The following is a 115,343-nucleotide window of genomic DNA, read 5'->3' as shown; positions in this document are numbered from 1 at the left end:
AGAACAGGGGCCTCATCAGTGGCAATGACCATGTGTCTATCTGCTGGTTTATATGCCTCTCATGTATTTATTCCTCCTACACCAGGACCGATAGCAGCCGCGAATACCTTGGGGATTGGTAATCATATGCTACTGGTTATGGGATTTGGTGCATTAGTTTCGATTCCTGCTTTAGCAGGCGCGTATTTCTTTGCGAAACATATTGGTAAGAAAGTAAAATCAAAGGATGAATTAGAAGCAGAAGAAACTGTGCAAACGTATGAGGAACTTGTAAAATCCTATGGAAAGCTTCCTTCAGGACTTATGTCATTGGCCCCGATATTAGTGCCTATTCTTTTAATGGCATTGTCAAATGTTTCGTCTATCCTAGGATGGACAGGTGCACTCTCGACTGCTTGTATTTTCCTAGGAACGCCAATTATCGCTCTAGCGGTAGGGGTGCTGCTGGGCATTATTTTGTTAGTTCAGTCAAAGCTAACCGAGCAACTTTACGATTTGACGAACGATACGTTAAAAACCGTAGGACCTATTTTGTTTGTTACAGCTGCAGGTGGCGTTTTAGGAAAAGTAATTGCAGCCACGAGCTTGGTTAATTTTATTACGGATAATGCAAATGTGCTTGAACCAATTGGAATTTTCTTCCCCTTCTTACTAGCAGCAATTCTAAAGACCGCCCAAGGCTCTTCAACGGTAGCGATTACTACAACTGCTGGTATAATGGCACCTCTTATGGGAGCCTTAGGTATGGCCTCGCCAGTTATGTCAGCCCTTTGTGTAATGGCAATTGGGGCAGGAGCAATGACGGTATCCCATGCAAATGATTCATATTTTTGGGTAGTAACAAATTTTGGAGAGATGACACCAGAACAAGGGTACAAAACGCAAACAATGGTTACATTAGTAGAAGGTTTATGTTCCATCGCCTTTATCTTTGTCCTAAGTTTATTTTTCCACTAAAGTAGAAGGAGAGCGAGATGCGGTTAAGAGAAGATGCAGACTTTATCGTTAAGGAGTCTATTAAGAAAGTGTTGCCAGATGAGGCGGTTAAGCAGGCGTTAGCAAATAAGGAGTTTACCGGTGGTAAACTGTATGTAGTGGCCACTGGGAAAGCGGCCTGGCAGATGGCAAAAGCCGCTGCCGGATTATTAGGCGATCAGATCGTTGCTGGAGTGGTAGTGACAAAATACGACCACGTAATGGGTGAAATTCCGAGGATTGCTTGCTACGAGGCGGGACATCCAGTTCCCGATGAGAACTCCTTTAAAGGAACCCAGGCAGCCCTTGACTTAGTGAGTGATTTGAAACCGGAAGATACGGTCTTGTTTTTACTTTCTGGTGGCGGTTCAGCGCTTTTTGAGAAACCATTAGTATCATCAGAGGAACTTACAGACGTGACGGAAAAGCTGTTGGCCTGTGGCGCTGACATTGTGGAAATCAATACGATTCGCAAACGTTTATCGGCAGTAAAAGGTGGCAAATTCGCTAAAATCTGTGCTCCGGCGAAAGTATATAGCATCGTCTTAAGTGACATCTTAGGAGATCCTCTCGATATGATTGCTTCTGGTCCGGCGTATCCTGACTCCTCCACCCAGGAGGCGGCATTAGAGATTGTGGAGAAGTATAAACTGTCCTTTAGTGAAAAGGTAATGGAATTACTAAAGGGAGAGACACCAAAAGCGTTAGATAATGTAGAGACGGTAATTACAGGTAGTGTAAAGAATCTCTGTGACGCCGCCGAGGGAGCGTGTAAAGAACTTGGTTATGAAGTGGTGTATCTTACCGATCAATTAGACTGTGTGGCAAAGGAAGCAGGAGCCTTCTTAGCCGCAATTGCTAAAAGCTATCAAAGCACGGCAAAGAGTATCGCGTTTATATGTGGTGGTGAGACTGTAGTTCACTTAACAGGTAAAGGCCTTGGTGGGCGCAATCAGGAATTGGCGCTAGCTGCCGCTGAAGGCATTGCCGGATTGGATAATACAGCGGTCTTTAGTGTTGGTAGCGATGGTACCGATGGCCCGACCGATGCTGCTGGTGGTTACGCCGATGGCGAGACAAAAGCTAAGCTTTTGCGAGCCGGTCTTAGCATCTATGAGGTTTTACAAGAAAATGATGCCTACCACGCGCTGCAAAAGACGGAGGGCTTAATTATGACTGGGCCAACTGGCACCAATGTAAACGATGTTTCGGTGGTATTAGTAAAAAGGTAAAGAAAAATCGTCAATCACAAGCTTAAATTTGTGATTGACGATTTTTATCTTTAAGAAACGTATTTACTTAAAATCTCCCATAAAATATTTACTTCTAGCGGTTTGGCCATGTGATCGGTCATGCCGCTTTCTTTCGCTTTGGCGATATCCTCGGCATAGGCAAAGGCGGTCATCGCCACAATTGGTACGGTTCTAGCGTCTTCTCGGTCAAGGGCGCGAATAGCGGCGGTAACTTCATAACCATTCATATGTGGCATTTGAATATCCATTAGAATGATATCATAATAACCCGGCTTCGAAGCTTTAAAGCGTTCTAAAGCTTTAGCTCCATCAACAGCTACCTCAACGGCAATACCAGTCTTCTTAAGAAGTTCTTCTAAGACGACCCGGTTAACGAGGATGTCTTCGGCAACGAGGATGGTCTTGCCTTGCAGGTTAGGAATGGTAATCTCGGTAGGTTCATCAATAGCAGTTCCCTTGGCCTTTTTAAGCGAAATGGTAAAGGAGAAAGAAGATCCGCTACCGAGGGTGCTGTCCACTTTAATTTGCCCACCCATATTGTGAACGAGATTTTGACTAATGGCTAAGCCGAGACCGCTACCCGTGGTCTCAGAGCTACTTTGGTTTGCCTGCTCGAAAGGTTTGAATAAACGTTTTTGCATTTCTTCGGAGATACCACATCCCGTATCGGTAACAGAAAAATGAAGGAAGAGCAGGCTGTTTGTTTCACGTTCGGTGGTTACGGAAAAGGTTACCTGACCGTTTTCAGGTGAGAATTTAATCGCATTGGCTAATAAGTTAATAAGCACTTGCTTTAGTCGCATTTTGTCTCCGAGGACGTTTACATCGGGAAGGTTATCGGTAGTAGCTGTAAAGCGAATAGATTTCTCTTCTGATTTTACGGAAATCATGTTAACAACCTCTTCGATAGCTTTTTTTAGAGCAAAAGGTTTGTTTTCTAATTTGAATTTTCCTGATTCTATTTTTGACATATCGAGGATATCGTTTAAAAGACCTAATAAGTGCTTTGATGCAGCTAGGATTTCTTCGTTGCTTTGTCGCGCTTTACCCGAAAGGTCTGGCAATTGCTTTTGAACCTGGGCCATGCCAATAATAGCATTTAGTGGCGTACGGATTTCGTGACTCATGCGGGAGAGGAAATCGCTCTTAGCCATGGAGGCCTTTTGAGCATTATAGGTCTGAACTTCCAACTCTTTCGTCCTTGCCTCAACGAGATAAGCGAGGTGCTTTTCCGTGTGTTTGTTTTTGCGCATCAACATGGCCATTAAGGCTAATATAAGGAGCAATAGACCGGCTAAGATGATAAGGTACGGTATTTGCTTTTTTGCAAGTAGAGCGCTGTAATCAAAGGCTTTGTGAGACCATTCATTGGAAATAGCGTCCACGTCTACAAACTGTTGGCTTTTGGAGATGATGGAAGCTAAGATGGTCTCTTCTTCATTAAAGGCAAAGCTGCTGTGATAGAGGGTATTAAAAACGATATTAGCTCGGTAGTTAGGGTTCTCGTTATAGTTCGTCATACTTAGCACGGCATCCGTGCTACCCATGATGTAATCGACTTCGCCTGAAGCAAGAGCTTCAAAGCATTCGTCCATAGTTTGGTATACGTGCTTGTGTGGATGATCAGGAAACCACTTATCAAATGTGGCCTCGTAAAGGCTGTCCTCGAGAACAGCGATTTTAACACGAAGAATTTGATTCGGTTCAATGATAGGAGTATCTGCCTTCGAGATCAATGCGTAATTATCGGATGAATAGGGCTCGGCCGGCCAGAGGACACCCTTGTCACGGACGGTGTTATAGGCGAGCGCAGTAAGCATTTCTAATTTGCCGTCTTTTAAATCGCTCTTTAACTCGGCAAACGGCGTACCAGAATGATTTTGCACTTTAAATGCGAGACCGCTAAGCTTAGAGATTTCGCCTAGGATATCAAAGGAAACCCCTTGCCACTGCTTTTCGTTTTTATTATAAAAGCTAGTGGGATAACGGTCGAACTCGGCACCTAAGAGTACGGGATTATCTGGGTTATGAGCCTCGATATAAGCCAGCTCCTCCGCGGTGAGGAGTGAATTGAACTTTTCTGAGCGATACTGGGCGACACCACTGGCATACATTTCTGAAAGCTCAGAGGTATCTTCTTGTTCTAGATAAAGGTTGATCACCTCAATGATGGGCTTAAGTTCATCATTTTTGGTAGTCATGGAAACGGGGATATGAACAAGAGGATAATATTCATTGGTAAGGATGCCACCGATTTCATCAAAATTTGCTTCGCTAGTGCCGTCGGTAAAGAACATGTCTATTGTTCCGTCTTTTAAAAGGGCTGCCGCCTCTTCAAAGGTATCCACAAAAACCGTCTTAAACTTGGCATCGGTAACCTGATCCACATCGGCGCTTGCGGTACCACCGGTGAAGAAGCCAAAGGTCATGGTGCCCTCGTCTATTTCATCTAGAGAAACAGGGTGGTCTTCGCTATAAAAATAATTAAGCGTACGTTCGACAATGGGCTTTGTCATATGATATTTTTCCATTCTTTCGGGGGTCGGCGAAAGATCCCCAACAAAGTCGTTGGTTTCATTTCTAAGACCCTCAAAAAGAGGCACCACATCTTGTAGTTCAGGCACAAATTCGATACCGAAGAGTTCGCTTAACCATTCGCAGCAGTCGGGAACGAATCCCTTGATTTTACTACACTCACTACAGACGAAAGCTTCTGTAGAGGGCGTAGTGGCAAAGGATAATGAAGAGCGAGATGCTTTTATCGCTTCCACTTGCTCGATTAATTCTTCAGTCACTCCGGGAATGTCTTTATAGCTAGCAAATGTTTTATCGTTTGTGATCTTCTTTTGACTAGGCTTCTCGCAGGCAGTTAGTAGGCTTACGAGAATTGCCAAAAGCAGAAGTATTGCCGTTATTCGCTTTTTCATGGCTGTGTGTCCCCACCTTTCATTCTTCTCTTAATTATACTAGGTGGGGGAGGAGGTGACAACAAACCAAATATTAAAGAAAAATGAACTTATTAAAAAGTAAATTAATAATAGATGCAAACCATTGTCAGAAGCATTTGTTTAGGTGTAATGTGAAAATGTATAATTATATTCAGAGGATAAAAAAGGATGCGAGGATAAGGACAGTGAAAACAGAATTAGAACAGGAAGAAAAAATGAGCAAGTGGCATTACGTATTTGGACGGGTGCCGGAGAAATATGCCAAGCGCTACCATGATATGAAGCTAAAGACGAACTTAAATCGGACGTTAGCGTTTTCTATCTACGTGATAGCACTTCAGATTATACTTAATATTTTAAACATGCTAAAACCCAGCACAGGACCGAACCCGGGGATTATGAAATATATTATTCTCTCTCTGGTAACCCTTAGTATTGGGGTGGTGTATTTGGTGCTTTCTATTTTGATTAAGCGAAAGCGGATTACCAATCCAGTAATAATTAACTGTGTACCTTACTCATTGCTATATTGCTACGTGATTATTCAGTTGATCTTTGTTTCTTTTAATGCCCAAGTAGAAGAAGGTCTCAATTCGTATATTATAGCGATAATTATTACTTCCTTCTTTGTTATCACCTCGCCCATCGAGAGTGCAGCGATTATCGTCGTGGCGTTTATTACCACTCTGGTGTTAACGCTAGTGCATAATCAAGAGGCTAACAGCTTGGTATTCAACTCGGATATCTGGGCGAATATTCTTATCATTACGGTGCTCTGCGGGTATATGTCCGTGGTGGTTCATACGATGTTTATCAACAACTTTTTAAATAGCGAAAAGCTCAAAGAAAGCAACGTTAAGCTGCAAGAGATGGCCAGCACCGATGCTCTAACGGGGATTTATAATCGCCGCGGATTCTTCGACTACTTAGATAAGAAGTATGATCAACAACCAGTTAGTCAAGGGGTGTTTGTTGTACTTATGGCTGATGTAGACTTTTTTAAACGCTACAATGATAGGAATGGACATCTAGAAGGGGACGCGTGTTTAATGAAGGTGGCTCAGACACTAAAAGAAACCCTAGGGAAGTACGATGGTGCTGTGGCTCGCTACGGCGGCGAAGAATTTTTAGGTGTTTTTGAGAGTGGCAGTATAGAAAGCGCTCTTGATATCGCCGAGGAATGCCGCTTGGCCATCGAGAACCGAAATATGACCGGTAAGAGGGTGGAAGGCGAAGAAAATGGTCCAGTAACGATTAGTGTCGGCTTGGCCTTTGCGAGTGAGAAGCAACTGATTCATATCGATGGGCTGATTAAATACGCCGATGAAAATCTGTATAAAGCCAAAGAATCAGGAAGAAATCGAGTTGTGGTATAAAGGGATACAGCATAAAACAGCCGCTAGGAAAGCGGCTGTTTTTACGTTGTTAGATATCTGTTTATTAGGTAGGTTGCAAGAGAAAGAATAAATAACAGTCCTGTGGCGATAAAGTGTCTCTTTTTGTTGATAAAGAGGGTGGCGATAAACTCCCGAATGAGCGCATTGGGATAATAATAGGCAGCGGTCTTCGCGCTGATGCCAGGAGCATTTAACCCAACTTGTCTGGCGAAAATGCCGGCTCTTAGAAGATGAAAGTTATTTGTCGAGTAGATAACCTTGCATTTCTGGTCATTGCTCCGAGTTTGGATGATTTTCTTGGAGAATAGCATGTTTTCATAAGTGGTGGTAGAGTTCTCTTCAAGAATCGTATCTTCAATGGGGATTCCTTTTTCCAAAGCGTAGGTTTGCATGGCAAATGCTTCAGAAAGAATTTCGTCACCACCTTTACCACCAGACAGAAGCAATTTTGGTGGTTTTCTGTTTTTTGTCCGCTGTTTATCGTAAAAGGCAATCGCCTTATCTAGGCGGTTTGCTAGGAGTTTGCTAACGCGTACACCGTCGATTAGGCCAGCACCCAGGACGATGATATAGTCTTTGTTGTGGCGTGGGTGGTACAGCCCACAGAGAAAGCTAGAAACTAAGAAATTAAGACTGACGAAAAGGCCGTATAACACAAGGGTGTTAGCATAAGCGATGAAGATATCGGCGTTTTTGGTAAATACGCTTCGTTCTTGTAGATATCCTAGGATATTGGCTACCAAAGCAAAGATTCCTAGCGCGAGGACTAGTAGGTAACTTTTTCTAAAGCCTTCTCGTTTAATCAACACGATGAAATTAACAAAGCAAGCCAAAATAAGAATAATGGAGCCAAAGATAAAAATCATGCCGATAGTTAAGAGGATGGCGCCAAGTATAGCCAAAATAATTTGATTCTGGGTTTGCCAAGCATAAAGCATTAAGGTAGCGCCTAGTGTTCCCATCATAAGTATAAAAAGGGAGCCGTTAATCAGCTTTGCTGGTTGACGGCAATAAGAGAGGAGAAATGTCAGAACGGCGAGAACGCTTAAGGCTAAGAATAATACGTTAATCACAATTATTGTTTCCCTTTCCTGATGTTTGCCTTTAGGGCGTCAAAGCTTTCGGAGCTGATTACGTGCTCGATTTTACAGGCATCGTCTAAAGCTACATCTTCATTAACACCTAGATCTTTCAGCCAGCCAGCGATAATCTCATGGCGCTCATAGATCATTTCGGCAATTTCCATCCCCTCATTGGTTAAGGTAATAAACCCTTCAGGGGAAACTTTTATATAGTTATTCTCGCGTAGGTTTTTCATAGCCACACTAACGCTAGACTTTTTAAAGCCTAGTTCTTCGACGATATCGATGGCACGAACGTTAGCGATGCGCTTATTAAGGACGAGAATGGTTTCTAAGTAATTTTCTACAGATTCAGTTAATTTCATCTAAATAAACCTCCGTGTTTTTTTGTTCTTCCAGTATAGCATAATGGAAAAGGGTCTTCAATTGACAGATGTTCCTTGTAAAGGTAGAATGTTAAGGCGCAGAAAGGAAGAAGGATGAACTTTTATTTAGCACCCCTAGAGGGGATTACTACTTATGCATATCGCAAGTTATACAATGACTACTTTCCGGGGATGGATCGTTTTTTTACCCCGTTTTTAGTACCGCACACGAAAAGGGGCTTTAATAGCCGGGAGCAAAAGGAGATTGGCGAAGAATATAATCAGGATTTAGACCTAGTCCCCCAGATTCTTAGCAATCATAGCGAGGGTTTTTTAAATACAGTCGCAAAACTTAAAATGTACGGTTACCAAGAGGTAAATTTGAATATTGGTTGCCCGTCAAAAACGGTTACGAGAAAAGGACGGGGGGCCGGTTTCCTGGCAGAGCCGGTAGCACTTGAACGATTCTTAGAGGAGATTTTCGCCAGTCAAGAGATAGAAATCTCCCTAAAAACTCGTATCGGGATGTCTAGTCCGGAGGAGTTCCCGGCACTATTACAGATTTTTAACCGCTTTCCTGTGAAAGAACTGATTTTGCATCCCCGCCTCGGCGAACAGGGGTATAGCGGGTTTCCTCACTTCGATAGCTATCTTTACGCCTTGGAAAATTCCCGAGCACCCGTCGTCTATAACGGGGATATTAGAAGCGTAGACGACTATCAGAAGCTTCTAACACTAGCGCCTAAGACCCATAGTATTATGTTAGGGCGTGGGGTGATTGCCGATCCCCGTTTAGTATCCGCACTAAAAGAAGAAAGGGCTCCTAGCTTAGAGGTAATCGGTGAGTTTTTACAGGAGCTTCTCGATGCCTACCAAGAACTAATCGGTTCGGATAAGCAAGCGCTCTTTAAGCTAAAGGAAATATTTTCCTATATGAAGGTTCTCTTTCCGGAAGAGAAGAAGCTTCTTAAACAAATGCGAAAGACCGAGAGGGTAGCTGAGTATAAGGAGCTAATGAAGGCTCTATTCGCTAAAAAAGGTCGATAACTTTACGGTTATCGACCTTTCTTTATTAAGCTTTAAGCCTCTTCTGAGAACTGGTCTTTACCAACGCCACACAAAGGACATACCCAATCTTCTGGGACATCGGCAAAAGCGGTACCAGCGGCTACGCCGTTATCCGGGTCGCCTTCAGCGGGATCATAGATATAACCACAAACATCACATACGTATTTCTTCATCACAAAATCCTCCTTAATTCTTCCATAATCCGTGTAAGTTACAGTATTCATATGCTGCCACAAACTCTTCGCCGTCATTTAAGGTGAAAGTTGCCTCCGGTTTTTCTCCGGGCTTTAGGTTCGCAAACTGTCCGCCTTTTGAGGTCTCGATATAGATTGCCGTAATATAATGAGCTTCCTCCATTGGGTGGGGCACGCTACCAACGGCTACAGTAACCGTATTACCATCTTTTGAGACTACCGGGACGTGTTTTTCCTGAGCCGCATCTACGGTGTTAGCAGTAAGCTTCTCGTAGGTAGCTTGATCGTCTGCGGGGGAAAAGGTTGTCAACTCGGTTACGATATTTCCTGATTTTAGTTCTTTAAAAAACGTTTTCATGAATTTAACCTCCTGACCTATTTGCTTCTTGATGCTACCATATCATTAACGAATGAAGAATGCTATACCACTAGGAGTTATTTTGGAAAAATTTCATAAATATGATAGAATTGTTTATGTTGTTTATACGTAATTCAAAATGTCCGCCCTATTTAAAGGGTATGAATATGAAAAGAAAGGTTAAAAAATGAGGAAATCAGAAGAGTACGTGGATTTGCATTTGCACCTAGATGGTTCGTTGTCACCAGAATTTATTTTAGAGAGAGCGGAGAGGGAAGGCATTGATCTGGGGGTTAAATCCGCCGCCGATTTATGTCCGCTTCTTACAGCCAACCAAGAGACGGCGAGCTTGAATGAATATTTGCAGTGCTTTGAAATACCGCTTCAGGTGCTCCAGTCAGCGGAAGGCTTAGAAGGTGCTGCTTACGATCTGGTTAGGCGGTTGTCGGCTCTTAATATAACCTATAGTGAAATTCGCTACGCCCCGGGATTACATACGCGCGCCGGACTATCGCAAGAAGAGGCAGTAGAGACAGTAAATGCTGGATTACAAAAGGGCGTGAAAGACTTTGGCGTAAAGTCCTATGCAATTCTTTGCTGTATGCGGGGAGGCGAGGCCTGGCAAAATATGGAAACGATAGAACTGGCGGGAAAGTATTTAGGAAAAGGGGTGGCAGGTGCAGACCTAGCCGGCGCCGAAGCTTTGTATGGTACAGAGCTCTACCAGGATGTATTTACGAGAGCGAGAGAATTAGGCGTTCCTTTTACCATTCATGCCGGCGAAGCGGCCGGACCAGAAAGTATCCGCAAGGCCCTTGCCCTTGGAGCCAGTCGTATCGGCCATGGCATTGCCGCAGTCTTAGACGAAGACTTAATGGAAGAGCTAGCTAGGAGAGAGATTCCTCTAGAGATGTGTCCGCTTAGTAACCTTCAAACGAAGGCCGTAAAGGATATCAAGGAGTATCCCTTACGCACATTCTTAGAAAAAGGGATAATTGTGACAGTTAATAGTGATAACATGACCGTTTCGGGAACCGATGTGGTGAATGAATTCTGTTTTTTAGAAGAGCAATACGGTTTAACTAAACAGGAAAAAGAAATGTTGATGAAAAATGGCAAAAAAGCTGCCTATGTAGCTGATTAGGAGAAGGTAATGGGATATTTTTCGATTTTTTTAACAGGTGTGGGGTTGTCCATGGACGCTTTTGCGGTATCTATCTGTAAGGGACTGGGGATGAAAAGCTTTCGCGTGCGTAGTGCCCTTATTCCCGGCCTCTACTTTGGGGTGTTTCAGGCGCTAATGCCTTTACTGGGATACTTACTAGGCGCCCAGTTTAAGGAGTATATTCAGGCCTTTGACCACTGGATTGCCTTTGTGCTTCTAGGAGTGATTGGGGCCAATATGATTCGCGAGGCACTAAAGGGCGATGAAGCCTGTCCCGTTTCCCCTGAGGAAAACGAGCTTTCCTTTAAAGTGATGGCGCCCCTTGCGGTGGCGACTAGCATTGATGCGTTAGCTGTCGGTATTACCTTTGCCTTCCTAAAGGTTAAGATCGTTCCGGCCATTCTTATGATTGGGGTAACCACATTTACATTGTCTTGTATCGGTGTTAAAATAGGCAATGTATTTGGCATGAAATTTAAGAAAAAAGCAGAGCTTGCCGGCGGCGTGATTTTAATTCTAATCGGCCTGCGGATTTTGCTTGATCACCTAGGGGTGATTTGAAAGGATAAAAGATGAAGTGGAAAAAGTATCGTCTAGAGACCACCACTGTGGCCGAGGATTTGGTATCCGCCATTCTTGCTGAGCTAGGGGTGGAAGGTGTAGAGATTGAGGACAAAATCCCTCTTTCTGAGGAAGAGATGGCCGAGATGTTTATTAATATCGGACCGACTATCGAACCGGATGATGGGAAAGCTTATGTAAGCTTTTACCTAGATTCAGAGGCTGATAGCGTGGCGATTTTAGATGTACTGATGGCTGAGCTTAAGAGTTTCGAGGAGGTTATGGATTTAGGCTCCTTAAAGCTTGAAGAATCCCTTACTCAGGATGAAGACTGGATTAACAACTGGAAAGTGTATTTTCATAGCTTTGCCATTGATGACGTCTTGATTACCCCTTCTTGGGAGAAGACGAATGACCATAAGAATTACCGCCACGTAATTGAGATCGATCCTGGGACCGCCTTTGGAACGGGTAAGCATGAGACCACCAATCTCTGTATTCGCGCCCTTAAGGACTATGTAAAGCCGGGGATGCAGATGCTCGATATCGGTATTGGCAGTGGGATATTAGGGTTAATGGCGCTCAAATTTGGGGCGACCAAAGTGATTGGCACGGATTTAGACGAACAAGCTCTCTATGTGACCAAGGAAAATATGGAGAAAAATCATATTCCGATCGAGGATTACGAGGTGCTGATTGGTAACCTAATTGATGACGAGCAGCTTCTTAAGTATGTAGGGACGAAGGAGTATCAGATAATCACCGCCAACATTATTGCGGAGGTGTTAGTAGAGATGATGCCACGGGTTAAAGAGCTCTTGGCTCCTGGAGGAATCTATATTACTAGCGGTATCTTAAACGAGAAAGAAGAGCTAGTGAGTACGGCGATAAGGGCAAACGGAATGAAGATTTTAGAAGTGAACCACCAAGGCGAGTGGACGCTGATTGTTGCCACGAATTAGGAGAGGGAAGATGCAGCATTTTTTTGTAAATAAAGAAGCTATAGAAGGGGAGGTAATCCGGATCACCGGTGGTGATGTTAAGCATATCAGCCAGGTGTTGCGGATGAAAATCGGGGAAGAAGCTTTCGTCAGTGACGGTAGCTTCTTTTATCAAGGGAAGATCCAAAGGGTCTCTAAGGAAGAGGTTCTCTTTCAGGTGGCTAGTAAGCGCCAGATAGATACGGAGCTTCCGGTAAAAATCACCCTCTTCCAAGGTCATCCTAAGCAAGATAAGCTGGAAGTGATTATTCAGAAGTCGGTAGAACTAGGAGTATATCAGGTGGTTCCGGTGGAAACGAAACGAACGGTAGTAAAGCTAGATGAGAAGAAACGCCTGCGCCGGCAGGAGCGCTGGCAGAAGGTGTCGGAAAGCGCTGCCAAGCAGTCGGGTAGAGGCTTGATTCCCGAGGTTACGTCGCCGCTTTCTTTTAAAGAAGCCGTGCAAATGGCATCTCAGTTAGATACGGTGCTAGTGCCCTATGAGGAGGCTGGCGATATAGGACATACAAGGGCGGTGCTAGAAGAAGTAAGTTCCGGGGAGCGTCTAGGGGTCTTTATTGGGCCAGAGGGCGGCTTTTCCCGAGAGGAAATAGAAGTGTTAGAAGGTGAAGGAGCGAAAGTAATCACTCTCGGTAGCCGGATTTTGCGAACAGAGACGGCGGGACCGGCAGTACTTTCGGTACTTTCGTACCTGTTCGAAGGAAGGTAGAAAAGATGACGGTATATTTAGATAATGCAGCGACTACAAAGGCCTATGAAGAAGTCGGTGACTTGGTTCGCAAGGTGATGTGCGAAGAATACGGCAACCCTTCCTCTATGCATAGCGAGGGCATGGCAGGTGAGAAGTACGTTAACAAGGGAAAGGAAAGCCTGGCGAGGATTCTAAAGGTAAAGGAAAAGGAAATATACTTTACTTCCGGGGGTACGGAAAGCGACAACCTTGCCTTAATCGGCGGTGCGCGGGCCCTTTCCCGAAGAGGGAAGCATTTAATCACCACCTGTATCGAACACCCGGCGGTCTATAACGCCATGAAATACTTAGAGGAAGAAGGCTTTGAGGTGACCTACTTGCCGGTGACTGGTGGCGGTCAAGTGGAATCGGCAACCTTAAAAGAGGCCCTTAGAGATGACACTATCCTGGTTTCGGTGATGCAAGTAAATAACGAAATCGGCACCCTTTTAAACATCAAAGAACTGGTGCAGACGGTGAAAGAGTTTCGAGCAGATATTCTTTTTCACGTAGACGGGATTCAGGGATTTGCCAAGTATCCCTTTTTTCCAGCCAAGCTGGGGGTGGATCTGTATTCCTTAAGCGGCCACAAAATCCACGGACCGAAAGGGGTAGGCGCTCTTTACATTCGCGAAGGTGCGAAAGTACGTCCCTTGCTATACGGTGGCGGTCAGCAAAAAGATATGCGTCCGGGAACGGAGAACGTACCGGGAATCGCTGGTCTTGCCCTGGCAGCAGAGATGCTCTGGGATAATCACGGAGAAAAGGAAGCCCGGATACGCAGTTTGCGAAATTACTTTATTGCCGGGCTTACAAAGCTTCCCGAGGTGGTTATTCACGGCGAGAAAGAAGAGACGTCGGCGTATATTTTAAGTGTGGGGTTTGCTGGGGTCAAAAGCGAGGTGCTTTTACACGGTCTTGAAGAAAAAGGGATCTTTGTTTCTTCCGGTTCAGCCTGTGCCTCTAATCACCCAGCGATCAGTGGGGTATTAAAGGCGATCCATACGGAGAGTGCCTACTTAGATTCGACGCTGCGCTTTAGCTTCTCGGAAGAGACGACTAGTGAGCAGATTGACTATACTTTGGAAGTGCTATATAATATTGTACCGTTGTTCAGAAAATATACGAGAAGGTAGAAAAATATGAAATATCAAACATTTTTAATAAAATACGGAGAGATTGGGCTAAAGGGACGAAATCGCTTTATCTTCGAGGATGCGCTAGTGCGTCAAATCAAATTTGCTCTTAAGAAAGTAGATGGGAAGTTTGCCGTCTATAAATCGCAAGCTCGTATCTACGTAGACTGCGATGGTGAATATGACTACGACGAAACGGTAGAAGCACTGCAAAGAGTCTTTGGAATTGTCGGAATTTGTCCGGTGGTGCGCTTTGCGGAAGAGGGCTTTGCGGCTCTAAAAAAAGAGGTTCTTTCTCATATGCAGGAAATGTATAGTGATAAGGAGTATACCTTTAAGGTGGAATCGCGACGGGCCAATAAGTCCTACCCTCTTAACTCCATGGAAATCAATCGTGATTTGGGAGAGGTAATCTTAGAAGGGATGCCCAATATGACAGTTGATGTCCATCACCCAGAAGTGCTTGTAAATGTGGAAGTTCGTAATGAGGTCTATCTTTACACCCAGGTAATTGAAGGACCAGGAGGAATGCCAGTGGGTACCAATGGTTCGGCGATGCTTCTTCTATCTGGCGGTATCGATAGTCCAGTAGCGGGTTATATGATTGCGAAAAGAGGCGTGTCTCTAGAAGCGACGTATTTTCATGCACCCCCGTATACTAGTGAAAGAGCTAAGCAAAAGGTGGTAGATCTAGCGAAGATTGTGGCTCGTAGCGCCGGTCCGATTAAGCTAAACATCGTTAACTTTACCGATATTCAGCTCTATATTTACGATAAATGTCCCCACGATGAATTGACGATAATTATGCGTCGTTATATGATGCGGATCGCTGAGCATTTTGCGAAAGAGAGTGGCTGCCTAGGGTTAGTGACGGGTGAGAGTATCGGTCAGGTGGCTTCACAAACGATGCAGTCCTTAGCTTCTACTAACGAAGTGTGCACTTTGCCGGTCTATCGGCCGTTAATTGGGTTTGATAAGCGAGACATTGTGGAGATTTCAGAGAAGATAGATACCTACGAGACTTCGATTTTGCCTTTTGAAGATTGCTGTACTATCTTTGTGGCTAAGCACCCGGTTACCAAACCGAAATTAGAGGTAATCAGAAAGTCAGAAGAAAAGCTTGCCGAGCAGATTGATGAATTAGTGGCGACTGCGATTGAAACCACGGAAGTGCTTAATGTAAGACCTTAACGTAAATTAAAAGCGACTAGCCGAGGCTAGTCGCTATACTTGAAGCATAAAGCTTCTGATTAATCGATAATGTAAGGTTTAAGAACTTCAAGCACCTTGTCCACGCTATCATCGGCATGGATATTTAAGTCGATTGGTTTTGATAAGTCTAAGCTAAAAATACCCATGATAGATTTTGCATCAATTACGTATCTTCCTGATACGAGGTCAAAATCGTAATCAAATTTAGTGATGTCGTTTACGAAAGATTTTACTTTATCGATAGAGTTTAGAGATATTTGTACTGTTTTCATTGGATAAGTCCTCCTTTAAGTGTTTTATACCCTTAATATTATAGAGGTAGACTCTTAAAGTCAAGGAAGAATGGTAAGGAAAAATAAAATGATTAAAAAAATTGCCCTTCATAATCTGGGCTGTAAGGTAAATGCATATGAAACACAGGCGATGGAAGAGCTGCTTCTAGGGGCGGGCTATGAAATCGTCCCTTTTAAAGAAGGGGCGGACGCGTATATTATCAATACCTGCACCGTCACCAGCGTGGCTGATAAAAAATCCAGACAGATGCTCCACAAGGCCAGAAAGTGGAATCCGAATGCCGTTGTTATCGCAGCTGGTTGCTATACGGAGACCTTGGACCGAGAGGTGGATCCAGTTATCGATATTATTATCGGCAACAATAAGAAGCAGGAGTTATTACAGATTTTGGCGGCTTATGAAGAGAGTGATAAAGAACTTATGGTTGCCAGAGCAGGGATAAATCAGACAACGAAGTATGAAGAGCTGTCGTTAGGTGTAGCGTCAGAACATACGCGGGCGTTTATTAAGGTTCAGGACGGTTGCAACCAGTTCTGTAGCTATTGCATTATTCCTTACGCTAGAGGACGAGTTAGAAGCCGGGCCCTACCCCAGGTGGTTAAGGAAGTAGAAAATCTTGCCAAAGCAGGTTATAAAGAAGTGGTCCTAACCGGTATTCACCTTAGCTCCTATGGACTAGGAACGGAGGATAACTTGCTGACCTTAATTAGGCAGGTACATCAGGTAGAGGGAATTGAGAGAATTCGTCTTGGTTCTCTAGAACCGCGAATTATTACAGAAGAATTTGCCAGGGCGCTGGCGGCTTTACCGAAGTTTTGCCCTCATTTTCACTTATCCCTGCAAAGCGGCGCGGATGCTACACTTAAGCGGATGAATCGCCGATATAGTGCGAATGAATACCGAGAAAGCGTTACTCTTTTGCGAAAGTATTTTGATTATCCAGCTCTTACCACCGATGTGATTGTCGGTTTTCCGGGAGAGACGGAGGAAGAGTTTCAGGAAAGCTACGATTTTATTGCCGAGATGAATTTTTATGAAACCCACGTGTTTAAGTACTCTAAACGTGAGGGGACGAAAGCGGCTAGCATGGCGGGACAGGTTCCTGAGCCCGTTAAGACCTTGCGTAGTGGCCGTTTATTAGAATTGTGCAAAATTAATAAAAAAGCCTTTGAAGAGCGGCTGATCGGGACGACCCAAGAGGTTCTGATTGAAGAAACGGTCCTTAGAGACGGGAAAAGCCTACAAATAGGGCATACGAAAGAATATATCAAGGTAGGCGAAGAACTGCCAGAAGACTGTACCAACCAATTTGTTAATATTGATATTAGGAATTGTTTACAAATAATTGATTGAATTTTTGTGAAAAAAGGAGTAAACTAGTTTTAGTATGAATAAAGGACGTGGTTAAATGAAAGATCTAAGCAATACTCAATTTTTTTCGGTAGAGTCCGGTCCCCAGGTGCAAGCAAAAGATATTCTGGAGGCAGTTTTTCAGGCGCTTTCCGAAAAGGGTTATAATCCGGTAAATCAAATTGTAGGTTATATTATGTCAGGTGATCCGACGTATATCACCAGTCATAACGGTGCTAGAAGTTTAATCATGAAGGTTGAAAGAGACGAGCTAGTTGAAGAGATGCTTAAAGTCTATATTCAGCATAATGGATGGAACGAATAATGCGGATTATGGGCCTTGACTACGGAACGAAGACAGTGGGCGTGGCAATCAGTGATCCTTTAGGAATTACTGCACAAGGAATCACGACGATTGAACGAAAAGATGAAAATAAGCTAAGGAAGACCTGTGCACAAATCGAAGCCTTGATTGAAGAATATCAGGTCACGAAGATTGTGCTGGGATTTCCGAAGCATATGAATAACGATATTGGTGAACGGGCACAAAAGTCCATCGAGTTTGGTGAGATGTTGCATCGCAGGACCGGCTTAGAAGTCGTGATGTGGGATGAACGTCTAACTACGGTAAGCGCAGAGCGCACCTTGGTGGAGAATAATGTAAGACGAGAAGACCGCAAGAAGTACATTGATAAAATTGCGGCTATTTTTATATTGCAAGGATACCTGGACTCAATATCAAAGTAAATGATAAGCAAAAGGAGAGGTATTGTATGGAAAAAATTACGTTTATGCCGGCAGACTCAGACGAGGCGGCTGAGTTTTTCGTGCTCGAACAAACCCGTCTAGGTGGCATACCCTATATTTTGGTAGCGGACTCTTTGACGGATGATGCCCAGGCGTTGATTCTTAAAGACACCAGCGAGGAAGAAGCAAGCGAGGCAGTCTATGAGATTGTGGAAGATGATGACGAAATAGATAGCGTTATTAAGATATTCGAAGAGCTACTAGAAGATGTGAGCGTTGAAAGGTAGGCCGGAGAGATGTCAATTAACCAAGAACAATTTAAAACAATGCTTAAGGAAAAGGGGTTAAAGGTAACGAACCAGCGGATGATGGTTCTGCAAGTGCTCGGTGATAACGAGGATGAGCACCTGACGGTGGAGGATATTTACGACATCGTGAGAAAAGATTACCCAGACATCGGCTTAGCCACGATTTATCGCACCGTTCAGCTGTTGCACGAGATGGAGCTAGTAGATAAAATCAGTCTCGATGATGGCTTTGTACGCTACGAGATTGGTGAACACGGGGATGGTGATAAGCACCATCACCATCATTTAATATGTGAAAAATGCGGAAAAGTAATTCCGTTTAAAGATGATAGACTGGATTCCCTAGAGACATTTATCGAAGAGTCGACGGGTTTTCACGTTCTTGACCATGAATTAAAGCTATACGGTATCTGCAAAGAGTGCCGAGGAAAGTCGTAAGACGAGAATAAAAGGAGAAAATTGTATATGAAGAAAGAACATAAAGGGAAGGTAAAAATCATACCTCTTGGTGGATTAGAAAAGATAGGTATGAATATCACAGCCTTTGAATACGAGGATAGTATTATCGTTGTAGACTGTGGTCTAGCATTCCCTGAGGACGGAATGTTAGGAATAGACTTAGTCATTCCTGACGTTACTTATTTGAAAGACAACATTGAAAAAGTGAAAGGGTTTGTCATTACCCATGGCCATGAGGATCATATTGGTGCCCTCGCTTATATTTTAAGAGACATCAACATTCCCGTGTACGCCACGAAATTGACAATGGGAATTATCGATCGGAAGTTAAAAGAGCACAATCTACTGCGTTCTACCAGAAGAAAAGTGGTTAGACACGGACAGTCTATCAATTTAGGAAAGTTTAGAATTGAATTTATCAAGACCAATCACAGTATCCAAGATGCAGCAGCGTTAGCGATTTATTCACCGGCGGGAATTATCGTACACACCGGTGACTTTAAAGTAGACTATACGCCGGTATTTGGCGATGCGATTGATCTTCAGCGCTTTGCGGAAATCGGGAAAAAGGGCGTTTTGGCACTTATGAGCGATAGTACCAATGCCGAGCGACCAGGCTTTACTCAGAGCGAGCGGAAAGTGGGAATCACCTTCGATCATCTCTTTGCGGAGCATCGTAATTCTCGGATTATTATAGCTACCTTTGCTTCTAACGTGGACCGGGTTCAGCAGATTATCAACTCGGCCATTAAGTATGAGCGAAAGGTAGTGGTAGAAGGTCGAAGCATGGTTAATATTATCGAAGTAGCCGGTGAACTAGGTTACTTAGATGTTCCTAAGGGAACGATTATCGAGACCTCTCAGCTCCGTAATTACCCACCGGAGAAGACGGTGTTAATTACCACAGGAAGCCAAGGAGAATCCATGGCGGCCCTTTCACGAATGGCGGCGGATTTACATAAGAAAGTAACAATTATGCCTGGAGACACGGTCATCTTTAGTTCTTCACCGATTCCGGGAAATGAAAAGTCGGTTTCAAAGGTTATTAACGAACTGTTTGAAAAGGGCGCAAATGTAATTATGCAGGATACTCACGTATCAGGGCATGCTTGCCAAGAGGAGTTAAAGCTGATTTACTCTTTGGTAAAACCCAAATACGCGATTCCTGTTCACGGTGAATACCGTCATTTAAAGGCCAACCAAGATATTGCCAAATCACTAGGTATTCCTAAGGAAAACTGCTTTATCTTACAGTCGGGAGACGTGCTCGAGGTTTCCGATGAGAAGGCAGAAGTTGTGGATCACGTGACTACCGGTGAGATTATGGTGGATGGTCTCGGTGTGGGTGATGTAGGTAATATCGTTCTTAGAGATCGCCAGCACTTAGCGGAAGATGGGATTCTGATTGTGGTGATGACCTTGCAAAAAGGCAGTAACCAGCTGTTATCAGGACCGGATATCGTCTCTCGTGGATTCGTCTACGTTAGGGAATCGGAGAGCTTGATGGATGAAGCCAGCAAAGTGTTAGTCAGTGCGGTTGAAGATTGTCTGAAGCACCAGAAGAATGCAGACTGGAGCAAAATCAAATTGGTGGTTCGCGATACGATGAACGATTTTATCTGGAAGCGTACTAAGAGAAGACCGATGATCTTGCCGATTATCATGGATGTCTAGAAGTAGAGAAGACGTATGGATATTACAAAATTTATCTTGGCCTTTGAAAGTCCAGAGGCCGATTACTTAGAGGAGCTTCGGCAAATAGCCGAGGCTTCTGACGTCCCGATTATTAAAAGAGAAACCCAGAGCTTACTAAAGGTGCTCATTCAGATGAAAAAACCTAAGCGTATCCTAGAGATTGGCACAGCCATTGGTTATTCGGCCCTACTGATGAAGGCGTACGCTATTAAGGCTCAGATTACCACGATTGAGAATTACCCTAAGCGTCTTGAATTAGCCAGAGAGAACTTTCAGAAGCTGGATGAAGAGGGGCAAATCAATCTTATAGCCGGCGATGCGGGAGAGGTTATCACGGGTTTAGATGAGACTTACGATGTGATCTTCGTTGATGGCCCGAAAGGACAGTATATCGGCTATTTAGAAGATTTATTAAGGCTCTTAGCACCTGAGGGCATATTAGTTACCGACAATATCTTGCAGGACGGGGATGTGTGTAAGTCTCGTTACGCCATTAGGCGCCGAGATCATACCATTCACAAGCGGATGCGAGAGTTTTTAGAAGCAATTAAGCACGATTCACGCCTAACGACAGCCTTATTGCCTGTCGGCGATGGGGTGGCGCTTAGTTACAAGAATTAGAGGCATTTTATGAGAAAAAAACCAGAATTATTAGTCCCGGCAAGCAGTTTGGAAGTCCTAAAGACGGCGGTGATTTTTGGCGCTGATGCGGTCTATATTGGCGGGGAAGCCTTTGGCCTGCGGGCAAAAGCTAAGAACTTTTCCAAAGAGGATATGGCTGCCGGCATCGACTTTGCCCATCAGTATCATAAGAAGGTCTATGTGACGGCGAATATTATCGCTCATAACGGCGACTTAGAACCAGTACGGGAATATTTTAAAGAACTAAAAGAACTGGGGCCCGATGGCCTGATAATTGCGGATCCGGCCGTTTTTACCATTGCCAAAGAGGCCTGTCCGGAGATTGAGATTCACATCAGTACCCAGGCCAATAACACCAACTACGGAACCTTTCAGTTTTGGCATAGTCTAGGGGCGAAAAGAGTAGTGACGGCTAGAGAGCTATCATTAGCCGAAATCGGTCAGATCAGGAGCCAAATTCCTGACGACTTGGAAATAGAGAGCTTTATTCATGGAGCCATGTGCATTTCATATTCTGGTCGCTGTCTACTCAGCAGTTATTTTACGGGACGGGATGCCAATCGCGGAGCGTGCACTCATCCGTGTCGCTGGAAATACGCAGTGGTGGAAGAAAAGCGTCCCGGTGAATACTTGCCGGTCTATGAAAATGAGCGAGGAACATATATCTTCAACTCCAAAGACCTTTGTATGATTGAGTATATTCCTGAGCTTATCGAAGCGGGGATTGATAGCCTAAAGATTGAAGGACGGATGAAGACAGCCCTTTACGTAGCCACTGTAGCCAGAACGTATCGCAAGGCTATTGATGACTTTTACGAGAGTGCTGAGAAATACCGTGAAAACATGCCTTGGTATTTAGAGCAGATTGCGGGCTGTACGTATCGCCAATTTACTACAGGCTTTTACTTTGGCAAACCAGACGAGACCACCCAGATTTACGATAGTAACACGTACATTCGGGAATATACGTACTTAGGAACGGTAAGTGAAGGTCCTGAGGATTTGCTGATAATCTCTCAGCGGAATAAGTTTTCTGTAGGCGAACAGATTGAAATTATGAAGCCTGACGGCGAGAATGTACAGACGAAAGTTTTAGAGATTTTCGATGAGGAGATGACGCCCATGGAAAGTGCGCCCCATCCTCAGCAAAAGCTTTATGTCAGATTAGATAAAAAAGCGGAAGCTTATGATATATTAAGAAGAGAAGGGTAGTTGACATCCCCCTTCTCTTCTTTTATTATTAAAGTAATTTCTTGAGATTCTCTCGTTGTAGTATCAATCCCCATATGCAAATGAATAGAAAGAAGAAAAACGAGGTGGGCTATGGCTTATAGCGTTGTTTTTGCGGCGGCAATTAACGGTAATAAGGCGGAGCTTGTTGAAGTGGAGACAGATATTAGTAGTGGTCTGCCGATTTTTCAAATTGTTGGCTATTTGGCGGCGGAAGTCAAAGAATCGACACAGCGGGTGCGCACGGCGATAAAGGCCCTAGGTCTGCGCTTGCCACCTAGGCGTATTCTGGTGAATATCTCGCCGGCAACAATCAGAAAGAGGGGACCAGCCTTCGATCTGCCCATTGTAGCCACAGTCTTGTGCGCTCTTGGTGAACTGCCGGAAGCGCTTTTAGAGAATGTCTTGATTATTGGTGAGATTGGTCTAGACGGCAGTGTAAAAGGAGTTACGGGAGTCTTGGCAATGCTGATTGAAGCCAAGAAAAGAGGGCTCGCCCGCTGTGTCATACCCCGAGATAATTACGAGGAAGCCAGACTTCTCACGGACCTTAAGGTAGTGGTTATTGATCACATTGAAGAGCTTAAGACGGTTCTATCTGAAGAACCAGAAGTAAGCCAGAAGCTGCGCTTACCGAGAAAAAGGCCAAGTACGGTTACTGATTTTCGGGACATCAGTGGCCAGGAGATGGCGAAGCGAGCGCTAGAAATCGCCGTTAGCGGTGGTCACAATCTTCTGATGATTGGGCCACCAGGTGGTGGCAAGACCTTATTGGCAAAGAGTATTCCTTCAATTCTACCAGCGCTTTCCGAAGAAGAAATACTGGAGCTAACGAGCATCTATTCCATTGCTGGCTCTCTTTCTAAAGACAGGCCGCATATCTATGAGCGCCCTTTTCGCAGTGTCAATCATACGGCTACTAGTACGGCGATTCTAGGAGGCGGAACATTCCCTAGGGCGGGTGAAGCAACGCTGGCTCACCGAGGCGTACTCTTTCTCGATGAGCTAACGGAGTTTCGAAAAGGGGTGTTAGAGTGCCTGCGGGAACCCCTAGAAGAAAAGCAGATACTGCTGATTCGTCAGCAAAATACGTATTTATTTCCGGCGGATTTCCTGTTGGTTGGTGCTTGTAATCCCTGTCCTTGTGGAAACTATCCCGATCGTAATCTCTGCCAGTGTACCGAGGTGGAGATTAGTCATTATCTGCGGCGCTTAAGCGACCCTTTCCTAGACCGGATGGATATCTCCATTCAGGTGCCAAAAGTACCAATCGAAGAGTTACAAAAGAAAGAGCGGGGAAAGCCCTCAGCCACCTATCGCAAACGGGTGCTGGCCTGCCTTCGGCGCCAGGAGAAGCGTTATCAAAGTGAGGGTCTTATCAGAAACGGGAATCTGCAGATTCGCCAGATCAAAAAATACTGTGGTCTTTCGCCGGCTGGAGAAGCACTTATGGCTCAGGCGTATGACCGCCTAGACTTGACCGTGCGCAGCTATCACAAGGTCCTAAAGGTGGCTCGTACCATTGCCGATCTAGATGGCTGTGAAAAGATAGAAGAAGCCCATCTGCTGGAAGCCTTAGGATATCGCTTGAATCTTAAGCAGGCTGATGAGGGGGTGAGGGTTTGACAGAGGGAAAAGGGACACTTTATATAGAAGAAACTCACTCGGAAAAGGTTAAAGTGGTTCATCACTATGAACCAAGCTATCCAGCGAAATTACGGGAGGTGAAAGGGCATCCGCAAACGCTATATTATCTAGGGGAATTGCCACAAGAAGGGGTTCCGACAGTTGCTATTGTGGGGGCTAGAGAACCGACGCCCTATGGCAGGGAGATGACCCGTTATTTTGCCGAAACCTTGGCAAGCTACGGGGTTCAGATTATTAGCGGCATGGCCAGAGGAGTGGACGGAATTGCAGGGAGAGGGGCGCTTAGTAAAGGTGGTTATACGGCAGCTGTACTGGGGAGCGGTGTGGATATCTGTTATCCGAAGAGCAATCGCGGTCTTTATTTAGACCTAATCAGAAAAGGCGGTATTATTTCGGAATATCCACCGGGAACACCGGCCAAACCGTATCATTTTCCAGCGCGGAACCGCCTGATCAGCGGCCTTGCTGATGCGGTACTGGTAATGGAAGCAAGAGAAAAAAGCGGCTCCTTAATTACCGCCGATATGGCTCTCGAACAAGGAAGGGATGTCTACGCACTCCCGGGCCCGATAACGAGCGCATTAAGTCAGGGGTGCAACGGACTCTTAAAGCAAGGAGCGGGTATTCTTTTAGACCCGGAAGAGCTACTTTTTGACCTAGGAATTACCTGGTCGAAAAAGGTGGTCGCCGAAAAAGAAAATAAAATATTTCTTGCGCCGGATGAAAAAGTGGTGTATAGTTGCCTTGATTTGTATCCCCAAAATATTGAACAGCTGATAAAAGCGACGAAGCTTGCGCCTATGCGAGTGCAAAGTGCTCTCGTTTCCTTAGAGCTAAAAGGGGTAATTAAAGAAATATCGCAAAATTTTTACGTGAAATTATAGAGTGGAGGATAAGTATAAATGGCAAACTACCTAGTGATCGTGGAATCACCGACCAAGGTTAAAACAATCAAAAAGTTTCTGGGAAAGAACTATACAATAGAAGCTTCTCAGGGACACGTACGCGATTTGCCGAAAAGTCAATTAGGGGTTGATGTGGAAAATGATTATGAACCGAAGTACATCACCATCCGGGGAAAAGGTGAACTTTTAGCGAAGTTACGTAAAGAGGCCAAGAAGGCCGACAAAGTATATTTGGCAACTGACCCTGACCGTGAAGGTGAGGCGATTAGTTGGCATTTAAAAGCAGCTCTTGGTCTAGATGATAAGAAGGCGAGCCGCATTAGCTTTAACGAGATTACTAAGACGGCTGTAAAAGCGGCGATTAAAAAACCGCGAGAGTTAGATATGGATCTTGTTGATGCTCAGCAAGCGAGACGTGTTCTCGACCGAGTGGTGGGTTATAAGATTAGCCCCCTTCTCTGGGCAAAGGTTAAAAGAGGCTTAAGTGCAGGGCGTGTGCAATCGGTAACGCTGCGAATTATTGCCGATCGAGAAGAAGAAATCAATAATTTTATTCCTGAAGAATACTGGAGTCTCGAAGCGATTTTAAAAGTTGCGGGAGAAAAGCGTCCGATTACCGCTAAGTTTTACGGCGCGGACAATAAGAAAATGATCATAGGCTCGAAAGCGGAGCTAGATAAGATTTTAAAAGTGGTTGAAAAGGCCGAGTACAAGGTGACGGATATTAAAGTAGGCGAGCGTAATATGAAAGCGCCCCTACCTTTTACCACCAGTACCCTTCAACAAGAAGCTTCGAAGGCCCTTAATTTTGCTACTTCAAAGACCATGCGGATTGCCCAGCAGCTATACGAAGGACTTGATATTAAAAAACACGGCACCGTTGGTTTGATTACCTACCTGCGTACGGACTCGACGCGAGTATCAGAAGAAGCGGATGCCAGTGTACGAGAATACATTAAAGAAACCTTCGGGGAGAAGTATGTAACCAGCTTAGACCCTAATAAGAATGGCAAGAAGAATATTCAGGATGCCCATGAAGCGATTCGTCCGGCCGATGTAAGTCTGACACCAGCTATCGTTAAGGATTCCCTTAGTAGAGAGCAGTTCCGTTTGTATCAGCTAATTTGGAAGCGCTTCGTTGCTAGCCGGATGGAGAGTGCGAAGTACGAAACGACTTCCGTGAAAATTGGCGCAGATAAGTATGTATTTACTATCGCTGCTTCCAAAGTCTTGTTTGACGGATTTAAAACGGTTTATACGGAAGCAGATGAAGAGAAAGAGAAGAAGAATCTGCTCTTAAACGGTTTGACCAAAGACAGTAAACTCACTAAGGAGAAGCTAGAGAGTGAACAGCACTTTACCCAGCCACCGGCTCACTATACCGAGGCTTCGCTGGTTAAAACACTTGAGGAGTTAGGGATTGGCCGTCCTAGTACGTATGCTCCAACCATCTCCACTATTATTGCCAGACGGTATGTGGCGAAAGAAGGAAAGAATCTGTATCTTACGGAAATCGGTGAAGTGGTTAACGGCATTATGAAGCAATCCTTCCCTTCCATTGTTGATGTAAACTTTACCGCCAACATGGAAGAACTTCTAGACGGTGTAGAAGAAGGGGACGTGAAGTGGAAGACGGTAATTGAAAACTTCTATCCTGATTTAGATAAGGCGGTTAAGAAAGCGGAAGAAGAGTTAGAAAGCGTAACGATTGAAGATGAAGTGACCGATGTAATCTGTGATAAGTGTGGTCGCAACATGGTGATTAAGTATGGCCCCCATGGAAAGTTCCTAGCGTGTCCAGGCTTCCCGGAATGTCGGAATACGAAGCCATATCTAGAGAAAATCGGTGTCTCTTGCCCGCTTTGTGGTAAAGACGTGGTGATTAGAAAGACCAAGAAGGGACGTAAGTACTACGGCTGTGAAAACAATCCAGAATGTGAATTTATGTCTTGGCAGAAACCGATTGAAAAGAAATGTCCACAGTGTGGGGGCTACATGGTGGAAAAGGGAAATAAGAATGTTTGTGCCGATAATCAGTGTGGATATAGTGAAACTAAATAAATAGTTGCAATTCTTCGTTGAATTGTGAAAAATTGTGTGATAATATTATTCCATAAGATGGAGGGATGTGGATGAGCGTACAATTATTAGACAAAACTAGAAAAATAAACAAATTATTGCACAACAATAATTCCAGCAAAGTTATATTCAACGATATCTGTGAAGTCATGACGGACATCCTTGAATCTAACGTGCTTGTGATTAGCAAGAAGGGGAAAATTTTGGGTGTGGGTGAAACCGTGCAGGTGCCTGAAATCAAAGAGTTTATCGATGACAAGGTGGGAAGCTATATCGATGAAGTGCTCAATGAACGGATGTTAAGTGTTCTCTCGACAAAAGAGAATGTTAATTTAGCTACACTTGGTTTCTCGGAAAAGGCAGCTAGCGGTTACCAAGCGATTATTACGCCGATTAATATTGCTGGTGAACGTTTGGGGACGTTATTTTTATATCGTAAGGAAAAGCCTTATGAGATTGACGACATTATCTTAAGTGAATACGGAATTACTGTTGTGGGACTAGAAATGCTGCGTTCGGTGAACGAGGAAAGTGCGGAGGAGAACCGCAAAGAGCATATCGTCCAGTCAGCGATTAGCACCCTTTCCTATTCGGAGCTAGAGGCTATTATTCATATTTTTGATGAGCTTAAGGGTACCGAGGGAATTCTGGTAGCGAGTAAGATTGCCGATCGTGTGGGGATTACCAGATCGGTAATCGTCAATGCACTACGCAAATTCGAAAGTGCTGGTGTTATTGAATCAAGATCTTCGGGAATGAAAGGGACGTATATCAAGGTGGTTAACGATCACGTCTTTGCCGAACTTGGTAAGATAAAAAAAGAACGTAACATAAAGTAAAGGTGGAGGGGCGTTGGCTAGACCAATACCCCTCTTTACCTGTATTCGCGGAGCGCAAGCTTTGGAAAAAAGTGGAGGTGATGTAAGTGTTTGCAGGGTGTCCAGCGGACGTCAAGATGAAAGAGATGTATCTTGAAGATGGGTTTTATGATAAGACTTCGTATCCGGCGATTGTCGATCATTACGACAAAGAGAGGGAGCGGTTATATCTGCAGGTAGATGATGAGTTACCAATTTTTTCTCTTGATGCGTTATACGAATGTAAGATTGCGGATGGTGACGAAGGAATTCTCATTTGTACCGGGGCGGTACGAGAAAGATACTTAGCTAAGAATAAGAAAAACATTGTTATCCAATTGAAAAAAGGGTTTGACAAACAATAACGGGAGTGCTATCTTATATTTATGGGGTTAGCACTCCTTTTGAATGAGTGCTAACAAGATTATAGAAATAGGAGGAAGATGTAGATGAAATTAGTACCTTTAGGTGACAGAGTCGTATTAAAACAAGTAGCGGCTGAAGAAACTACAAAGTCAGGTATCATTATTACCGGTGAGGCGAAAGAGAAACCACAACAGGCAGAGGTTGTCGCTGTTGGACCAGGCGGTAGTGTAGATGGTAAAGAAGTGAAGATGGAAGTTAAAGTTGGCGATTTGGTTGTCTACTCCAAGTACGCTGGAAATACTGTTGAAGTAGATGACGAAGAGTATATTATTGTCAGACAGGATGAGATTTTAGCAATTGTTAAATAGAAACGTATAAATGGAGGTAAATAATCATGGCAAAAGAAATTAAATATTCGGCAGAAGCCAGAGCCGCCCTTGAAGAAGGGGTGAATAAATTAGCAAATACCGTACGGGTTACCCTTGGACCAAAAGGAAGAAACGTCGTTTTAGATAAATCTTTCGGTGCGCCCCTAATTACTAATGATGGTGTAACCATCGCGAAAGAGATTGAACTTGAAGATGCGTTCGAAAACATGGGCGCTCAATTAATCAAAGAAGTAGCCTCAAAGACGAACGATGTGGCTGGTGACGGTACGACGACAGCTACCGTTCTTGCCCAAGCAATGGTTCACGAAGGCATGAAGAATCTAGCAGCAGGTGCCAATCCAATTATCCTAAGAAAGGGTATGAAAAAAGCCACAGATGTGGCTATTGAAGCGATCCAAAAGATGTCTAGCGAAGTCAAAGATAGAGACAGCATTGCCAAAGTAGCAGCGATTTCTGCTGGCGATGAGACGGTTGGTCAAATGGTATCAGATGCTATGGAAAAGGTTAGTAAAGATGGCGTCATTACGATTGAAGAGTCAAAGACGATGTTGACAGAACTTGACTTAGTAGAAGGTATGCAATTTGATCGCGGTTACGTAAGTGCCTACATGGCTACAGACATGGATAAGATGGAGGCTAACTTAGACGAGCCATATATCTTAATCACCGACAAGAAGCTTTCTAATATTCAGGAAGTATTACCAGTTCTTGAGCAGATTGTGCAAGCAGGTGCAAGACTTCTCATTATTGCCGAAGATATCGAAGGCGAAGCTTTAACCACTCTTATCGTTAACAAGTTAAGAGGAACTTTCAATGTAGTTGCTGTTAAGGCTCCAGGTTATGGCGACAGAAGAAAAGAAATGCTTCAAGATATTGCGACTTTAACAGGAGGTCAAGTGATTTCCGAAGAACTGGGAATGGACTTAAAGGAAACTACTTTAGATATGCTAGGTAGAGCAAAATCCGTAAAAGTTCAAAAAGAAAACACCGTAATCGTTGATGGTGCTGGTGATACGAAAGAAATCGCTGATCGTGTAGCGCAGATTAAAGGACAAATCGAAGAAACAACTTCTGATTTCGATAGAGAAAAACTTCAAGAACGCCTTGCTAAATTAGCAGGTGGTGTAGCCGTAATCCGTGTAGGTGCAGCTACAGAGACAGAGATGAAAGAAGCGAAGCTACGAATGGAAGATGCTCTTAACGCTGCTAGAGCGGCAGTTGAAGAGGGAATTATCGCTGGTGGTGGTTCTGCTTATATCCATGCAGCGAAAGAAGTTACTAAGCTTCTTAAGAAATTGGAGGGTGATGAAAAGACCGGTGCGAAAGTAGTACTAAAAGCGTTAGAATCGCCACTTTACCACATCGCTTCAAATGCCGGACTAAAAGGCGAAGTTATTATCAATAAGGTAGCTGAGTCGAAAGTAGGCATTGGCTTTAACGCCTTGACAGAAGAATACGTAGACATGGTAAAATCAGGAATTCTCGATCCTTCTAAGGTAACGAGAAGTGCTCTACAAAACGCTACTAGTGTAGCTTCTACCATGTTGACTACGGAAGCAGTAGTTGCTGACATTAAAGAAGATGCTCCAGTTATGCCTCCAGCCGGCGGCGGTATGGGAATGATGTAGCAGGAAAGCTCTAAAAGAGCAAGTTGTTTATTCAACTTGCTCTTTTTTTGCCATCTGGGGAAAATGGGTGTATACTCTATTGACAACTCTTGATGAAATTTGATATTATAGCGGTTAATTAAACGTAGAAAGTGGGGTTAAAAAATGGGTAAAATTATTGGTGAAGGTATTACTTTTGATGATGTCTTATTAGTACCAGCTCATTCACAGGTTATACCAAATCAAGTGGATTTATCGACTAATTTAACGAAGAAGATTAGATTAAATATTCCGATGATGAGTGCCGGAATGGACACAGTTACGGAACACCGAATGGCGATTGCGATGGCGCGCCAGGGGGGAATCGGCATCATCCATAAAAATATGAGTATCGAGCAACAAGCAGATGAAGTAGATAAGGTTAAGCGTTCAGAGAATGGTGTTATTACCGATCCTTTCTATTTGTCACCAGAGCATACCCTAGCGGATGCCAATGATTTGATGGCGAAGTTTCGGATCTCTGGAGTACCGATTACCGAAGGCAAGAAGTTGGTTGGTATCATTACGAACCGCGATCTTAAGTTTGAAGAAGACTTTACCAAGAAGATTAAAGAGTCGATGACTAGTGAAGGCTTGATTACCGCCAAGGAAGGTATAACCCTAGAAGAAGCGAAGAAGATTCTCGCTAAGGCTAGAAAAGAGAAATTGCCAATTGTCGATGAGAACTTCCATTTAAAAGGTTTGATTACGATTAAGGATATCGAGAAACAAATCAAGTATCCGCTTTCTGCAAAAGATGATCAAGGTCGCTTGCTCTGCGGGGCGGCTGTGGGTATCACCGCCAATGTGCTTGACCGGGTTAGTGAACTTGCCAAAGCGAAAGTGGACGTGGTAGTTATGGATTCGGCTCACGGGCATTCCGACAATGTGCTTAACACCGTCAGAATGGTGAAGGAGAAGTTCCCGGAACTTCAGGTTATTGCGGGAAATGTAGCCACCGGAGCGGGCACGGAAGCGTTAATTAAAGCTGGTGTAGACTGTGTAAAGGTAGGGATTGGACCTGGTTCTATCTGTACCACGCGAGTGGTAGCTGGTATCGGCGTTCCCCAAATCACGGCTATTATGGATAGCTATGAAGTGGCCAAAAAGTACGGTGTTCCGATTATTGCCGATGGTGGAATTAAGTATTCAGGTGATATGACGAAAGCAATCGCGGCAGGTGCAAATGTATGTATGATGGGTAGCATGTTCGCTGGTTGTGATGAAAGCCCCGGAGAATTTGAATTGTATCAAGGACGTAAGTATAAAGTATACCGCGGCATGGGATCGATTGCCGCAATGGAAAAAGGTAGCGCCGATCGCTACTTCCAAGCGGATGCCAAGAAATTGGTTCCTGAAGGTGTAGAAGGTCGAGTGGCCTACAAAGGGTCCGTAGAGGATACTGTCTTCCAGCTACTAGGTGGTATTCGTTCCGGTATGGGATATTGTGGAACCCCAACGATTGAGGATCTGAAAGAAAAGGCGGAGTTTGTAAAAATTTCTTCCGCTTCGCTTAAAGAAAGTCATCCTCACGATATTCAAATTACAAAAGAAGCGCCAAACTATATGGTGGACTAAAACGGTATCTAGGCGAAAGGAATTTCCTTTCGCCTTTCCTATTTATATGTAGACGAAAACAGGGAAAGATTGTATTATAGAAGTCGAGAATATTTTAACGAGGAGGCTCCTATGGATAAGAATGTATTATTGCAACAATTTGAAGAAAAATTTGGTGAAGGTGGAGATATTCGTACCTACTTTGCACCGGGGAGAGTGAATTTAATTGGGGAGCACACAGATTATAATGGTGGCCACGTATTTCCCTGCGCGTTAACTTTAGGGATTTTTGGAATTGCTAGAAAGCGAGAAGACAACAAATTGCGCCTCTACTCGGCTAACCTTACGGATCTAGGAATTGTGGAGACAAGCCTTGATGATTTAGTGCCTAGTGACGCAGCCGGTTGGACAAACTATCCAAAGGGGATGTTCTGGACATTTGCGCGCCGCGGTTACAAAATTGAAAAGGGCATGGATCTTTTGATTTGTGGAGATATTCCTAATGGCTCCGGTCTTTCTTCATCAGCCGCTCTTGAGGTATTAACAGGTCTGATTATCAAAGATATGAATGGGTTTGATGAGGTGACGATGGTGGATATTGCCCTTTTCGGTCAGTATTCAGAGAATAACTACAACGGTGTTAATTCGGGGATTATGGATCAATTTGCCTCTGCTATGGGGAAAAAGGACAATGCTATCTTCCTTGATACCAATACGTTAGAGTACGAGTATGCACCTATCGATATGCCAGATGCGAAGATTGTTATCACCAACTCCAAGGTAAAGCACTCCTTAGTTGATTCCGCTTACAACCAGCGCCGTGAGCAGTGTGAAGCGGCTCTGCGCATCTTGCAAAAGAATATGGATATTATGACTCTTGGTGACTTGTCAATCGCCGAGTTTGAAGAGCATAAGGATGAGATTAAAGATTTAGTGATGCAGCGCCGGGCGAAGCATGCCGTTTATGAGAATCAACGGACAATCCAGGCAGTAGCGGCTTTAAAGAAAGGTGATATCGCAGAATTTGGTGAGTTGATGAATCAGTCTCACGTTTCTCTTCGAGATGACTACGAAGTGTCATGCGGTGAAGTTGACGCGTTAGTAGACCTTGCCACAAGCGTTTCAGGGGTATACGGTTCGCGGATTACCGGTGGCGGCTTTGGCGGCTGTACCGTCAGTATAGTGAAGAATGAAGCAGTCGATGAGTTTAAAGAAGTGGTCGGCAAGGGCTATCAGGAGCAAATAGGTATCGAAGCCGAGTTCTATGTAGTTGATAGTGGCGACGGCGCGAAGAAGTTATAAGGGGCGAAGACTTATGTTGTATGAAAATATTAAACGCTTAGTGGCGTATGGAGTACAGACAGGGTTAATGCCAGAGTGTGAACGGGTTTACGCAACGAACTTACTGTTAGAGATGTTCGGCGAAGATAATTATGAAGATACCGAGATAGATAAGGAGCAACTTTCCCTAGAAGAAATACTGGGGAATCTCCTGGATGTGGCAGTAGAAAGAGGCATTATCGAAGATAGTATCGTGTACCGGGATCTCTTTGATACGAAGCTGATGAATGCCCTTGTGCCAAGACCTTCTCAGGTACAAAAAGAATTTTGGGAAAAATATGCCCAGTCGCCAAAAGCGGCGACCGATTACTATTATAAGTTGAGTCAGGATACGGATTATATCAGACGGTATCGTATAGCCAAAGACCGAAAGTGGCAGGTAGACTCTCGCTACGGCAAGATTGATATTACCATTAATCTGTCAAAGCCAGAGAAGGATCCAAAAGCCATTGCTGCCGCCAAAAATGCCAAGGCTTCTAGCTATCCGAAATGTCTGCTTTGCGTGGAAAACGAAGGGTATGCCGGACGAACCAATCATCCAGCTAGGGAAAATCACCGTATTATCCCGATTACGATTAATAATAGTCCTTGGGGATTTCAATACTCTCCCTATGTGTATTATAATGAACACTGTATCGTCTTTAATCAGAAACACACCCCGATGAAGATCGAGCGGGCGACATTTGTGAAGCTCTTTGATTTTGTGAAGCTCTTTCCTCACTATATTTTGGGATCAAATGCCGATTTACCGATTGTGGGGGGCTCTATTCTCAGTCACGATCACTTTCAAGGCGGGGCTTACGTCTTTCCGATGGCGAAAGCGTCTCTTAAGGAAAGGGTAACGATTCCTGGGTATGAGGACGTAGAAGCAGGGATTCTTGACTGGCCTATGTCAGTTCTCAGGATTCGTAGCACAGATGAGCAGCGTTTGATTGATTTGGCGGACCATGTGCTTAAGACCTGGGTAGAGTACACCGACGAGGCGGCCTTTATTTATGCCAAGACCGCTGGGGAAAGGCACAATACCATTACGCCAATTGCCCGGTTCGCTGGTGGTGCTTTTGAACTGGATTTGGTCCTTAGAAATAATATTACTACGGAGGAACACCCTTTAGGTGTTTATCATCCTCATGCCCAGCGTCACAATATTAAGAAAGAGAATATTGGCTTAATCGAAGTGATGGGCTTAGCGGTCTTACCAGCGCGTTTAAAAGACGAGATGGAAGCCTTAGCCGAAGCGCTAGTGGCCGGGCGAACCGCAGAGGAATTGATGGCCAATGATCTTTTAGCTAAGCATGCGGCGTGGGTGGCGGATTTTGCTACGTCGGTTCCGAAATTTACGAAAGAAAATGCAATGAGTATTCTCGAAGAGCAAATCGGTATTACCTTTACTAAGGTGTTAGAAGATGCCGGTGTGTATAAAGCAGATGCAGAAGGCTTAGCAGCGTTTATGCGCTTCGTAGGAGCGCTATAGGAGAACAGTATGGGAAATATATATACGTTAAAAAATGACAATGGTATGGTAGTTACCCTTAGCGATTTTGGTGCTACCTTAGTACAGATTCTTTTCCCGGATAAAGAGGGAACGCCGGTGGATGTAACCCTTGGTTACGATCATATCAGTGATTACGAAAAGGGTGGTGGCTTCTTTGGGGCCGTTGTGGGTCGCGTGGCGAACCGGATTGGCAAAGCAAAATTCACCTTAAATGGCAAAGAGTACCAGCTAGTGGATAATGATAACGGGAACAATCTTCATAGCGGTCCTGAGTTTATGAATAAGCGGATGTGGAAGACGGTAGCCGCAGATGATAAGAAGGTTACGTTTGCTCTACATAGCCCAGATGGAGATCAGGGCTACCCAGGGGCAGTGGACATTACTATTAACTATGAACTCACGGCGGACAATGAAATAAAAATTGATTACCGGGCCGTCCCTACAGCCGATACTTTGCTTAATATGACCAATCACAGCTTCTTTAATTTGGACGGTCATAACGCCGGGGATGTGCTAGATCAAAAGGTCTTTATCGATGCAGATGCGTTTACGCCAAGTGACGAAACCTTGATTCCTACCGGCGAGGTGCGTTCCGTTACCGATACGCCGATGGATTTTCGCACAGCTAAAAGAATCGGGAAAGAGATTGAGGCTGATTATGAACCGCTTAAAATAGCGGGTGGTTATGACCATAACTGGGTGCTAAATGGAAGTGGATATCGCTTGGTAGGATCTCTTGAATCGGAGAAGACGGGCATAAAAATGGAAGTTTATACGGATCTTCCAGGTATGCAGCTCTATACAGGGAATTTTATAACCACAGAACTAGGGCGAGACGGGGCCGTTTATAAGAAGCGTCAAGGCGTATGCTTTGAAACCCAGTTTTTCCCAGATGCAATTAATAAGGAAGAATTCGTTTCGCCAATCACCAAAGCTAGTGAAGAGTATCAAACGATGACCACGTATAAATTTATCAGTAAGTAGGGAGTTTTTATGGCGTCAAAGCGCAAAGTAGTTAGTAAGAGGCAAAGGCAGATTTTCCTGGCGAGGATCTGCTTCTTTGTCTTGCTAGCGCTTTTGCTGGTGTTAATCTTGTTTCGCTGTGTAAAGGGAGACGGAAAGTATCAGGAAATCGAAAGTCCGGAAGTAGATGCGACAAAACCGGAGATTGAGGTCGCCCTCTTAGATGTGAATCCCTATTCTAGGCCGGGTATCGAAACGAACAAAATACGCAACATTGTGATTCACTACACGGCGAACCCTGGCTCAAGCGCCATGGATAACCGTAATTATTTTCAGGGGTTAAAGGACAGTGGTGCGACTAGCGTAAGTAGTAATTTTGTCGTGGGAATTGAAGGCGAAATCGTCCAGTGTGTCCCTACTTGGGAAGTGGCCTATGCTTCTAATGACCGCAATATCGATAGCGTATCCATCGAGATGTGTCACCAAGACGAAAGCGGCAAACCAAGCCAAGCGACCTATGACTCGCTAGTCCAGTTATGTGCTTGGCTCTGCCTTAAGTTCGAGTTAACGCCGGAAGAGGTGATTCGCCACTACGACGTTACCGGAAAGAACTGTCCTAAGTACTTTGTAGAAGATGAGGCAGCATTTGTAAGGCTTAAAGAAGACATCCAGGCAGCGCTTAAGCGAGGGGGAGATGAGTAGTGAAGAATATTTATTTTATCGGGTTTATGGGAGTAGGCAAATCCACAATATCCTACCGAGTATCCCGAATCTTAAAGAAAAAGATTATCGATACGGACCGGGAGCTAGAAAAGCGGCAAGGAAAAGCGATTCATGAAATTTTTACCGAAAAGGGTGAGCTCTACTTTCGGAAATTAGAGTCGGAGCTACTTAGGGAAATTAGTCAACAGACGGATTTGATTATCTCTTGTGGCGGCGGGATGATTTTAAAGGAAGAGAATCGAAAGCTGATGAAAGATTCTGGCATTGTGGTTTTGCTTACGGCGACAATCAATACGATTTATCGCCGAGTAGCCTTGAATGATCGCCGTCCCCTATTAAAGGGGAAGAAGACAAAGGCCCATTTAAGGGCGATGTATAGCAAGAGAGAGCCGATTTACAAAGAGCTAGCTGATATTGAAGTGAGTATCAATCGAAAGACTGTATCGATGATTAGCGAAGAGGTAATTACAAAAGTAAAGGAAAAAGAAAACCATGTTTAAGGCGTTTTATCCAGATGAATATTTGGATTCTACCTACGAAATTGATTTTGATAAATTAAAGGAAGAGGGGATAAAAGGGGTTATTTTCGATATCGATAATACGCTAGTTCCTCACGGTTTCCCCGCAGATGAAAGAGCGAAGGAGCTTTTTCGGCGATTACACAGCTTGGAGATTAAGGCTTGCTTACTTTCCAATAACCAACAGCCGCGAGTGGAGAAGTTTAATCAAGACATTGGCGTCTTCGCAATCTACGACGCCCATAAGCCTAGCATCAAGAATTATGAAAAAGCGATGAGCCTAATGGAAACGGACCGCGCGGACACAATTTTTGTAGGCGATCAGCTTTTTACCGACGTGTGGGGCGCTAAACGGGCGGGAATTAGAAATATTCTCGTTAAGCCGATTCACCCTAAGGAAGAAATTCAAATCGTTTTAAAGCGCTATTTAGAGAAAATTGTGCTACGTTCCTACGGGAAGCACGGGGACGCGATAAAAAGGTTGAAAAGTTAGGGGAACTATTATACAATAAATTGATGGAAGTGGGCGTATGCTCGCTAATATAAGGAGGAAATAAAGATGGTATCAGCAGGAGATTTTAAGAATGGATTAACTGTAAATATTGAGGGAACAGTCTATCAGATTCTTGATTTTCAACACGTAAAACCGGGAAAAGGTGCGGCGTTTGTTAGAACGAAGCTTAAAGATATTATGAATGGTGGTGCTGTGGAGAAGACGTTTAGACCGTCAGAAAAATTCGAAACAGCTCATATTGAGAGAAAAGATATGCAGTATCTGTATGCAGATGGTGATTTATTCCACTTTATGGATACAGAGAACTACGAGCAGATTGCTGTAGATGCTGAGAGCGTTGGCGATGCGCTTAAGTTCGTTAAAGAAAACGAAAATGTGAAAGTGGCTTCTTACCAAGGAAAAGTATTCTCAATCGAGCCACCAATTACCGTAGAGCTTAAGGTTATAGAGACGGAACCAGGATTCAAAGGTGACACCGCTCAAGGAGCGACTAAGCCAGCTATCGTTGAAACGGGAGCTCAGGTAATGGTACCACTTTTTGTTGAAGAAGGCGATATGCTGAAAATCGACACACGTACCAGTGAGTATTTATCAAGAGCATAAGAGAGTTTTCAGAAAAGTCTTGCACTTTGTGTGAGACTTTTTTATAATTTAAATACCATTTATTCTATTCAAATCTAGGCAATCTCTGCCGACTATTTCCATGAGAAAACTAAATAGAAAGGAGATTAATGAAGTTTGAAACTTTTATTATTCAGGTACAAGGTGACCTACAGGAACGCCTACAGAACCAAGACGTCCTTCTAAAGGAGGTGGAAAAGAACAACAATCAGCGGAAAACTGGCTTGCTTATTAGTGACAAAGAAAGCAATATATCGCCGATTTTTTATCTTGAGGAATTTTATGAAGATTATCAAAACGGCGAGGAAATCGAGAGTATCGTGACGACCCTAGTCACAAACTACGAGGAACAAAAACATCTAGACATCGCCAAAATGGAGCTATTAAAGGATTATCAACAAGCGCGAAAGCATTTGCTTGTTAAGCTGGTGAATAAGGAGTTAAATAAGGAAATATTAAAGAGTATGCCGTACTTTGAATATCTTGATCTGGTGCTGATTTTCTCAGTTGTGGTACATGCGAAAAAAGGAAAGACGGGAACGGTACTTGTAAGCAACTCTCAGCTAGAAGAGTGGCAAATCGACAAGGAAACCTTAAGAGAAGATGCGCTTACTTGTGCGAGGGAACGGATGCCTTTAGAGTTTCTGGGGATGAGCGAAGTACTATTTCAGATGTGTGGTGTTCGCGAAGAGGTGGAAGAAGAGGTGATGTACGTGCTCAGCAATACCAGTCGTAGCTACGGAGCCTCAGTTATTCTCTATCCTGAGTGTTTGAAAATGGTAGCAGAGCACTTGAATGACGATTATTATCTACTACCCAGTTCGATTCATGAGGTGATTATTGTGCCTAAGGAGAAGGCGGTGACCGAAGAGGAGCTGAGTAACATGGTAAAAGAGGTGAATGCGACTCAGCTAGATCCAGAGGATATTCTAAGCGATCACGCTTATTTCTACTCTCGTAGTTTACAAGCCTTGCAGATGTAAGAGGGTTACAGTTCTGCCATGCAGCTCGACTTCGCCATAAAAACGGCTACGTCTCGCTTTATGGGCTCCGCCCTATAGAAGCACGTACACTTCATCTTTTGTGAGCAAGCTCCCGCAGATGGAGTGTACGCACTTCTGCATGGCAGGTAGGCAGTTTCAGTTCTGCCATGCAGCTCGAGCTCGCCATAAAAACGGCTACGTCTCGCTTTATGGGCTCCGCCCAATAGAACCAAGCATCCTTCCTCCTTAGTGAGCGAGCTCCCACGGATGAAGTATACATGGTTCTGCATGGCAGAACTGTAATAAAATATCATTGACAGGGTGGGGGTGGAGAGTCTATAATACTTCTGTTAGGCTTACATCTGTAGCTCAGGGGATAGAGCACCGCCCTCCGGAGGCGGGAGCGGCGGTTCGAATCCGCCCAGATGTGTTAAGAAGACGTGGAATTCCGCAAGCGGAATTCCATTTTGCGTTATTATAGTTAATTGGGAATGAGGAAGAGAACATGTCAGACAGAAAAAGGGTGATCAAAAAAGCGTTTCCCTATACGATACCGGTTCTAGCAGGTTATCTGTTTATCGGTATCGCCTTTGGGGTAATGTTTGCGGAAAAGGGCTATAATTTTTTATGGGCAGCGTTAATGAGCCTTCTGGTATATGCGGGATCTGGACAGTATCTTGCAGTTAATTTCTTTGTGCCGGGATATTCTTTGGTTCAGGTGGTGCTCCTAACCTTGATGGTAAACGTGCGCCATATCTTTTACGGGGTATCGCTGCTTAGTGAGTTTAACCGTATGGGCAAGCGGCGGTTTTATATGATTTTTTCTCTAACAGACGAGACGTATTCTTTGCTGTGTACAACGAAGATCCCGGACGATGTGAATCAGGATGATTTTCTATTTGCCATTGCAGTAATGAATCAACTATACTGGGTTATCGGCTCAGTGATTGGGAGTTTAGCAGGAACCTTTCTCCCTTTTAATTCAGAGGGAATAGATTTTGCGATGACTGCGCTTTTTGTTGTGATTTTAGTAGAGCAGCTTTTAGTTAAGGAACGACAGATTCCCGCACTTGTGGGAATTGTGGCTGGCTTTATCTGCTTGCAGGTCTTTGGCGGCAACCAGTTTGTCTTTCCGTCGATGGTGCTAATTATTCTTATACTCCTGCTGGGAAAGAAGAAGCTTAATCATGAGGAGGTGACTAAGACATGCCAATAAGTATTACCCGTTCATTGATTATTATTTTGTTGGTTGCCTTAACCACGTTTGCCACAAGAGTGATTCCTTTTTTGCTTTTTCCTAAAGGAAAAGAGATTCCTAAGATTATTCAGTATTTAGGAAAGGTGCTAACCCCAGCGATTATCGGCATGCTCGTTGTCTATTGCTTGCGAGGTACCCAAGTTTTTAGTGGTAGTCACGGTGTGCCCGAGCTGATTGCGGTGGCCCTTACGGCGCTGCTACATTTATGGAAGAGAAACAATCTTTTAAGTATCGGTGCCGGTACAATCTGCTATATGTTCTTAGTTCAAGTGGTGTTTTAAAAAATGATACAGTAATGCCCCTGGCTTTTCATAATACAAAAGCTAGGGGCATTATTTTATAAGTCGGTTTTCTTTTTTATTAAGTAGAGGCTTAAGATATAGGAGACGACACCGGTAACAACCGAATACATGACTAAGAAGATACCTGTTGAATTAATCAAAAAGCGATAGTCTATTGAGGGGACGTTACTTGTTACCGAGAACATCCCGGTAGGAATCATCAATCCTGAACTAAGGAGCGAGGTGAGTGTCGTTATTCCGAAATACACCGCAACGCTTCCTAAAATCTTGTGGCTCGTAAAGAGCTGACCAACGGCGATTGAAAGATAAATCATCAGAACGCCAGAGATAACGCCGATGGTAGAGTAGATACCTATAAAAATGATGAAGGTGGTTAAAGAGTAGCCGAGCTCCTTTTGAAAACTGTCAGTCAGTTCTTGATAGGTAACGCTCATTTCACTTAGCATTGCCGGTGAGAAAAAAACAAACATAATGGATAAAAATATTAGTATAAGATCGATAAAGCACCACAAAGACCCGCTGAGAACCTTTGATAAAAAGGTGGTGCTGTGTTTTAGCGGTAGCGTTCTTGTGAGATACCCTTGATTCGAAAACATACTTTTATAGAAGTCAACAGCGATGATTAGCTGAGTGGAAAAAGCGGCCACCGAGATAAAGATTACGTAAAAGAGGAAGAAAAGGATAATCCACATATTACTCTCTTTGCTTTGGAACAAAGCCGAATTGTTGCTGAAGAAGCTTCCAATAATCGCCATCACGACGACGAAGGCATGGACGATTAGGAGAATCCGCGAGAGGGATCTCATGTCGTATTTAAATTGTTTGCCTAACATTGAAACACCTCCCTAAATAATGCATCAACAGATTTTCCTTTTTCGCTACGAATTTCATCCACCGTTGAGTTAAGGACTAGTTGACCTTGTTTTAAGAATAGCACGCGGTCGAGCACATTTTCGATATCCGCAATCAGATGAGTGGAGATTAGGACGGTTGCATCTTCGCTGTAATTGCTTAAGATGGTCCGTAAAATGTAATCTCTAGCTGCAGGATCCACACCGCCGATAGGCTCATCGAGAATATAGAGCTTAGCGTTTCGGCTCATGGTCAAAACCAGTTGTACCTTTTCTTTTGTACCTTTTGATAAGGTCTTCATTCGGGCGTTCTGATTAATGCCCAAGTCTCTTAACATGTTCCAGGCCTTATCCTTATCAAAGTTATTGTAAAAATCCTGATAGTAATTCAATAAATTATTTACGCGCATACTTTCGTTTAAAAAAGTGCAATCTGGTAGATAAGCAATGTCCTCCTTGCTCTCAGGACCTAGCGGGTTACCATTTACGAGAATGGTTCCAGCGGTGGGGTAGAGGCAGTCGTTAACCAGTTTGATTAAGGTGGTCTTACCGCTACCGTTAGGTCCAAGTAGACCGACGATTTCGCCGCCGTTAAGCGTAAGATGCAAGTCGTTTAAGGCGAAAAGATTGCCAGAATAGCGTTTTGTTAAGCCTTCGATTTTCAGTAGCTCATTCATTGCTTTGTCCTCCCTTTGCAGCATCGGTAATCAGTTCAGGGATTTCGTTTATGTCAAATCCTAGTTGCCGCATGTTTTCGATAAAAGCGCGGATGTGTTCCTGCGCCAATTCCCTTTTCAATTCTTTAATCATGTTCTCATCCTCGGTAATAAAGCGTCCACTCGTTCTCTTCGCATGAATTAGCCCATCTCGCTCAAGTTCCGACATGGCTTTTTGCATAGTATTAGGGTTTACGCCAGCTTCAAGTGCCAAATCACGGACAGAAGGTAGCTTGTCACCAGGGTTATATTTGCCAGACACGATATCTTGTTCGATTCGCTCCATCAGTTGCAAGTAGATCGGACGATTTTCATCTAAGTCCCAAGGCATGTAATCACCTCACATTCACATATTGTATTACGATAATAATACAATATACTATTTTGGGAAAAATGTCAACTGTGGAATTATGAGGAGATAAGGAAAATTCGAAGGGCTTTCTGTTACATTGAAAAACGGTGAAGCACTTAGCCTCACCGTTTTCCTCGAAGATATTTACACTTCCTTTTTTACAAATTTGTCTTTTGGTTGTCCACAGACAGGACATTTGTAGTCTTCTGGCAACTCTTCAAAAGGAGTGTCGCCATCGTAGATATAACCACAGACTGAGCAAACCCATTTTTCTGTCATCTTTGTATCCTCCTTCTCTTTAGTTTCAGCATCAGGGTTGTATGTAGGAGCATTTTTAGGGCTCTTACCCTTGATTACATTGTGATAGTAGGCGTAGGTCATCGGGGTGTCGTCTTTCATTACGTCACAGTCGCTCACTTCACCGAGGAAGACGGTGTGAGTGGCAGATTCCATCTTGTCGATGACGTTACAGATAATATAGCCACAAGAATCTTTGAGTACAGGCAGAGAATCTTTAACATCAAAAGCCCAGAAATCAAATTTATCAACATCTTTTCCTGAACGAAAACCAAAGGTTCCAATAATCTTCGGGTCCACATTTTCGCCGAGGATATTAATGGCGAATTTGCCAGTTTTTTCAATGCATTGATTGGTATAGTTATCGTGATTGATGGAGATAGCGATAGTAGCGGGAGTAGAGGTAACCTGCATCGCTGAGTTAGCTGTACAACCGGTAGGACGCTTGTCGTCCAAGGTGGAGATTACATACACACCGTAAGATAAAGAGTAGAGCGCTTTCACATTCATAATAAGTACTCCTTCCAAGAACTGTATTTATTACAATAAAATTACCATATTGCCATAATTAATGCAACTGATGGGTTCTTCTTGCTCAGATGTTTGGAAATGTGCTAAAATAGGGAAATGACAAGAGTTTTGGAGGATTAATGATGGAGAATTTAATAGAAATTTTAGATAAAAGGTTTGCTAGCGCCTTTGCCGCTTGTGGCTATGACGAAAAGCTAGGAAAGGTTACCCTGTCTAACCGTCCGGATTTGTGTGAATTTCAGTGTAATGGTTCGATGGCAGGAGCGAAGCTTTATAAGAAGGCACCCATTGTCATTGCTAATGAAGTTCTGGAAAAGCTAGATAAAAGCGAGATATTTACGTCAGTTCAAGCAGTGCCCCCAGGGTTTATCAACATTATCGTCAGCGACCAGTTTGTTAGCGATTATCTAAGTAAGATGCAAGCAGATGCAAACCTTGGTCTAGAAACAGCCAAGGTGCCTCAGACGATTATCGTAGATTATGGCGGCCCGAATGTGGCTAAGCCTCTTCATATCGGCCACCTGCGCTCGGCGATTATCGGCGAGAGCCTTAAAAGGACAGCGCGAAAAATGGGACACAAGGTATATGGCGACATTCATCTAGGCGACTGGGGCTACCAGATGGGGCTAATTATCACCGAAGTAAAAGAGCGTCAACCGAACCTGCCTTATTTTGATGAGAATTTTACCGGCGAATATCCTGCCGATGCGCCCTTTACTATTTCGGAGTTAGAAGAGATCTATCCAACGGCAAGCAATAAGGCGAAGGCGGATGAAACTTACCGAGAAGCTGCTCTACACGCTACGTATTTGCTGCAAAATGGCAATCCTGGTTACACAGCTCTGTGGAAGCAGATTATGGCGGTATCTGTAGCCGATTTAAAGAAGAACTACGGGAACCTAAATGTGACCTTCGATCTTTGGATGGGTGAGTCTGATGCTCAGAAGTACATTCCTGATATGGTGGAGAAGCTTAAGAAAGATGGTTTTGCCAAAGAGGATGACGGAGCCTTAGTGGTTGATGTGACGGAGCCAGAGGATAAGAAAGAGGTTCCGCCTTGTATCATTCTTAAATCCGACGGCGCTGCCCTTTATTCAACGACGGATCTAGCGACAATTGTTCAAAGGGAAGCAGACTTTCACCCAGATGCTATGACGTATTTGGCGGATAAGCGTCAAGATATGCATTTTCTGCAGGTGTTTCGGACGGCTAAGAAGACGGGACTGATACCGGAGACGTGTCAATTATCGTTTCTTGGATTTGGAACCATGAATGGAAAAGATGGCAAGCCCTTCAAGACACGAGATGGCGGGGTTATGCGTCTAGAGAGCTTGATTACGGAGATTGAAGAAGAAGTTTATCAAAAGATAATGGAAAACCGGGAGACCGATGAAAAGGAAGCGAAAGATACTGCAAAAATCGTCGGTTTAGCCGCTCTTAAATACGGCGATTTATCGAATCAAGCGGCTAAGGATTACGTCTTTGATATTGAGCGCTTCATTTCCTTTGAAGGAAATACCGGACCGTATATCCTATATACGATGGTACGAATAAAATCTATTTTGAAAAAGTACCAGGAAACAGGCGGCACCCTTTCAAGTGGCCAGATTGCAATTACGGATAATGCAAGCGGCAAAGCCCTAATGTTAGAAGTGGCCAAATACAATGAAGTGGTGGAAACCACCTTTGCCGAACGGGCTCCTCACAAGCTCTGTGCTTTTGTTTACGACGTCGCCAATGCCTTTAATAAGTTCTACCACGAGACGAAAATCCTTGGGGAAGAAGATGAGGTAAAGAAGGAAAGCTACTTAGCGTTATTGCAACTGACTCTTAAAGTTTTGGAAGAGTGTATCGATCTCTTAGGCTTTGAAGCGCCAGAGAGAATGTAAGAATACGTAGAAAAAGACTGTGCCGGACCAAAAATCCAACACAGTCTTTTATTATGCTTTCTTTAGAGATTGATTTTCATCACATCGATATCGTTTGCGTATAGGAATTTTTCCAAATCCTTATAGGTGAGAAATACGGTAGCGGTATTAATGAGGGGGTGAATTCCGATTTTTACGCCCTTTGTCACGTCTTTATCGATAAAGAACTCCACATCGTGATTTTTATCATTCATCAGTCCAAATGGAGTGACGCTACCTTGGGTTAAGCCTAAATACTTTTCTAAGCGTTCCTCAGAAGCGAAGCTTAAGTTGCCCCCGCCGATTTTCTTTCCGAGAGACTTTAAGTCTACGGGTTTGTGTTCGTCACACGTTACTAGAAAATGACGTTTCCCTTTGCTATCTCGTAGAAATAGATTTTTGCAGACTACGCCTTTTTCTGAAAGGCCGAGCTCATCCATCTGTTCCATTGTAAAGACGGGTTCGTGTTCTACCGCTTCGTATTTGATGCCTAGTTTATCTAGAGCATCGTAAATCATTTGTTTGTCTTGGTTCATTCTTCTCACTCCTGTATAGCTTGTTTTTTAACATTTTGTAGCCCCTTGGTAACGGGTGGTAGGGAGATGACAATCAAGGTGATGATCGCCTCGGCTCCTAGATAGGCACCGTTATAACTAAGGGAATATACGAGAGGACTCATGCCTGAGCCTTCGGCGTAGACGGCAAAAAAGAGGATGCCAGAAAGGATGGCAAAGAAATAGCGTCCTAAAACTCCAGCGATATAGCCGATTTGCAGTCCGTATTTTTTGTTTCTAAAGAAACCCGATAATCCTAAAGCACCGAAGGCCAGCGGATAATCGCAGATGACTTGGGGGATGGACAACATATACGGGTCGATAAAAAATTGCAAACAGCCGTAAGCAACCCCGCAAAGCAGACCGTATCCTGGTCCAAACCAGTAGCCAATAAGGGTAATAAAAAGCATGGACATGAGGGTGACAGAGCCGCCCATAGGCATGTCGATGACCTTTAGGTACGAGGTTATCAAGGCTAAAGCGATGGCCATCGCCGAGAAAACCAGTTTTTTGGTAACCGAAAAAGAGGTCACCTGAGTGTTGGTTGTGTTATTCATTATTAAATTCTCCTTCCTTACGCCGGCATTACCCGGATCAAGTTCAAAGGGACTGCACCCTATGTGCATCTCAGCATAATCAGCGCCCCACAAGTACAATTATGCGCTAAGTTCACACATTCGTCAATCTTTAGTTATTGCTTATTCCTAGGAAAAGCAGTAAAATGATAAGCAACTTTGAAAGTGAGGAATTATGGAAAATAACAACCAACAACAAATGGAACAAGTAATAAATGCTAGAAAGCGTTTCTTTCGTGTTTGGTCACCGGTTTTGATTCAACAACTGGGGACTTATTTAATCATTATCTTTGTGATGGCAGCGATTACCATGGCATATGTGGTCACTAATCCGAGCCTAATGGGCGAAGGCGTAGGCAGTCAAGAGTGGATGAACGAAATGTATAAGCTAGCGGAGATGATTACCCTAAAGTATCAAGTTTTCGCTAGTGGTATCGCGAGTGCTTTGCTGCTTATCCCTTTTGGCATTATGTTTTACTTAGACCGTAAAAAGGAGCGCGCACTGGGAAGTGCACCGACGAAAAAAGCCGGAATCGCTAAATACGGTTATCTATTTATTACGGCAGTGGCGCTTCATTTTGTCCTTAATAGCTTAATCTTTATCGCTCATGTACTGGAGAAGGATGAATATTACGCCCAGACCCAAGAGATGATTTATGCCGCCCCTTTATGGGCACAGATTCTCTTTTTGGGTATCTGCGGACCCCTTCTTGAGGAACTCGTATATCGCGGGTTGGTGTTTAAGCGGATGCGAGAGAAGCAGAGCTTTATCGGTTCGGCGCTCTTATCAACGGCCATGTTCGCTTTTCTGCATGGGAATGTGGTGCAGATGCTTTATTCTTTCGCCCTAGGAATGTTGTTTTGTTACGTTTATGAGAAATATGGCCGAATCGCAGCCCCGATGGCGGCACACGTTCTGCTAAACCTTGTTTCAATAGTTTTAACCGCCGCTGGTTTTTACGAAGTACTTGTAAAAAATGAAATCGTATTGATGGGCAGTACGGTGATTGTTGCGGGTGTTGGGGCGATGGCCTTTATGGGAATCCGCGGTATCAAAGAGAAACTGACAACAAATTAAAGTTGTCAGTTTTTTTATATAAATACAATAAAAAATCTAATAATCTGACAATTTACGAAAAAAAGTTCTTTACAAGTTAAAAAAACTGTTGTATATTATGAAAAAATGTTGGAAAGGAAGATGGTAGATGGATCAGCAGCGAATAAACTGCGCAAATGGTCTGTATCAGTCTGAATTTGAGCATGACAACTGCGGTATTGGAGCAGTCGTTAATGTAAAAGGTATAAAGAGCCATCAGACAGTTGCAGATGCGCTAACGATTGTAGAAAAATTAGAACATAGAGCCGGCAAAGACGCCGAGGGGATGACCGGAGACGGTGTAGGAATCATGTTACAGATTTCACACAAGTTCTTCAAGAAGGTCACTAATCCCCTCGGTATTTTTTTGGAAAAAGAACGAGATTACGGGGTGGGGATGTTTTTCTTTCCTCAGGATGAATTAAAGCGTAACCAAGCCAAGAAAATCTTTGAAGTGATTGTGGAAAAAGAAGGGATGGAATTCCTTGGATGGCGAGAAACGCCGGTGGTAGCAGAAGTACTTGGACATAAAGCGAAGGCTTGTATGCCTTATATTATGCAAGGCTTTATTAAAAAACCAAAAAACGTGGCTGAGGGTCTGGAATTTGACCGAAAGCTTTATATTGTTAGACGTATTTTTGAGCAGGCAAGCGATGACACCTATGTTCCGTCTTTATCTAGTCGGACGATTGTCTATAAAGGGATGTTCTTAGTAGATCAGTTACGATTATTCTTTAAGGATTTGCATGATTCGGATTACGAATCGGCGATAGCTTTAGTACACTCTCGCTTTAGTACCAATACCAATCCTAGTTGGGAGCGAGCACATCCTAATCGCTTTATTGTTCACAACGGGGAGATCAATACGATTCGCGGAAATGCAGACAAGATGCGAGCCCGGGAAGAAACCATGGAAAGTGATTGCCTAAAGGGAGAGCTTCATAAAGTACTACCAGCTATCAGCATTTCCGGCTCAGATTCGGCAATGCTAGATAATGCTTTGGAATTTATGGTAATGGGCGGAATGGAATTACCTTTAGCGGTGATGATTGCCATACCCGAGCCATGGGCAAATAATAAGAGTATGTCTCCTAAAAGAAGGGATTTTTACCAGTACTTCGCAACGATGATGGAGCCATGGGATGGGCCGGCTTCGATTCTCTTTAGTGATGGTGATTATATGGGGGCGGTTCTTGACCGCAATGGCTTACGTCCTTCTAGGTACTACATCACTGATGACGATACGTTAATCCTTTCCTCAGAGGTAGGAGTTCTTGATATCGATCCAGCTAAGGTGGTGGTTAAAGAGCGCCTGCACCCAGGGAAAATGCTTCTAGTTGACACCATTAATGGACGTATTATTGATGATGATGAGTTAAAAGAATCATATGCCGGGAATGAACCCTATGGAGAATGGTTGGATGCCAACTTAATTGAATTAAAAGACTTAAAGGTTCCGAATCAGAAAGTGCAGCAATACTCGGGAGAAGAGTTGCGCCGATTGCAAAAAGCTTTTGGCTACTCTTACGAGGATGTCCATAGTTCGATTTGCCGTATGGCTGAAAATGGTGTAGAACAAACAGCAGCGATGGGAGTGGATTCGCCTTTGCCTGTTTTATCCAGCTATCATCATAATGTATCGGCCTATTTCAAACAACTTTTTGCCCAGGTTACCAATCCGCCGATTGATTGCATCCGTGAGGAAATTGTTACTTCAACCACAGTGTATATAGGAAAGGACGGCAATCTTCTACAGGAAAAAGAAGAAAATTGCCGCATGCTGAAAGTTAACAACCCGATTTTGACTGAGACGGACTTGTTGAAAATTAAAGCTATGAAAGAAAAAGGCTTTAAAGTTGCAGAAGTGTCCACCATATACTATAAGAATTCCAGTTTAGAAAAAGCGATGGACGCTTTGTTTTTAGAGGTTGATAGGCATATTCATGAGGGTGCTAATATTATCGTGCTCTCGGATAGAGGCGTGGACGAATATCATGTACCAATCCCTTCACTACTGGCTGTTTCAGGTTTGCAGCAGCACCTAGTTAGGACAAAGAAACGTACGGCAGTGGCGATCATTATTGAAACGGGAGAGCCTTGTTGTGTGCATCACTTTGCCACGCTTTTAGGGTATGGCGCCTGTGCGATTAATCCTTACCTGGCTCATGAGAGTATTCGCCAGTTGATTACTAGCAATATGCTCCAGAAGGATTTTTATGCGGCGGTGGATGATTACAATCTGGCGATTATCCACGGAATCGTTAAGGTTGCTTCAAAAATGGGAATTTCTACCATTCAGTCGTATCAGGGAGCCAAGATATTTGAGGCTGTCGGTCTAAAAGAAGAATTTATTAGCAAGTATTTTACAGATACAGTTAGTCGTATTGGTGGTATTGGCATAGAAGAAATTGCCAAGGATTATTTAGCCAGTCACCAAAAAGCCTTTGATCCCTTAGGACTAGAAGTGGATTTGACACTTGATAGCATTGGCCAGCATAAAACAAAAAGTGGCGGTGAAAAGCATCTGTATAATCCCCAAACAATTCATCTTTTGCAGGAGGCGACAAAACGAGGTGATTATCAGCTGTTTAAGGCCTATACGGAATTGGTGGAAAAGGAAAGCGAAAAAATCACACTACGAGGACAACTAGACTTTGTTTATCCCGAAAAAGGCGTCCCCCTTGAGGAGGTAGAGGCTGCCAGTGAAATTGTGAAGCGTTTTAAAACGGGAGCGATGAGTTACGGCTCGATTTCTAGAGAGGCTCATGAGACCCTAGCAATTGCTATGAACCGCCTTCATGGAAAGTCAAATAGTGGAGAAGGTGGAGAGGAGATTGACCGGCTAGATAATGAGAGGTGCTCGGCTATTAAGCAGGTGGCGTCGGGGCGTTTTGGCGTCACCAGTAGATATCTTGTCAGCGCCAAGGAAATTCAGATCAAGATGGCCCAAGGGGCTAAGCCCGGGGAAGGTGGCCATTTACCAGGCGGCAAGGTATATCCTTGGATTGCGAAGACGCGTCACTCGACTCCAGGAGTCAGTCTGATTTCCCCGCCGCCTCACCACGATATCTATTCTATTGAAGACCTAGCCCAATTAATCTACGATTGTAAGAATGCAAATAAGGATGCCAGGATTTCGGTTAAGTTGGTGTCAGAGGCTGGCGTGGGAACCATTGCCGCCGGAGTTGCTAAGGCGGGAGCTGGATTGATTTTGATTTCAGGTTACGATGGCGGTACAGGAGCGGCTCCTAAAAGCTCCATTCACAATGCCGGCTTACCTTGGGAACTGGGTCTTGCGGAAACCCATCAGACTTTAATTCATAATGGTCTTAGAGACCGGGTGCGGGTAGAGACGGACGGAAAATTAATGAGTGGACGAGATGTGGCGATTGCGGCCATTTTGGGAGCCGAGGAGTTTGGCTTTGCGACAGCACCGCTGGTATCGATTGGCTGTGTAATGATGCGAGTCTGTAATCTGGATACCTGTCCGGTAGGTGTAGCCACTCAGAATCCGAAGCTTAGGGCACGCTTTAATGGGAAACCCGAGTATGTGGAGAATTTCATGATGTTTATCGCTGAAAACTTGCGAGAGTATATGGCAAAACTGGGCGTTCGCTCGCTTGATGAATTAGTAGGCAGAGATGATCTTTTGAAGGCGAAAACGACAAAATTGGATCTGACGAGGATTATCGGTCAACCGTATAGTGAGAAGCAGTCAACCATTTATGATCCTACCAAAAAATATGATTTCAAACTGGAGAACACGCTTGATGAAAAGGTCCTCATTAAGGAGTTGCTTCCATATATAGAGAAAAAGGTGAATCGCAGCATTGAAGTAGATGTTACGAATATTGACCGCACGGTAGGGACGCTTCTGGGGTCGGAAATTACTAGACGTTATCCGGAGGGGCTTAAAGAGGATAGTTATATTGTGAAGTGCTGCGGTGCTGGCGGCCAGTCGTTTGGCGCCTTTATACCAAAGGGATTAACTCTTGAGTTAACTGGGGACAGCAATGATTATTTTGGTAAGGGTTTATCTGGCGGAAAACTAGTGGTTTCACCACCTAGGAGTGTTAAGTTCAAGGCAGAAGACAATATTATTATCGGCAATGTTGCTCTTTACGGTGCCACTAGCGGCAAGGCTTATATTAATGGGATGGCAGGTGAACGCTTTGCTGTTCGTAACTCGGGAGCCCAGGCGGTGGTAGAAGGTGTCGGCGATCATGGATGTGAGTACATGACAGGTGGCGTCGTCGTGGTAATCGGTGAAACAGGTAAGAACTTTGCCGCAGGAATGAGTGGCGGTATTGCGTACGTCTTAGACGTAGACAATAAGCTATATCTTAATTTGAATAAAGAGATGGTAAACGTGGAGAAAGTTACGTCGAAGTATGACGTGAATAAGATTAAGGAAATGCTAAAAGAGCATGTGGCATCGACCAACTCGCCTCGCGGAAAAGAAATTTTAAGTGATTTCCAAAGTTTTTTACCAAAGTTTAAGAAGATAATTCCAGCTGACTACGAGGTGATGCTAGGAAAAATCATGCAGCTTGAAGAACAGGGTTTGAACCGTGAACAAGCACAAATAGAGGCGTTTAATCAAGTGCGAGGAGAAAAATAGGAGGTAGTTAAGCAATGGGAAAACCGACAGGATTTTTAGAATATGCCAGAAAGGATAAGCGAGCTGCAACTCCTAAGGAGCGAATTAAGCACTTTCGTGAATTCTATTCTCCGCTTGAGAAAGAGGAACAGGAAGAACAAGGAGCGCGGTGTATGGCTTGTGGCGTACCTTTTTGCCAGTCGGGGCAAATGATGATGGGTATGGTCAGTGGCTGTCCTCTACACAATCTAGTTCCTGAATGGAATGACCTTTTATATAGAGGCAATTGGGAAGAAGCCTACATGCGACTTAAGAAAACGAATTGCTTTCCTGAGTTTACCGCAAGAGTGTGCCCGGCGCCCTGTGAGGCGGCGTGTACCTGTAGTCTTAACGGCGATGGAGTATCGATTAAGGGCGATGAATATGCTATTATCGAAAATGCATATCAGGAAGGGTATGCCAAGGCGCGTAATATTCGTGTGCGTACGGGCAAAAAAGTTGCCATAGTTGGTTCAGGACCAGCAGGGTTAGCAGCGGCAGATATGCTTAATTTGAGAGGGCATCAGGTGACTGTCTTCGAAAGAGAAGATAAGGTCGGTGGCTTGCTGCGCTACGGGATTCCTAATATGAAACTGGAAAAGAAGGTTATCGACCGGAAAGTTAAGATTATGGAAGAAGAGGGAGTCACCTTTATGACAGGAGTCGATGTGGGCAAAGACAAACGCGCCAATACGATTTTGAAAGAATATGACCGGGTAATCTTAGCTTGTGGTGCGACAAATCCTCGGGATATACAAGTAGAAGGCAGAAAAAGTCAAGGTATCTACTTTGCCGTGGATTTCCTTAAGTCGACGACAAAAGCCTTGCTAGAGGATGGTGCTACGCTTCAAAAAGGAAGTTTTGTCTCGGCTAAAGACAAGCACGTTCTCGTAATTGGTGGCGGTGATACAGGCAATGACTGTGTGGGAACTAGCATTCGCCACGGAGCAAAATCTGTACTGCAATTAGAAATGATGCCAGAGCCGCCAAAAGATCGTCGTGAAGATAACGCTTGGCCTGAATGGCCAAGGGTACTAAAGACAGATTATGGACAAGAAGAGGCGATTGCTGTCTTCGACAAAGATCCTCGAAGGTATCAGACTACGGTTAAGCGTTTTATTAAGGATGACAAAAATCAGGTCAAGGAAGCAGTGCTAATAAAGCTAAAGGCAGAAATCGAACCAAAATCGGGAAGAATGATGATGAGCGAAGTAAAGGGGAGTGAGTATACGGTACCGGCAGATTTGGTTCTTATTGCCGCCGGTTTTCTTGGTAGTGAAGACTATATTACGAAGGCATTTAAAGTGGCTACCGATGAAAGAACAAACGTTAAGACGGCACCAGGTACATACAGGACCGAGAATCAACAGCTTTTCGCTGCTGGAGACATGCGCCGCGGACAGTCTTTAGTTGTTTGGGCTATTCGTGAGGGGCAGGAGGTAGCAAGAGAAGTGGATGAGAGCTTGATGGGGTATACGAATCTGGTAATTCAGTAAGTAGAGAGTTCAGCCATGCAGCTCGACTTCGCTAAAAGGCATATAGGTTCGCATGGCTGAACTGTAACCAAATGTTACAAAAGTGTTAAATTGGGGTTGCATCTTGCCTTTTAATGGATTATAATGAGTTTGTTTAGTGAATGTTTTTAAAAAAAACAAGAACAAAAAGGGGAAAACAAAATCTATGAATAGGTGGTTTAGAATGAAAAAGATGGTTCGTGTATTAACTGTTACTGTTTTAGCCAGTGCCTTAGTGGTATCACCGGTACTTGCTGATCCGTCAGTTGAAGAGTTAGAGCAACAGAAAGCGGAGAAACAGGCAGCGGTTGATTCTTTGCAGGGAACCTTGCAAGCAACCCTTGGAAAGATTGATGATTTGAGTGCGCAGCTTGTAGAGACTGGGGAGAAGGTTATTCAAGCAGAAGCGGATTTGGAAGAAGCTAAAGCCAAGGAAGAAAAGCAAAACGAAGACATGGCGAAGCGTATCAAGTATATGTATGAAAACGGCAATGAAAGCGTTGTTCAGCAAATATTAGAAGCGCAAAGCATTACCGATATGATTAATAGCGTGGAGCTATATAATCAGTTATATACGGTAGATAGAGCAGAGCTTAATAATTACATCAAGACAAAAGAGGATGTAACTGAAAAGAAAGCCTCTTTAGAGACAGAAATGGCTAGCCTTGAAGCGACACAAGTTCAGTTTGAACAAGAAAAGGCGAACTTAGAAGTAAGTCTTGCGTCAGCTGAAAGCGAAGTGAGTAGTGTAGATGCGGCTTTACAAGAAGCAGTAGAAGCTAGAAGAGCTGCTGAAGAAGCAGCACGTATCGCGGCAGAGCAAGAAGCACAAAACCAAAACCCAGGTGGTAATACCGGTGGAAATACTGGTGGCAACACGGGTGGAAATACCGGTGGTAATACCGGAGGCGATTACCAAGGCCAAGGAAATACAGCTGCGGCACAGACAATTGTAGCAACGGCTTATACTCAACTAGGTGTGCCTTACGTATGGGGTGGAACCACGCCGTTTGTGGGACTTGACTGTTCGGGTCTTACACAGTACTGTCACCGAATGGCTGGTATTAGCATTGGTCGTGTGGATACAGCTCAAAGAGACGGTGGACAATGGGTAAGCGATCCGCAACCAGGAGATATTGCTTGGTCACCAGGTCACGTAGCGATTTATATCGGTGGTGGTCAGATGATTGAGGCGCCGCTTCCGGGACAAGTAGTATGTATCAGTGCAGTACGGGCAAGTATTTACGTTCGCTACTGGTAAAATGGAAAAATGACGATGGGAGATGCGAAAGCATCTCCTATTTTTGTCTTTGAAAGCTTTACAAGGTGGAAGAACAATCTAAAAACTTTATAAAATGCTTGAAATTATCTGACAAATGTTGTACGCTGAATTTATCACGTGGGGAGTAACGTGATAAATAATTAATGAGGTGGGTGTGAATATGAAAGCAAGATTGATTCGGGCACTCATTGCGTCTATAGTGATGAGTGTTTTTTTAATTGGACCAGTGGTAAAAGCGACTCCTACAGATTCAGAAAACCTTAGTGTCAAGCGAGAGGAAGCAGCGGCACAGAGCGAGGAGATATCTAAGCAGCTCTTTGATTTAATGTTTTCTTATGAGGTATTAAACCAGGATTTAGAAAATGCTAAGGGGCGAGCACGGGAAGCAGAAGCTCAGCATACGCTAGCCATAGAAAAGGAAAGCGAACAGTATGATAGCATGATGTCGCGGATTAAGTACCAGTACGAAGAGGGCGACTACGGTTTTTTAGAAGTATGGCTTGGTGCTAAGGATATGAGCGACTTTCTCAATAAAGCTGATATGTTTGGGCAAATGTATGCGCAAGATAAAGAGATGTTAGAAAATCTCAAGAAAGCGAGAGAAGAGGTGGCAATAGCCCAGGAAAACTTAGCCTCGGAGTTATCAATGCTAGAATATACTCTTGATAAAATGGACGCTGAAGAGCAAACGCTACAGTCACAGCTGACCCAGCTACAGTCTCAGGTGGATAATTTTGATGCCCTTTTAGCGGTCGCTCAGCAGGAAGCGACTAAGAAGGTGGCGGAGCTAGTAGAGACAACGAATAAAACGCCAGTTTTTAGCAATGATAATCAAGTGGCTCAGGCGCCACCGACAAATAGTGGTTCAGGTAACCAAGTAAGTACGACCCCGACCCCAACCCCAACACCAACGCCAACACCAACACCAACGCCAACACCAACGCCAACACCAACGCCAACACCGACCCCGACGCCGACGCCGACGCCAACGCCAACGCCGGAGCAACCAACCACAAATCCTGGTGGGAATACGGCGATGGGACAACTGATCGCTTCTACAGCGCTACAGTATGAAGGGGGTCCTTATGTCTATGGCGGGAATAGTCTAACGAACGGTATTGATTGCTCAGGATTCGTCTACCAGATTCACCGTTTACTGGGGATATCTACAACAAGGCATACCTCCACCTTGTTGACTGGTGGCAAGGCTGTGTCCTACGCTCAGATGCAACCAGGAGATGTTATTTGTTATCACAACCATGTAGCAATCTATATTGGGAATAATACGGTGATTCACGCCTCCCATCCAGAGCCATATCCAAAGGGAGGGATTCGGCGAACTTCTCCAGTTAACTATAATACGGTATTAGGAGTAAGAAGATATTGGTAACGTTTTTTTCTCCTTTGTATACAGGCGGACATAAAGGCTTTAGACAGATGCTCTTATGTCCGTTTTATGTTGCATTTTTTTCTTGCATATAGAAGCAGAAGAGTATATAATTGTATTGTTTAAATAATACAGATTAGAGGGTTGGTATGGCAGAGTTAATTAACATTCAAAATATGTACAAAATTTATAACCCTGGTGAAGATGAGGTGCGCGCCCTTGATGGTGTTAGCCTTAAGATCGATGAGGGAGAGTTTGTAGCGATTATCGGTCATTCTGGATCAGGGAAGTCAACATTGATGAACATGATTGGTTGTCTTGATGTGCCGACCAAGGGCGCTTATTTTCTTCACGGAAAAGATGTGGCTAAGATGAAGGACGACGATTTAGCGGCAGTTCGCAATCAGGAGATAGGGTTTATTTTTCAAGGCTTTAATCTGATTGCCAATCTAGATGCGGTGGCGAATGTGGAATTACCACTGATTTACCGGGGATTAGGAAGAGCTCCAAGACGTCGGATTGCCAAACAGTCGCTTAAGATTGTGGGCCTTGAGAAAAGAGCTAAGCATAAGCCATCTGAGATGTCAGGTGGACAACAGCAGCGTGTGGCTATTGCGAGAGCAATTGCGGCAAAACCGCCAGTTATTTTAGCTGATGAACCGACTGGAAATCTTGATAGTAAGACGACAGAAGAGATAATGGAGATTTTGACCGAGTTACATAGTGCTGGCCGGACGGTTATTATTATTACCCACGACGATGAAATTGCGGAACGTGTTAACCGGGTGATACGCCTTAAGGATGGGAAGATTATAGAAGACTATATTAATGGAGGGAAGATAGATGGTTAAAAAGGATGAGTTATCGCAACTAGATATTATGGAAGAGGAACAAGGAACGTCGGGGAAAGGAAAAAAGAAACTACCCAAATGGTTAATCTTTCCTATTCTCGGTGTAGTATTATTGTTTTTAGTCCTGTTAAGCTTCTTAGGCGGGAATTCGCAAAAGGATAGCGGCAGTGCGGTAGAAGTTGTTACTGTTAAAAGTGGCGAGGTCAAGGAGACATTTGATACTTCAGGAACGGTTGTTAGCGATAAGCAGAAAGTTTTCTATTCACCGGTGAATGCTCCTATAAGTGATTCTAAATTAGAGGTAGGCAAAACTGTGAAAAAGGGCGATTTGCTCGTTTCTTTTGACGTAAAGGATTTGGAAAAAGCTAATCAAGAGTCACAGCTTCAGGGACTACAAACGACCTATAGCAATCAATCGACTCTAGAGCAGGCAGCAAAATCAGCAAATGAAGTGGCAAAGCAGAATGCAGAAGTCGAACAACAAAAGCAAAGTCTGAGAAACAAGATTGCAGACTTGCGGAATCAGATTAATAATGCAAACAATGCGATAGAATCAAGCCAACCAAATAGAGATAAATTGAACGAACTGAAAAAAAAGTTACAGGACAATTTAAAGCAAATTGAAACTTTAAAGGTGACGGAAAAGCATGGAGCTGAGCCAGATGCGACCGAGGCAGCTAATGAGATTGCCAGATTGACTAATGAGAATATGGATTTACAAAATAGCATCACATTACTTGAAGCTCAAATTCCCTCGGGTGACGGTAGTGCTGCTCTGTATTCAGAGCTGAGTGCAGCTGAGCAATCCTTAGCCGATCTTGAGGCAAAGGCACCGGCTGAGGTGAATGGTTTAACTGGTGGTGAGCTAGGCGGGATGCAGGTTTCTGAGAATTTAGCTGAATTAGCCTCTCTTTCTACAGAGGAGCTATTACAAAAAGGCCGAGAAGGTATTAAGGCTGAGTTTGATGGCGTGATTGCCAAGGTGGATATTGAAGGTACGAATATGGCAACCCAAGGTAGCCCACTGTTTACACTAGTTGATAACCAATCGGTAGGTGTTGAGCTAGAAGTGTCGGCTAATGATTTTGATAAGCTGGTAATCGGTAATAAGGCAGTAGTTACCGTTGGCAAACATCAGTATGAAGGTGAAGTGGTTAAAGTCAATAAGATTGCCACGACAAATGAAAAAGGCGTATCTTCAATTGGCGCAAAGCTTAAGATTAAGAATCCTGATGGGGAATTATTCATTGGTGTTACTGCAAAAGTATCCGTGACTGTTGATGATGTGAAAAGCGCTCTTTATATTCCTAGTGAAGTGGTAAATGAAAGTAAAAGCGGTAGTTATGTGTACATTATCGAAGAAGGGACGATTAAAAAACAGACTGTCGAAACAGGTATTAATTCTGGATCGCGAATTGAGATTAAAAAGGGCTTAGCAGAAGGTGATTCGGTAGTATACGATACCACCGATGTCAAGGAAGGCATGTCAGCCACAGCCGTAGAAAAGGATCAGTAGGGAGGCAGTATGGGACAGATAGTCGAATATATCAAGATGGCTCTTTATAGTATTTTGTCCAATAAAGGGCGCTCCTTCTTAACCATGCTAGGTATTATTATTGGCATTTCCTCGGTTATCACAGTAGTTTCTATCGGTAGTGGAGTGAAGTCCGAGGTGATGGCTACCACCGAAGAAAAAAGCGTGTCGGTATCAGTGGATACGGAAGTGTTAACTAATCCGATGATTATGACAGATGATGATATCTTAGCTGTAAAAAGCGGTTTAGGTAAACGAACGACTGGAGTGGTGGCAACGTCTCAGGGGATGGGGACCACTACGACGAATAAAGGAAGTTTTGACGCGTATCTTACGTTTGCCACGCCGGATGCTCAGTACGATCCTAACATGGAGGAAATGTATAGCGGCACCTATTTTACCGAAGACGATATGGCAAATGCCAGTCCGGTGGCAGTTATCGACCGGGAAAGTGCACTTTACGTTTTTGGTAATACCGATGTATTAGGAATGGATTTAGACATTACTATGGAAAATCGTATTGTCACCGTTCGGATTATTGGTATTCGCGATGTTACCGATGAGGTTATCGCTGCCAATAAGGAAGTGAACCAAATGTTTGGCATGGAAATGCCGATTTCTCTAGAAATGCCCTATACGGGCACAGAGCTTTGGGGAGAACCGGTGAATAACTACTCTACCCTTAGTATCTACTTAGCAGAAGGTGAGAACGCTAATGGTGTGGCAAAAGCAGCGATGCAAATATTAGCAGCTAGACACGTTAGCGATGGAGATGATATCTTTAAGAAGGATCAGGGGCTTGATTTAACGAGCTATATGGGGACAATGTTAGATACGGTAACAGCGTTTATCGCCTTTGTTGCCGGGATATCTCTGTTAGTTGGGGGTATCGGAGTCATGAATATTATGTTAGTATCAGTTACGGAGCGTACTAGGGAAATCGGAATCCGTAAGTCTTTAGGAGCGACGACCCGCTCTATTGTCGCTCAGTTTCTCTTTGAATCGGCGATTATTTCGGGAATTGGTGGGATAATCGGTATCCTATCAGGGGCCGGGATCGCCAAGCTGATTTCCGTCTTAAATATCGGTGGGCTTTCATCTAAGCTTTCACCAGGAGCGATTATTATCGCAACCGCCTTTTCATGTGGCGTAGGTATTATTTTCGGCATTTATCCGGCTAGAAAAGCAGCAAAGCTTAGCCCGATAGAAGCGTTAAGACAATAATATAATAAAAAGTAACGGAGGAAAAAGGAATGTTTAAAGTTACAAAATTAGTAAAGGTAATCTCTATTCTGATGATTATCTTTGGGGTGTTTGGGATTATCTCAACAGTATTGGGACTAGTCTCTTTGAAAGGCTTAGAAAGCGTTCAAGGAGTGGATCCAACTCTTATCGAGGCGTCAAAGGCGGCGTTGTCACCACTTAACCTAGTATTAGCTTTCTTATCATCAGCGCTTAGTATCTTAGCTGGTATCGTAGGCATACAAGGTAAGAACTATAAGCTAGCGATGTTTTCAATTATCGCTTATATCGTTCTCGATTTAGCATCGGTTGTTAAGTTAGCAGTGACTACAGGAATCGACGGAGTTACCATCATTTCTAGCTTTATTGGTTTGATTCTACCACTTCTCTATTTATGGGGTGTTTATCAGGCTAAAGGCGAGGAGTAAGAAAAAAATTAAAGACCTGCGGATGTTGGCTAAAAGGCTTGCATTTGCAGGTCTTTTGTGGTATTGTATGTAGGTCGCAAAAAATCACTTATGCGTTGCTTAGAAGGGTGCCGAAGCTTGAGAAAAAGCCGGTTTTCTACAGTAGAATGCATGGGGAAGAAAAAACCAAATGGAGGAATTAACAATGAGTGTTATTTCAATGAAACAACTTTTAGAAGCAGGTGTACACTTTGGACACCAAACAAGAAGATGGAACCCGAAAATGGCTCCTTATATTTACACAGAGAGAAACGGTATCTACATCATCGACTTACAGAAGTCTGTAGGTATGGTTGATGACGCGTATAACGCGATTTCTGACGTTGTTGCAGATGGTGGTACCATCCTTTTCGTAGGAACGAAGAAGCAAGCACAAGACGCTATCAAAGCGGAAGCTGAGAGATGTGGAATGTACTACGTAAATGAAAGATGGTTAGGTGGAATGCTTACGAACTTTAAGACCATCAAGAGCCGTATCGATAGATTAAAAGAAATCGAAAGAATGTCTGAAGACGGAACTTTCGACGTACTTCCTAAGAAAGAAGTAATTGGCCTTAAAAAAGAATGGGATAAGCTTGAAAAGAACTTAGGCGGAATCAAAGACATGAAGAAGCTGCCAGATGCGATTTTCGTAGTAGATCCTAAGAAAGAAAAAATCTGTGTGCAAGAAGCGCATAACTTAAGTATTCCGTTGATTGGAATCGCTGATACAAACTGTGACCCAGAAGAACTTGATTACGTAATCCCAGGTAATGACGATGCAATCAGAGCGGTTAAGTTAATCGTGTCAAAGATGGCAGATGCTGTTATCGAGGCTAATCAAGGCGAAAGCGCTGCCGATTACGCAGACGAAGAAGTGGAAGAAACAGTAGAAGCGTAAGTAAAATCAAATAAAACGGAGGAAGATAAAATGGCTATTACAGCAGCAATGGTAAAAGAATTGCGTGAAATTACAGGCGCCGGAATGATGGACTGTAAGAAAGCGTTAAATGAAACAAACGGAAATATGGAAGAAGCAATTGAGTACTTAAGAAAACACGGCCAAGCAAAAGCTGAGAAAAAAGCTGGTAGAATTGCTGCCGAAGGTTTGGTTGGTGCTCACGTAGAAAATGATAAATTAGCTTCAATCGTAGAAGTAAACTCAGAGACAGACTTCGTAGCTCAGACAGATGACTTTAAGGATTTTGTAGCAGCCGTAGCTGAGCAAGCTAAGAAGACTGGTTGTACAGATATCGAAGCGTTCATGGATGAAGAATGGCTAGCAGAACCAGGAAAGACGGTTCGCGAAGCTTTAACAGCTAAGATTGCCGTAATCGGTGAGAACCTCAACATCAGAAGATTTGAAAAAGTCGTTTCTGAGGGAGCAATCGTATCTTATATCCACGGTGGCGGTAGAATCGGTGTTTTAGTTGATGCTGATACAGACGTTGTTAACGATGAAATTAGAACGGCTCTTCGCAACGTAGCTATGCAAGTAGCAGCTATGAGCCCAGTATACGTATCAAGAGATGAAGTATCTCAAGAATACATCGATAAAGAGACAGAAATCTTAAAAGCTCAAGCCAAAGAAGAAGATCCTAACAAACCAGATAATATCATCGAAAAGATGATTGTTGGTCGTTTGAATAAGCAGTTGAAAGAAGTATGTTTATTGGATCAAGTATACGTACAAGATTCTGATTTGACAGTTGGTCAATACATCGACAAAGTAGCGAAAGACAACAATGCAAATATTAAAATTGCTAAGTTTATTCGCTTCGAAACCGGTGAAGGCCTTGAAAAGAAATCAGATGACTTTGCAGCAGAGGTTGCCGCACAGTTAGGTTAATAAAGACTTTATGAGAAGTGTGCACTTTAGGTGTGCACTTCTTTTTACGCGGAGCAGTCTCGCAAAACGTGATGCTTCCGGTTTTAAGGAGGAAAAATGAACGGGATAAAGAGTTGGAAGAAGAATTTCTTTACCATTTGGACAGGACAAGCATTTTCTCAGCTTTCTAGCTCGGTGTTACAATTTGCTATCGTGTGGTATCTAACGGATCGAACGGGTTCGGCTTTAGTGCTATCAGCAGCGATGCTGATGGGCTTTTTGCCGCAAGGGGTTCTCGGTCCTTTTATCGGCGTGTTTATCGACCGTTATAATCGAAAGAAAATCATGATATTGTCGGACTTGCTGATTTCTTTAGCGAGTCTAGTAATGGTGCTTGCCGGCGCTCTCGGCTTTCTCACCACGGGTTTAATTATGGTCATTCTATTATTGCGCTCTATCGGCACGGCTTTCCACACTCCGTGTCTGCAAGCAGTGACCCCGCAGATTGTGCCCACCGATCAGTTAACAAAGTGTGCCGGCTACTCCCAGTCGCTAGAATCGATTTCCCAGATTCTAAGTCCAGTAATTGCAGCAGTGCTCTATCAGACTTGGAGCCTTGGGGGGATTGTCTTTTTAGACGTGATTGGTGCTCTTATTGCTGTCTTTGCGTTAACGATTAGTCATGTGCCAAAGTTAGAAAGAAGTGAGCAGTCCTCAGACTTGCACGTTCTAAGAGAAGCCAAGGAAGGCTTTCGGATATTGCGAACCAATAGAGGGATGCTAGGGCTGGTGTTTATCAGTGCGCTTTATACCTTAGCGCTAATGCCTACAAGCGCCTTGTTTCCGCTGATGAGTATGTCTTATTTTGGGGGGACGAGTACCCATGCTAGTATTATTGAGGTTATTTTTTCTGTCGGTTTGCTAGTGGGATCGCTGATTTTGAGTAAGTGGGGCGGCACAAAAAATCGTATTTATACCATTGTTGGGTCGTATTTGTTAATGAGTGCTTGTCTTTTCGTTTCAGGGATGCTTCCGCCAAGCGGTTTTGTCGGTTTTGTTATCTGTTCCCTAATGATGGGGGTATCAGGACCCTTTTATTGGGGCATGTATACGCCGCTTATTCAGAGCAAATTTGCGGATGAATACCTTGGCCGAGTACTTTCGTTGGCAGCGAGCATTCGCTTGATTGTAGCGCCAATTGGCTTGTCTTTATCAGGGGTATTTGCCGAAATCTTCGGGGTGGAAAAATGGTTTTTGATTGCTGGCGGGTTAACGCTTATTGCAGCAACTCTATGTCTTAGTATTCCGGTGATTCGTCATGCCGATATTCCAAATACTCAAGAAAACGAGTAACTGCTAGAGGAGCCGTTTTTTCTCCGCTTGTAGCGATACAGATTTTTCTCGCAGCGGGCACATCTAGCTCTTTGATAACTACTTGATTGGGAATGCGGCGCAGGATTAACTGGGGGAGGATGCTGATTCCCAGACCGTTTTCAATCATGGCGAGAATGGCATAATCATCCCAAGTGGTAAATTTGATATTAGGTGTTACGTTTAGGTGCTCTAGGAGTTCGGAGATATCGCCAGGATTATCTTTTTCTAGAAGCATGAAAGGATAGTCTCCAAGCGCTTTTACGGGGAATTTATCCCGATCAGCGAAAGGGTGATCCACTGGTAGCACCACCATTAATTTATCATCTTCTAAGAAGGTGGTTTCTAGATGGTCGCGTACAGGCAGTCTTAAAAAGCCACAATCCACGCGACCTTCTAGGAGCCACTTTTCAATTTCTACATAATCTCCTAAAAGAAGCTCATAATCGATATTTGGATATTCTTTTTGGAATTCTCGGATAATACTAGGAAGCCAGTGGGTAGCCACGCTAGAAAAGGTACCGATCCGAATGAGGCCTGATTTTAGACCACTTATTTCGTCTACTTGAGTTTGCAGTTCTGTGTATTCGTTATAAACTTTTCTAGCATAGGGGAGTAGTCTTAAGCCATCAGAGGTCAGGTGAACCCCAGCTCTTCCTCTGACTAAGAGGGTCACTTGCCAGTCTTTTTCCAAGTCGCTAATCATGCGGCTGATACCGGATTGGGAATAGTCCAGAAGCTTAGCAGCTTTAGTGAAGCTGCCGTGTTCCACAGTGGTGATAAAGGCCAGAAGTTTCTGAATGTTCATATCCATATGCGCAAATCCTTTCTATCTGAAAACGTCATTTTAAAGATGATATTTATTCGCTTTTGTAATCATTAAGATTATGATATCCTAGAATAGGAGAAAGCACAAGTAGAGGAGTGAACAAAGATGATACACGTAAGCGAAGTGAAGACCACAGCACCGGAAGTTTATAATAATGAGTTGCAGGAAAAAGTGTTCCAGGCCTTAGCGGAACTAGAGATCCCCTTTGAAAGAGTAGATACCGATGAGGTAATCACCATGGAAGACTGTGAGAACGTTAATGAAAGATTAGATATGCAGATGGTGAAGACCTTATTTTTATGTGACCGCAAGCAACAGGATTTCTATCTTTTTGTAACTAAGGGAAATAAGCCTTTTCGTGCAAAAGATTTTTCCAATGTGTTAGAAGTACCGCGGGTTTCTTTTGCTCCGGCCGAAATGATGGAAGAGATGCTAGGGACGAAGATTGGCGCAGCTACTATTTTTAGTGCCCTGTTAGAGGGTGCCAAGGAAGTTAGAATCGTTGTGGATAAGGCTGTAGCAAATATGGAATGGTACGGATGCAGCGATGGTACGACAACGGGGTACATGAAAGTGAAGACAGAGCAGATCTTACAAAAATTCTTGCCTTTTACCGGACGCCGGGCGGAGACGATAAGAGTCTAGTTGGAAACGGGATTATCAAACGATAGTCCTGTTTTTTTCTTTTTACATATTCATGAAATCCTTGAAGAAGGCTACCTCATCAGCTTTGAGCTTAAAGTTAGCTTCATAAGGCTTTCCGCCTGGTGGAGTAATAGTGATTTCCACCACAGTATCCTCTTCGATAGCGACTTTTGACATCTGCTTGAAATAAAGAGGGATTTTGGGATGGTTTCTTTTGAAAATTTCGTAACCTTCTCTTAGTTTATTTAGTTTTGTGAGTTTGCTTAGATCCATAGGTGAGCTCCTTTTTTATTGTTTAAATGTTATCATTTATCAATTTAACGAAAATTATATCATAAACCTAGCGAGATAACAGAATAGTTTGGCGATAATTGTGTAACATGCACAAAAATCGAGTTAAAAAAATAACTAAAATAGTAATAACCGTTCACGAATGATACAATTATAGAGATAACAAAGTTGGGATCTTAGAGGAGTGAATAAGAAGGAATGATCGAGATCCTGGATAAGGGAGGTAGAAATGAGCAGATTACAGGTGAAAAAATCTGACGATGTACAAAGGTCAGTGAACCAAATGTACGAAGTTCTTGAGCGGCGAATGATTGCCGGAGCAGTGGATTCCTGTCCGGCGGATTTTCATTTAGGCTTTTTGAAGATGTGTCACGCTCAAACTTGCGGAAAATGTACTTCATGTCGTATCGGTTTGAAGCAGCTACAGAATTTATTAGAGGATGTCTTAGAGAACCGGGCGACGCTTAAAACCATTGATTTAATCAAGGAAACAGCAGCGAATATTTACCAGTCGGCAGATTGTGCTATCGGTTATGAAGCTGCAAGAATGGTGTATCACGGAGTGACCGAGTGCTATGATGAGTATGTGAAATACATTGAGCAAGGTGGCAATATCGATGCTACGAAGATTGCGGTGCCGTGTATGGCGGATTGCCCAGCTAACGTGGATATTCCGGGCTATGTTGCGTTAATGTATAGTGGGCGCTATGAGGACGCGGTGCGCCTCATTAAGCGGGATAATCCGTTCCCAGCTACGTGTGCCTTTGTCTGTGAGCATCCTTGTGAACGCAAGTGTCGTCGTCGCATGCTAGATACGCCGATTAATATTCGGGGAATTAAAAGAGCGGCAGTCGACTTTGCCAAAGACGTTCCCGATGAGCCAAAAGCAGAAGCAACGGGTAAGAAGGTAGCAATTGTAGGTGGCGGTCCTAGCGGTATGAGCGCGGCTTATTACCTGACTTTAATGGGACACGATGTGACGATTTATGAAGAAAAATCAAAGCTAGGCGGGATGCTTCGCTACGGAATTCCCAGTTACCGTTTCCCAAGAGAACGTCTGCAAGACGATATCGATGCGATTATCAATTTGGGCGTGAAAGTTCACCGCGGTGTGCGTATCGGTAAAGATATTAGTCTAGAGACGCTCCGTCAGGAAAATGATGCTGTCTATATTGCTATCGGTGCTCAGACGGATAAGAAGATGGGGATTGAAGGGGAAGAGGCCAAAGGCGTTATTTCGGCTGTTGACTTGCTTTACCAAATCGGTGAGGAGCAGATGCCGGATTTAACTGGTAGAAATGTTGTGGTACTTGGCGGCGGTAATGTGGCCATGGACTGTGCCCGGTCAGCGGTGCGCTTAGGGGCAGCGAAAGTCTCTGTGGTGTATCGCCGGCGTCAACAAGATATGCCAGCGTTAGCGGCAGAAGTAGAAGCGACGGTAGCGGAAGGGGTAGAGATGATTACCCTTCAAGTGCCACTAAAGATTGAACAAAATGCCACAGGTGAAGTAATCGGAGTACGGGTTCAACCCCAGATTATTAGCCTTAGTGATAAGAAGGGCCGTCCATCTCCGAGAAATGCCGCGAAGCCAGAAGAGGTGATCCCTTGCGATACGGTCTTAGTGGCAATCGGCCAAAATATTGAGTATAAGCATTTTGAAACCTCTGGTATCGAGATTAAGCACGGAGCAATCGGGGCTTTGGATGATGGAAATGTTCCTGAAAATCACGGTGTATTTGCTGGTGGTGACTGTGTAACAGGACCAGCTACGGTTATTCGCGCGATTGAAGGCGGCAAGGTTGCTGCTGCTAATATCGATGAATACTTAGGTTTTCATCATGTATTAGGAGAAGAAGAAATTGAGATTCCGGTAGTGCATTTGGACAATAAACGAGGATGCGGACGGGTAGAATTGCCGGAGCGAGAAGCTCATGAACGGAGAACGGATTTTGAAGGAGTCGAGCTGGGAATGACCGAAGAAGAGCTTAAGCAAGAATCTAATAGATGCCTCCGTTGTGACTATTATGGTTATGGATCGTTGAGAGGAGGTAGAGCGCAGAAATGGTAAATTTAACAATTGATGGAAAACAGATTGCAGTGGCAGAAGGCACGACTATCATGGAAGCGGCGGCGATGTTAGATATCACCATTCCTAAGTTGTGTTATCTAAAGGAAATAAATGAAATTGGTGCCTGTCGTGTCTGTGTGATAGAAGTCGAAGGCATGGATAGGGTAGTTACCTCCTGTAATCATCTGGTGGAAGATGGCATGGTGGTTATGACCAACAGTCCTAAGGTAAGAGATGTTCGTAAAACCAACGTGCAGTTGATTTTATCAGAACACAATAGTAATTGCCCCACCTGTATCAGAAATGGCAACTGCTCCCTTCAAGATTTAGCAGATCATATGGGACTTCTTAGTGTGCCTTATAAGACGAGCTATGAGGAAGGCTTTACCGACACGGAATTTCCAATCATCAGGGACTCCAGCAAATGCATTAAGTGTATGCGATGTGTAAGCTTTTGTGACAAGGTACAAGGGCTTGAGGTCTGGGATGTGATTAACACCGGTTACCGGACGACGGTGGGAGTGAAAGACAATAAAGAGATGGCAGAAGCCAATTGTTCCATGTGTGGCCAATGCGTAACTCATTGTCCGGTAGGCGCTTTGACGGTACGAAGAGATATTAAAGACGTGTACGACGCCCTTCACAATCCCGATATTATTACCGTGGTACAGGTGGCGCCAGCTGTTCGCGCAGGTTTTGCCGATGCTTTAGGAGTTGACGGCGAAGAGTTAACGCAAGGGCAGATGGTAACCGGTCTAAAGCAGCTAGGGTTTGATTACGTATTTGATACCAACTTTACTGCTGATTTAACGATTATGGAAGAAGGAAGTGAGCTCATTCACAAGCTGACCCATAGGGACGAATACGCTTGGCCCATGTTTACCTCTTGTTGCCCCGGTTGGGTTCGCTTTATGAAAAGTGAGTATCCAGAGATGGTGGATCAGCTTTCTACCGCCAAATCGCCCCAGCAGATGTTCGGAGCGGTGGCGAAGACATACTTTGCGGAGAAAATCGGCGTAGATCCTTCAAGACTGCATGTAATCTCGGTGATGCCTTGCAGTGCGAAGAAATACGAATGTAGCGTTGATGAAGTGAACGTGGTTTCTGGTGTTCGAGACGTGGATACGGTGCTGATTACCAGAGAAATGCTCCAGATTATGAAGATGGATAATATCGATTTGGCAAATCTTGAAGAATCGGAATTTGACTCACCTCTTGGTGAAGGCACAGGTGCGGCGGTTATCTTCGGTGCCTCTGGTGGCGTTATGGAAGCGGCACTGCGCTCTGCGTATTTCTTACTTAAAGGCGAGAATATCGATCCTGATGCCTTTAAAGAGGTTCGTGGCTTTACCGAAAGGCGAGAGTTAGAGGCGAATGTGGATGGTACAGTAGTTCGCTGTGCAGCGGTATCGTCACTAGGAGAAGCGAGAGAGCTGATTGAGGATATTAAGGCCGGTAAGGTCACGTATGACTTTGTGGAAGTAATGGCCTGTCCAGGCGGCTGTGCTGGCGGCGGTGGGCAACCGATTAATGATGGCGAGGAAAGAGGTGCTCTTCGCGGATCCAGACTGTATCAGTTAGACAGAGACAATAAAGTACGTTATTCTCATGAGAACAGTGAAGTTCAGATTCTCTACAAGGAGTATTTAGAAAAGCCACTATCTGAGAAATCTCATCATTTATTGCATACCCATCAAAAAGACTGGGTATATTAGAGTTACGATTTTAAGAAGAAAGTCCTTGTCGGCAAAGTTTGCGGCAAGGGCTTCTTTTTGCTATAATGATAAAGTTAAAAAAAATAGGGGAAAGCGAAGATGAGACTTAAAACAAGAATTGCCATTCGGATGGCGAAGATTACCAGTTTTGTAATAAAAAAGATGAACCGGGGAAGCGGGGTAACTCTCCCGGGGAAGATTGCCCATATGATCGATAAAGATATTTTGCGCGAGCTGTCACAGCAAGTAAAGAATAAGACCGTGGCCACCATGGGCACCAACGGTAAGACCACCACCAATAGCCTTTTATACCATGTGCTGTCAGCGGAAGGTCATGAGGTGATTATTAATCGCACCGGCGCCAATATGCTAAATGGAATCATTTCGGCCTTCGTCTTAGCAACCAACCACAAAGGTCAGATTACGGCTGATTACGCTTGTATTGAAGTAGATGAAATGGCCTCAGTGGCGGTATTGCCACAGCTTATGCCAGACGGCGTGGTTCTAACCAATATTTCCAGGGATCAGCTGGACCGCTTCGGTGAGGTGGACATTACCTTAAACAAGCTAATTCAGGCTTTTAAAAGCGTTCCTCAGACGAGACTCGCCATCAATGCCGATGATATGATGAGTGTCTGCATGGCCGAGGAAGCAGGCAATGATTTTATTACTTACGGTATTGATGAAGAGATATTTGATACCACCTCAAAGTCAGAGATTCGGGAGAGTATTTTCTGCCGAAAATGTGGGACGAAGATGGAGTATCAGTTCTTTCACTACGGTCAATTAGGGCTCTATAGTTGTCCAGGTTGTGGCTTTAAGCGGCCAAGGCCCGATTACTTAGCTCACGATATTCGCTTAGAGGGTGAAGTGTATAGCTTTTCTCTTAATGAGCTTCGCGTAGATACGACTTCGCGGACGCCGTACAATGTCTATAACACCCTTTCCGCCTATGCACTCCTTAAAGGTCTTGATATCGAAGCACCCCACTTTAAAGAGACAGTAGAAGACTTTAGCTATGAAAATGACCGAGAGGTGCTCTTTCATATTGGGGATACGAGAGTCCAGCTTCACCTAGCGAAGAATCCGGTGGGCTTTCAGCAGAAGGTATCCCTTGTGCTTCGGGATGAAAAGGAAAAAGACGTCATTATTCAGATTAATGATGGATTTCAAGATGGTCGAGATATTTCCTGGCTTTGGGATGTAGACTTTCAATATTTGCAAGAGGCGAAAGCTTGTAGTCTAGTGTGTCTAGGTACCCGCAGGTACGATATGGCTCTTCGGCTCAAATACGAAGACGTGGCTTATTCGGTAGCAGACAGTATGGAAGAAGCAGTTAGAGCGGCCCTTAGGTCTTCGGCGAAGAATCTTTATATTATCGTAAACTATACCGGGTTATATGAAACCAAGGGACTGTTAGAGCGGATTAAGAAGGAGGCCGAATAATGGAAAAGAGAAAATTAGCCATCGGACACCTCTACCCAGACCTTCTAAACCTCTACGGTGACCGGGGAAACATCCAGTGTTTTCGCAAGCGTCTAGAATGGCGGGGAATGGATAGCGAGGTTATCTCCGTATTATCCGGGGAACAGGCGGATTTTAGTAAACTGGATATTGTGCTATTAGGTGGTGGTTCGGACCGAGAGCAGCGCCTAGTGTGCGAATATTTATTGAAAATAAAGGATGAATTTAAAGCGTATGTAGAGGACGGCGGGGTGGTTCTCGCTGTCTGCGGCGGCTATCAGCTTCTTGGTCGGTCGTATAAGACCAACGATGAAGTGATTGAAGGCTTAGGCATCCTCGATCTTGAGACCCAGTGGCAGGCAGAGCGCCTGGTGGAAAATATTGTGCTGAAAAGCGATTTGTTTTCGATGCCAGTTGTGGGCTTTGAAAACCACGGTGGGCGTACGTATATCGGTGAGCATACTCCTTTAGGGAAGGTGTTGTTTGGAAATGGCAATGCCGAAGGTGCCGGTTATGAAGGGGTGGTGTATAAGAATGTGATCGCTAGCTACCTTCATGGACCCTTATTACCGAAGAATCCCCAGGTTTGTGATTATCTGCTCAGTAAAGCGCTGAAACGTAAATACGGGGAAGAGATAGCGCTAGAGCCTCTTGATGATTCTTTAGAAAAGGCGGCAAACGAAGAGTTATACAAACGCTTTGTGGGTTAGGAAAGGGAGGAAGCCATGGCAAAATCATTTAACCAAAAGATGAAGCTTCTTTTCATTATGGATACCCTTTTAAAAAATAGCGATTTCGAGCATCCGGTAGCGACCCAGACGCTCATTGATATGCTAGCGGATAACGGGATTAGCGCTGAGCGTAAGAGCATTTATGGAGATATCGAAACCCTGACGAATTACGGTTTAGATATTATGCGAAGAACAGAGCGGCCAGGGGGATACTACATCGCTTCTAGGGAATTCGAATTACCAGAACTAAAGCTACTAGTTGATGCGGTGCAGTCGTCCCGGTTTTTAACGGCAAAGAAGTCAACGGAGCTGATCAAGAAGTTAGAAGGTCTTACTAGTCGCTACGAGGCTAGTCGGCTTAATCGCCAGGTCTATGTGGCGAACCGGGTAAAGACCATGAATGAAAGTATATATTACTTGGTGGATAGTATTCACGAAGCCATCCACAAGAATCGGCGGATTGGCTTTATGTACTACAAGTGGACGGTGACGAAAGAAACCACACCTAAGCGGGCAGATAAAGAGTATCAGTGTTCACCCCTAGCACTAGTATGGGAGAATGACTTCTATTATTTGGTAGCGTACGACTCGGCGGTAGAAGACATTCGCCACTACCGAGTGGATAAAATGGGTGAGGTGGAGATATTAGAGACGCTCCGAGATAAGGCTCTTGATCAGAAAGGGTTTGACTTGACAGATTACCTCGGTAAAACCTTTGGCATGTACGGCGGCGAGGACATGAAAATCAAGCTACGTGTAAACGAAGAACTTGTAGGGGTGATGATTGACCGTTTTGGAAAGGAGATTCCCGTTATTAAAGACGGAGATACTTTCTTGACCACGGTAGATGTGAAGGTATCTACCCAGTTTTTCGGCTGGTTAGCCGGTCTGGGAACGAACGTACAGATTATTAGTCCGGATACCGTAAGGGAACAATACAAAGAACATCTAAAAGCCCTTCTTGAAGAACTCTAAGGGCTTATGCTATAATCGGGATAGCCTATAAGATGAGGAGAAATTGATAATGAAAAGAGTATTACTTAAACTTAGCGGAGAAGCGCTAGCTGGAGATAAAAAAACAGGCTTTGATGAGGCCACTTGTATCGGGGTAGCAAAGCAGGTGAAGACCTTGGTAGAAAGCGGTGTTCAAGTAGCGGTGGTTACCGGCGGCGGCAATTTCTGGCGGGGGCGTACAAGTGAGACCATAGACCGGGTTAAGGCAGATCAGATTGGCATGCTGGCAACAGTGATGAACTGTATCTATGTGGCGGATATCTTCCGGTACGTAGGTATGGAGACCGAAGTTTTTACCCCTTTTACCTGTGGCGCTTTTACCACCTTATTTTCTAAAGATGCAGCGGTGAGTGCTCTAAATAACGGAAAGGTGATATTTTTTGCTGGTGGTACGGGACATCCGTATTTTTCGACGGATACCGGTGCTGTCCTTAGAGCAATAGAGATCGAAGCCGATTATATGTTACTGGCAAAGGCGATTGACGGAATTTACGACAGCGATCCCAAGTCAAATCCAGATGCGAAGAAATACGAAACCATTACTATTGAAGAGATGATTGAAAAGAAGTTAATGGCTATTGATATGACGGCTTCGATTATGTGCTTAGAAAATCGGATGCCCATGTTGGTCTTTGGCTTAAATGAAAAAAATAGTATTGCAAATACAATGGCCGGAGAATTTACCGGTACAAAAGTGGAGGTATAGAACTATGAATGAGAGACTAGAAAAGTACAATGGAAAAATGCAAAAGACCCTAGAAAGCCTAGGCGAGGAACTTGGGGCAATCCGAGCCGGTAGAGCCAATCCTAATCTTTTAAATAAGATTATGGTTAATTACTATGGCACCCCAACGCCAATTCAACAGGTGGCTAATATCTCTGTACCAGATGCCCGGATGATTCAAATCGCTCCTTGGGAAAAAAGTCTAATTGGAGAAATTGAAAAGGCGATTCAGCAATCAGATCTAGGAATCAACCCCACAAATGACGGTTCTCATATCCGCCTGGCCTTCCCAGAACTAACGGAAGAACGTCGTAAGGATTTGGTTAAGGATATTAAAAAGCGAGGCGAGAATGCCAAGGTTGCCCTTAGGAATGTGCGCCGGGACGGTAATGATGCTATCAAGAAACTAAAGGGATCGGAAGTGTCAGAGGATGAGATTAAAGATCTAGAAGCAGAATTACAAAAAATCACAGATAAGTTTGTAAAAGAAGTGGATAAAGCCATAGAAGTAAAATCGGATGAGATTATGACAGTATAGTAAAATGAGCCTAAAGGTACCTTTTGTTATTTGGGTACCTTTTTTCATTATCTTAGGAGAAATAATATGAATGCACCAAAACACGTAGCGATTATCATGGATGGCAATGGTCGCTGGGCAAAAGATCGAGGACTACCTCGGAATATGGGCCATACCCAAGGGGCGAAGACGGTAGAGCAGATCTGTGAAGACGCTCATGACTTAGGCGTTAAGTATTTAACTGTGTACGCTTTCTCAACGGAGAATTGGAACCGTCCAGCGGCGGAAGTGACGGCTCTAATGACCCTTTTGCGCAGCTATATGAAAAACAGTATTAAAAGAGCGATGAAAAACGATATGCGAGTCCGGGTTATCGGTGATAAGACCCGGCTAGCCCCTGACTTACAGCGAGATATCGCGGGGCTTGAGGAGACTACGAAAGATAATACGGGGTTGTCTTTTCAAATTGCTATTAACTATGGAAGCCGAGACGAGATGATCCGGGGGATGAGAAAGCTTGCCGATCAGGTTGCTAAAGGACAGTTAAAAAGCGAGGATATAACAGAAGAAATATTCGCAGAGGCTCTTGATACGAATGGTATCCCGGATCCGGATTTATTGATTCGCACCAGTGGTGAGCTGCGGATATCTAACTTCCTTTTATGGCAGTTAGCCTATACAGAGTTTTATTTTACAGATGTATTATGGCCAAACTTTAATAAGGATGAATTAGCAAAAGCGATTGCTTATTACAATGAAAGGGACCGGCGTTTCGGCAAGGTTTAGGTAAGAAAAAGATGTTTAAAACTAGATTACTTAGCGGAATTGTGTTAGTGGTGATTCTGGCCCTGGTTATCGGTCTAGGTGGCAATGTTCTCTTTGGATTCTGCCTTTTGATTAGCCTAATCGGGATGAACGAGCTCTTTAAAATAGCAAAAACCGATAGGAAGGCTCCAGGGATTATGGCATATGGGGGCATTATTCTCTACTATTTCGTCCTCTTATTAGGAGCGAAGGAATACGTGATGGCGACGATTATCATCACGCTTGTAGCGATTCTAGCAACGTATGTGTTTACCTTTCCGACGTATGATGCCACCCAAATCGTATTAACGTTTTTTGGCGTTATTTATGTGGGGGTCATGCTTTCTTATATCTACCAGTCCCGGATGAGCGGCGATGGCGTTATCGGCGTGGCCATTGTGGTCTTAATCTTCCTGGCTTCTTGGGGAAGTGATACCTGCGCGTACTGCGTGGGCATGCTTTTTGGCAAGCACAAAATGGCTCCGATTCTAAGCCCTAAGAAATCCATCGAAGGCGCCGTTGGCGGTGTAGTGGGTGCGGCAATACTCGGCTGTCTTTTTGCCTTTGTTCTTAATCAGGCGAATTTTGGTAGCCATTCAGTGGGGCGCTATGGCATTATCTGCGGAGTAGGTGCGCTTATCTCCATGGTGGGGGATTTGGCGGCTTCAGGTATTAAGCGTAATCACCAGGTAAAGGACTACGGTTACTTGATTCCTGGACATGGGGGAATCCTTGACCGCTTTGACAGCGTGATTTTCACCGCCCCTATCATTTATTATTTATCCCAGTTATTAAGCAGTATTTAGGAGTTTATTATGAAGAAAATTGCAATCTTAGGATCCACCGGTTCGATCGGAACGCAGACGTTAGAGATTGTGAATCGGTTTCCAGAAATAGAAGTAGTTGCCTTAGCGGCAAAAGAAAATATCGATCTTTTAGAGGCTCAGGTTCGCCGTTATAAGCCCAGTCTTGTGGCGATGGGAAATCCTGATAAGGCCTTGGAGTTAAAGCAGCGTCTAGCAGATATGGAAGTTACGGTCAGTGGTGGTATGGATGGGCTAGTCGAAGTAGCTACCGCCGCCGAGGCCCAGACAGTAGTTACGGCAGTGGTGGGTATGATTGGCATTCGTCCGACCTTAGAAGCAATTAAAGCCGGAAAAGACATTGCCCTTGCAAATAAAGAGACCCTTGTCTGCGCTGGCCATTTGATTATGCCTTTAGCGAAGGAAAAGGGCGTTCGGATTCTTCCGGTTGATAGCGAGCATTCGGCTATTTTCCAGGCCCTTCAAGGGAACTCCCAGAAGGCGGTGGAAAAGCTGTGGTTAACAGCCTCAGGTGGTCCTTTTCTAGGAAAACGAGAAGAGGAATTATTGAGTGTAAAGCCAGCAGATGCCCTAAAGCATCCCAACTGGACTATGGGGCAGAAAATTACGATAGACTCGGCCACGATGGTAAATAAAGGGTTAGAAGTAATGGAAGCCAGATGGCTTTTTGATATTGACATTGACCGGGTGAAGGTAGTGGTACAGCCTAAAAGCGTGATTCACTCCATGGTAGAGTATATAGATGGCTCGGTGATAGCCCAATTAGGAACGCCGGATATGAAGATGCCAATTCAGTACGCGCTCTTTTATCCGGAACGTCGGGAACTACCGGGAGAGAGATTAGACTTTAAGAGAATTCGTAGCCTTGATTTCCGGGCTCCGGATATGGATACGTTCTATGGCCTTAAGCTAGCTTATATTGCTGGGCGTCGGGGCGGAAGTCTGCCAACGGTCTACAACGCGGCTAACGAAAAAGCGGTAGCGATGTTTCTTCGGGGGGAAGTTACATTTCTAGAGATCGCTTTAATTATTGAGGATTGTCTGCTGCACCACAAGGTGATTGAGAATCCTACATTAGAAGAGATTCTTGAGACAGAACAAGCGGTCTACGCACGGATTGAATCTAGGAGGTAAAGATTAATTTGGGTATTATTTTAGCAATTATCGTATTTGGTTTGATTATTTTTGTACATGAGCTGGGACATTTTCTCTTAGCAAAAGCAAACGGTATAGATGTTACCGAATTTGCTTTAGGTATGGGACCGATTTTACTGAAGAAAGAGTATAAAGGTACCGTCTACGCTTTAAAGTTACTTCCCATTGGTGGCTCTTGTATGATGGGAGAAGATGAGGAAGTGACGGATTCTCCAGGAAATTTTAATAATAAAGGAGTATTGGCCCGGATTTCGGTTATTGTCGCCGGGGCGGTCTTTAACTTTATCTTCGCCTTTATTCTAGCGGTAGTTTTAAAAGGGTTTGTAGGGTATGACGACACCGTTATTGGTGAAGTGACACCAGGTTATCCGGCCGCTGAAGCGGGCGTGGAAGCGGGTGATGTGATTACCAAGATTAACGGGAAGAACGTGCATCTCTTTCGCGAATTAAGCACCCATAATCAGTTGCATCAAGGAGAGGACGTGACCTTAACCTACGTTCGTGACGGAAAAGAGGAAAGTGTAAAGCTAACGCCGAAATACGACGATGAGCTCAAGTATTACCGTTTGGGAGTGACAGGTGGTGCGTATCAGAAAGCCAGCGTTTCGCAGATGTTTCAGTATGGCTTTTACGAGGTGGAGTATGTTATTAAGGTGACCTTTAAGTCGCTAGGAATGATGGTCACAGGCCAAGTAGGTATTAATGACCTATCAGGTCCAGTGGGTATTGTAAATCTCGTTGACGACACCTATCAGCAGACCAAAAGCGACGGCGCGCTTACGGTGATTATTAACCTGATGAACCTAGCCATTTTGATTTCGGCTAACCTAGGGGTTATGAACCTTTTACCACTACCGGCTCTTGACGGCGGCAGGCTGGTATTCCTGATTATCGAAGGGGTTCGCCGAAAAAGGATTCCCCCGGAAAAGGAAGGGATGGTTCACATGGTGGGAATCATTCTCTTATTACTGTTAATGCTAGTGGTAACCTTTAACGACGTTCGTAAGTTGTTTTTCTAAGAGTTGCAATTGATGATAGAGGAAAAGAAATGGGCAGAAAGTTAATCGCTACGATTTTACTAATCTCCTTGCTGTTAGCAGGGTGTGGAAAAGAGCCCCAGGTAGAAGAAGAGAAGGAAGCGCCCAAGACGGCTGTTCAAGTGGCTAGTCGTATAGCTGGTCTTGGCGGCGGTGTTAGCGAGCTAAAGGCGCGAGAAGCAAAGGGCTATCTTTATTATTTTGATCAGTTAGCTGAAAATGAGAAGATTGCCTACGGCGAGCTCTATTACGGAATGATGCGCCAATTGCCTAAGATATACGTAAGTCATGACGACATCGACCGAGCGTTTTTACTCTTTGAATACGTGACTCACGATAACCCAGAAATCTTCTGGTGTGATAGTGAGGTTAGTATCTACGGCGGTGAATACGATGAGGATTATGTCGGCCCGCCTGGTCAGGAAGAGTCGTGTCTTGTCTTTGAGATTGACTATAACTACAGTAGGGAGGAGCGGGCAGGTATCACCGCGCAGCTAGAAACAACGATTGCCGCCGTTTTAGCGGGCGCTCCGGTAGAGGGTTCGACCTACGAGAAGATTCAGTACTGCTTTGATTACGTGGGGCAAAATACGACGTTTGATTTAAGCTCTTCAGATAACCAAAATATAATCAGCGTCTTTTTAAATAAGACCTCCGTCTGTGCTGGCTACTCTAAAGCCCTGCAGATTCTTTTAGAGCGCCTAGGAATCGAGTGCGTCTACGTTACTGGCTTTGCCAATAACGACTATCACGCCTGGGACCTTGTTAAGATTGATGGCGAATTTAAGTATGCGGATCTGACTTTTCAGATTCCCACACCGCTTGCCGCTAACAACTCATATTTTCTTTGTGATTATTCCCTGCTGGCATCGACTCATGAATTTGATGATTTAGAGTACTTGCCACATTAAGAGTTTTGTAGTATAATTCTATAAGTTTAAGCATATTGAGGCAACCAAGGGAGGGGACACGTTTGTTACGCGTTCCCATTTTTATGAAATGATATAGGAAAGTAGGGAAAAGAATGAAAGCATTTCTTATTTTGGAAGACAAAACCGTCTTTTCGGGTATTAGTATCGGCTCGAAAAAAGATATAATTAGCGAAATCGTTTTTAATACGTCGATGACTGGCTATTTGGAAGTATTAACGGATCCGTCCTATGCAGGACAAGCCGTCGCGATGACCTATCCTTTGATAGGCAATTATGGAATCACACCCGATATGGAATCTAAGAAAGCCTGGCCCGATGGCTTTATCGTCAGAGAATTATCTCGCATACCTAGTAACTTCCGTTCTGAAGGTACTATCCAAGACTTTTTAACAACTCAAGATATTCCCGGTATTGCTGGTATTGATACCCGTGCACTGACGAAGATACTTCGTGAAAAAGGGACGATGAACGGCATGATTACCACCAATGAGAATTATGATTTGGAGGAAATTATTCCCAAGCTTAAAGCATATAAAATTGGTGATGTGGTCAGCAAAGTAACCTGCAAAGAGAAGTATGTTTTGCCAGGTGACGGCCCTAAAGTAGCCCTAATGGACTACGGCGCCAAGAAGAATATCGCCAAATCTTTAAATGACAGGGGCTGTGAAGTAACCGTCTACCCAGCTAGTACGAAAGCGACGGAGATCATCGAAGCGAATCCTGAGGGGATTATGCTGAGCAATGGCCCTGGAGATCCGGAGACAAATGTTCAGATCATCGAAGAGATAAAGCAACTTTACCAGAGTGATATTCCGATTTTTGCTATCTGTCTGGGGCACCAGTTAATGGCGCTAGCTAATGGGGCGAAGACGTATAAGCTAAAGTATGGTCACCGGGGAGGCAACCATCCGGTGAAGGATTTAGAGAATGGCCGGGTGTATATTTCTTCCCAGAATCACGGATATGCTGTAGATGGTAGCACATTAGGCACAGAGGTGGCTGAAGAAGCCTTTATCAATGTAAATGACAAGACGAATGAAGGGTTTGCCTATAAGAATAAGAATATCTTTACCGTGCAGTTTCACCCAGAAGCTGCCCCTGGTCCTCTAGACTCAGGCTATTTGTTTGACCGTTTTATGGATATGATGAAAGGAGCTAAATAATGCCTCGTATTGAAGATATAAAGAAAGTTTTGGTAATTGGTTCTGGTCCGATCGTCATTGGTCAGGCAGCCGAGTTTGATTATGCTGGTACTCAGGCGTGCCGCTCTCTGAAAGAAGAGGGAGTAGAGGTAGTGCTTTTAAACTCGAATCCGGCAACGATTATGACCGATAAGGATATTGCGGATAAAGTTTATATTGAACCCTTAACCGTAGAGGTGGTAGAACAGCTGATTTTAAAAGAAAAACCAGATAGCGTGCTACCTACTCTCGGGGGTCAAGCCGCACTTAATCTGGCGATGGAACTAGAAGAGAACGGGTTCTTAAAAAGAAACAACGTGCGCCTAATTGGTACTACTTCGAGTACAATTAAGAAAGCCGAAGATCGCTTAGAATTTAAAACCACCATGGAGAAAATCCATGAACCGGTGGCCGCTTCCTTGGTAGTTGAAGATGTGGATGCCGGTGTGGCTTTTGCAAGTGAAATTGGCTATCCGGTAGTGCTTCGCCCAGCCTATACTTTAGGCGGAAGTGGTGGCGGCATCGCTTATAACCAGGTAGAATTAATGGAAATCTTAGAGAACGGTCTGCGACTTTCAAGAGTTGGGCAGGTTCTCGTTGAGCGCTATATCGGTGGTTGGAAGGAAATCGAGTACGAGGTAATGCGGGATAATGCAGGAAACTGTATTACGGTCTGTAATATGGAAAATATCGATCCAGTAGGCGTGCATACCGGGGATAGTATTGTGGTCGCTCCGTCTCAGACACTAGGTGATAAAGAATACCAAATGCTGCGGACGTCCGCGCTTAATATAATCAGCGAATTAAAGATTACGGGAGGCTGTAACGTTCAGTATGCCCTTAATCCGGATTCATTTGAATACTGTGTTATTGAGGTAAACCCCCGAGTAAGCCGTTCTTCGGCTTTAGCCTCGAAGGCTACCGGTTATCCTATTGCCAAGGTGGCAGCGAAGATTGCTCTCGGTTTTAACTTAGATGAGATTAAAAATGCAGTGACGAAGAAAACCTATGCAAGCTTTGAACCGATGCTTGATTACTGTGTGGTAAAGCTACCACGTCTACCTTTTGATAAGTTTATTTCGGCTAAGCGTACGCTGACCACTCAGATGAAAGCTACGGGCGAGGTTATGAGTATCTGTAGCAATTTTGAAGGTGCGTTAATGAAAGCGATTCGTTCTCTCGAGCAGCACGTAGACTCATTAATGTCCTATGATTTTACGGAGCTTACAGATGAGGAGCTTAAAGAGGCTCTAAAGATTGTGGATGATATGCGCATCTGGCGAATTGCTGAGGCTCTTAGACGGAGCATGAGCTATGACGAAATCTTTGAGATTTCAAGAATTGATCGTTGGTTTATCGATAAGCTGGCTGTGATTGTGGAAATGGAAGCACGCCTAAAGCAGGAGGTGCTAAGCGCAGAACTTCTAAAAGAAGCAAAAAGGATCGAGTTCCCCGATCATGTAATCGCTCAGCTTACAGGGAAAAGCGAGCAGGTGATTCATGACCTGCGCCATGAAAATGGCATTGTTGCTGCCTTTAAAATGGTTGATACTTGCGCCGCGGAATTCGCAGCGGAGACGCCTTACTATTATTCTATCTTTGATGGTGAAAATGAAGCTCTTGCTACCTCAGATAAGAAAAAGGTGCTGGTTCTGGGCTCTGGTCCGATCCGGATTGGTCAGGGAATTGAGTTTGACTTCTGTAGTGTCCACTGTACTTGGGCCTTTGCGAAAGAAGGCTACGAGACGATTATTATCAATAACAATCCGGAAACGGTCAGTACGGACTTTGACATAGCTGATAAGCTATACTTTGAACCGCTGACTCCGGAAGATGTGAAGAGCATTGTGGATATTGAAAAGCCAGATGGAGCCGTTGTCCAGTTTGGTGGCCAGACGGCGATTAAGCTTACGGAAGCCTTGATGGCGATGGGTGTGCCGATTCTAGGAACTAGTGCCGAGAATGTGGATGCGGCAGAAGATAGGGAGCTTTTCGATCAGATTTTGGAAGAGTGTCAAATACCAAGACCAACTGGTGGTACGGTTTATACTGCTGAAGAAGCTAAGGAAGTAGCAAATCGCTTAGGGTATCCGGTGCTAGTACGTCCCTCGTATGTCCTCGGTGGTCAAGGTATGCAGATTGCCATTAACGATTACGATATTGATGAATTTATCGGTATTATCAACCGCATTGCTCAAGATCATCCAATCCTAGTGGACAAATATTTGCAGGGCAAAGAGATCGAAGTGGATGCTGTCTGTGATGGGGAAGACATCTTGATTCCTGGAATTATGGAACATATTGAGCGGGCCGGAATCCACTCTGGAGATAGTATCAGCGTCTACCCAGCTAAGAGTCTATCCAGCGCCGTTAAAGAAAAGATTGAAGACTATACATGGAGACTGGCCAAGTCCCTTCACGTTATCGGTCTTATTAATATTCAGTTTATCGTAACCGAAGACGAAGAGGTATACGTTATCGAGGTGAATCCTCGGTCTAGTCGAACAGTACCGTATATCAGTAAGGTGACGGGCATTCCTATTGTGCCACTAGCGACAAAGGTAATTATCGGCGAAAAGATTAAAGACTTAGGATATAAGCCAGGACTGCAAAAGGAAGCAGAGTATTTTGCCGTCAAGATGCCGGTATTCTCTTTTGAAAAGATTCGCGGTGCCGATATTAATTTAGGACCCGAGATGAAGTCTACCGGCGAGTGCTTAGGAATTGCTAAGACCTTCGATGAAGCTCTCTATAAAGCGTTCTTAGGTGCAGGTATCAAGCTTCCTAAATACAGGAATATGATTATTACCGTTCGGGATGAAGATAAGCCAGAGGCTGTAGAAATCGGTCGTCGTTTTGCTAACATTGGCTACCGTATTTTTGCGACGGCTAGTACCGCAGCCGCCCTTAACGAAGGCGGGGTAAAAGCGATCCCTATTCGTAAGGTGGAACAGGAATCGCCAAACATCCTCGATTTGATTTTAGGTCATCAGGTGGATTTGGTTATCGATACGCCGGCAAACGGGGCAGAGCATTCGAAAGACGGCTTTATCATCAGACGTAATGCGATTGAAACGGGCGTTAATGTGCTGACGGCTATCGATACGGCAGAAGCACTGATTACTAGTTTGGAAAATACCAATATTAGGAAACTACAATTAGTTGATATAGCGAAGATTTAATTAAATAGAATTTGCGTTCCGCAAATTCTTGCGCATTCGGCGTGTGCTGCTGCACAAAATTCCTATCGCCGAAGTGCGCATCCTTAGCGGAGCGCTTTTTATGTAATAAAAAGCAGAGCCATCACGAGTGTTTAATATCATCGTGATGGCTCTTTTGAAAGACGCGTTTTACTTCAGTGCCCTCATAGGATAAAACAGAGGGCATGAAAGTAAATTCGAAACAGGTAAAAAAAATCTATGAAAAAACCTACTTTCATGCTATGATGTAGGCAAGAAGATAGTATAAAAGTAGGTGAGCATGTGAGACAAGTAGAGAAGATATTAGAAGTTGCAAATAAGAATAATGGAATAATTACGACGAGTCAAGTGGACGAACTCGGTATCGGTCGCTGGGCTTTACGAACATTGGAGAATAGAAAACAATTATTTCTTGTGCAGCGAGGTGTTTATGTTACTGAACATGGCTATGCTGATGATTTCTTTTTACTACAACATCGTTATCCTAAAGGAATTTACTCGCATGAAACGGCGTTGTTTTTGTTAGGGTTTTCCGATCGCGTGCCAACCCAAATTAATATGTCGTTTACAAAAGGAACATCAACAACTCGAATGAAGGTAGATAATATGCGACCAGTAATTATAAGCGATAATAAGTTGTTTGATGTTGGTGTTAGAACAACGGATAGACCCGGGGGTACGAATGTTAAGGTATATGGGATTGAACGGGTGCTCGTGGATCTGTTAAAACCAAAATACGATGCAGATTTAGAACAGGTTATTCCGGCATATAAACGTTATGCTAGAAGCGAAATAAAGGATGTTAATAGGTTGTTTAGATATGCACGTATGTTTGGCGTGGAGGATAAGGTAAGGGGTTATATGGGGGTGTTGTTATGATTTTTAAAGAAAGAGGAGATTCGCATGTATAAAATACATATTATAGAAGACGACTTAGGAATTGCTGAAGGGCTTAGTGAGCATTTTGGCAGGTGGGGGTATGAAGTGTTTTATACTACCGATTTTGAGAAGGTACTAGTTGATTTTTTGAGAGAGCAACCAAGCCTTGTAATCATGGATATCCATTTACCTTTCTTTAGTGGCTTTCATTGGTGTAGTGAAATTCGCAAGATTTCTCAGGTGCCACTGATTTTTTTATCTTCCGCGGATGACCAGATGTCGATTGTTATGGCGATGAATATGGGTGGTGACGAGTTTATTGAAAAGCCCTTTGACTTAAATGTGATGACGGCTAAGGTACAAGCGTTACTTCGCCGAACTTATGATTTCTCGGAGCGTCTCAATATTTTAAGCCACCTTGAGGCGGTTCTCAATTTAAGCGAAGCTTCACTTACGTATCGCGGCACAAAGGTAGAGCTAACAAAGAATGAGTTTAAAATTCTCGAAAGTCTGATGGAGCGTCCGGGAGAAATCCTCACCCGGGAAGAGATTATCAATCGTCTCTGGGAGAGCGAAGCCTTTATTGATGATAATACCTTGACAGTAAACGTAACCCGACTTAGAAAAAAGTTAGCAGAAGTTGGCTTAGAGAATTTTGTCGTGACGAAAAAGGGGATAGGTTACTTGGTAGGAGGTATGGATGTTTAGAAAATATATACGCGAGCATTATATGAAAGTAGTGCTATTTGCTCTGGTAGTAGGAATCTTTATGCTTCTAGCCTATCTTGACAATCAGCAAGTGCGAATTATCTGTTATGGGGCTTTGCTCTGTGGTAGTGTAGGTGCGCTTTTTATGCTAATCGATTTCTTGCGGTATCAAGCTAGGCATAAGCGATTACAAGAGATTCTGTTAAGCAATGATTTTTCTGGGTCAGCATTACCAGTCGTTTATAAGACGGCAGAAAGAGACTATCAGGAAATCATTAAGAAGCTTTTAAACCAGCGCGAACAAGAAAGAGCAGATACCAGGGAGTATGAACGGGATTTAGCAGATTACTACAGCATGTGGACGCATCAGATCAAGGTACCGATTACCTCTTTGCGGCTGAGTATGCAAGGGGATAGTTTTAAAGAGGTGAAGGGGACCCAGGCTTATAAAGAAATGCAGATGTCTGTTTTTCGGATTGAAGAATACGTAGAGATGGCGTTATCCTTTGCTAGGCTAGAAGGTGGAGGCAGCGACTACCGCTTTGAGGTATACGACCTAGATGAGATTATTAAGGATGCGCTAAAGTCGTATTCCACCATGTTTATTTTAAAAAAGCTAAGTTTAGAGTACGAAGGGACGACGGCGCAAGTGCTCACAGATAGGAAGTGGCTAGGTTTTATTATTCGTCAACTACTGTCAAACGCCCTTAAGTACACCCCGGCAGGGAAGATTACCATTACGGTATCGACTACCGATGAGTCGGTACAGCTAGCGATTTCGGATACCGGTATCGGGATTCGGGAAGAAGATTTGCCGCGGATCTTCGAGCAAGGGTTCACAGGGTTTAACGGGAGAATGGAGCAAAAGTCTACAGGGATCGGTCTCTATCTGTGTAAAAGTGTTGCCGAGCGTCTAGGACACCGCATCTTTGCCACTTCTAGTGGCGAAGGAAGTACGTTTTATGTGGAGATCGTGCACAACCTTACAAAAATGAAAGATTAAAGGAAGGATTGTAAGCCAAGGCGATGGATACACCTTCCTTTTTCGTATAAGATTAATTACGAAGCACAGACATAAAAGATGACGAGAAAGAGGAGAAATGATGAAAGTATTAGACGTGAAAAATCTTAAAAAGGTATATACGACGAGGCTCGGAGCTCATAAGGTTGAGGCGCTTAAGGATGTGAATTTTTCCGTTGAGCAAGGTGAGTTTATCGCCATTATGGGAGAGTCCGGCTCAGGGAAGACGACGCTACTTAATATCTTGGCGGCCCTTGATAAACCGACTAGCGGAAAGGTGCGATTAAAGGATGTTGATCTAAATGCAGTGCCGGAGCGAAGAATCGCTGAGTTTCGCCGGAACAATTTAGGCTTTGTCTTTCAGGATTTTAACCTACTAGACACCCTTTCTTTAAAGGATAATATTCTTTTGCCACTCGTGCTAGCTGGTGACAAATATAAGACCATGGAAGAAAAGCTAATGCCATTAGCAAAGAAACTTGGCATCGCACCCCTTCTAGAAAAATACCCCTATGAAGTATCCGGCGGTCAGAAGCAACGAGCGGCAGCGGCTAGAGCGTTAATAACTAATCCAGAGTTAGTTCTTGCTGATGAGCCGACAGGCGCTCTTGACTCTAAGTCATCGGAAGAGTTGCTGCGACTATTTACGAACATCAATAAAGAGGGCCAGACCATACTGATGGTAACCCATAGCGTAAGGGCGGCTTCTGTAGCTAGTAGAGTGCTATTTATTAAGGACGGCGAAGTTTTCCATCAGCTATACAGAGGAAACGCGGGTGAGGAGCAGATGTATCAGAAGATTAGTGAAACGTTAACTGTTCTAGCAGCAGGAGGTGAGCGTAGTGCGTAGTTCGCTTTATGTTAAGCTGGCAAAGACAAATATCGTAACGAATAGAAAAACTTATATACCCTATATTATTACGGCAGTCCTGACCGTAGCCATGTTTCTGATTATGGCGAATCTACGTTTTAGTGAGAGCGTGGCAGGCATTGAAAAAGCTACTCTGCAAATGATTTTGAACTTTGGCGTAATTATTATCGGTGCCTTCGCTCTTATCTTTTTATTCTATACCAATAGTTTTCTAATAAAGAGACGGAAAAAGGAGCTAGGTATCTACAATATCCTCGGTATGGAAAAGCGTCACGTACGCCGAATGATTACCCTAGAAAGCTTATTTGTGTCGCTTACGGGAATTGTCGGTGGCGTAATTATCGGGCTATTGCTTAGCCGCTTGATGTATATGATTTTGCAGAAAATGGTCCGCTATGACAATGGTCTGGATTTTGAAGTTAGCATGAAAGCCATATGGATCACCTTGATTCTTTTTGGCGGCATTTTCTTCCTAATATTGCTAGCGAATCTTTTCACCATTCAGATGACGAACCCGATTGAACTTCTCCGGGGAGGAAAGGTGGGAGAACGGGAGCCAAAAAGCAAATGGATACTTGGTGCCATTGGCCTGGTAGCGATTGCCGCTGGGTATTATATAGCGGTTACCACCGAGAGCCCTGTGGCGGCCTTGAATACGTTCTTTGTAGCCGTGGTCTTGGTAATTATCGGAACGTATGGAATCTTTATGGCGGGAAGTATTATTTTCCTAAAGCTTTTAAAGAAGAATAAGAAGTTTTATTATCAGACCAATCATTTTGTAGCGGTATCCGGTATGATTTATCGGATGAAGCAAAATGCTGTCGGCTTAGCTAATATCTGTATTCTAAGTACAGCGCTTCTCGTTACCATCTCGACAACAGTCTCCCTTTATGCGGGGATGACGGATATGATTGGACACAGCTTTCCCAACGAAATCCAAGTAGCGTTAACTGGGGGGACAGATGAAGAACGAGAACGTTTGCCTCAGAGAGTGGATGAGTTTTTGGCAGATAAGGGGCACCCGGTTAAGGAGAGCAGCTATTATACCTTGCGAGATACCGTAGTGGTAAAAGAGGGTGGCAAACTTATATCGCCTGCCTTATACGGGAGCACGCCAACCACAAGCCAAATGGCTCAAGTTATCTTGATGACGTTGGATTCTTATAACCGGAATACAGGACAAAAGTTAAATCTAGATCAAAACGAAGTGCTGTTGTATACCAATGATAAATTTACAGACAACGAGCTTACTATCAACGAGCAAACCTTTGCCATTAAGAAGCAAGTGAAAGACCTAGAAAATGATATCAATAACGTGAATGTTCAAATACTAGAACAAAGCTATTTGGTGGTTTTTAATGACCGTGAGACCATCTTAGGTGTTCTACCCGAAGAGGATCAAGATATTTACGATACCTACGGTGTGGATTTTAATGGTTCGGTCTCGGAAAAACTGGAGATGTCTGAAAGTATCCAACAGCTGAACCAGGAATTCGGGGAAAAACTTACGTTTTCGTCTAAAGAGAACGCCACCAAAATGTACTATGTCCTAGTGGGCGGATTGCTGTTTATCGGAACGTACTTTGGTGCTCTTTTCCTCATGGCAACAGTACTCATCATCTACTACAAGCAGATTTCTGAAGGATATGATGATAAGGAGCGCTTTGGAATTATGAAGAAAGTGGGCATGAGCAAACGAGAGATCAGCAAAGCCATTAAGAGTCAGGTGCTTCTAGTGTTCTTCCTACCTCTAATTGTGGCGGTCGTGCATGTGTTCTTCGCCTTCCCAGTCGTGCGAAAGCTCTTGGCTATTCTCTACTTAGAGAACGTGGGCATCTTTATGATCGCTACCGCGGTGACGATTTTAGTCTTTGCACTTATCTACTGCTTAGTGTACGTTATCACGGCGAGAGAGTATTATAAAATTGTAGAGTGAAAAGTGAAAAAGCTAGTATCGGCGATTATGCTGATACTAGCTTTTTTTAATAGTGTCTTCTAAGTAGTGCCAATAAGCGGTCGTTATCTTCGGGACTTAAGATGCCAAAGCGGATATATTCCCCTTCAAGTCCGGCCATGCCTGTACAGATGCGAATCATCATATTTTCTTCTAAGGCCTCGTCGAAGAGCATTTTTGCCGTTAAATCCTTCTTCAGGATTTTAAGGAGAAAGAAGTTGCCGTAGGCTTTGTAGAGTCGAAAGCTTTGATTATTCTTTAGGGCGTCGGCAATCCGGATTTTTTCGCTCCAGACCAGGGCTTTGGTTTGTTCGATATAGTCGGTATCACCTACCATGGCTTCGGCGAAAAAGGCGGCTACGCTATTTAAGCTCCAAGGGTTTTGTTCGCCCTTCATAATCCCCCGCATTTCTTTGTTACTACACAGAGCGTAGCCAAAGCGTAGACCAGGAACAGCGAAGAATTTAGAACCGCCTCTCGTAATCAAGAGGTTATCATATTGAGTAAGTAAGAGGCTAGCGTTAATTGAATCGTTGGCCTTTGTAAATTCCTGATACGTTTCGTCTACCAGTACCCAGCAGTCTTGTTCTTTGGCACGCTTAAGAATCTGCTCTAATTCGCTATTGGCTAGACCAGAAGAAGTGGGGTTATTAGGGTTACAGATGATTACCAGATCGGTATCGTCTTCAATCGCTGCAAGGAAGCCGGGGATATCGAGCTTAAACTGGTTTTCCTCAGCGAGACAGTAGTAGGAGAACTGACTGTTATTTATCTTAAGCTCTCTTTCGTATTCGGAATATGTGGGCCCAAGAATGAGTGCTTTCTTGGGGGCGACTTCGCCGATAAAGAGGGATAATAGTTCTGTAGAACCGTTGCCAACGAGGATATAGTGGTGGTCTGTATGGTTATAGCTAGCTAGAGCGCGCCTTAACGTGCCATAGTCCCGATCGGGGTAGCGAGTCATAATATCCATATGCTCTTTTAGAGCCGAAGTAGCTAGTGGTGAGAGCCCTAGGGGGTTTACGTTGGCGGCGAAGTTTTTGATTGCCGTAGGTGCTACTCCCTTTCGCTGAGCGATTTTTTCTATGTCAGAACCGTGAAACATCGTTTTGTTTTCCATGCTTTTATCCTTTTCAAATCTAAGTTAGAGTGATATACTTTATTATAGTGAGTATAAACAAAAAAAGCAACGAAGGCAGCAGGTATAGATCGTGAAGGATAAAATTCAACGATTTTCAAAGGGGGATTTCCGTACTGAGAAGCCGAGGATAAGTTTCGATGAAACCAATATCGTAATTATTATCGGTGAGGGAGAAGTATATAGGGGAAGTCTTAACATAAAATCAAATACGAACGAGAAAATAAGAGGGCTAGTATATCCCTCTTCTTTGCGTGTCACTTTAAAAGATCAAGGCTTTGACGGCGTTAATAACCGGGTGGATTTCACCTATGACGGTCGCGGACTTTTGCCGGGACACGTGGAAAAGGGTAGCTTTACGGTAGTGTGTGATGTGGGCGAGTACGACCTTGACTTTACCGCCATTACGGAAAAGCCATATATCAATACGGCTTATGGAAAGATTCAGAGTACCGCGGACTTTAAGAAGTTGGCGATTAAGGACTATTCTGAGGCTGCACGTCTATTTCGCTCGAAAGATTTTTATGAAATTTTAAAATACGAAAACGAACGTATTTTTTATCTATATGACAATATGCGGAAGTGGTCACTAGGTGAACAAGCGCTAGAAGAGTTCTTAGTGGGTACGAAGCTTAAAGAGTGCATTTTCCTAACGTTACAAGGAGAAGGTATGCTCTTTGAAGATGTGACGGATGCGACCAAAGGAATGCTGACGGTGATGAAGAATACCTGGGGCTTTATGCCGGTAAAAGTAGCGGCCGACGGCGACTTTATTCGCTTATCAAGAGATACTTTTACCACCGATGATTTCGTAGGTAACGCCTATGAATTTGAATTCTTTGTGAGACCAGAGAAGCTTCACGCCGGTCACAATTACGGGCGACTTTCTTTCACGACCCCGTACGAAACCTTAGTTTACGATGTGGAGGTTATGCAGTCGGGCGAGAGTGATGAAGATCACCGCATGGCCGAAATCTACATGGGACAGATTCTCAAAGGCTATATTCGCAACGTAGGCGGACTTGAAAACACCAACGAATGGGTGGGCCAGTCCTTGCTGCGTATGCAGACGCTGAGAAATATGGACCCTCAGAATGATATGTATCAGCTGTTGACGGCTCATATTAGTATTATTGGTAAAAAAATAGAAGAGGCCAAGTGGATTTTAGAGAATTATAACTACAACCGCTTTGCTCTCGTAAAAGATTTTGAGGTGAACTGCTATTACCTTTATCTTACGGCTCTTATTCGCGGCGAAGGAAGTCACCACGCCCGGGTGCTAAGTGATATTGAGAAGACGTATACTAGGCATCAAGAGTCTTGGCTACTTCTGTGGATGATTATGGATTTGGATGTGAAGTTTCGTTCGCCAACGAAGCGTATTCACGCTCTAGAACAGCACTTTGCCTTTGATAATCACCAAGTGATTTACTATTTGGAAGCATTTTTATGCTATAAGGAAAAGCCGGATTTAATAAAAAAATTAGGAGATTTTGAACTACAGGTTCTTAATTTTTCTGTTAAGTATCAATTGGTAACGCGAGAGATGGCTCTTCATTTGGCGAATTTTGCCAGTCAGCAGAAGTTTTATTCCGAGAAGCTTTTTCGGGTACTTTCTCGGTCGTACGAGATATATCAAGAACCGACGCTTCTCAATTCCATTGTAACCTTGCTTATTCGTGGAGGGAAGGTGGAAAGGAAGTATAACAAATGGTATAAGTTGGCGATTGACCAAGATTTGAAGCTAGCGAGACTATACGATTACTTTATGGAGACTCTTGACGAGACCAAGATACACGGCCCCCTGCCGAGAGTTCTTTATTTATACTATATGCACGGCAGCAATCTAGATTACAAGAAGACGGCTTTCCTCTACGCTAGTTTAGTAGAAAACGAGGGCGAGTCGGGTGATCTTTACTTTTCTTACCGGGAGCAAATTTATGCTTTTACTATCCGCCAACTTGAGCAGCGCCGTATTACGGAATCGCTGCGGGTGTTATATAAGCGCTTCCTCAGGGAAGAAGAACTTACTAGTGGGCAAATCGAAGCTCTTAGGGATATTTGTTACGCTTATGAAGTGAAGACGAAATTGAATAATATGGCCTATGTTCATGTGATAGAAAAAGACGGTAAAGTTCGTCAAAAGGTTCCGTATCAAACGGGAGGTGCGATTATCTGTCTGTATGATAAAGAAGCCAGGGTTATCTGGGAATCAAAGGATGGCCGTTATTATACGGACTCTATTTCTTATGATACGAAGCGTTTATTTTATGAACCGAGATTTTTGGAGTTTTGTAAAAAATACGCCACCACTACCGGTGCTTGGAAAGAGCCGGTAAAGCGGCTGGAGTTGACGCTGGATAATCTAAAGGATAATGGCTTTAGGCCCTATCGTCACAAGGAAATTTTGAGTTTCTTTAGCCATAAATTGCGGGATGAGGAGATAAAAGAAGATAGTACCATTCTCTATTACGTATTAGAACTTTTTAAAGAAGGGTTTTACGATAAGGTGACTCTTTCCTATTTGGGCGAATACTTTGTCGGCGGAACGTCACTGATGAAACGGATTTATACGGCTTTAAGGGGGTATGAGTTGCCGGTGGGGCAGATTGCTGAGCGGATTATTACCCAGATGGTTTTTTCAGAAAACCTTTTGGATGAGGAGGAAATTTTCCTCTCCTATTATGCCTCTGAGCGGGTGTATTTTCGTTTGAAACAGGCGTACCTTGCGCTAGTAGCCAAAGAGTACTTTTTGGCAAAGCATATAACAAAGCAAAGTACCTTTGACATTATTATGCGAGAGTGCGAGTTAGGCGAAGACTTAGCAGATATTTGTAAGGTAGCGCTTTTGAAACGCTATAGCACTAGGAGCTATAAAGAGGACGAAGAACAAGTTCTAAGGAAAGTACTTGGCGAAATGTGCGAAAAAAACATTATTATGCCTTTTTATAAGGAGTACCCTAAGAGCTGGCTTAGACAACTGCAACTTTATGACAAATGTATTATTTCCTATACGGCTAAGTTTGGCGGAAATGTTCAGGTTTTTTATAAAATAAAACGTGCCCAGGACGAGGATCTATCCTATCGTAAGGAGGCACTGATTCCTGTCTTTGGCAATATCTACGTCAAGACTCTAACTTTATTTAGCGATGAAGAGTTGGTCTACTACTTTGTCGAGAATACTGACGAACAGGTGCTAGAAACGCCTAAAAATTTCTTGAGGTGCGGGAATGAGGATAAGCTAGCGGGACGCTATGCAAGGCTTAACGAAATGAGCGAGTTAAGCCCGGCTAAGCAGATGGCAGCGATGGTTGCTTATGAGGAAGAGGAAGCCATCGGTAGAGAGTTTTATGTGAAATATTAAAAGGAAAAGAAGGAGGACGCCGTGGGCAAGGGATATATTCTCGGTTATGACATCAATGACCTATATGGTCAAATTAGCTTTTACAACTTTGAAGATGAAGAGCCAGAAACCGTAAGTGCGGGGACAAATAATTACCAGATTCCCTTGATTTTAGCGTTCTTTAATGAGCGCTGGGTTTATGGAAAAGAAGCTAAGCGTTTAGAGATTATTAACGAAGGGGTGGCGTTTACAGATTTTTTCTCGAAGGCAAGAAAGCGTGAGAAAATTGAAGTGGGCGGCAAATCTTACGATGCTGTGTGGCTACTAGCCAAGTTTATTCAATTATCCTTAGAACAGTTCGACAAAATAGAATATATCACCTTTAGCGTTCCTAGTGCCGATGTAGATATGTACAATCTTTTAAAGGGATTAGGACAGCACTTGGGAATTGCCAAATCAAATATTGCCGTACAGGATTACCAGGAGAGCTTCTGTCATTTTATGTACGATCAACCGAAAGAGTTGTGGCAGTACGAAGCAGCGCTTTTTAGCTGCAATAAGAAGGAGATGAAGGCATATATGCTTCGTCGGCTTAGTTCGCGAAAGCGTGATGACCCGAATCTGTACGTGACGGTTGAAGAAGTGGCAGGGGCGACGATTGAAGAGCTTTCCGCAATCTTCCCGGTGATGGATGATAACCGGGCCCGGGATGCGGATGAAAAGTTTAAGACGTTTATTCAAGGTGTCTTTGAGAAAAAGGTAGTTAGTAGCGTTTTTCTAACAGGTGAAGGCTTTGAGAATGAATGGTTTCCCAACTCCTTAAGAGTCTTATGCAATGGTCGTCGGGCCTTTGTTGGTAACAATCTTTACAGTAAAGGAGCTTGCTACTATTCGTATAAGAGGATGTTCGAGGAGCAAATGGTACCGATTTATTTAGACCACACCAGTCTGCTGACGAGACTTTGTTTGCGTGTTCGTGAGCGTGGGAAAGAGATATGGCATCCGCTGGTTAATTGGGGGCGCCACTGGTACGAAGCCGATAATGAGTGGGAAGTGATTCTTGAAGACACTCAGGATTTAGAGGTGCAAGTGGAGTCTTTAGTAGGTGGTGAAGTTAAGATAGAGAGAATCTCGCTAGAAGGGTTGCCTGTGCGAAAGGACTATTCGTTGCGAGTACTGATTGATGTAATGTTTTTTGATGATCGTACCTGCAAGGTTACGGTTAAGGATATTGGGTTCGGCGAGTTTTTTGAAAGCTCTGGCTTTAAGATGGAGAAGTTGATTGATTTAGGAGGAAGTAGTGGGCAGTTTAATTCTATGTCATGAAAAAAAAGCAAAAATCCCCTATGAAATTACGCGGGTACATAAGAAGATTTATTCTATTGAAGAGCTTTGTTACTATTTGGTGAACTATCTCTATTTGATTGACTATACCATTATGAATCACGCTCTTTGTGGCTGGATTGACCGGGAACTGGGAATGAGTGCACTGGCGACGGAGCTGCGCTTTATCTTAGCAAAAAACGGTTCCGAGGCAACCTTTATTGCGGCTGTTTTAGAAGCCTCTAATATTTATTTGGCGGAAGAGATTGCGGGCATCGAGGTTACCCTTGCTAAGCTTAAAGATCAAAAAGAGGTGGAGCGCGAAAAGTTTAAGGCGGATACCTTATTACAAAGCGGTGAATACGATGCGGCGATTCTAGTTTACCAAGGGATACTTGGAGATGAGCATGACGAAACGGTTTCGGAGGAGTTCTATGCGAGCATTTATGCTTCCCTAGGAAGCTGCTACGGCAACCAGTTTCTTTACCAAGAAGCGGCAGGAGCGTATAAAGAGGCGTACCGGGTGTTATCCACACCGAGTATTTTGCGTGCGTATCTTTATAGTTGTTATCGCTCTTTACCAGAAGTAGAGTATGTTAAAATGCTCTCGGGTAACAGCGAGTTTCTCGCTATGGATAAAAAGATGAAGGAAGAAATGTCCAGTCTTAAAAAGATGATCGATCTCGATGTAACGCCTGAGAAGCTTGCTAAATGGAAAGAAGACTATCGAAAATTCGATACGTAATTGATTTTGACACTGCCTTGTATTATACTAGTTAGGCAGTGTTTTTCAGTACATGATGATAATAAGAAAGGTGTAAGGAATGCAAAAATTAGAGCAGTTATACGAAGGTAAAGCCAAAAAAGTATTTATGACAGAAGATCCAGATGTGGTTATCGTTGATTATAAGGATGACGCCACCGCTTTTAATGGAGAAAAAAAGGGAACCATAGTAGGTAAAGGTGTGATTAATAACCGTATGACCAACTATATCTTCCGCATGTTAGAAGAGGAAGGGATTCCGACCCACTACGTTGAGGAGTTAAGCGACCGGGAAACAGCGGTAAAGAAAGTGGAAATCGTTCCTCTAGAAGTGATTGTCAGAAATGTGGCGGCTGGTAGTTTTGCTCAGAAGCTAGGAATCGAGGAAGGTCGCAAGTTACTGGCACCGACGCTGGAATTTAGTTATAAGGATGACGCTCTTGGCGATCCGATGATTAACGATTACTATGCGATTGCTATTGGTGCGGCAACCCGCGAAGAGATTGATAAAATTACGGAGTACACCTTTAAAATAAACGAAGTGTTAAGTAAGTTCTTTGCCGAGGCAGGCATTGAGCTAATCGACTTTAAAATTGAATTTGGTCGCTTCCACGATCAAATTATCTTAGCTGATGAAGTGTCACCAGATACTTGTCGCCTCTGGGATATTAAGACGAGAGAAAAGCTAGATAAGGATCGTTTCCGCCGAGATATGGGGAACGTGGAAGATGCCTACCAAGAAGTGTTTAGAAGAATCGGAATTAAATAAGGAGTTTTTTAAATGAACAAATTTGAGAAAGTCACAACTGGAACCGGGGAAGAATGTGGAGTCTTTGGCGCTTACGGGTTAGACGGAGAAGATGTTGCCGCTTCTATTTACTATGGTCTCTTTGCCCTGCAGCATAGAGGGCAGGAAAGCTGTGGGATAGCGGTGACAGATACTTCCGGTGAACGAAAGATGATTTCCAAAAAAGGGTTAGGATTAGTAAATGACGTTTTCGATGAAGAGTCTTTATCTTCTTTAAAGGGAAATCTAGGGATTGGCCACGTTCGCTATTCTACTGCTGGCGCTTCAAGAGCAGAGAACGCCATGCCTTTAGTAATCAATTACATTAAGGGAACCTTAGCTATTGCCCATAACGGTAATTTGACAAACGCCGTAGAGCTTCGTAAGGAATTAGAGTATACGGGCGCTATTTTTCAGACAACTATCGATTCCGAAGTGATTGCTTATCATATTGCCAGAGAGCGAATCAAGACACACTCAGCTGAGCAGGCGGTAAAGGCGGCCATGCAGAAGATCAAGGGTGCTTATGCATTAGTAGTAAGTTCCCCGAGAAAGATGATCGGTGCTAGGGATCCCTTTGGATTAAAACCTCTTTGCATCGGTAAGCGGGGAGACACGTATTACCTAGCTTCAGAAAGTTGCGCCATTGCTGCCGTTGGCGGTGAATTTGTCAGAGACGTAGAACCAGGTGAAATCGTCAGTATTACGAAAGACGGTATCACTTCGGATACCTCTTTAGCAGTGGAGAAGGGACAGGAAGCGCGTTGCATCTTTGAATATATTTACTTTGCGAGAACCGATTCAAAGATTGACGGTGTTAATGTATATCACGCTCGAATCGTTGCTGGGAAAGCGTTAGCAGAATCCTATCCAGTTGAGGCGGACTTAGTTGTCGGCGTACCGGATTCGGGGTTAGTAGCCGCGAAGGGATATTCTGAAGGCTCCGGTATTCCTTACGGAATGGCATTCCACAAGAATAGCTATGTGGGACGTACCTTTATCAAACCGAAGCAGAGTCAGCGCGAAAGCAGTGTTAAAATCAAGCTAAACGTGATTGAGGAAGTGGTAAAGGGGAAGCGAATTATCTTGGTCGATGACTCGATCGTTCGCGGAACTACTTCAGCAAATATTATAAAAATGCTTAAAAAAGCCGGGGCGAAAGAAGTACATGTGCGAATTTCTTCACCACCGTTTTTATATCCTTGCTATTTTGGAACCGATGTCCCTTCTAACGAACAGTTAATCGCTCATACTCATACAAAGGATGAGATATGTAAGATTATCGGAGCAGATACTCTAGGCTACATGGAACTTGAAAAGCTAGAAGAGATGATTCCCGGTCTCGGTTTCTGCGATGCTTGCTTTACTGGTAAGTATCCGATGGAAGTGCCCGGAAAAGATGTTTCTCACGCGTTTGAATAGGAAGAAAGGAATTTTTTTGGAATGAGTACAACTGATAAATACGTTAGTCCACTTTCACAACGTTATGCCAGCAAGGAGATGCAGTATATCTTTTCCCCTGACAAAAAGTTCCGTACCTGGAGACGTCTTTGGATTGCTCTAGCGGAGACAGAGAAAGAATTAGGACTTAAGATAACGGATGAGCAGATTGCCGAATTAAAAGCTCACGCTACGGATATTAATTACGAAGTGGCCGCTGAACAAGAGAAGAAAGTACGCCATGACGTTATGGCTCACGTTCACGCTTATGGCGTTCAATGTCCGAAAGCCAAAGGCATTATTCATCTAGGAGCGACTTCTTGTTACGTTGGTGATAACACAGATATTATCGTTATGTCAGAAGCGCTAGCCTTAGTAGAAAAAAAGCTTGTAAACGTAATTGCTAAATTAAGCGATTTTGCGAGAAAGTATAAAGACCAAGCAACCCTTGGCTTTACTCACTTTCAACCAGCCCAGCCCACCACAGTGGGAAAGAGAGCGACTCTTTGGCTACAAGAATTTTTGATGGATTTAGAAGACTTGCAGTACGTTAAAAGTACCATCAAGCTTTTAGGCTCAAAAGGCACCACCGGAACTCAGGCTAGTTTCCTAGAGCTATTTGAAGGAGACCAAGAGACCATTGATAAAATTGATCCCCTGATTGCTAAGAAATTAGGATACGCGGATTGTTATCCGGTTTCGGGACAGACGTATTCTCGTAAGGTGGATACCCGGGTATTAAATGTATTGGCGGGAATTGCAGCCAGTGCCCACAAGTTCTCCAATGACATCCGTTTACTTCAGCATCTAAAAGAGGTGGAAGAGCCTTTTGAGAAGTCACAGATTGGTTCTTCAGCCATGGCTTATAAGAGAAACCCCATGCGCAGTGAACGCATTGCGTCCTTGTCTCGTTATGTGATGGTAGATGCCCTTAATCCCGCAATCACTTCAGCCACTCAGTGGTTTGAAAGAACGCTAGACGATTCGGCGAATAAGCGCTTGTCGATTCCGGAAGGATTCTTAGCCATTGATGGTATTCTTGATCTTTGCCTAAATGTGGCTGACGGTTTAGTGGTCTATCCGAAAGTAATTGAAAAGCGTTTGCTCAGTGAGTTGCCGTTTATGGCTACCGAGAACATCATGATGGATGCGGTAAAGGCCGGTGGCGATCGCCAGGAACTTCACGAGAGAATTCGTGAGCTTTCCATGGAAGCTGGTAGAAATGTGAAAGAAAAGGGTATGGATAATAACCTACTAGAACTAATTGCGGCGGATCCCGCCTTTAACTTAAGCTTAGATGAGCTAAAAGAGGCGATGGAACCTTCGAAGTATACCGGTAGAGCGGCGATTCAGACAGAGAAGTTTTTAGACGAGGTAGTCGCTATAGTGCTTAAGGAAAACGAAGAACTCCTAGGCGTTACTGCAGAAATCAACGTTTAGCATAATAAAATATTGTTTCGAATTTTGAAGTTAAATCGGCTCTAGCCCCTATATTTATTGGGCTAGGGCCATTTTGTCTGTGGGGCTTGTGGAGCCATAGTTCGTAAAGGTAAAGAACTTGTTAATATTTGCTAACAATTCGCTTTGATATTATTGCCTATGATACACTGGCGTAAGAGACAGAAGATTGGGTGAAGGAGGGAATAGTCATGAAAAGAAAAGTAATTACAATGATAATGATTTTGGTTATGACTCTGGCCTTGGCTGGTTGCAATAAGGCCAAGACCTTATACACTAATGCAGACAAAAGCACATCAGCAGCGAGCGAGGATGCAAAAGATGATGAAGTGGTGGGGCGATACGATGCACATGGTTTTTCCTTAGATAAGGTGATGATTGGTCCATCAACGATGATGCTGATGCCGACGGAGCAGGATATTGTATTCTTGTTTAATGGGCAGTCGACGGGAACGATGAAACTGGGAGCCGCCGGTGATAAGCTGTTGACTTTAAATGTCGATTTTACCTTGGATGAAGATGCTTCAGGTACAGTAATGTTGGTGGTTACTGATGAGAACGGTAAAGAGTATGTCCAGGAAGATAAGGGCAACTTTGGTGTTGCCGGCGCAAATACCTTATCAGCGCACATTAAAACTGAAAGTGGAATTACGGCAGCACATACCTATGTTTTAACGATTGACGGAAACCTAGTTGCAGAAGGGCAATATAAGCCGGCCGCAGATGAGGAAACGGAAGAGGAAGGAGACAAATAATGAGAAAAAAGCTTATCGCAATTATAGGTTTGGTGGCTATAATCTTGTCTCTTTGGGGGTGTCAAAGGACATTAGGTAATCATACGGGAGCCATTGAAGCAGAATTTGACCGGATAGTCATGGAAGAACATGAATTATCGACATTTATGTGTGAAGATTTGAAGCAACAGGTTAAAGAGCAGATAAAGGAAGACAAAGAGAAGGCCGAGAACAAGGCCACCACCTATACAATTAAGGTTAAGGTGCCAGATCTTTCCAAAGTTGCGATGAAGGATGTTGATATCGAATTACCTGATTCCACGCTTGGAGAAACTACATCATCTGCATACGAGCAGGAATATCGCGATAAGGCTAGGCAAAAGCTGGAAGAGATGATTACGAAGGATAAGGGGATTGATTGGCAAAATCGTATCATTGAAGTCACGCTTACCAAGCAGGAAGAAGGCTGGAAATGCTCCTTGCCTGCACCTGAAGCGCAGGCACTCGCAGGTGCTGCATCGCAAGGGATATCTGATAAAATATATGCTTTTCTGGATGAGGATCTTGAGTATCACAAGTTGCGAGTAGCTGAGAGCATGGATGAAATTCTGGCTGGAGTTTTCACCGAGCAAGAATACCTAGACACCATAGAGGTCGAAGACGTATCGGTGAAAGAGCATGGTTTTACCGCTAAGATTACTTATAAAGATCCCGAGAAGTTATATGGCCGTATTATGGATGCTTATGTTGAAGCAAAATCAAAAGAAGGTCAGCACATTTTTAAAGAAATCAGTTACGAGAGTGGCTATAGTGAAATCACTGCCAAGATTGGTGATGCTATTGCCGATATTAGCGACACGAAGGAGGCCGAATTCTTTATCGAAAAGGCAAATGAAGGTTATAGTCTTGGCTATAACGATCAGAACATTATGACAGAAGCAATTAGTGATAAACGAACAGCTATCGTCAAGGAAGCTGTCGATAAGATTAATAAAGCTTGCGTAATTCCAGAGCAGCCGCGACCCGGAACCTCAGTTCTTAGTCAATCCGGATCCGGATCGCCGATTTCTATCAGCAGTAGCGGGGATGTCCCCGACAAGCACCTTACTTTTATCAACGAAAGTGGCGCCGAGGTTTTAAAGGCTTTCGTAAAAAAGGGGGAATCATTGTCCGTTAGTCTGCCGCCGGGTAACTATAGGTTGATACAAGGATGGGGTGACACTTGGTATGGCAATGACCATGCTTTTGGGCCAGGCGGAACTTATCAGGAATCGTCAGATATAATAGGTGTTCAAGGTGGGTACACCTATACTCTGACATTGTACAATGTGGCTGATGGAAACCTTGGCTCGAGAGGCATTGATTACCCATATTAGTGATGATATAATAATGCCAGTAAGGCGACATAAATGTGCCATGAGAGACGAGGGCGAAGATGAGAATAGCATTCAAAAATAAAGGGATAGGTCGGTTGATGGCAATGGTTTGTATTTTGACGTTTTTAGCCGGCCTTCTGTCCGGTTGCGGCCGAGAAAAAATATTAGATGAAGAGGCAGGATTAAGTTATGCAGAACTGAAAGAAATATCTCCGGCAGTAGCTTACCTAGCGACTCGGGTTCGGGACTGTGAGGGCTTTCTTTATATCGGTGGTGACGGTGCCGGTGGCGAAGATGAAATCGCCTATCTGTATGACAACGCCCTGGCAATGATGGCTCTATCGTCTGCCGGCGCGCAGAATCATGCAGAAGTGATTGCCGACGCGATTCTTTATGCCATGGATCAGGATCGCAGCTTCTCAGATGGTCGACTACGTAACGCCTATATTGGTGGTAATCCTAAAGACGAAGCGAATTGGTCTTTCTGGGGTGGAAAACGTTCGATGCGGATGCCAGGTATTTGGAAAGACGGAAATTGGCATGAAGATTATTATTCCATTGCCTCCTCAACAGGGAATATGGCCTGGGCGATTATCGGTCTTTGCGAGGTTGCGCGAAATGCTTCCGAAGAAAAAGCGGAGGAGTATCTTGAGGCGGCGGTTAAGGTTGGCGATTTTATTTTAAGATTGCGCTCAGAAACCGGCGCTGGCGGATTTACGAGTGGATTTGAGGGGTGGGATGACAAGAATCAAGCCAAGGTGACATACAAATCCACCGAGCACAATATTGATTTAGTGACGGCTTTTGCCATGCTTTCAGGGCTGATTCGAAACGGTGACTCAGAGAAAGCTGGTGAATATATGGAAGCTGGTGAATATGCTAAAGATTTTGTCATGGCAATGTATAATAAGGAAAAGGACTGCTTCTATACTGGCACCGAAGACGACGGGGAGACAATCAGCGAGGGTGTGTTGCCACTTGACACGAATACTTGGGCACTGCTAGCATTGGGCGAGGATGTACCCGATGTGGAGAAAGTTTTTGCTTTTGTAGAGGAAGAAATTGCCGTTGAGGCGGGATTTGATTTTAGTAATGGCGATTTGGACGGGATTTGGAATGAAGGAACTGCACAAATGGCAGTGTGTTATAAGGTATATGGTAAAACAGCGGCATATGAAAAGGTGCTAGAATACCTTAATTCGCAAATGGATGAGGAGGGGAGCATCACGGCTGCCGATAGGGATAGTGTATCGACCGGGTTCGTAGTAAGTGGTACAGATGTTAAATGGGAATTCCATAAGGTTAAGAGCATTAGCGCGACTAGTTGGTTGGCATTTGCTCAGATGGGCGTAAATCCAATGGCAGTGTTGCTATAGGCGATTTGATGCGCGGTGCGAAGAGGTAGTTAAGTGGGTGATGGAGTGAGTAAGAGAAAAAAAGATAGAAATATACCACCTTGCCTCGGGAACGAAGTATGCGGAGTTTGGCCTTATATCATGGCTCTTATTATTGATTTGGCAATGCATATAAGGCTGTTTCTTTATGTTGCAAATCCTTCTCCTTATACGATCTTTAGACTAATTATCTCGTACATATTTTTTATCTATCCATTTTGTTATGTTGCCGATGTCTTATGGTCGATGCGACCGTCAGTGACGGCTATTTTATCCGGTGAAGCCGAAATTAATTGCCGAAATTACGCGAATACTGCTAGAAGCGATATCGATAAGACGACTCTTTTGCCAGTTACGATCAGCATCCCTGTTTATATGGAACAAAACGAGGTGATTTTTGAAACCATTCGTCAGAGCATGCAGGCAATCAAGCATTTTCGTAACGAAACCGGGAAGAAAGCTAATTTGGTGATTTCTGATGACGGATTGGCTCAGATGCTAGGTGGAAGCTGTACCCAGGAAGCAGTGGAAACACTTATCAGTCAGTACCAAATTAATATCGCGAATCTTTCCCAGTTGGAACGCTTGGCAGCTAGACGCATCCTTTTTTATCGAGACTTTGAAATAGGCTTTGTTGCCAGACCGACATCCGGACGCACCGGTAAATTTAAGAAAGCTTCAAATTTAAATTATACCTATCGACTTGCCGAACGTTTATCTGAAGGCGAGTATTTCGGGATGTTAACGGGAGCTGGTGGCGATTTTGAAGGAGGGTATTACGAAGGCGATATCACGATATCCGAGATTATCCTTTTGCTAGATAAGGACTCCGGTCTAAGCCCTGGGATTTTGGCAGCGGTGGCACCGGAATTTGTCGGGGATGAAAAGCTTGCTTATGTTCAGTGTGCTACTCGTGCGGCCAATATTAGTGAAAACTATTTTACGAAAGCGGTTGGGTATAATACCAATAATCTATTTCATAATATTTGGCCATGCAAGGCTTTGCAGGGGTACTTTGTGCCACTGGTTGGACACAATGTATTCGTCAAAAAAAGCTTATTGACGGTAACCGGATTATGGCCGGAAGACCGAGTCTCGGAGGATTACGCTAAGGCAATTGATTTCTATAATCACGGCTATCATGGCAAATACGTACAGTTTAAAGGCTTGGAGTTTACAGAAGTAGTTAGCCGCACTTTTGCTGAAGAGACTTCCAAGCAGTTTCGCTACAACTATGGACTGCTGGAGATGCTTTTTCAGGGAACGATTATCCCTGGGCAGACCAGAAGTTGCGACACTATGTTTATGATTATGTATTTTTTCTCCTGTTTCAATGCAGCTATGTTACTGCCGACAGCACTGCTGGAGTGTTATTTTGGGAATGTCAACCTGATCTGGGCGGGCTTTATTTTGTGTAATATCGGCTTTATCATTCTGCCATGTATTAGAAGTTTGATTATGCGGAAGCGATTACCTTCTGAACGCCGCGCTAATCTTGGTCACACAACTTTGTTGGCACTTACTAACTTGGGGCATACCCACTCGATTTTAGCTGGTTTTTTTAGTTATTTTTCCGATCGTCTGCGTCGGCGTGTGAAAGCCTTCCCGACGACCAATGTTGACAGTATTGACTATCGCTTCGTTGATGGGATTCGGCTTTTGTGGAATTTTTATAAGAGAAATAAAGGGCTTTTACCAGTGATGATAATGTGCATTGAGCGTTGTATATTCATCTGGTTGCGACTACATGTCGAGTTGCCGACGCTGCTTACCTATACTTATATATTCTTAGTGTCTGTGCTGGTTCCGATTATTATGACGCCCCAGCTTTATTCAGCACCGATACGCTTTTTTAATAAAAGCTTTTCTCAATCTAATATAATGGTTAACGAGGATTCGCTATGAGACAAACGGTAGGGTCTATTTTAGGATTTGTAATAATTGTTGTTGGTGTGATTCTGGGTATCTTTTTCATCGGGAACTTTCCAGTTACAGCGGTAGGTGGTGATGACGGAGTGGTCGATTTAATCACTTTTCCTTTTGATACGCAGGCGGCTGAAACGGACGCCTTTGTTCATTATCCAGATCAGTTGCTAACACCGGACGAGCTATACCGTGGCCAAGTCGGTAACGAACCGGCGAATTATGGCACATTTGCCGCCAATCTTAAAGTTACTAACGACGATATCAACGATTCATATGTATTGATGTTTAATAGCCCAGAATTCGCCTCGCGCATTTATGTCAATGGTGAGAAGGTCGATGAAGTTGGAATTGTCAGTCAGTTTGAAGATGTGTATGTTCCGGCCAGACGCAATGTATATCTTTCGGCTAATCCGATTGACAGTAATATCGAACTGGTTTTACAATATTCCAATTTTCGCACCGCAGATTCCCACAATCCGACCATTACGATTGGTTCGCCGTCATTGATTTATCGCCTGCAGACACATCGAGATTTTTTAAAATATACAATTCTGGCTGTGTATCTGATGGGGTTTATCATCTTTGCCGGGATGTATCTATTTAATCACAAAAATAAGTCAAACCTGATTTTCTCACTTATCTGTCTGGTTTTATCAATCCAAGATTTATTTTTTAGAGACCAGTTTTTCATAATGATGAAACAGGGCTCATTGATGGAACCGATATTCACCTTACAATATGTGGTGTTTGGTTTGCTGCTTATTCTGCTCTTTGCTTATATCAATTCATTGTTTCCTGTATTAATTGGTGGTATCGGTAGGCGCCGAGTTTATGCCGGCATCCTCCTGTTTATTGCCATTTCAGTCTTTACCAGGGGCCAGTTGCCGCGACTGTCTGCGATTTTTTTCGTCATCCTAGGAGCAGTAGTCATAGTCTATCTTTTTTACAGAGTGATCAAAATTCGTAAGAGTGTCATGTCCAGTCAGATGGTATCAGCCGCCGGGCTGGAGTTACTCTTTGGGGTCATGTTGCAGGATTTACTTTATTATATGAATATCCACATTGGTCCACTGGGGCAAATTAGTCTACTCCTACGAATGATGGTTGTCTTTATCTTTATTCAGATGGTGGCATTATTTCTCAGTTTTCTTCAAGTTGAACGACAATTGGGAGAAATTCGTGAGAAAGAAGCCGCGCTGTCAGCGAAGAATGAAACCTTGGAAACAGTTGATAAGCAACGAATCCAGTTTCTTTCCAGTATGTCGCACGAGCTACGCACTCCGCTGACAGTAGTGTCTAATTATGCTCAGTTGACTAAGGAATATATGAAACAATTCGATGGCAAAGGCGACTATGTGCAGGATAAGATGTTGCTGATATCCTCGGAAGCCGAACGGATGGCAGTGATGGTCGATCAGATGCTTGATATCGCCAGAATTGAAGAGGGGCGAATGGTCTATGATTTTAAAGAAACGGATCTTCAGGCTTTAATTTATGACCTGATTGAGGTGTATTATCCGATTCTTAATAAAAATCGCAACACTCTTGAGACGGAAATCTCTGATGATTTACCACCGGTGATGGCCGATGACAAGCGAATGCAGCAAGTTCTGCTTAATCTGATTAATAATGCGGTTCGCTTCACGAAAAAGGGGTTTATATCCATACGAGCATATGCGAAAAAGAATGAAATTGCCATCGAGGTTGAGGATACAGGTATCGGCATGACGGAACAACAGTTGGCCGGGATTTTTAAGCGTTATACCACAACTAAGGATGCCAACGACAAAAGCACTGGAACAGGCTTAGGCCTTTATATTGTTAATGCAATTGTTCGTGACCACGATGGTCGGATAACGGTTGAAAGTGAAGTGGGAAAAGGTAGTAAGCTTACTGTTTATTTACCGATTACCGGTAGCTAGAGTTCTTACCTATAAGGAGATTAACTAAAATGAAAAGTAAAACAATTCTGCTGGTTGAAGATGAAACCGATGTAATGCTTGCCAATCAAGAATATATGTTAATGAAGGGAATGAATGTGCTCTGTGCTGATACCATTGCCGAGGCCAAACAGATCCTTGATGATAACAATCCTGATATCATCCTACTCGATGTTATGTTACCCGATGGAAACGGGATAGACTTCATAGATAATATTAAAGAAAAAACTGCGGTGCCAGTCCTCTTTCTCACCTGTCTGAGTGATTCTGATAATGTGATTCGCGGTCTTATTAAAGGGGGGAGCGATTACATCCGCAAGCCCTACGATATGGACGAGCTATACGCCCGTATTGTAGCGAATCTGCGCAAAGAGGATGAAGTGCGAGAGCGCGCTGTGAAGATTGATATTGGGGACATCCACATGGATACACAGACCCGTCGGGTCCTAGTTGGCGGGCAGGAGAAATACATTACCCCGATTCAGTTTAATATTCTACTCTATTTGGCTAAGAATTTGGACCGTGTCATTTCCGGCAAAGAAATATACAAAGAAGTATGGGGGATTGAGGATGCGAAGATTAGCAGTAATGTGCGCATCCAAATCTACGAACTGCGGAAAAATCTCGGCATGCCAAAGGATAACGATCCTGAGCGTTATCCCTATCTGGATACCATCTTTGGCAAAGGATATATGCTAGCAACGAAAGAGCGTTAGTATTTCTTAACAATTCGTTTTGATCTCTATTTATTTGTTAAACTTCGCATATACAATGGATATGCGATAACAAATAAATGGAGGTCTTTTTACGTATTTACCGGTAATAATGGGCCGTCGGGTTGGTCGTCGGAGGTGCGAAGATGGGAGAAAATAATAGTAACGGAAAGAAACAATGGATTAGAGTCCTATCCAATCTTTCTCATGAATTAAGGACACCTTTAACAATCGTTTCTAATTATGCACAGCTTGCAAAAGAACATGCGCGTCGAAAAGGAAAGGCGGATGACTATACAATTGATAAAATGCGTTTGATTACTTCGGAGGTAGAAAGGATGGCGATGATGGTTGATCAGGCCTTAGACATTGAAAGAATCAGGGAAGGGAAAATGTGCTATCAGAAGGTAGATATCTCGCTTAACGAGTTGATTGGCAACATTATCGAGGTGTGCTATCCGGTTCTCAACAAGAATCGCAACCGGTTACAGGTGAATTTGTGTAAGGAACCGCTGCCGGTTAGTGCTGATGAGCAACGGATTCGTCAGGTGTTAATCAATCTGATCAATAATGCCTTATCGCATACACGTAACGGTGAAATAACTATCGGCACCTATTCTCAGCAAAACGAGGCTGTTATCACAGTACAAGATACTGGGATTGGCATGGAAGAGTGGCAGCTTGAGACAATTTTTGATTACGATGGAGAAAATGGTTATGGTCTATATATTTCACAGGCTATTATCACCGACCACAATGGGAGAATCACTGCAAACAGCCAACCGGGCAGCGGTAGCGTTTTCCTTGTTTATCTGCCTATTACGTCGGATATTAAGAATGAAACAGAGGTGAAATGATGAGAAAACGAAGAATCGTAGCCATAATATTATCCCTGCTACTGATAGCTATCACAACAGGTTGTGGAAAGCAATATAATAGTGAAAATCATGGGATAAAATCCCTATATAATAATGCCAAGAAGAACGAAAAAAAAATTGATGATTACTTTGAGCGTAGTGAAAAGATTCCCTTAACACCTGAGAGCAATGGCTTTGAGTTACTAGAGCATACGGTCAGCGATCCACTGCTCGGCGAAAAATGGGTAGCACTTGATGAAACCGCGGTGGTAATTGAGCTTGGCTATGAAAAGAACACAGAGTACGAAATAATTGAAGAAGATTTAAATTTGCCAATTATTGAGCTTAAGACCACTTTTAGAATTGACGACCGCAAGGAGGGCAATCTGAAAATCAAAGTGCAAGATAGTGACGCGGTGGAATATATAGGCGAATATAAAGTTCCTATCTATGACTATAGCGACAATGAGATGAAGGCTCATGTCTGTTTGGCACCCGACTATCGGTTACCACTTTACTATGAGATATCACTTGACGACAATTTAATTTTGGAGGGTATCTATACCGGCACTAACGATGAGTTAGGAGTTGACCCTGAGCGGCAGGACCAAATCAGAGAAAAGGAGGCAGAACAAAACGAGGATGAGTCCTCGAGGGAGCATGAAGCCGAAATTCAAGAGGCAACAACACCGGCGCAAGCTATCGGGGAGTTGTTTGAGCAGTTGACTACAAAGAGCAAAACGCTATGCTATTTTCGTTGTGAAGGGCTAGCGGAACAGGTTGAAGAACAAGAAGCTGGCGACGACGGCGCGACTTATCAAATAAGCGTCATGATACCAGACTTAAGCGAAATCGAGACAGATGAGATATGGAAAAATGTCGCGAAGGAAATAACAAATGAAAGCTATTCTTACCAGTATGAACAAGATTTTATCCGTCTTTATAATCAGGAATTGAAGGATATGATTCTTGTTGACAGTAATTATAAATTGCGAGAAATAAAAGTCAACGTCACAACTAGAAAGCAATCTGGCGGATGGACGGCCGAAATGAGGGAAGAGGATGCTCTTACCTTATCAGAAGCCACCAGACGGGAAATCTGGCTTACCAGTAAGCGTGAGCTACGAGATAACTTTGGATATCTAGAGCGCTTTATCAAAGATGCTCTGCCGCGGAATTTAAAGGAATTTTTTCCATATTACAGTTTCTATAACGCTATTCGTGTTGAAAATATTGTCGAGACAGGCGACCGTGAGTTTACACTGCGTGTTAATTATCATGATACAGAAACGGTTTACAATTATTTGCTGGAGGGATTTTACCAGTCAATCATGAACGACAGTGAAGCGAAAGATGTTATGGTAATCGACAGTAAAGAGTTGACTGACTACATGAACGAGAATGGTTTCCAGTACTTTCGAGATTTAAGATCAGCTGAACACGAGGTCGCTCGCCAGACCACTGAACTGAAAATTGCAATTGATCGGGACCTAGAAATGACGGTTTTAGCAGGAGCCGAGGAATTGCGAAAGGAAACGACCGATAAGTGGACTCCGCTAGTTGTGGCGACACTTAAGAAGATTAATGAAGAGAGAGAGTGAGGGATTATGAAAAAAGGAATATTATTACTGGCAATTGTCATTTGTCTATTGCCTGGTTGTGGTCTGATACAGAAGGAACCGCTTCCGGAGTGGACAAAGGGGCATGAGATGTACAAAGAAACCTATAAAGCAATTCGAGAACTGGAAAAAGAGCAAGAGTTGGATTTCGAAATCCTTACCTATGAAGAAAGGTACGGATACCCGATTTTTTCCTTTGGTTTGGAGAATGAGTTATTAGCTGATGTATTTGCGGTAATCACTCCGCTTTGGGAGAATCAAGAAGTGCCTATGTTTGGTTTTTGTGATAACTCTAGGAGCGTCCATTTTTTTGCACTAGAGCAGCTAGCGGCGCTTGATTGCAAATCTCTTTCACTGGCTCTTGATGGAGACTGTGCTGAGGGACATACTGTAGCAGATATTAAAAATCTCGAACAACTAAAACTGGTTAATGGCTCTGTCAGTCATACGGAATCCTATCTGGCTACCCAAGTGAAACATCTACTTATATTGGCCAGTAACTCACTAGACATTAGTCAAATCATCGTGTCCTACCCGAATCTTGAGGAAATAACCTTTCTATTGGAACCGGAGGTCCTCCTCACAAATATATCTAAGCTGAGTAATATAGCTTCGTTACATAAGATTAATTTAGTCGATCCTAATAATCAACAACTGGAAACAACCATCGATTTAGTAAGTATCTACGAGGATATCTTGGCAATACCAACCATTGAGCAAATAAACGGGGTTGCCAAAGCGGATTTTGATATGGGGATTAACGCTGAACTCCAAGCGGAAATTGATCGTGTAAAAATAGTTACCGAGGTTAATGATTATTGTAGCAATAAGGCAAAGGAAATGAGAACAAATGAACTAAAAAGCAATCAGGGAACTCCGCGTTTAGAGGAGAAGTTGATTGTTTATTATGGTGAATCGTCGTCAATTGAGAGCGCCATAAGCGGAGAGGCGTTTGAGGGCATACCAGCGGAGCGGTTGGCCAAGAGTCTTGAAGAAGCGGATACGGTAGCACTGGTCTATGGATACTATGAGTCGGTTGGATTCTATACTGGTGGTGGGATAGCCAACAAAACTTATACGATGGTCGTAACGGTTGATATGCGTGACAACGAAGCGGTGGCTTCTCATCTAGTGGCAACCGAGAATCCGCCGCAAACAATCACAATTCACAATAATTTGCCCACCGGCGCTAGTGGGGAATTAAAGAAGAAAGACGCGATGAACTATCTGTTAGGACTATTATAGAAAGCGAGGATAAAAATGAGTGGGATGAATAATGTGACTACACAGGAAATTAGATTAAGCTTTAGTGGTGAATATGAGCTTATTACGCTGCCGGATAAGATTAAGGATGTCTATTCAATGAATGCGAATGCCTACACGGTGATTATCGGATCAAAAATGGGGGCAGTAGATAACAGGGGACGACTATTTATCCCGGTAAACTATAGCCAGATTACGCCTCTTAACGAAAAGCTATTTAAAGCGACGAAATCGGGTCTTTTAGGTGTGAAATATGAAATATATCATCTTGACAAGGGGCTCGTTCTAGATAATTGCGACCAAATTATGGAGTGTGCTGAAGGGCGGATACGCTTTTGCCAAAAGCAGTGGGGGTTCATCGACGAAGAAGGGCAGGTTATTGTCCCACCTATATACGCAACTCATGCGGATTTTCAGGAGGGGTTGGCCTTTGTTGGTGATGGTAAAAAAGATGGTAAATATATCGATATAAACGGCAATACGGTCTTTACCATTAATGCTTCACAAGGGTTTCTCTTTCACAACGGTCTAGCAGTATTTGAAGTGAACGGATTAAGAGGAGTGATAGATCGACAAGGAAATATTGTGCTTGTGCCTACCTATCAAAAAATGAGTGACTATAGATACGGATTATTTGCTGTCTCCGAAAATTCGGCTAATTGGGGAGTGATTGATGTCAGTGGCAAGGTTATTGTTCCGCCTAAATATCCCTTTGTTGAAATTCGCGAGAAAGATATTAAGTTTGGACATGGTGAGCAAAGCAAATATGGCAATACCGTCTATTCATTCCTCGTCTATGGGCTAATGGATCATACAGGCAAGGAGATTTTGGCGGAGAAATACATGGAGATATTGCAACCTAGTGAAGGCTTTGCAGCCTTTCGTGCCTGGGAAAACGGGACGGCTTGCTCTGGTTACAGAACAATGGACGGGCAGGAAATAATGATGACCAAACCGACGTTTACAACCTCTATACTTTTAGAAACCGGTGGGAGCATGATGGAATATTTGCGCCCCCACTCGGAAGGGCTGGCATTTGCCCGTAATCCCAATGACATAGGGAAGGAGTACAATACTGGACTGTTTTATGTGATTGACAATATGTGTCGTCCGATTTCAAGTAAGGGTTTTTTGGCAGTGGCATGGGATTTCAAGAATGGATACGCATGTGTTTGCGACAAACCGGATAGATATTATCTCATCGATCGAAATTTAAATCGTTTAACTCCCGATTATACCGAAATTCATCAGGAGAGCCATGGCCGCTATATTGGAAAGCGTATCCGTGAGAAAACCCTATTGGGTGCGCCTAAGGGTCAGCAGTTTTATGATATTATGGATGAGGATTTGCAAATAATTGCGTCGATACCTTCGGATGCCGAAGAGATGTATATTGGGTCAGACGGTATCATAGAGGCTTTAGTAGGGGGAATGATTGAGTTTCTTGATATTAATGGGTGTACGGTAATGCGAAGTGACTATAAAGCAGCTATGGCTGCCTCGTTCTATCGTGAAGATATCGGAATGAAGCCGAAGCTGATCGGAACGAATATATGGCTGGTGCCTCCGTCACTTGGCGAGAAAATGCCGGAGGAAAAAATCAGTCTTCGAGAATCCCATTTCTTTACAGAGGGTTTAGCAGAGGTAACTAACGGTAATAAATACGGTTTCATCGATCAGACTGGTAGGCTAGTTATTCCTATCGAGTTTGACAGCACTAGGCAAGTCAAATATAATCGCGTTATTGTTAACAAAAACAACCGCTTTTATATCTTACGTCGTAAGGGTCAGATTGAGGTGGTAGATAGTGGGCAGGTGTTGGAGAGTGTAGAGCTTTTGTAGAAGAATAACGGAAATCAACGTCTAGCAAAGTGCATATTTTTTATGGTAAAACTTAACAATTAAATTAGTATTTTTTGAACAGATAACACAAAAAAATATTATTTCTAAATTTCGGTTGAAAATTAACAATCTATGTTCTATTATAGACGTAGGAAATAGGTTAATCGAGATAATAAATATGTTGCGGTATGACATTTCCCCCGAGAGAACCATTAAATTGGTCGCCGAAGAGGCAAGTCCCTCAAGCAAAAGCATGAGGATGAAACTTTCAGGCAAAAGGATGGGGAGAGAGACTGCGTTCTGGAAATTGCGCTATTAGGCGAAAGACAGAAGGACATAGTACTTTACGTACGATGTCCTTCTTTTTTTTATACTTTCCGTATATAACGTTGCAACGCAGTAAAGTGAAACATCCTTGGGAGGTAACTTATGGATACAGATTATATTATTATTACCAATAACCCTTTCGTTGCCTCAGAGTATGGAGAGGATCATTTGGTAGATTATCAAGAAGAGAGTTTTATTTCCCTCTTGCAGCGGGTGCAAAGGTTTGTCTATGAAGGGCACGAATTACTAAGCCACCCATTATCAGGAAGTGTAAAGCCGAAAGAGACTTTATACAAGTCAGTATTAATAGCCAAAAAGGTAGCAGGATTAGACCTGTCGTCCCTTAAGCTGATAGATAGCAGTATTGAAACGTGTGAAAAATTCCATTATAAGGAAGAGACGAACGAAAAAAACTTAGAAGATATGCGTTTCGTCGATTACACACTCATAAGTAGCGCCATAGCATCGGCAGATGTTTAGGTATAAAAAAACAAAGGAGGGTATTAACGTGAAACTAGAAATGGGGCACATTAATATTAAGGACGTGCAGTTTGGAAGTGAGTCAAAAATCGCTGATGGCGTTCTTTATGTATCAGAAGACGCGTTAAGACAAGTAGTTCTAGAGGATGAAAAGCTTAAGTCGGTATCATTTGATATCGCAAAGCCGGGGGAAAGTGTGAGAATTACGCCGGTTAAGGACGTAATTGAACCAAGAGTTAAGGTGGAAGGCCAAGGGGGAATCTTCCCAGGAGTAATCTCTAAAGTGGGTACTGTAGGAAGTGGTAAAACTTACGCCCTAAAAGGTATGGCAGTGGTAACGGCTGGTAAAATTGTCGGTTTCCAAGAGGGTATTATCGATATGACCGGACCGGGCGCTGATTACACACCATTTTCTAAGTTAATCAATTTAGTAATGGTTATCGAGCCAATTGCTGATATCAAACAACATCAATACGAAAAAGCAGTTAGATTAGCTGGCTTTAGAGCAGCTACTTACATCGGCGAGTTAGCAAGAGAGCTAACCCCAGATGAGACCCATATTTATGAAACTTGTACCATGAAGGAAGGCTTAGAGAAGTACCCAGAGCTTCCAAGAGTTGCTTACGTGCAAATGCTTCAAAGCCAAGGTTTGCTTCACGATACCTACGTATACGGCGTGGATGCAAAACAAACACTACCTACAATTCTTAACCCGACAGAGGTTATGGATGGGGCAATCGTATCTGGTAACTGTGTATCTGCTTGTGATAAGAATACAACGTATCATCACTTAAACAACCCGGTAATTACCGATTTGTTTGCAGAGCATGGAAAAACGATAAACTTTGTTTGCCAGATTATAACCAATGAAAATGTTTACTTAGCGGATAAAGAACGTTCATCGGATTGGACGGCAAAGCTTTGTAAAATGCTGGATTTAGATGGCATTATCCTTTCTCAAGAAGGATTTGGTAACCCGGATACAGACCTTATCATGAACTGTAAGAAGATTGAAGCCCAGGGCGTTAAGACGGTAATCATTACCGATGAGTATGCAGGTCGCGATGGCAAGTCACAATCCCTCGCTGATGCCGATGCTGCTGCTGATGCAGTCGTAACTGGTGGTAACGCTAACCAAGTGATTATTTTACCAAAACTTGATAAAGTAATCGGAACCATGGACTACATTACTAAGATTGCAGGTGCTTCTGACGAAACACTTCGCGAAGATGGTTCACTTGAAGTAGAGCTTCAGGTAATTACCGGAGCAACCAATGAAACTGGATTCAATCGCTTAAGCGCACGATAGGGAGGAGACAAAAAATGGCTAAATTAAAAGCAGTACATTATATTAACCAATTCTTTGCCCAAATCGGTGGCGAAGAAAAGGCAGACTACCCAGCCGAGCTACGGGTAGGAGAGGTTGTAGGACCAGGACTTGCATTCAAGCAAGCTTTTGGCGATGAGTTAGAGATTGTAGCAACGATTGTCTGCGGCGACTCTTACTTCAATGAAAACTTAGACAAAGCAAAAGCAGATATTTTAGCAATGGTTAAAGAGCAAGCACCGGATGTATTTATCGCGGGCCCAGCCTTTAACGCTGGACGCTATGGTGTAGCTTGTGGAACAATCTGTGATTGCGTTCAACAAGAATTAGGAATTCCGGCAGTGACTGGTATGTATATTGAGAACCCAGGCGCTGATATGTTTAAAGCCGAAGTGCTTACTGTAGCTACGAAGAATTCAGCAGCTGGTATGAAAGATGCCGTTGCCAAAATGGCTCCTTTAGCTCTTAAACTAGCAAAGAAAGAAGAAATCGGCGTATCTTCTCAGGAAGGTTATATGCCAAACGGAATTCGTAAGAATTTCTTTGAAGATGAAAGAGGATCAAAAAGAGCGGTTAATATGCTCCTTGCAAAACTTGCAGGTAAGCCATATACCACTGAGTATCCAATGCCTGATTTCGACAGAGTGGATCCAGTACCAGCGATAAAAGATTTAGCTCATGCAACCATCGCTTTAGTTACATCGGGTGGTATTGTGCCAAAAGGAAATCCAGATCATATCGAAAGCTCTTCAGCATCTAGATATGGTGAGTACGATATCGATGGTGTGGATGACTTAACAGAAGAAACTTACGAAACCGCTCACGGTGGTTACGATCCAGTTTACGCTAACGAAGATGCTGACCGTGTTTTACCGGTTGACGTACTTCGTGACATGGAAAAAGAAGGCAAGATTGGCAAGCTTTATCATAATTTCTACACTACCACTGGAAACGGTACAGCGGTAGCGTCAGCCAAAGCTTTTGCTGAGGAATTTTCTAAGAAATTAGTGGCTGATAAAGTAGATGCAGTTATCTTAACCTCCACTTGAGGCACCTGTACTCGTTGCGGTGCAACGATGGTTAAGGAAATTGAAAGAGCTGGCATACCGGTAGTACACGTATGTACAGTAACACCGATTTCAATGACAGTTGGTGCGAACAGAATCGTTCCAGCGATTGCTATCCCTTATCCTCTTGGAAACCCAAGCTTAGATAAGGTAGAAGAGAAAGAACTCCGTAGAGGCATTGTTGAAAAAGCTCTTGAAGCTTTAACAACGGAAGTTGACGGACAGACAATCTTTGAGTAAGACAAGAAAGTAGAGGAATAAATCATGAGCAAGATTTATGATGTAATCATCCTCGGCGCCGGTCCTGCTGGTTTAGCAGCAGGACTCTACGCCGGTAGAAGTCGCCTGAGTACTT

At 43.6% G+C, this 115,343-nt stretch carries 103 protein-coding genes, 1 tRNA gene and 2 riboswitches (1 of these 106 running past the window's edge); of the genes, 89 read left to right on the top strand and 15 right to left on the bottom strand.

The genetic code is table 11. From position 1 onward, the window contains the following. A protein-coding gene (locus tag NHH16_RS06855) for a GntP family permease (protein ID WP_262068844.1) crosses the window boundary here: on the top strand, positions 1-957 show its 3' portion. The gene continues 435 nt to the left of window position 1, outside the view; only the last 957 of its 1,392 coding nucleotides appear in the window; the start codon falls outside the window, past its left edge; its stop codon occupies positions 955-957. 17 nt (positions 958-974) lie between these two features. Continuing rightward, positions 975-2,207: a glycerate kinase type-2 family protein gene (locus tag NHH16_RS06850; protein WP_262068843.1), complete on the top strand. Its 1,233-nt coding sequence runs from the start codon at positions 975-977 to the stop codon at positions 2,205-2,207. 50 nt (positions 2,208-2,257) lie between these two features. Here NHH16_RS06850 and NHH16_RS06845 read toward each other — a convergent pair whose 3' ends face one another. Beyond that, on the bottom strand, positions 2,258-5,155 hold the full coding sequence (locus NHH16_RS06845; RefSeq protein ID WP_262068842.1) for an ATP-binding protein: 2,898 nt from the start codon (positions 5,153-5,155) through the stop codon (positions 2,258-2,260). 206 nt (positions 5,156-5,361) lie between these two features. Between NHH16_RS06845 and NHH16_RS15625 the strand changes: the two genes are divergently transcribed. Next, the gene (locus NHH16_RS15625) at positions 5,362-6,552 is read left to right on the top strand and encodes a GGDEF domain-containing protein (RefSeq protein WP_262068841.1); all 1,191 of its coding nucleotides are present in this window, start codon (positions 5,362-5,364) and stop codon (positions 6,550-6,552) included. Positions 6,553-6,593: 41 nt separating this feature from the next. On the opposite strand, the gene NHH16_RS06835 is transcribed toward NHH16_RS15625, so the two are convergent. Next, positions 6,594-7,646 carry a YdcF family protein gene (locus NHH16_RS06835; RefSeq protein WP_262068840.1) on the bottom strand — a complete coding sequence of 351 codons (1,053 nt, stop codon included), beginning with the start codon at positions 7,644-7,646 and terminating at the stop codon, positions 6,594-6,596. A 2-nt stretch (positions 7,647-7,648) separates the two neighbouring features. Beyond that, the gene (locus NHH16_RS06830; RefSeq protein ID WP_262068839.1) at positions 7,649-8,020 is read right to left on the bottom strand and encodes a metal-dependent transcriptional regulator; all 372 of its coding nucleotides are present in this window, start codon (positions 8,018-8,020) and stop codon (positions 7,649-7,651) included. A 114-nt stretch (positions 8,021-8,134) separates the two neighbouring features. Here NHH16_RS06830 and NHH16_RS06825 point away from each other — a divergent pair, with 114 nt between their 5' ends. After that, complete coding sequence (locus NHH16_RS06825; RefSeq protein WP_262068838.1) at positions 8,135-9,067, top strand: tRNA dihydrouridine synthase; 933 nt, start codon at positions 8,135-8,137, stop codon at positions 9,065-9,067. 32 nt (positions 9,068-9,099) lie between these two features. Here NHH16_RS06825 and rd read toward each other — a convergent pair whose 3' ends face one another. Further along, positions 9,100-9,261 carry a rubredoxin gene (gene rd / locus NHH16_RS06820; protein ID WP_262068837.1) on the bottom strand — a complete coding sequence of 54 codons (162 nt, stop codon included), beginning with the start codon at positions 9,259-9,261 and terminating at the stop codon, positions 9,100-9,102. 13 nt (positions 9,262-9,274) lie between these two features. Continuing rightward, entirely contained in the window at positions 9,275-9,640 is a 366-nt protein-coding gene (locus NHH16_RS06815) for a desulfoferrodoxin family protein (RefSeq protein WP_262068836.1), read from the bottom strand. A gap of 187 nt (positions 9,641-9,827) precedes the next feature. Here NHH16_RS06815 and add point away from each other — a divergent pair, with 187 nt between their 5' ends. The 6 genes from add to thiI are packed head-to-tail and all read left to right on the top strand — an operon-like array spanning position 9,828 to position 15,424. Next, positions 9,828-10,784 (top strand): adenosine deaminase, encoded by a 957-nt coding sequence (gene add / locus NHH16_RS06810; protein ID WP_262068835.1) that lies wholly within the window; start codon positions 9,828-9,830, stop codon positions 10,782-10,784. 9 nt (positions 10,785-10,793) lie between these two features. Continuing rightward, positions 10,794-11,366, top strand: coding sequence for a manganese efflux pump MntP (locus NHH16_RS06805; RefSeq protein WP_262068834.1), 573 nt, complete (start codon positions 10,794-10,796; stop codon positions 11,364-11,366). Positions 11,367-11,377: 11 nt separating this feature from the next. Next, entirely contained in the window at positions 11,378-12,328 is a 951-nt protein-coding gene (gene prmA / locus NHH16_RS06800) for a 50S ribosomal protein L11 methyltransferase (protein ID WP_262068833.1), read from the top strand. Between the two features lie 10 nt (positions 12,329-12,338). Continuing rightward, the gene (locus tag NHH16_RS06795; protein ID WP_262068832.1) at positions 12,339-13,076 is read left to right on the top strand and encodes a 16S rRNA (uracil(1498)-N(3))-methyltransferase; all 738 of its coding nucleotides are present in this window, start codon (positions 12,339-12,341) and stop codon (positions 13,074-13,076) included. Positions 13,077-13,081: 5 nt separating this feature from the next. Then, on the top strand, positions 13,082-14,233 hold the full coding sequence (locus NHH16_RS06790) for a cysteine desulfurase family protein (protein ID WP_262068831.1): 1,152 nt from the start codon (positions 13,082-13,084) through the stop codon (positions 14,231-14,233). 6 nt (positions 14,234-14,239) lie between these two features. Further along, positions 14,240-15,424 (top strand): tRNA uracil 4-sulfurtransferase ThiI, encoded by a 1,185-nt coding sequence (gene thiI / locus NHH16_RS06785; RefSeq protein WP_262068830.1) that lies wholly within the window; start codon positions 14,240-14,242, stop codon positions 15,422-15,424. 59 nt (positions 15,425-15,483) lie between these two features. Here thiI and NHH16_RS06780 read toward each other — a convergent pair whose 3' ends face one another. Then, positions 15,484-15,717, bottom strand: a complete 234-nt coding sequence (locus NHH16_RS06780; protein ID WP_262068829.1) for an HPr family phosphocarrier protein — start codon at positions 15,715-15,717, stop codon at positions 15,484-15,486. 91 nt (positions 15,718-15,808) lie between these two features. Between NHH16_RS06780 and mtaB the strand changes: the two genes are divergently transcribed. From mtaB to NHH16_RS06645, 27 genes are all read left to right on the top strand, one after another. After that, the gene (mtaB, locus tag NHH16_RS06775; protein ID WP_262068848.1) at positions 15,809-17,092 is read left to right on the top strand and encodes a tRNA (N(6)-L-threonylcarbamoyladenosine(37)-C(2))-methylthiotransferase MtaB; all 1,284 of its coding nucleotides are present in this window, start codon (positions 15,809-15,811) and stop codon (positions 17,090-17,092) included. A gap of 55 nt (positions 17,093-17,147) precedes the next feature. After that, positions 17,148-17,414 (top strand): IreB family regulatory phosphoprotein, encoded by a 267-nt coding sequence (locus NHH16_RS06770; protein WP_262068828.1) that lies wholly within the window; start codon positions 17,148-17,150, stop codon positions 17,412-17,414. Beyond that, positions 17,414-17,836, top strand: a complete 423-nt coding sequence (gene ruvX, locus NHH16_RS06765; RefSeq protein ID WP_262068847.1) for a Holliday junction resolvase RuvX — start codon at positions 17,414-17,416, stop codon at positions 17,834-17,836. The genes NHH16_RS06770 and ruvX overlap by 1 nt, the downstream gene beginning before the upstream one ends. Before the next feature lie 26 nt (positions 17,837-17,862). Further along, entirely contained in the window at positions 17,863-18,123 is a 261-nt protein-coding gene (locus NHH16_RS06760) for a DUF1292 domain-containing protein (protein WP_262068827.1), read from the top strand. Between the two features lie 9 nt (positions 18,124-18,132). Further along, positions 18,133-18,582, top strand: a complete 450-nt coding sequence (locus NHH16_RS06755) for a Fur family transcriptional regulator (RefSeq protein WP_262068826.1) — start codon at positions 18,133-18,135, stop codon at positions 18,580-18,582. Between the two features lie 27 nt (positions 18,583-18,609). Next, complete coding sequence (locus NHH16_RS06750) at positions 18,610-20,277, top strand: ribonuclease J (RefSeq protein ID WP_262068825.1); 1,668 nt, start codon at positions 18,610-18,612, stop codon at positions 20,275-20,277. 15 nt (positions 20,278-20,292) lie between these two features. After that, positions 20,293-20,919, top strand: a complete 627-nt coding sequence (locus NHH16_RS06745; RefSeq protein ID WP_262068824.1) for an O-methyltransferase — start codon at positions 20,293-20,295, stop codon at positions 20,917-20,919. A 9-nt stretch (positions 20,920-20,928) separates the two neighbouring features. After that, on the top strand, positions 20,929-22,152 hold the full coding sequence (locus tag NHH16_RS06740) for a peptidase U32 family protein (RefSeq protein ID WP_262068823.1): 1,224 nt from the start codon (positions 20,929-20,931) through the stop codon (positions 22,150-22,152). A gap of 111 nt (positions 22,153-22,263) precedes the next feature. Beyond that, entirely contained in the window at positions 22,264-23,796 is a 1,533-nt protein-coding gene (locus NHH16_RS06735; protein ID WP_262068822.1) for a YifB family Mg chelatase-like AAA ATPase, read from the top strand. Continuing rightward, positions 23,793-24,701, top strand: a complete 909-nt coding sequence (gene dprA, locus NHH16_RS06730; RefSeq protein ID WP_262068821.1) for a DNA-processing protein DprA — start codon at positions 23,793-23,795, stop codon at positions 24,699-24,701. Before NHH16_RS06735 ends, dprA begins: the two co-directional genes overlap by 4 nt. An 18-nt stretch (positions 24,702-24,719) precedes the next feature. Continuing rightward, positions 24,720-26,783, top strand: a complete 2,064-nt coding sequence (gene topA, locus NHH16_RS06725; protein ID WP_262068820.1) for a type I DNA topoisomerase — start codon at positions 24,720-24,722, stop codon at positions 26,781-26,783. 71 nt (positions 26,784-26,854) lie between these two features. After that, the gene (gene codY, locus NHH16_RS06720; protein WP_262068819.1) at positions 26,855-27,640 is read left to right on the top strand and encodes a GTP-sensing pleiotropic transcriptional regulator CodY; all 786 of its coding nucleotides are present in this window, start codon (positions 26,855-26,857) and stop codon (positions 27,638-27,640) included. A gap of 86 nt (positions 27,641-27,726) precedes the next feature. Then, on the top strand, positions 27,727-28,023 hold the full coding sequence (locus NHH16_RS06715; protein ID WP_262068818.1) for a hypothetical protein: 297 nt from the start codon (positions 27,727-27,729) through the stop codon (positions 28,021-28,023). 84 nt (positions 28,024-28,107) lie between these two features. After that, positions 28,108-28,392, top strand: coding sequence for a co-chaperone GroES (locus NHH16_RS06710; RefSeq protein ID WP_262068817.1), 285 nt, complete (start codon positions 28,108-28,110; stop codon positions 28,390-28,392). Positions 28,393-28,418: 26 nt separating this feature from the next. Next, positions 28,419-30,041, top strand: a complete 1,623-nt coding sequence (gene groL, locus NHH16_RS06705) for a chaperonin GroEL (RefSeq protein ID WP_262068816.1) — start codon at positions 28,419-28,421, stop codon at positions 30,039-30,041. Positions 30,042-30,185: 144 nt separating this feature from the next. After that, complete coding sequence (gene guaB / locus NHH16_RS06700) at positions 30,186-31,637, top strand: IMP dehydrogenase (protein ID WP_262068815.1); 1,452 nt, start codon at positions 30,186-30,188, stop codon at positions 31,635-31,637. Positions 31,638-31,748: 111 nt separating this feature from the next. Next, a complete protein-coding gene (locus NHH16_RS06695; RefSeq protein ID WP_262068814.1) occupies positions 31,749-32,918 on the top strand; it encodes a galactokinase in 1,170 nt (389 codons plus the stop codon). Positions 32,919-32,931: 13 nt separating this feature from the next. After that, complete coding sequence (galT, locus tag NHH16_RS06690) at positions 32,932-34,431, top strand: UDP-glucose--hexose-1-phosphate uridylyltransferase (protein ID WP_262068813.1); 1,500 nt, start codon at positions 32,932-32,934, stop codon at positions 34,429-34,431. Between the two features lie 9 nt (positions 34,432-34,440). After that, a complete protein-coding gene (locus tag NHH16_RS06685) occupies positions 34,441-35,436 on the top strand; it encodes an aldose epimerase family protein (protein ID WP_262068812.1) in 996 nt (331 codons plus the stop codon). A 9-nt stretch (positions 35,437-35,445) separates the two neighbouring features. After that, positions 35,446-36,117 (top strand): peptidoglycan recognition protein family protein, encoded by a 672-nt coding sequence (locus NHH16_RS06680; protein ID WP_262068811.1) that lies wholly within the window; start codon positions 35,446-35,448, stop codon positions 36,115-36,117. Continuing rightward, positions 36,117-36,638 (top strand): shikimate kinase, encoded by a 522-nt coding sequence (locus tag NHH16_RS06675; protein WP_262068810.1) that lies wholly within the window; start codon positions 36,117-36,119, stop codon positions 36,636-36,638. The genes NHH16_RS06680 and NHH16_RS06675 overlap by 1 nt, the downstream gene beginning before the upstream one ends. Beyond that, entirely contained in the window at positions 36,631-37,149 is a 519-nt protein-coding gene (locus tag NHH16_RS06670; RefSeq protein WP_262068809.1) for a YqeG family HAD IIIA-type phosphatase, read from the top strand. The genes NHH16_RS06675 and NHH16_RS06670 overlap by 8 nt, the downstream gene beginning before the upstream one ends. A 66-nt stretch (positions 37,150-37,215) precedes the next feature. After that, positions 37,216-37,773: an elongation factor P gene (gene efp / locus NHH16_RS06665; protein WP_262068808.1), complete on the top strand. Its 558-nt coding sequence runs from the start codon at positions 37,216-37,218 to the stop codon at positions 37,771-37,773. 128 nt (positions 37,774-37,901) lie between these two features. Further along, the gene (locus NHH16_RS06660; RefSeq protein WP_262068807.1) at positions 37,902-38,774 is read left to right on the top strand and encodes a DUF5688 family protein; all 873 of its coding nucleotides are present in this window, start codon (positions 37,902-37,904) and stop codon (positions 38,772-38,774) included. Positions 38,775-39,132: 358 nt separating this feature from the next. After that, positions 39,133-39,204, top strand: a tRNA-Arg gene (locus NHH16_RS06655). A gap of 75 nt (positions 39,205-39,279) precedes the next feature. Beyond that, positions 39,280-39,990, top strand: coding sequence for an AzlC family ABC transporter permease (locus NHH16_RS06650; protein WP_262068806.1), 711 nt, complete (start codon positions 39,280-39,282; stop codon positions 39,988-39,990). Continuing rightward, positions 39,981-40,313: a branched-chain amino acid transporter permease gene (locus NHH16_RS06645; protein ID WP_262068805.1), complete on the top strand. Its 333-nt coding sequence runs from the start codon at positions 39,981-39,983 to the stop codon at positions 40,311-40,313. Before NHH16_RS06650 ends, NHH16_RS06645 begins: the two co-directional genes overlap by 10 nt. 56 nt (positions 40,314-40,369) lie before the next feature. On the opposite strand, the gene NHH16_RS06640 is transcribed toward NHH16_RS06645, so the two are convergent. From NHH16_RS06640 to NHH16_RS06625, 4 genes are all read right to left on the bottom strand, one after another. Beyond that, the gene (locus tag NHH16_RS06640) at positions 40,370-41,167 is read right to left on the bottom strand and encodes a hypothetical protein (protein ID WP_262068804.1); all 798 of its coding nucleotides are present in this window, start codon (positions 41,165-41,167) and stop codon (positions 40,370-40,372) included. Beyond that, the gene (locus NHH16_RS06635; RefSeq protein ID WP_262068803.1) at positions 41,161-41,862 is read right to left on the bottom strand and encodes an ABC transporter ATP-binding protein; all 702 of its coding nucleotides are present in this window, start codon (positions 41,860-41,862) and stop codon (positions 41,161-41,163) included. Before NHH16_RS06635 ends, NHH16_RS06640 begins: the two co-directional genes overlap by 7 nt. Continuing rightward, a complete protein-coding gene (locus NHH16_RS06630) occupies positions 41,855-42,232 on the bottom strand; it encodes a GntR family transcriptional regulator (RefSeq protein WP_262068802.1) in 378 nt (125 codons plus the stop codon). Before NHH16_RS06630 ends, NHH16_RS06635 begins: the two co-directional genes overlap by 8 nt. A 165-nt stretch (positions 42,233-42,397) precedes the next feature. Continuing rightward, positions 42,398-43,060 (bottom strand): flavin reductase, encoded by a 663-nt coding sequence (locus NHH16_RS06625; protein WP_262068801.1) that lies wholly within the window; start codon positions 43,058-43,060, stop codon positions 42,398-42,400. A 143-nt stretch (positions 43,061-43,203) separates the two neighbouring features. Here NHH16_RS06625 and argS point away from each other — a divergent pair, with 143 nt between their 5' ends. Next, entirely contained in the window at positions 43,204-44,970 is a 1,767-nt protein-coding gene (gene argS / locus NHH16_RS06620) for an arginine--tRNA ligase (RefSeq protein ID WP_262068800.1), read from the top strand. Between the two features lie 62 nt (positions 44,971-45,032). Here the strand turns inward: argS and NHH16_RS06615 are convergent, their stop codons facing one another. After that, positions 45,033-45,524 carry a prolyl-tRNA synthetase associated domain-containing protein gene (locus NHH16_RS06615; RefSeq protein WP_262068799.1) on the bottom strand — a complete coding sequence of 164 codons (492 nt, stop codon included), beginning with the start codon at positions 45,522-45,524 and terminating at the stop codon, positions 45,033-45,035. A gap of 5 nt (positions 45,525-45,529) precedes the next feature. After that, positions 45,530-46,099 (bottom strand): energy-coupled thiamine transporter ThiT, encoded by a 570-nt coding sequence (locus NHH16_RS06610; RefSeq protein ID WP_262068798.1) that lies wholly within the window; start codon positions 46,097-46,099, stop codon positions 45,530-45,532. Further along, positions 46,097-46,198: riboswitch (TPP riboswitch) on the bottom strand. Its footprint overlaps the gene before it by 3 nt. A 94-nt stretch (positions 46,199-46,292) precedes the next feature. Between NHH16_RS06610 and NHH16_RS06605 the strand changes: the two genes are divergently transcribed. From NHH16_RS06605 to NHH16_RS06550, 12 genes are all read left to right on the top strand, one after another. Continuing rightward, positions 46,293-47,195 carry a CPBP family intramembrane glutamic endopeptidase gene (locus tag NHH16_RS06605; protein ID WP_262068797.1) on the top strand — a complete coding sequence of 301 codons (903 nt, stop codon included), beginning with the start codon at positions 46,293-46,295 and terminating at the stop codon, positions 47,193-47,195. A 127-nt stretch (positions 47,196-47,322) separates the two neighbouring features. After that, positions 47,323-51,834 carry a glutamate synthase large subunit gene (gene gltB, locus NHH16_RS06600; RefSeq protein WP_262068796.1) on the top strand — a complete coding sequence of 1,504 codons (4,512 nt, stop codon included), beginning with the start codon at positions 47,323-47,325 and terminating at the stop codon, positions 51,832-51,834. Between the two features lie 14 nt (positions 51,835-51,848). Continuing rightward, positions 51,849-53,348, top strand: coding sequence for a glutamate synthase subunit beta (locus NHH16_RS06595; RefSeq protein ID WP_262068795.1), 1,500 nt, complete (start codon positions 51,849-51,851; stop codon positions 53,346-53,348). Between the two features lie 202 nt (positions 53,349-53,550). After that, positions 53,551-54,627: a C40 family peptidase gene (locus NHH16_RS06590; protein ID WP_262068794.1), complete on the top strand. Its 1,077-nt coding sequence runs from the start codon at positions 53,551-53,553 to the stop codon at positions 54,625-54,627. Between the two features lie 181 nt (positions 54,628-54,808). Then, complete coding sequence (locus NHH16_RS06585; protein ID WP_262068793.1) at positions 54,809-56,038, top strand: C40 family peptidase; 1,230 nt, start codon at positions 54,809-54,811, stop codon at positions 56,036-56,038. A gap of 146 nt (positions 56,039-56,184) precedes the next feature. Next, positions 56,185-56,886 carry an ABC transporter ATP-binding protein gene (locus NHH16_RS06580; RefSeq protein WP_262068792.1) on the top strand — a complete coding sequence of 234 codons (702 nt, stop codon included), beginning with the start codon at positions 56,185-56,187 and terminating at the stop codon, positions 56,884-56,886. Then, on the top strand, positions 56,879-58,402 hold the full coding sequence (locus NHH16_RS06575) for an efflux RND transporter periplasmic adaptor subunit (protein ID WP_262068791.1): 1,524 nt from the start codon (positions 56,879-56,881) through the stop codon (positions 58,400-58,402). The genes NHH16_RS06580 and NHH16_RS06575 overlap by 8 nt, the downstream gene beginning before the upstream one ends. 9 nt (positions 58,403-58,411) lie before the next feature. Next, entirely contained in the window at positions 58,412-59,644 is a 1,233-nt protein-coding gene (locus NHH16_RS06570) for an ABC transporter permease (RefSeq protein WP_262068790.1), read from the top strand. 29 nt (positions 59,645-59,673) lie between these two features. Then, positions 59,674-60,090, top strand: coding sequence for a hypothetical protein (locus tag NHH16_RS06565; protein ID WP_262068789.1), 417 nt, complete (start codon positions 59,674-59,676; stop codon positions 60,088-60,090). A 184-nt stretch (positions 60,091-60,274) separates the two neighbouring features. Continuing rightward, complete coding sequence (gene rpsB, locus NHH16_RS06560; protein WP_262068788.1) at positions 60,275-61,009, top strand: 30S ribosomal protein S2; 735 nt, start codon at positions 60,275-60,277, stop codon at positions 61,007-61,009. Between the two features lie 30 nt (positions 61,010-61,039). Further along, positions 61,040-61,957, top strand: a complete 918-nt coding sequence (gene tsf, locus NHH16_RS06555) for a translation elongation factor Ts (RefSeq protein ID WP_262068787.1) — start codon at positions 61,040-61,042, stop codon at positions 61,955-61,957. A 96-nt stretch (positions 61,958-62,053) separates the two neighbouring features. Beyond that, entirely contained in the window at positions 62,054-63,289 is a 1,236-nt protein-coding gene (locus NHH16_RS06550) for an MFS transporter (RefSeq protein WP_262068786.1), read from the top strand. Here NHH16_RS06550 and NHH16_RS06545 read toward each other — a convergent pair. Beyond that, the gene (locus tag NHH16_RS06545; RefSeq protein ID WP_262068785.1) at positions 63,234-64,121 is read right to left on the bottom strand and encodes a LysR family transcriptional regulator; all 888 of its coding nucleotides are present in this window, start codon (positions 64,119-64,121) and stop codon (positions 63,234-63,236) included. The genes NHH16_RS06550 and NHH16_RS06545 overlap by 56 nt on opposite strands. A 120-nt stretch (positions 64,122-64,241) precedes the next feature. On the opposite strand from NHH16_RS06545, the gene NHH16_RS06540 reads away from it, so the two are divergent. Continuing rightward, positions 64,242-64,781, top strand: coding sequence for a prolyl-tRNA synthetase associated domain-containing protein (locus NHH16_RS06540; RefSeq protein ID WP_262068784.1), 540 nt, complete (start codon positions 64,242-64,244; stop codon positions 64,779-64,781). A gap of 42 nt (positions 64,782-64,823) precedes the next feature. Here NHH16_RS06540 and NHH16_RS06535 read toward each other — a convergent pair whose 3' ends face one another. Further along, positions 64,824-65,054, bottom strand: coding sequence for a hypothetical protein (locus NHH16_RS06535; RefSeq protein ID WP_262068783.1), 231 nt, complete (start codon positions 65,052-65,054; stop codon positions 64,824-64,826). Between the two features lie 247 nt (positions 65,055-65,301). On the opposite strand from NHH16_RS06535, the gene NHH16_RS06530 reads away from it, so the two are divergent. The 19 genes from NHH16_RS06530 to NHH16_RS06440 all read left to right on the top strand — a co-directional run bounded on the left by NHH16_RS06530 (position 65,302) and on the right by NHH16_RS06440 (position 87,853). Further along, a complete protein-coding gene (locus NHH16_RS06530; protein ID WP_262068782.1) occupies positions 65,302-67,140 on the top strand; it encodes an NAD(P)-binding protein in 1,839 nt (612 codons plus the stop codon). Continuing rightward, entirely contained in the window at positions 67,134-68,855 is a 1,722-nt protein-coding gene (locus NHH16_RS06525) for a [FeFe] hydrogenase, group A (protein ID WP_262068781.1), read from the top strand. Before NHH16_RS06530 ends, NHH16_RS06525 begins: the two co-directional genes overlap by 7 nt. Before the next feature lie 99 nt (positions 68,856-68,954). Beyond that, a complete protein-coding gene (locus tag NHH16_RS06520; protein WP_262068780.1) occupies positions 68,955-70,301 on the top strand; it encodes a MurT ligase domain-containing protein in 1,347 nt (448 codons plus the stop codon). Continuing rightward, positions 70,301-71,029, top strand: coding sequence for a type 1 glutamine amidotransferase (locus NHH16_RS06515; protein WP_262068779.1), 729 nt, complete (start codon positions 70,301-70,303; stop codon positions 71,027-71,029). Before NHH16_RS06520 ends, NHH16_RS06515 begins: the two co-directional genes overlap by 1 nt. Before the next feature lie 15 nt (positions 71,030-71,044). Then, positions 71,045-72,025, top strand: a complete 981-nt coding sequence (locus tag NHH16_RS06510) for a helix-turn-helix transcriptional regulator (RefSeq protein ID WP_262068778.1) — start codon at positions 71,045-71,047, stop codon at positions 72,023-72,025. A 49-nt stretch (positions 72,026-72,074) separates the two neighbouring features. Beyond that, positions 72,075-72,770 carry a UMP kinase gene (gene pyrH, locus NHH16_RS06505; RefSeq protein ID WP_262068777.1) on the top strand — a complete coding sequence of 232 codons (696 nt, stop codon included), beginning with the start codon at positions 72,075-72,077 and terminating at the stop codon, positions 72,768-72,770. Positions 72,771-72,774: 4 nt separating this feature from the next. Next, on the top strand, positions 72,775-73,326 hold the full coding sequence (frr, locus tag NHH16_RS06500) for a ribosome recycling factor (RefSeq protein ID WP_262068776.1): 552 nt from the start codon (positions 72,775-72,777) through the stop codon (positions 73,324-73,326). Positions 73,327-73,392: 66 nt separating this feature from the next. Next, positions 73,393-74,091, top strand: a complete 699-nt coding sequence (locus NHH16_RS06495) for an isoprenyl transferase (protein WP_262068775.1) — start codon at positions 73,393-73,395, stop codon at positions 74,089-74,091. Between the two features lie 11 nt (positions 74,092-74,102). Continuing rightward, complete coding sequence (locus NHH16_RS06490; protein ID WP_262068774.1) at positions 74,103-74,915, top strand: phosphatidate cytidylyltransferase; 813 nt, start codon at positions 74,103-74,105, stop codon at positions 74,913-74,915. Positions 74,916-74,924: 9 nt separating this feature from the next. After that, positions 74,925-76,067, top strand: coding sequence for a 1-deoxy-D-xylulose-5-phosphate reductoisomerase (locus tag NHH16_RS06485; protein ID WP_262068773.1), 1,143 nt, complete (start codon positions 74,925-74,927; stop codon positions 76,065-76,067). Between the two features lie 8 nt (positions 76,068-76,075). After that, positions 76,076-77,107, top strand: a complete 1,032-nt coding sequence (gene rseP / locus NHH16_RS06480; RefSeq protein WP_262068772.1) for an RIP metalloprotease RseP — start codon at positions 76,076-76,078, stop codon at positions 77,105-77,107. 29 nt (positions 77,108-77,136) lie between these two features. Continuing rightward, positions 77,137-78,036 (top strand): transglutaminase domain-containing protein, encoded by a 900-nt coding sequence (locus tag NHH16_RS06475; RefSeq protein ID WP_262068771.1) that lies wholly within the window; start codon positions 77,137-77,139, stop codon positions 78,034-78,036. A gap of 113 nt (positions 78,037-78,149) precedes the next feature. Beyond that, complete coding sequence (locus NHH16_RS06470; protein WP_262068770.1) at positions 78,150-79,220, top strand: carbamoyl phosphate synthase small subunit; 1,071 nt, start codon at positions 78,150-78,152, stop codon at positions 79,218-79,220. Further along, complete coding sequence (gene carB, locus NHH16_RS06465; protein WP_262068769.1) at positions 79,220-82,420, top strand: carbamoyl-phosphate synthase large subunit; 3,201 nt, start codon at positions 79,220-79,222, stop codon at positions 82,418-82,420. The genes NHH16_RS06470 and carB overlap by 1 nt, the downstream gene beginning before the upstream one ends. A 300-nt stretch (positions 82,421-82,720) precedes the next feature. After that, positions 82,721-83,317, top strand: a complete 597-nt coding sequence (locus NHH16_RS06460) for a type IV toxin-antitoxin system AbiEi family antitoxin domain-containing protein (protein ID WP_262068768.1) — start codon at positions 82,721-82,723, stop codon at positions 83,315-83,317. Between the two features lie 24 nt (positions 83,318-83,341). Continuing rightward, entirely contained in the window at positions 83,342-84,025 is a 684-nt protein-coding gene (locus tag NHH16_RS06455; protein ID WP_262068767.1) for a response regulator transcription factor, read from the top strand. Then, positions 84,018-85,028 (top strand): sensor histidine kinase, encoded by a 1,011-nt coding sequence (locus NHH16_RS06450; protein ID WP_262068766.1) that lies wholly within the window; start codon positions 84,018-84,020, stop codon positions 85,026-85,028. The genes NHH16_RS06455 and NHH16_RS06450 overlap by 8 nt, the downstream gene beginning before the upstream one ends. 100 nt (positions 85,029-85,128) lie before the next feature. After that, a complete protein-coding gene (locus NHH16_RS06445) occupies positions 85,129-85,896 on the top strand; it encodes an ABC transporter ATP-binding protein (protein WP_275982123.1) in 768 nt (255 codons plus the stop codon). Next, complete coding sequence (locus NHH16_RS06440; protein WP_262068764.1) at positions 85,889-87,853, top strand: ABC transporter permease; 1,965 nt, start codon at positions 85,889-85,891, stop codon at positions 87,851-87,853. Before NHH16_RS06445 ends, NHH16_RS06440 begins: the two co-directional genes overlap by 8 nt. A 46-nt stretch (positions 87,854-87,899) precedes the next feature. Here the strand turns inward: NHH16_RS06440 and NHH16_RS06435 are convergent, their stop codons facing one another. Next, positions 87,900-88,991 carry a pyridoxal phosphate-dependent aminotransferase gene (locus NHH16_RS06435; RefSeq protein ID WP_262068763.1) on the bottom strand — a complete coding sequence of 364 codons (1,092 nt, stop codon included), beginning with the start codon at positions 88,989-88,991 and terminating at the stop codon, positions 87,900-87,902. Positions 88,992-89,082: 91 nt separating this feature from the next. Here NHH16_RS06435 and NHH16_RS06430 point away from each other — a divergent pair, with 91 nt between their 5' ends. The 19 genes from NHH16_RS06430 to grdB all read left to right on the top strand — a co-directional run bounded on the left by NHH16_RS06430 (position 89,083) and on the right by grdB (position 115,228). Beyond that, positions 89,083-92,373 (top strand): DUF5717 family protein, encoded by a 3,291-nt coding sequence (locus tag NHH16_RS06430; protein WP_262068762.1) that lies wholly within the window; start codon positions 89,083-89,085, stop codon positions 92,371-92,373. 21 nt (positions 92,374-92,394) lie between these two features. Next, entirely contained in the window at positions 92,395-93,678 is a 1,284-nt protein-coding gene (locus NHH16_RS06425; protein ID WP_262068761.1) for a DUF5716 family protein, read from the top strand. Beyond that, the gene (locus tag NHH16_RS06420) at positions 93,653-94,420 is read left to right on the top strand and encodes a hypothetical protein (RefSeq protein WP_262068760.1); all 768 of its coding nucleotides are present in this window, start codon (positions 93,653-93,655) and stop codon (positions 94,418-94,420) included. Before NHH16_RS06425 ends, NHH16_RS06420 begins: the two co-directional genes overlap by 26 nt. Before the next feature lie 79 nt (positions 94,421-94,499). After that, on the top strand, positions 94,500-95,207 hold the full coding sequence (gene purC / locus NHH16_RS06415; RefSeq protein WP_262068759.1) for a phosphoribosylaminoimidazolesuccinocarboxamide synthase: 708 nt from the start codon (positions 94,500-94,502) through the stop codon (positions 95,205-95,207). A 12-nt stretch (positions 95,208-95,219) separates the two neighbouring features. Further along, on the top strand, positions 95,220-96,647 hold the full coding sequence (gene purF / locus NHH16_RS06410) for an amidophosphoribosyltransferase (protein WP_262068758.1): 1,428 nt from the start codon (positions 95,220-95,222) through the stop codon (positions 96,645-96,647). Between the two features lie 21 nt (positions 96,648-96,668). Next, entirely contained in the window at positions 96,669-98,105 is a 1,437-nt protein-coding gene (gene purB / locus NHH16_RS06405) for an adenylosuccinate lyase (protein WP_262068757.1), read from the top strand. Positions 98,106-98,314: 209 nt separating this feature from the next. Then, positions 98,315-98,878 (top strand): hypothetical protein, encoded by a 564-nt coding sequence (locus NHH16_RS06400; RefSeq protein ID WP_262068756.1) that lies wholly within the window; start codon positions 98,315-98,317, stop codon positions 98,876-98,878. Then, positions 98,878-100,233 (top strand): hypothetical protein, encoded by a 1,356-nt coding sequence (locus tag NHH16_RS06395; RefSeq protein ID WP_262068755.1) that lies wholly within the window; start codon positions 98,878-98,880, stop codon positions 100,231-100,233. The genes NHH16_RS06400 and NHH16_RS06395 overlap by 1 nt, the downstream gene beginning before the upstream one ends. A 59-nt stretch (positions 100,234-100,292) precedes the next feature. Further along, entirely contained in the window at positions 100,293-101,609 is a 1,317-nt protein-coding gene (locus NHH16_RS06390; protein ID WP_262068754.1) for a hypothetical protein, read from the top strand. Positions 101,610-101,654: 45 nt separating this feature from the next. Beyond that, the gene (locus NHH16_RS15620; protein WP_262068753.1) at positions 101,655-103,532 is read left to right on the top strand and encodes a glycosyltransferase family 2 protein; all 1,878 of its coding nucleotides are present in this window, start codon (positions 101,655-101,657) and stop codon (positions 103,530-103,532) included. Then, positions 103,529-105,475: an ATP-binding protein gene (locus NHH16_RS06380; protein WP_262068752.1), complete on the top strand. Its 1,947-nt coding sequence runs from the start codon at positions 103,529-103,531 to the stop codon at positions 105,473-105,475. The genes NHH16_RS15620 and NHH16_RS06380 overlap by 4 nt, the downstream gene beginning before the upstream one ends. Positions 105,476-105,504: 29 nt before the next feature. After that, positions 105,505-106,209 (top strand): response regulator transcription factor, encoded by a 705-nt coding sequence (locus tag NHH16_RS06375; protein ID WP_262068751.1) that lies wholly within the window; start codon positions 105,505-105,507, stop codon positions 106,207-106,209. Between the two features lie 143 nt (positions 106,210-106,352). Further along, complete coding sequence (locus NHH16_RS06370; RefSeq protein ID WP_262068750.1) at positions 106,353-107,063, top strand: sensor histidine kinase; 711 nt, start codon at positions 106,353-106,355, stop codon at positions 107,061-107,063. After that, positions 107,063-108,664 carry a hypothetical protein gene (locus NHH16_RS06365; protein ID WP_262068749.1) on the top strand — a complete coding sequence of 534 codons (1,602 nt, stop codon included), beginning with the start codon at positions 107,063-107,065 and terminating at the stop codon, positions 108,662-108,664. Before NHH16_RS06370 ends, NHH16_RS06365 begins: the two co-directional genes overlap by 1 nt. Positions 108,665-108,670: 6 nt before the next feature. After that, entirely contained in the window at positions 108,671-109,927 is a 1,257-nt protein-coding gene (locus NHH16_RS06360) for a hypothetical protein (protein WP_262068748.1), read from the top strand. 15 nt (positions 109,928-109,942) lie between these two features. Next, entirely contained in the window at positions 109,943-111,787 is a 1,845-nt protein-coding gene (locus NHH16_RS06355; RefSeq protein WP_262068747.1) for a WG repeat-containing protein, read from the top strand. Between the two features lie 189 nt (positions 111,788-111,976). Next, positions 111,977-112,081, top strand: a riboswitch (glycine riboswitch). 135 nt (positions 112,082-112,216) lie between these two features. Then, a complete protein-coding gene (locus NHH16_RS06350; protein WP_262068746.1) occupies positions 112,217-112,594 on the top strand; it encodes a GrdX family protein in 378 nt (125 codons plus the stop codon). Positions 112,595-112,622: 28 nt separating this feature from the next. After that, positions 112,623-113,903 (top strand): glycine/sarcosine/betaine reductase component B subunit, encoded by a 1,281-nt coding sequence (locus NHH16_RS06345; protein WP_262068745.1) that lies wholly within the window; start codon positions 112,623-112,625, stop codon positions 113,901-113,903. Positions 113,904-113,917: 14 nt separating this feature from the next. Continuing rightward, the gene (grdB, locus tag NHH16_RS06340) at positions 113,918-115,228 is read left to right on the top strand and encodes a glycine reductase complex selenoprotein B (RefSeq protein ID WP_262068744.1); all 1,311 of its coding nucleotides are present in this window, start codon (positions 113,918-113,920) and stop codon (positions 115,226-115,228) included. The last annotated feature ends 115 nt before the right edge of the window (positions 115,229-115,343 follow it).

Source organism: Ohessyouella blattaphilus (assembly GCF_024721265.1).
Lineage (GTDB): Bacteria > Bacillota > Clostridia > Lachnospirales > Lachnospiraceae > Aequitasia > Aequitasia blattaphilus_A.
This window is presented reverse-complemented; position numbering and strand designations above follow the sequence as displayed.

Excerpts from the sequence above, each read along its gene's own strand:
- NHH16_RS06850 (WP_262068843.1), top strand. The coding sequence starts at position 975 with ATGCGGTTAAGAGAAGATGCAGACTTTATCGTTAAGGAGTCTATTAAG.
- NHH16_RS06845 (WP_262068842.1), bottom strand. The coding sequence starts at position 5,155 with ATGAAAAAGCGAATAACGGCAATACTTCTGCTTTTGGCAATTCTCGTA.
- NHH16_RS06830 (WP_262068839.1), bottom strand. The coding sequence starts at position 8,020 with ATGAAATTAACTGAATCTGTAGAAAATTACTTAGAAACCATTCTCGTC.
- NHH16_RS06825 (WP_262068838.1), top strand. The coding sequence starts at position 8,135 with ATGAACTTTTATTTAGCACCCCTAGAGGGGATTACTACTTATGCATAT.
- rd (WP_262068837.1), bottom strand. The coding sequence starts at position 9,261 with ATGAAGAAATACGTATGTGATGTTTGTGGTTATATCTATGATCCCGCT.
- NHH16_RS06815 (WP_262068836.1), bottom strand. The coding sequence starts at position 9,640 with ATGAAAACGTTTTTTAAAGAACTAAAATCAGGAAATATCGTAACCGAG.
- add (WP_262068835.1), top strand. The coding sequence starts at position 9,828 with ATGAGGAAATCAGAAGAGTACGTGGATTTGCATTTGCACCTAGATGGT.
- NHH16_RS06805 (WP_262068834.1), top strand. The coding sequence starts at position 10,794 with ATGGGATATTTTTCGATTTTTTTAACAGGTGTGGGGTTGTCCATGGAC.
- prmA (WP_262068833.1), top strand. The coding sequence starts at position 11,378 with ATGAAGTGGAAAAAGTATCGTCTAGAGACCACCACTGTGGCCGAGGAT.
- NHH16_RS06795 (WP_262068832.1), top strand. The coding sequence starts at position 12,339 with ATGCAGCATTTTTTTGTAAATAAAGAAGCTATAGAAGGGGAGGTAATC.
- NHH16_RS06790 (WP_262068831.1), top strand. The coding sequence starts at position 13,082 with ATGACGGTATATTTAGATAATGCAGCGACTACAAAGGCCTATGAAGAA.
- thiI (WP_262068830.1), top strand. The coding sequence starts at position 14,240 with ATGAAATATCAAACATTTTTAATAAAATACGGAGAGATTGGGCTAAAG.
- NHH16_RS06780 (WP_262068829.1), bottom strand. The coding sequence starts at position 15,717 with ATGAAAACAGTACAAATATCTCTAAACTCTATCGATAAAGTAAAATCT.
- NHH16_RS06770 (WP_262068828.1), top strand. The coding sequence starts at position 17,148 with ATGAAAGATCTAAGCAATACTCAATTTTTTTCGGTAGAGTCCGGTCCC.
- ruvX (WP_262068847.1), top strand. The coding sequence starts at position 17,414 with ATGCGGATTATGGGCCTTGACTACGGAACGAAGACAGTGGGCGTGGCA.
- NHH16_RS06760 (WP_262068827.1), top strand. The coding sequence starts at position 17,863 with ATGGAAAAAATTACGTTTATGCCGGCAGACTCAGACGAGGCGGCTGAG.
- NHH16_RS06755 (WP_262068826.1), top strand. The coding sequence starts at position 18,133 with ATGTCAATTAACCAAGAACAATTTAAAACAATGCTTAAGGAAAAGGGG.
- NHH16_RS06750 (WP_262068825.1), top strand. The coding sequence starts at position 18,610 with ATGAAGAAAGAACATAAAGGGAAGGTAAAAATCATACCTCTTGGTGGA.
- NHH16_RS06745 (WP_262068824.1), top strand. The coding sequence starts at position 20,293 with ATGGATATTACAAAATTTATCTTGGCCTTTGAAAGTCCAGAGGCCGAT.
- NHH16_RS06740 (WP_262068823.1), top strand. The coding sequence starts at position 20,929 with ATGAGAAAAAAACCAGAATTATTAGTCCCGGCAAGCAGTTTGGAAGTC.
- NHH16_RS06735 (WP_262068822.1), top strand. The coding sequence starts at position 22,264 with ATGGCTTATAGCGTTGTTTTTGCGGCGGCAATTAACGGTAATAAGGCG.
- topA (WP_262068820.1), top strand. The coding sequence starts at position 24,720 with ATGGCAAACTACCTAGTGATCGTGGAATCACCGACCAAGGTTAAAACA.
- codY (WP_262068819.1), top strand. The coding sequence starts at position 26,855 with ATGAGCGTACAATTATTAGACAAAACTAGAAAAATAAACAAATTATTG.
- NHH16_RS06710 (WP_262068817.1), top strand. The coding sequence starts at position 28,108 with ATGAAATTAGTACCTTTAGGTGACAGAGTCGTATTAAAACAAGTAGCG.
- groL (WP_262068816.1), top strand. The coding sequence starts at position 28,419 with ATGGCAAAAGAAATTAAATATTCGGCAGAAGCCAGAGCCGCCCTTGAA.
- guaB (WP_262068815.1), top strand. The coding sequence starts at position 30,186 with ATGGGTAAAATTATTGGTGAAGGTATTACTTTTGATGATGTCTTATTA.
- NHH16_RS06695 (WP_262068814.1), top strand. The coding sequence starts at position 31,749 with ATGGATAAGAATGTATTATTGCAACAATTTGAAGAAAAATTTGGTGAA.
- galT (WP_262068813.1), top strand. The coding sequence starts at position 32,932 with ATGTTGTATGAAAATATTAAACGCTTAGTGGCGTATGGAGTACAGACA.
- NHH16_RS06685 (WP_262068812.1), top strand. The coding sequence starts at position 34,441 with ATGGGAAATATATATACGTTAAAAAATGACAATGGTATGGTAGTTACC.
- NHH16_RS06680 (WP_262068811.1), top strand. The coding sequence starts at position 35,446 with ATGGCGTCAAAGCGCAAAGTAGTTAGTAAGAGGCAAAGGCAGATTTTC.
- NHH16_RS06670 (WP_262068809.1), top strand. The coding sequence starts at position 36,631 with ATGTTTAAGGCGTTTTATCCAGATGAATATTTGGATTCTACCTACGAA.
- efp (WP_262068808.1), top strand. The coding sequence starts at position 37,216 with ATGGTATCAGCAGGAGATTTTAAGAATGGATTAACTGTAAATATTGAG.
- NHH16_RS06660 (WP_262068807.1), top strand. The coding sequence starts at position 37,902 with ATGAAGTTTGAAACTTTTATTATTCAGGTACAAGGTGACCTACAGGAA.
- NHH16_RS06650 (WP_262068806.1), top strand. The coding sequence starts at position 39,280 with ATGTCAGACAGAAAAAGGGTGATCAAAAAAGCGTTTCCCTATACGATA.
- NHH16_RS06645 (WP_262068805.1), top strand. The coding sequence starts at position 39,981 with ATGCCAATAAGTATTACCCGTTCATTGATTATTATTTTGTTGGTTGCC.
- NHH16_RS06640 (WP_262068804.1), bottom strand. The coding sequence starts at position 41,167 with ATGTTAGGCAAACAATTTAAATACGACATGAGATCCCTCTCGCGGATT.
- NHH16_RS06635 (WP_262068803.1), bottom strand. The coding sequence starts at position 41,862 with ATGAATGAGCTACTGAAAATCGAAGGCTTAACAAAACGCTATTCTGGC.
- NHH16_RS06630 (WP_262068802.1), bottom strand. The coding sequence starts at position 42,232 with ATGCCTTGGGACTTAGATGAAAATCGTCCGATCTACTTGCAACTGATG.
- NHH16_RS06625 (WP_262068801.1), bottom strand. The coding sequence starts at position 43,060 with ATGAATGTGAAAGCGCTCTACTCTTTATCTTACGGTGTGTATGTAATC.
- argS (WP_262068800.1), top strand. The coding sequence starts at position 43,204 with ATGGAGAATTTAATAGAAATTTTAGATAAAAGGTTTGCTAGCGCCTTT.
- NHH16_RS06615 (WP_262068799.1), bottom strand. The coding sequence starts at position 45,524 with ATGAACCAAGACAAACAAATGATTTACGATGCTCTAGATAAACTAGGC.
- NHH16_RS06610 (WP_262068798.1), bottom strand. The coding sequence starts at position 46,099 with ATGAATAACACAACCAACACTCAGGTGACCTCTTTTTCGGTTACCAAA.
- NHH16_RS06605 (WP_262068797.1), top strand. The coding sequence starts at position 46,293 with ATGGAAAATAACAACCAACAACAAATGGAACAAGTAATAAATGCTAGA.
- gltB (WP_262068796.1), top strand. The coding sequence starts at position 47,323 with ATGGATCAGCAGCGAATAAACTGCGCAAATGGTCTGTATCAGTCTGAA.
- NHH16_RS06595 (WP_262068795.1), top strand. The coding sequence starts at position 51,849 with ATGGGAAAACCGACAGGATTTTTAGAATATGCCAGAAAGGATAAGCGA.
- NHH16_RS06590 (WP_262068794.1), top strand. The coding sequence starts at position 53,551 with ATGAAAAAGATGGTTCGTGTATTAACTGTTACTGTTTTAGCCAGTGCC.
- NHH16_RS06585 (WP_262068793.1), top strand. The coding sequence starts at position 54,809 with ATGAAAGCAAGATTGATTCGGGCACTCATTGCGTCTATAGTGATGAGT.
- NHH16_RS06580 (WP_262068792.1), top strand. The coding sequence starts at position 56,185 with ATGGCAGAGTTAATTAACATTCAAAATATGTACAAAATTTATAACCCT.
- NHH16_RS06575 (WP_262068791.1), top strand. The coding sequence starts at position 56,879 with ATGGTTAAAAAGGATGAGTTATCGCAACTAGATATTATGGAAGAGGAA.
- NHH16_RS06570 (WP_262068790.1), top strand. The coding sequence starts at position 58,412 with ATGGGACAGATAGTCGAATATATCAAGATGGCTCTTTATAGTATTTTG.
- NHH16_RS06565 (WP_262068789.1), top strand. The coding sequence starts at position 59,674 with ATGTTTAAAGTTACAAAATTAGTAAAGGTAATCTCTATTCTGATGATT.
- rpsB (WP_262068788.1), top strand. The coding sequence starts at position 60,275 with ATGAGTGTTATTTCAATGAAACAACTTTTAGAAGCAGGTGTACACTTT.
- tsf (WP_262068787.1), top strand. The coding sequence starts at position 61,040 with ATGGCTATTACAGCAGCAATGGTAAAAGAATTGCGTGAAATTACAGGC.
- NHH16_RS06550 (WP_262068786.1), top strand. The coding sequence starts at position 62,054 with ATGAACGGGATAAAGAGTTGGAAGAAGAATTTCTTTACCATTTGGACA.
- NHH16_RS06545 (WP_262068785.1), bottom strand. The coding sequence starts at position 64,121 with ATGGATATGAACATTCAGAAACTTCTGGCCTTTATCACCACTGTGGAA.
- NHH16_RS06540 (WP_262068784.1), top strand. The coding sequence starts at position 64,242 with ATGATACACGTAAGCGAAGTGAAGACCACAGCACCGGAAGTTTATAAT.
- NHH16_RS06535 (WP_262068783.1), bottom strand. The coding sequence starts at position 65,054 with ATGGATCTAAGCAAACTCACAAAACTAAATAAACTAAGAGAAGGTTAC.
- NHH16_RS06530 (WP_262068782.1), top strand. The coding sequence starts at position 65,302 with ATGAGCAGATTACAGGTGAAAAAATCTGACGATGTACAAAGGTCAGTG.
- NHH16_RS06525 (WP_262068781.1), top strand. The coding sequence starts at position 67,134 with ATGGTAAATTTAACAATTGATGGAAAACAGATTGCAGTGGCAGAAGGC.
- NHH16_RS06520 (WP_262068780.1), top strand. The coding sequence starts at position 68,955 with ATGAGACTTAAAACAAGAATTGCCATTCGGATGGCGAAGATTACCAGT.
- NHH16_RS06515 (WP_262068779.1), top strand. The coding sequence starts at position 70,301 with ATGGAAAAGAGAAAATTAGCCATCGGACACCTCTACCCAGACCTTCTA.
- NHH16_RS06510 (WP_262068778.1), top strand. The coding sequence starts at position 71,045 with ATGGCAAAATCATTTAACCAAAAGATGAAGCTTCTTTTCATTATGGAT.
- pyrH (WP_262068777.1), top strand. The coding sequence starts at position 72,075 with ATGAAAAGAGTATTACTTAAACTTAGCGGAGAAGCGCTAGCTGGAGAT.
- frr (WP_262068776.1), top strand. The coding sequence starts at position 72,775 with ATGAATGAGAGACTAGAAAAGTACAATGGAAAAATGCAAAAGACCCTA.
- NHH16_RS06495 (WP_262068775.1), top strand. The coding sequence starts at position 73,393 with ATGAATGCACCAAAACACGTAGCGATTATCATGGATGGCAATGGTCGC.
- NHH16_RS06490 (WP_262068774.1), top strand. The coding sequence starts at position 74,103 with ATGTTTAAAACTAGATTACTTAGCGGAATTGTGTTAGTGGTGATTCTG.
- NHH16_RS06485 (WP_262068773.1), top strand. The coding sequence starts at position 74,925 with ATGAAGAAAATTGCAATCTTAGGATCCACCGGTTCGATCGGAACGCAG.
- NHH16_RS06475 (WP_262068771.1), top strand. The coding sequence starts at position 77,137 with ATGGGCAGAAAGTTAATCGCTACGATTTTACTAATCTCCTTGCTGTTA.
- NHH16_RS06470 (WP_262068770.1), top strand. The coding sequence starts at position 78,150 with ATGAAAGCATTTCTTATTTTGGAAGACAAAACCGTCTTTTCGGGTATT.
- carB (WP_262068769.1), top strand. The coding sequence starts at position 79,220 with ATGCCTCGTATTGAAGATATAAAGAAAGTTTTGGTAATTGGTTCTGGT.
- NHH16_RS06455 (WP_262068767.1), top strand. The coding sequence starts at position 83,342 with ATGTATAAAATACATATTATAGAAGACGACTTAGGAATTGCTGAAGGG.
- NHH16_RS06450 (WP_262068766.1), top strand. The coding sequence starts at position 84,018 with ATGTTTAGAAAATATATACGCGAGCATTATATGAAAGTAGTGCTATTT.
- NHH16_RS06445 (WP_275982123.1), top strand. The coding sequence starts at position 85,129 with ATGAAAGTATTAGACGTGAAAAATCTTAAAAAGGTATATACGACGAGG.
- NHH16_RS06435 (WP_262068763.1), bottom strand. The coding sequence starts at position 88,991 with ATGGAAAACAAAACGATGTTTCACGGTTCTGACATAGAAAAAATCGCT.
- purC (WP_262068759.1), top strand. The coding sequence starts at position 94,500 with ATGCAAAAATTAGAGCAGTTATACGAAGGTAAAGCCAAAAAAGTATTT.
- purF (WP_262068758.1), top strand. The coding sequence starts at position 95,220 with ATGAACAAATTTGAGAAAGTCACAACTGGAACCGGGGAAGAATGTGGA.
- purB (WP_262068757.1), top strand. The coding sequence starts at position 96,669 with ATGAGTACAACTGATAAATACGTTAGTCCACTTTCACAACGTTATGCC.
- NHH16_RS06400 (WP_262068756.1), top strand. The coding sequence starts at position 98,315 with ATGAAAAGAAAAGTAATTACAATGATAATGATTTTGGTTATGACTCTG.
- NHH16_RS06395 (WP_262068755.1), top strand. The coding sequence starts at position 98,878 with ATGAGAAAAAAGCTTATCGCAATTATAGGTTTGGTGGCTATAATCTTG.
- NHH16_RS06390 (WP_262068754.1), top strand. The coding sequence starts at position 100,293 with ATGAGAATAGCATTCAAAAATAAAGGGATAGGTCGGTTGATGGCAATG.
- NHH16_RS06380 (WP_262068752.1), top strand. The coding sequence starts at position 103,529 with ATGAGACAAACGGTAGGGTCTATTTTAGGATTTGTAATAATTGTTGTT.
- NHH16_RS06375 (WP_262068751.1), top strand. The coding sequence starts at position 105,505 with ATGAAAAGTAAAACAATTCTGCTGGTTGAAGATGAAACCGATGTAATG.
- NHH16_RS06370 (WP_262068750.1), top strand. The coding sequence starts at position 106,353 with ATGGGAGAAAATAATAGTAACGGAAAGAAACAATGGATTAGAGTCCTA.
- NHH16_RS06365 (WP_262068749.1), top strand. The coding sequence starts at position 107,063 with ATGAGAAAACGAAGAATCGTAGCCATAATATTATCCCTGCTACTGATA.
- NHH16_RS06360 (WP_262068748.1), top strand. The coding sequence starts at position 108,671 with ATGAAAAAAGGAATATTATTACTGGCAATTGTCATTTGTCTATTGCCT.
- NHH16_RS06355 (WP_262068747.1), top strand. The coding sequence starts at position 109,943 with ATGAGTGGGATGAATAATGTGACTACACAGGAAATTAGATTAAGCTTT.
- NHH16_RS06350 (WP_262068746.1), top strand. The coding sequence starts at position 112,217 with ATGGATACAGATTATATTATTATTACCAATAACCCTTTCGTTGCCTCA.